Origin of the sequence: Paenibacillus naphthalenovorans (assembly GCF_900099895.1) — a bacterium.
Lineage (GTDB): Bacteria > Bacillota > Bacilli > Paenibacillales > NBRC-103111 > Paenibacillus_G > Paenibacillus_G naphthalenovorans.
In genome coordinates this window covers 57672-173014 of record NZ_FNDY01000004.1, presented here as the reverse complement: position 1 = coordinate 173014, position 115343 = coordinate 57672, and the positions used below count along the sequence as shown (strand labels likewise).

Here is a 115343-nt window from a genome sequence, read left to right as displayed (position 1 = left end):
GATCGGGGCGCGATGCTTTTTTCTTTCGGGTCCATTTACGCAGTTCTTTTTTATTATTGGTTAATTTTTGAATCGCTACCATGCGTTCGATTAAGCCTTCATCATTGGGATAGGAATGCAGACAGCTGCGGATAAACTGGGCGGCCTCCTCAAATTGCTCCAGCTTACAGCAGTAATCCGCGGCCCATATGGCCAGTTTTTCCCAGTCCTGTGCAAACTTCTCCTTTAAGGAGAGAGAAAAAGCGTCAAAGCAGCCCGGCAGAATATGCTGGGTGGCGCGCGGCAGAATCAGCTTGCACATGGCATATTTCAGCATGGAATCCTTCTCCTCCAGGCTCCGGTTCATTTCCTCCATGACATCCGCCAAATCGCATTCAACGGCGCATTTGAAATAAATCGAATCCCGGTCAATGGCTAGACATGGCGGCTCTTCAGGGCGGGCTTCAAACAGCTTCGCAAAATGATTCAGATACACCCTGAGATTGCCAAGCGCTTTTTTGGCGGTCATCTCCGGAAAAAGCATATCGCACAGCTCTTCCCTTGTTGCGGTTTTGCGAAATGCCAGGTAGATCAGGATATTTTTGGCATATCGGGTGTTCCAGCCTTCCCGGATCACCCGGCCGTTCATTTGGACTTCAAAGCCGCCCATGCATTGAATGGATACCTTATTCCGGGCGACAAGCCGGTTATATCCCTCCAGCATAAGCAGCTGCAGGAACCTGTCAGTAAAAACATAAGTATCCGTTCTAATGCTTTTCGGCCTCTGAATAAACTTCATGATCCACTCCACGGTAACCGCCGGCTGATCGAAAAAAACCATATTCGATGAGTCCGGTACAATGAGGAACTTGGAATGATGAAGAAATGAATTATAAAGGCTGGTGAAAGAAGGCGGGAACAGAGGATCCGATTCGCCGGATAATACTAATGCAGGCTTATGAATCCGGCGCAAATGCTCGAGCTTGAATTGACAGGCGATTTCTATATGATTCATATACATTTTAACGGGCAGCCGGGCATAGGATTGAATGATCCGTTTTGCAATCGAGTGGTCTTTATGCTTTACGGTTAAACGCTGAACCATGAATTCTCCCAACTTATCCAATGTTCGAGCTTTTGCCAGCTCCTCCCGCAATTCCTTTTCACTGGCCAACGGAGGCAGCGGCAAAAAAGCCTGAGGCGAGATCAATATCAGACTTTCGATAAGCGTTTCATACCTATCGGCAAAATGAACAGCGATGTTTGCTCCGAATGTGTGACCGACGATCACAAGGTTGTGAAGACCTAAGGCTTGAACCAACGATAATAAATCATCGCAGAGCAATTCTATAGTTGCGGCCTTGCCGCCGTCTTCACTTTGTCCATGGCCTCTCAAATCATAAAGCAGTATGGAGTACTGCTGCCTTAAGATCGGTATAAGATAGTGAAAATAGCTGCTGTCGAGCCCCGTCCCATGAATAAATACAATGGTTGTTGAAGACGTAGATGCAGATTCATAATATTCATAATAAGATTGAATATCGCCGGTTTGTATATAATTCATGCGATGAAAGTCCTCCGACATTCCAAGAAGCAGACTTTAAGAACTGGGACCCGTAATATGATTATAGTAAACTTTCATGTAAAAATAAAAGAATAGTTAATAATCGATAACGAATAACTGGATTTTGTAACTATTTTGTAACGCTAGATTTGGTAAGCTAAACAAGAGGAGGAAATATATCCTATATTTCTTCCAATTTATGAAGAGAGGTCATCATTCGGGATAATTGTTAATAGAAACGGAGTGTTGAAAAGGTGTCGGAATCCAAAAAAATCATCAACATCGATGTTGCTAAAATATTAGATCAATTGGGGATCAGCTCCCAATTTATGCTGAACAATCAATCGAAGCAGCCGGAATGGGCTTGGACTCAGGCACAAACTTTAAAAAAAGTTGAATTTACCAAAGTGCTAAAGTCTGTCAATCATGATCAAACCGGTAATATGAATCCATTGTAGTTTTGACCGCATGAGGGATGTAGTTTAGTAACTAATAGTATGATACAATATGTATCTACAGTCAACTGAAAAAGCGATGGGCATCTGCATCCCGTAAAAAGGATTAAAAAGTAAAAAAATAGCACCAACCCGTGTGGCAACAGGCCGATACTACTTTTTCGATCATAGTCCTTTGGTTTTATCATCATTATAGGCTGCTGTAAGTATTGCGGTGATGAACATCAATAAGATTAGAATCATAATCCAGAACGTGGCTGACATCGCTATTGCACCTCCCATTGCATATTATACCCAACGGTACAAGAAAAGAAAACTTATAAATATGTGAACATCTTTCCTGAAAATCATTTGTATGGAGAAGGAATGGAGATCATGATCGATATACATACGCATATTCTGCCAGGAATCGACGATGGCGCGCAGGATGAGCAGGAAGCCATCCTGATGGCGCGTGCTGCTGTCCAAGAAGGAATCAAGGCCGTCATAGCGACTCCTCACCATGCCAACGGAAGATATGATAATCCCGGGCATGAGATCCAAAAACGCACTCAGGCCCTCAACCTGGCGCTTAGCGAGCACCGGATCGCTTTGGAGGTGCTGCCCGGGCAAGAGGTTCGGATTCACCAAGGCTTACTAGAAGATCTTGAACAAGGAAAAATCATCACATTATCCGGGTCAAAATATCTTTTGTTAGAGCTTCCATCAGGCATGGTCCCCTCCTACACGGAGGAGATGATTCATGAATTGATAGTCCTGGGCATTACCCCCATTATCGCTCATCCGGAGCGGAATGCGGAATTGGCGTCGTCTCCGTCCGTGCTGATGCGGTTATTGGAACGGGGAGCTTTGACCCAGCTGACCTCACATGCCGTCGATGGACGATTCGGGCGCAAGCTGCAAAAGCTGTGCCTGGAATGGTGCAGGCAGGGGATGGTCCATATGATTTCATCCGATGCACATAATATAAACGACAGGCCCTTCGGACTCAAAAACGCCTACGCCGCGATATCTGCTCACTTGAACGATACTTTGGCGGAGGAGCTCAAAGACAACACTGAACGTTTGATCAGCCGGTTGGAGATCCGTACTTTACAGCCGGTATTGCTGAACAGGAAATGGTGGAAGCTATGGTAAAAGGTCATTTGAAAAATAAAAAGTGGGTGGGCAGCTTTCTGAGCCGTCCATTGTCCGAAGGCCTGTTAATGACCTGACCTTCATAAATCAGGCTGGAAGAACCTCCGCCGTCCAGATTGTAAGCATCCTTCACTCCCAAAGAAAGTAGCTTGTCCTGCAGCTCGGGCAGCGTAGCCCCCGAATTCCCTTTCTCATCGTAGCCGTCGGTAACCAGGAACAGCAATTGATCATTCTTAAAATTGCCGACAACCGTCCGCGGCGCACGGGCGGGAGAAGTGAGCCATTGCTGCGGAATGGCCTGTTTATTCCCGTTTTGAAGAAGGATTGGGACAAAGGTCGCCCCGAAGTTTGGATTGAGCTTGTCCAAATCCGCCTGTCTCGTGAATTTGCCCCCGATCAGCTTGCGGTCCTTGCTTAGCCCGATAAATGCCAGGTCTGCAAAGGTTGGCTCGAACCCGTAGACATATTTGCCGTTGTACATCGTCGTGCTGAGCGGATAGCGCCTGCCGCTGCGGCTGTCGTCGGCAAACCCGCCGGCATTGACCCCGGCTGTAGCTCCATAGCGGCTTGCGGCCTCAAGCGTTGTCTCGCTGCCGCCGACCTTATCCTGCCCCAGCACCATTTGCATCGCTTTATCCGATTTTAAATCCACTTTAAGCGCATACGCTTTATAGTTCCGTTCGTTAAAGGAGTACAGCTTTATATCCGCATTGGGGCCTGATGTGGATCGAATCGCATGGCCTCCCAGCTTGAGCCCGATCCTGGCGTCAAAAATGATCCTGGGTCGCTGGGCAGCGAGCTCGGCCGTGCGGGACATACCGGCTGCTTCGGCCGCGCTCTTGGAATAGAGCTCGTAATGCTTCTCGATCGTCGACCGGGTCAAAGCGGCGGCCTCGATCGCTTGGTCCAGTTGGCTTACGGCCGTCTGCACGCTATCCGGCATCGTCCATCCGTTGGCGGCAATGTGTTCCTGCTCAGGAAGCGCAACGGACATGGGGGCGAACAGCAGGAATATCATGATTCCGGTAAAAGGCGCGCAAACCAGCAGCATCAACCGGTTTATTTGCCGTATCGTGTCCATCATGGCGAATCACCTTCCTTGCTACTTCAACGCGTCAAGCTGTTTCTTCAGCTCATCGAGTTTCTGCCGTACATCGGCTAATTGGGTGTAGAGCTGATTGCTGTTGTCGGTCCTGCTGCTTGCACTGTCCTTGGTAAAAGCGAGCAGTTCGTTTACGGAATCGATTTTCGACTGGAGCTTGGCCATATCCGCGGCCAGGCTTTCCTTCAATCCGGCGATTTCCTGCTGGTATTGGCTTTGGATGGCTGCAAGCTGATCACGGGTCTGCTTGGCAATCTCATCTGTCATTTGCACCTTCAGATGGTCGGTATACAGCTTGGCGCCCCAAGCGCCCAAGCCCACCAGTAACGCCCAGGTCAGAAACAGTACGGCATAGGCTTTCTTCTTCGTGTTTACTCTGCCGGAGCGTTCAACCTTTTGAGACGGCTGCGGTTCGAGGGGTGTATTCATGGTTGGTTCACCTTCCTATATTCATTCGGGGACATGCCAACCGCTTTCTTGAATACTTTGCTGAAATATTTCTCGTCGTCGTACCCGACCATCGCGGCTACCTGAGCAATGCGCAGGTTGGGATTCAACAACAGCATCTTGGCTTTGTCGATGCGGATGCCGCTTATATAATCGGAAATGTTGACGTGAAATTCCTGCTTAAACTTGCGGGAGATATATTCCCGGCTCAAGTAAAAATGGTTGGCGATTTCCTGAAGCGTAATATCCTGATGATAATGATGCTGAATATACCTGGCAATGTCAAAAATAACGTTGCTATCCTGCTGCTGCTGGGTGAGCAGCAGGCGGGACATCTCCGTCAGGCTGCGGATAAGCTGCTGCTCCCACAAATCGATGGAGAAGGCCCCCTGTTCGTCCAGCGGGAGAATGAAAGCATAGCCTTCACTCTGGCCGAAGGAAGGAAGACCCTTCCCGAACATCTCGGTAAGCCAACGGTTCCGGGATACATTGTACTCATGCCACCACAGCTCCAACTGCCCGATCGTAATGGAAGACTGTCCGCGAACCGCAGAAGTCCATTCCAGAACCGCTTTGCGGATCTGCTTTTCGCTGCCGCTTTGTACAGCCAGCTTGAAGGCTTCCGCATAGTCCGTAAAGGAAAGCGGCTTGGGCGGCGCCGGCGGGTTCGGGTCAAACGTATAGATGGCTTTGGTCTTGGTCAGCAGGTTCCGGTTTCTCAGCGCAAGACGCGCTTGCGTGTATGCCGCGGATAAACCGGCCGGGAACGGCCTGCGCAAGCTGATGCCGATATCAAGGGTGCTCCCCAAAACGGACCGGATCCCCTGCTGCAATCGTGCAAGCAGCTGCTCCGCGGTGTCCAGCTCCTCATAAAACAAGATCAGAACCTCATTGTCGCTGTTCCAATAGCGGTATGCCACTCCTAGGCGTTTGAGGCCTTCAGCGAGCATTTCATTGCTGATGTTCGTCAAAGAGAAGAAAAGCAATTCCGTATGTTTGCCGAATTTATTTTTCAAAGCGGCGCTGAGCGTATCCACGCTCAAAATCGCCACTTTGCATTCGCGAACGTCCCGGCTTAACCCAAATTCCTCCTGCAGGGCATCCGCCATGCTCTCATACCCCGACGGTTCCGTTATCAGCCCCGACAAGCTTTTCTCCCAGTATACCGGCCGGAGCTGATTCCTTTCGATGTTTCGTTCGGTTTGCCTGGACCGCTCCGCTTCCTCCTCACGGATGCGCGTTACGGCTTTGGCGAGCGCGCCATGAAGCTGCTCGGCATCGATCGGCTTAAGAATGTAGTCGATGCCGCCGTATTTGATGACATGCCGGAGCAGCTCGAAATCGTCATGACCGCTCACGACGATCGTTTTCCCCGCAGGATAGTTCGTTTGAAGCCATTCCATCAGCTCCATGCCGTTTTTGAGCGGCATCATCATATCCGTAAATATAATTTCGGGTTTATGCTCTTCAATTTGTTGGATAGCCTCCACGCCGTCCTGAGCCTCCAGCACGGCGGTAATACCGAAGTTATTCCAGGGCACGAGAAGCTTTATGGCATCGCGCACGTGCTTCTCATCATCTACAATGATGGCTTTCATCCCTTAAGAAGCCTCCTTTGGCAGCGTCGGTATGCGAAGGGTTACCGTAACCCCTGAAGGCTTGTTATGATCGATGATCATTTCCGCTTCATCCTCGTAATAGAGCCTCAAACGGGACATGACATTGATAAGGCCAATGCTTTCTTCTTCCTGCTGATGCCGCGGCCGGGCTTCCAGTCTGCGCCGCAGCTTCTGAAGCGTATCTTCGGTCATGCCTGTTCCTTCATCCTGTACCCGGATTTCCATCAGCCCGTCATCCCCAAGTCGGGCGGCTATCGTCAAGGTTTCCGAAACCGACCGCTGATCGAAGCCGTGTTTAAAGTAATTTTCCACAAGCGGCTGCAAAATCATTTTGGGCACCGGAATATGCATGATGCTTTCATCCGCCTCATAGTTCACCGTCAGTTTCTGTTCAAAACGCTGCATTTGCAGCTCCAGATAAGCTTTCACATGAGAGAGCTCGCTTGCAAACGGGACCACTGTATCGCTGTTCATGCTGTAGCGCATCAGCTTGGCCAGCGAGGAGATCAGCGAATATACCTGAGGAGCGTTGTGCTGCAAAGCCAGCGTTCCGATCGACTGCAGTGAATTATACAAAAAGTGCGGATTGATTTGCGCCTGCAGCGCCTTGAGCTGATTCGTTTTGTTGGCGATTTCGAGCTGATATTCCCGCATAATCAAATTGTTGATTCTTTCCATCATGCTGCGGAAGCGGCCGGCCAGAATAGCAAATTCGTCATTACCTTTGACGTCGATATCGGCGTGCATGTTGCCGGTTTGAATTTTTCCGATCGTTCCGATCAGCCGCTTGATAGGGGTAGTGAACCGGATCGAAATCACCAAGGTGGCGCCAATGACGACGATCATGAATGCAATCAGAATCATCATATTGATTTCCGTTATTTGTCTGGCATTGCTGTTCAGCAGCTCGTTTGGAATCCGTTTGACAAGAATCCAATCATGATAAGGCGAATCCATGCGTTCATAAATGTGAATGCCTTTAAACTCGTCGCTGTTCCACTCGAAGTTTCCGCTCGGCTGATCCAGCTGCTGCAGATGCTTCACCCAGCCGTCCTCAAGCGTTTGGCCCAGCAGCATGGGATCAGGGCCGTAAATGACCGTACCCCCGGAATCGAGAATGAACAACTGCTCTTTTCCTTGTTCGTACAGCTGTTCAGCAATCGACCGGATCATATTCAGATTCACATCGATCGACAGCGTTCCGAATTCCTTCATTGTAACGGCGTTCGTAATAGAGCGGTGCAGGGTAAACACGGGAACGGAGGGCAGCGGATTGAACCCGCTGGATTTGTACGTATGGCTCAGATGCGTCGGCTCCAGGACGGTGTCGGATTTGCCGACTTGAGGCACATATTTCGGCCCGGTTCCTTCGTTGCGGAATATGTTCCCTTGTGAGAACAAAAAAGATTTATTGGAATTGGACAAATATAAATAGGCTTGCTGGATTTCCTTTACCGACATGACGATGGCCTGCATCCCGCGGAAGATTTCCCCCCGGTCCAGGTAATCGACTGCGCCGTTCTCCACCGCACCGTAAAGAGACGTGTCGTTATAAATGGACAAAGAAGCTTGCTGAATGACGTTCAAGTGATTCGTAATATTGGTTTTTCCCTGATAGATTAAGTTGGAATTGGTCTTTATCGTCTCTTCGATCACATTGTGCTTCGTTATAAAATAAGTCATCGCTATTGAGGTGGAGAACGGGATGATGGTCGCGGCAAGCAGGAATACGATCAGCTTGTTCCGGATGCTGTTGCGTATCAAGGCACAGGCTCCTCCCCCAAAGTGTTTGAGCCCTTATTGTAACAGGAGAGATCAATAAATTCCACCTGTTACGTCACCATAATCCATGTTGTTCCCAAGCGGCAGCTTCTATACTAAGGGTATACTTTACCGGCCATCTGCAAATTTTAATTAAAAACTTCTAAATGAGGAAAAAGGGGGCGTTAAGCCATGAAAAAGAATCAGCGCAGGGCTGATCTGCTTCAGCAGCTCGTGTTTGTAGGACCGGCATTATTGTTCTTTTCGGTCATCATCATCATTCCGTTTCTCATGAGCATCTATTACTCATTTACGGAGTGGAACGGCGTCACTTCGGATGTGAAGTGGGCCGGATTTGATAACTTTACTCATATTTTGTTGACGGATAAAGACTTTCACCGGTCATTCTGGTTTACAACCCGGTTTACGATAACGAACGTCATCCTGGCCAACGTTCTCGGTTTCCTGCTGGCTCTTTTGCTGTCACAGGCATTAAAGACCAGAAATGTGCTTCGCACCATCTTTTTTATGCCTAACGTCATCGGGGGCCTGCTGCTTGGCTTTATTTGGCAGTTTATTTTCGTTAAAGGCTTTGCCACGATCGGAGAGCTGACCCAGCTTGCCTTCTTCCAGCTGCCTTGGCTTGGCGATGCGCCTACGGCGTTCTGGGGCTTGATCATCGTCAGCGTTTGGCAAACGGCCGGGTATCTGATGGTTATCTATATCGCGGGTCTGTCCAACGTGCCTAGAGAGCTGACGGAAGCGGCTTACATTGACGGGGCCACCCGCTTTCAAACCCTGCGTCACATTACGCTGCCCATGATTATGCCGGCAGTCACGGTATGTTTGTTCCTGACGATTTCCTGGGCATTCAAAATGTATGACTTGAACGTCTCCTTGACGCAAGGAGGACCATTCAACTCGACCCAATCCGTCGCGCTCAACATCTATGAAGAAGCGTTCCGCAATAACCGTTACGGCCTCGGGACGGCCAAAGCCTTAATTTTCTTTGTTGTCGTGGCGCTGATTACGCTGGTTCAAGTGAGCATCACGAAGAAAAGGGAGGTTGAGGTGTAATGCCATCGGTTAAAAATTACAACAGCCGCACATTTCTGCTGGAAGTGCTCGCCATCTTGTTGGGACTGCTGTTTCTGGCGCCGTTCTACTTCGTTATCGTCAATTCCATGAAGACGTTTGGAGATCTGCTGGTCAACTCGGCCAACCTGCCCAAGTCGATCAACTTTGACAACTATATCAGAGCCTGGGAAATCATGAAATTTCCGAAGGTGTTCATGAACTCCTTGTGGATTACGGTCATCAGCAATGTGGGGCTTGTCATCATCAGCTCCATGGCTGCCTACCGGCTCGTCCGCCGACCGTCCAGGTTCAACAATCTGGTTTTCCTTGCGTTCGTCGCCGCGATGGTCATTCCATTCCAGTCGATCATGATTCCGCTGGTAAGAGTGGCAAGCGAACTTAATCTGATGGACAGCCGGACCGGACTCATTATCTGCTATTTCGGATTCGGCGTATCGCTGAATGTGTTTTTGTATCACGGATTTATTAAATCGATTCCTAAGGAAATCGAGGAATCGGCTACCGTGGACGGATGTACTCCTTACGGTGTATTTTGGAAAATTATTTTTCCGCTGCTGAAGCCGATGAGCGTAACAGTTATTCTATTGAACAGCTTGTGGATTTGGAACGATTTCCTGCTTCCGCTGCTGGTGCTGAACAGCCCTGATCTGCGGACGATCCCTCTGGCCACCTTTGCCTTCTTCGGCCAGTATACGAAGCAGTGGGATCTCGCTTTGGCGGCTTTGGTGCTGGGTGTCATTCCTATCATCCTTTTCTTCTTATCCATGCAAAAATACATTATTGAAGGTATTACGGCAGGCTCGGTAAAAGGCTGATCCACGCGGATCGGGCGCATAATGAAAGCGGTTGTTCAAAATGTTCCACCTTTTCGGTCAATATTCTCAGTGGTCGCCGCCTGGGGCATTTTATACAATAAATTTGCAACTTGGATAAAAAGCAGTAAAAAAGAGGGAGGTTCCCACCATGAAACTTAAAAAGTTTGCCGGCATAAGCCTGGCAGCCGTTATGCTGATGTCGACCGCCGTAGGCTGCGCGAAGCAAGAAGAAGCGCCAAGCCCGGGTACGGACGGAGCTGCGGGAGGCAAGAACGTAACGCTTAAGGTGTTCCAGTTTAAAGTGGAAATCGCAGAGCCGCTCGCCAAGCTGGCCGCAGAATATGAGAAAGAAAATCCGGGCGTAAAAATTCAAATCGACACCGTCGGCGGCGGCGCGGATTACGGCGCAGCGCTGATGGCTAAATTTAACTCCGGCGATAAGCCCGATTTGTTCAACAATGGCGGTTTCTCCGACCTTGACAAGTGGATCGAGCATTTGGAGGATTTGTCCGACCAGCCTTGGGTGAAGGATCTGGTACCGGTGGCCAAGGAGCCTATGACCAAGGACGGCAAGCTGTACGGCCAGCCGCTGAACCTCGAAGGCTACGGCTTCCTGTACAACAAAGACTTGTTCGAGCAAGCGGGTATCACGGAGCTGCCTAAAACGCTGTCCCAGCTCGAAGATGCGGCGAAAAAGCTTCAAGCCAAAGGGATCACTCCTTTTGTGAACGGCTACGGGGAATGGTGGGTGCTCGGCAACCACTTTGTGAACCTGCCTTTCGCGCATCAGCCTGACGTGAACGCCTTTGTGAAAGGTCTTAACGACGGCACAGCGAAAATTCCGGGTAATCCCCAGTTCGAGAATTGGGTGAAGCTGTTTGATCTGCAGCTGCAGTACGGCAACAAAAACCCGCTGCAAACCGACTACAAAACACAAGTGACCGATTTTGCTACAGGCAAGGCGGCAATGACGCAGCAAGGGAACTGGACACAATTGCAGCTGACCCAAACGAACCCGAATCTGAATGTTGGCTTCCTCCCGATGCCGATCAGCGATGATGCGGCTGCAAACGATAAGCTGCCGGTAGGCGTTCCGAACAACTGGGTGATCAACAAAAACTCCCCTAATAAAGAAGAAGCCAAGAAGTTCCTGAACTGGCTGGTGACTTCCGAGATAGGCAAGAAATATATGGTTGAAGAGTTCAAGTTCATCCCGGCCTTTACGAATATTCAAGGCGACGAGAAGATTCTCGGACCTTTGGCGGCCGACATTATAAAATACAGCAAAGAGAACAAAACGCTCAGCTGGAACTGGTTTAAATTCCCTGGAGGCGAAGCTTCCAGCAAGAAATTCGCAGCGACCATGCAAGCTTACGTTGCGAAGCAGAAGACGAAAGACCAAATGCTGACCGAGTTCCAGCAAACCTGGGACAGCTTGAAGAAGTAAAGCATACGGCCTGGCCGCAAGAAGATTGCGCGCCGGGCTTTTTTTTTGCGCGGAAAAGGATATCGGCGCGTATGTAAAAAAAAGGAGGAGGGAAGCTATAGAAAACGGTGAGAAAGGACGAAGACCATGTACGATTGCATCATCGTTGGCGGTGGGATTGCCGGACTGCAGGCCGCCATTCAGCTGGGAAGGTACCGCCATCAGGTGCTTGTCGTCGATAAGGGCCAGGGGAGATCCACGCTTTGCCGCCGCTACCATAACGTGCTCGGATGGCCCGGCGGCGTAGCAGGCACTGAACTAAGGCGTCTGGGGAGAGAGCAGGCGCAGAGACTGGGCGTCAGCTTTCAGCAGGGCGAGGCGGTGGCTGCCGTAAAATCCGGCGATGATATTGAAGTCAGCTTGGCGGACGGCAGAGAATCGGTCAAAGGACGGACACTGCTCATTGCAACGGGGATAACGGACCGCTATCCGCCGCTGCCCGGGCTGGAAGAGATGATGGGGATCAGCGTGTATGTCTGCCCCGATTGCGACGGGTATGAAGTCAGCGGCAAACGGACGATCGTGATGGGAGCGGGGGACCCCGGGGCGGGAATGGCTTTGACGCTTCGCTACTGGACAGACCAGATTATTTTTGTAAATCATGAGAAGACGGCGATCCGACCCGATAAGCTCGACAAGCTGCATGAAGCCAGGATCGATGTGGAGGAAGCGGAGATCGAACAAGTGCTGAGCGGATCCGATGGGGCGGAGGGGTCATTCGGCGGCGTCCGGCTAACGGATGGACGGATTCTGGAAGGGGAGAGGGGGTTTATCGCCTTCGGCGGCAACAAGGTTCATACGGATTGGGCGGTATCGCTGGGGGTGGAACGGCTGGAGAACAAGCATATCGTAACCAATCCCCGCACCAAAATGACGTCCGTGCCCGGCGTATGGGCGGCGGGAGACGTCGGTATTCATTCGGAACAGCTGACGATTGCGATGGGCGAAGGGGCGCAAGCCGCTATCTGGATCCACAAGGAACTGATGAAGCGTGCAGCCGACAAGGCGGCCCGGATACGTGATTAGAGGAAACGGACCTGCATCTTTACGTTCCCTCCGGCTGTGACGCTTCCCTGAACGGCCTTTTTACTTTGCGGAATCGATAGGAACGGGAACCGGAAGGGTCTCCGCAACATGAGCGTAGGTCGTCAAAGCCTCCAGACCAAGCGGTGAAAGGGTGTAGATTCCCCGGTCGACGCGCTGGAACCAACGATAAACATTTTTTTGCAGCATGCCCGCAGCTTGAGGATTGCCTGTCAGGTCGCGAAGCTGCCGCGGACTCAACGGTCCGAATTGCCGGAGCAGGGAGGCCAAATGAATCGATTTTTCGCGATACGCGGTGATGAGTTTGCGCTTTGAGCTCCCGCCGACATTGTAATCGGCTCCGCGCTCACGAAACTCCCGCATCAGCTTGCCCGCGGCGTATTTGTTGTGGCGCGGTCCTTTGGGCTGATCGGCTGCAGCAGCCGTAAGTGCTGCCGGCGGATGGCATTCCACTTCGACTCGGGGCTTGCGGGTTTTGTAGAACTGCACAGTGATCATCCCCACCCCCAGCATGCCGCAAAGCTTGCGCAGCTCGGGCCAGCTGGCGCCATGGGGGGCGCGGCCTTTATTCGGGCGCTCGAATGCAACGTAGACCGAACGGCTGATCCGCAACCGATCAATGGCCTGCAGAAGGAGCGGGATGGAGAAGCTTTTTTTGAGCTCGACGATAAGAGGGGGTTCTTCTTCGCGAACCGCCACCAAATCGCAGTGGCGCACTTCCCCGCGCACCTCGTAGCCAAGCTGCTCCAAATAAGCCTTGACCGGGGCGTACAGTTCGGTTTCGCTTTTAATCGCCATGGTGTTGTTCTCCTTTAAGCTTTCATCGTACGATTATTATACCACAGCCGTACTTTCCGCTCCTTTCCATTCTTATCGTTCCCCTTTGGATAAGCCTTTCGCCTCATTTAAGGTTTTGGCCAATTTTGTCTAAAATTTCGGTCAACTTACTCCCGTTCACTGCATAGTTATTTAATACACTTCAAAATTTTAAAGAAGATGTAAGGAAAGATATCTTAGGTTGCACTGAGCATGTATGGACGTCACCCTGAAGAAGCTTTTCGAAGCGTTTAGTGCCATGCAGCGGAAGAAGTTGAAATCGGTTTTGCACTGCAAAACTCAACCTGTGCTTTTGAAAAAGGTTGCCGCGCAAAACCCGGAGGAGGTTGAATCATGGACTTATTCAAAAAAATCGCCGATTATCGCACGGAAACGGAAAGGCTTGCTTGGGCAGGAACGTTCGCCGAGTATATAGAAAAACTGCGGGAAAATCCGCGGTTGGCAATGACGGCTCATGCGCGAGTGTATGAGATGATTGCCTCCCAAGGCATAGTAGAGGAGAATGGGCGTCGAAAGTATAACTTCTTTGAAAAAGAGATTTTCGGGCTGGACCTGGCGATTGAAAAGCTCGTAGAGGAGTATTTTCATTCTGCCGCCAGACGGCTGGATGTCCGCAAACGGATACTGCTGCTGATGGGTCCGGTGAGCGGCGGAAAGTCCACCATCGTGACCTTGCTCAAAAAAGGTTTGGAACAGTTTTCACGAACCGATGAAGGGGCCGTTTACGCGATCCAGGGCTGCCCGATGCATGAAGAACCGCTTCACTTGATTCCTCATGAGCTGCGGCCTGAGGTGGAAGCGGAGCTTGGGGTCAAAATCGAAGGCAATCTGTGTCCGTCCTGCCAGATCCGTCTTCGCGAAGAGTACGGCGGCCGTATTGAAGATGTGCTGGTTGAACGCGTGCTGATTTCTGAGGAAAACCGGATCGGGATCGGGACATTCAGCCCCTCGGATCCCAAATCCCAGGACATAGCGGATCTGACGGGCAGCATCGACTTTTCGACGATCACCCAATACGGATCGGAATCGGACCCGCGGGCATACCGGTTTGACGGCGAGCTAAACAAGGCAAATCGCGGTCTGATGGAGTTTCAGGAAATGCTCAAGTGCGACGAGAAGTTCCTCTGGAACTTGCTCTCGCTCACCCAGGAGGGCAATTTCAAGGCGGGCCGTTTTGCCCTCATTTCGGCCGACGAACTCATCATTGCGCATACGAATGAATCCGAGTACAAGGCGTTCATCTCCAATAAAAAGAACGAAGCGCTGCAGTCGCGGATGATCGTGATGCCGATCCCTTACAATCTGAAGGTATCGGAGGAAGAAAAAATTTATGCCAAGCTGATTAAGCAAAGTGACATGAAGCACGTGCATATCGCGCCTCATTCCTTTCGCGCGGCGGCGATTTTCTCCATACTTACCCGTCTCAAGGAATCCAAAAAGCAGGGTATGGATCTCGTGAAAAAGATGCGCATGTACGATGGCGAGGAGGTCGAGGGCTACAAGGAAGCGGACTTGAAGGAGATGCAAAACGAATATTTGGAAGAAGGCATGACCGGCATTGATCCGCGCTACGTCATCAACCGGATTTCCAGTGCGCTCATCCGTCATGACTTGGAGTTTATCAATGCGCTGGATGTGCTTCGTGCGCTGAAGGACGGACTTGACCAGCATCCTTCCATCACGAAGGAGGAGCGGGAGAGGTACCTCAATTTTATCTCCATCGCGCGCAAGGAATACGACGAGCTGGCGAAAAAAGAGGTACAGAAGGCGTTCGTCTACTCCTTCGACGAGTCGGCCAAAACGCTCTTCAACAACTATCTGGACAATATAGAAGCTTATTGCAATTGGGCGAAAATCAAGGATCCGCTCACCGGAGAAGAGATGGATCCGGACGAAAGACTGATGCGCTCCATTGAAGAGCAGATCGGGATTTCGGAGAATGCGAAAAAAGCGTTCCGGGAGGAAATTTTGATCCGTATGTCCTCCTACTCGCGCAAAGGAAAACGTTTTGATTACAGCAGCCACGAGCGTCTGCGCGAGGCGATTGAAAAGAAGCTGTTCACCGATCTGAAGGATATCGTCAAAATTACGACGTCTACGAAAACGCCGGACGAAAACCAGCTGAAGCGCATCAATGAAGTGATTAAGCGGCTGGTCGAAGAGCACGGCTATACCACAGCATCGGCCAACGAGCTGCTGCGCTATGTCGGCAGCCTGCTGAACCGGTAAACAAGAGGCGCAGTGAAGGCTCGCAACACGCCGGTACGCCGGAACTCATCATAATGGAACAGCCTCCCGGGGCGATCGGACCCGGGAGGCTGTTTTGGCGTCAGGATTCATGAAAGATCAGCGTTGGAGCCCGTTTTCGGCTCGCTCTGGCTCTATGGGAGAGGATCTGTTTGGAGAGCAGGCATGAAAATTTCCACGGTTGTTCCTTTGCCGAGCTCGCTGTAAATTTTCATTTTTCCCGCATGATTTTCGATAATCTTGTAGGTTACCATGAGGCCGAGCCCCGTCCCTTTTTCCTTGGTGGTGTAGAAGGGCTCACCCAAACGGGTGATCCGGTCCTGCGGGATGCCGCAGCCTTCGTCCGTAAACCGCATGAGAAGATTTCCGTCATCCGTCACTCTCAACTCGACGTGGATGGTTCCGCCTTCTGACATCGAATCGATGGAGTTATTCAATATATTGATAAACACTTGTTTGATCTGATTTTCGTCGCAGTTGATTTTTGGCAGGTTCGGATCCGCATGAACGATAATCTCCACGTTATGAATGATGGCTTGGGAGTTGAGCAGCAGGATGGTGCTGTGGAGGATCGTTTCCGGATCTTTCGGTTGAAACTGAACCGATTGAGGCTTGGCTATGACCAAAAACTCGCTGACGATAAAATTGATCCGTTCCAGTTCATCAAGCATAATGCTGAAGTAATGATCGTATCCGCTTACTTTGTTTTGCATCAGCTGTACGAATCCTTTGAGTGAAGTAAGAGGGTTGCGAATCTCATGAGCCACGCCGGCGGCCAATTGACCGACAATGGAAAGCTTCTCGGAGCGGATAATCATCTCTTCCGCGCGCTTGCGCTCGCTGATGTCCTGGCCGATCATGTAGACGCCTGCAATTTGCTTGCCGACGATGATAGGGAAATTCAAGACGCTGAGTTCAATCCGTTTCCCGTCCTTACCGAGGAACGAAATCTCATAATGCGCAGTGGAACCGTTAAGCGTTTCCTTGAAATATTGCTCCCACCGGGGAAAATGGTCCTTCGGAAGATACGGATGGATCGACTTATGAAGCAGCTCTTTCTCCGTATAGCCTGACACATTGTGCATGGCGGGATTGACGCTGGTGATCAAGCCGTTCAGATTGAAGGAAATGATGGGATCAGGATTATGCTCGAATAACGATTTATACCGCAATTCGCTTTCCTCTAGAGAAATCTCCGCCTTCTTCTTATCATAAAGCGCCTTGATCATGGCATACGAACGGGCAAACCGGTGATCTTCTTCCTGAGCGAGAATCGTTTCAAAGATATCGGCGCCTTCGTCATCCTGAGGAATACCGCGGTCGAGCTCTTTCATCTTGCGAAGCAGGCTTATGATGTTGGTGATATGCTCGCCGTGGATCCATGCAGCGGAAGCGGTCTTGTAACGATTCGAATTATCGGAGCGCAGGGTGACGATTCCCTTGCGGGGCGCATATTCGGTCACATGGTTCATGTTCACCACGTTCATTTGATCGATCAGCCGAAACCCTTCCTCATACAGCATTTCTTCAAAGGCTTCCAGTGAAGAAGCCCAGTAATATGTATCGGATACCGTATGAATGATAAACTCATTATTCCGTATGCATTCTATCTTTACAATTTCATCGGAAGGGATGAGCATAATGTCGGAGCTCTTTTTATTGCGTATGACTGGAATTTTTTGCATAGATTGAAATCACCTACCTGTCGCATTCGATACATTATATCATGGATGCTTGGATAGAAACAAAGTAAGAAACAGGGGATCTAAAAAATTTTATAGGCTTACCGTATCCCTTTAATAGATAATTAATTATATCGTTTACAAATATCATTAGTAAATAAGTAGTAGAAAAATGGCGATATTTGTCGTTTTTATTATCCTAATTGGATACGAAGAACTATGTTTTTGATTTTTTATAGATACAGGCTATAAATTTAATTGCTCCTATATATTGGATTAATAAAGAGCGATCCCGGATAATGGAAATAAAAGGAGAGATGCACATGAAGGAGAATCGAATGGAACAACGATGGGACGCTGAGCATTACGATGAACGGATCGGATTTGTCTCCCGATTGGGTCAGAGCCTGATCGGCCTGCTCCAGCCGAAGCCGGCAGAACGCATACTGGATTTGGGCTGCGGAACGGGTGACCTGACGCATCAGATCAGCCTGAGCGGAGCAGTCGTTACCGGTTTGGACTGCTCGGAGACGATGATAGCTAAAGCGAAGGAAAAATATCCTGAGCTGCGTTTTGTAGAAGCTGACGGGGAAACGTTCCGGTTGGAGGAAGGAGAGGCTCCATATGATGCTGTGTTCTCCAATGCGGCGCTGCACTGGATGCAAAAACCGGACAAAGCCATAGAATCGGTGTGGCTGTCGCTGCGGCCGGGCGGACGTTTTGTCGCCGAGTTCGGCGGATTCGGAAACGTAGGCGCCATTATTCAAGCATTGACCTCGGCGGTAGAGAGCTATGGAGTGCCGGTGGAAAAACGGTATCCTTGGTATTTTCCAAGCATCGGGGAGTATGCTTCTCTTTTGGAGAAGCAGGGCTTTGCCGTTGGTTATGCGGAGCTGTACGACCGGCCCACGCCGCTGGATGGCGGAGAACGGGGTCTGCGCCATTGGCTGGCTGCTTTTGCGGGTACGTTTTTTGCCGGATTGTCCGAAGCCGAGAAGGAAGAAGTGTGCCTCCGGTGTGAAGCCGGCTTGAGGCCAAAGCTGTACGACGGCAAGCAATGGATAGCCGATTACCGCCGGATTCGAATCAAGGCCGTTAAACCTGTCGAACAGGCTGGTTGAGATGGGCCGGCAGTGCAAGTGAGGAAGTACGATGTTCTAACAGCCACACCTTTTTCTCGATATGGGATATTTTTTGCTCAAGGCGATCAAAGTTTGTATGAATATGGGAATAACGTCTTTGGATGGACGCCAGCTCTTCGATAATCGATTGCAATTCGTTATCCATGGGAGGAAGCCCCTTTCCATTCGTAATCTGCTCATAGGGTTCGGGTCTGTTCCTTTTTTTGGGTCCGTTGCGCGGATTCGCGGGATTCTGTGGCATGCTGCCTCTTGTTGGCAGACTTACATTCAGTCAAAATGATATTATGTCTTCATACTATGAAAGGATTCAGGACCTGCATACATGAACAAAGGGCTAGCGGAATTTACAAAACATTGGAAGCTGATTCTCGGCCTGGCGATTCCTTCCATCGTCTCTTTTGCCGCCGGTACGGTTACGGGAACCATCAATCTAATCATGGTGGGGCCGATGGGGGCGCTGGTCATTGCGATTGTCGGTGTTTCGAATATCATTGTGTACAATGCCTGGGCGCTTTGCTCCGGTTTTGGCTTTTCGGTCAATTATTTAGTGGCGCAGAACTACGGGGCCGGGCAGATGGAGCAAGCGGTCAGGCGGACGTATATAGCGCTTTACGTCAGTGCGGGAGCAGCCCTGCTGGTCGTGTTGACGGGCTGGCTGCTGTCGGCGTTTATCCTGAAGCTGATGGGCGGCTCTGCGGAGCTTGTCGCCAACGGTGCCGACTATTTGAAATACCGGTTGTTTGCTATCGCCTGCTTTATAGTCAGCTTTGTGTTCCAAGGCTTTTTCCGCGGCATCGGGGATGCACGGACACCGATGCAGATGTCGCTTCTGGCCAACGGGACCATGATCTTTTTGACCTGCACATTGACTTACGGCAATCTGGGTTTTCCCGAGCTTGGCCTGCGGGGAGCGGGGCTAGCGGTGTTGATCGGGGAAGCGCTTGGCCTCGTCGGCAGCGCGTATGTGTATTTCTTTCGTCTTCATCGCCGCTATGGCACACGCCGCCGGATCGCCGCGGACCGATCGGACATTCGCCTGATCGCAGGCGAAAGCGGGAAGCTTGGCGTGCAGGAGCTCGCCATGAGCGGTGCCATGTTTATATTTACGATGTTTGTCACACGACTGGGAACGGAGGCCTTAGCCGCCAATGAGATCGCCCTGAACGTGATGGCGCTGGGCTATATGCCGGCTTTCGCTTTCGGGGCGACGGCGACGATTCTTGTCGGACAGGAAATCGGCCGCGGCGAGCCTTACCTCGCCAGAAGGCTCGGCACGGATGTGGCCGTGCTCGGCAGCCTGTTTTTGCTCTTGATGGGAATGGCGGAATTTGTCTTCTCCGAAACGGTGGCACGTCTGTATTCGAGCGATCCGGCCGTTTATACGCTTGCCGGCAAGCTGATTATGATTTCAGCCTTCCTGCAGCTATTTGACGGTCTGCTTAACTATTATTCCGGCGCCCTGCGAGGGCTGGGCGACACTTCTTTTCTCGTCCGCGTATCGCTGGTGCTGAACTGGCTGGTGTTCATCCCTTTAGCGTATGGGTTAACGTTTATGGCAGGGCTCGGAAGCGCGGGGGCGTGGTTGTCCCTCTACCTGTTTCTCGGCTTGTTTGCTCTTGTGGTCTGCATACGATTTTATCGAACGGACTGGGATGCGGCACGCCTAAAGTAAATCTTCTGTTCGCAAAATCCCGCGCAGGCGTTGGCTTAACACGGCCTCGCTGCGGGGGGTGGTTTCAACGGACAGGCAGGATTTTTGGCCGATTGGAGCGAATTAACATTTAACCCCAATTGTTAGTTATTAAGAACGAGACGGAGCGCGTTAAGGCAAGAAGGGTGCTGCGAACAAGGCGGGCTTGGATTGGCTCAGAATCGCACCAAATCCGTAATCGAAGCCCGGGAGAGTGAATGGAACAGCATGCCCAGCGAAAGAATGTTTCCCGTATTGACCGCGTTTTTCTTGCTGCTGCTAATTCTGGCCATGGCTCTCTTTTCGGAGGGGAGCCGGTTTTTCTCGTCTTTATCTCATGCGACTGCTGCGGAAAAAGGCGTCCTGGATTTGCGAACCCGGGACTGGAAGCCGAATGAAACCGTGTCCCTGAACGGCGAGTGGGAATTTTATTGGAACCGGCTTGTCCCCCCTGATGAATTTGCAGAAAATGCAAACCCGCTGCCGATGCAGTATTTTTCGATTCCAGGCGCTTGGAATAAAACGGTGACGGGAGGCCAATCCCGCCCGGGTGACGGCTTTGCCACTTACAGGCTTAAGGTTCTTTTGCCGGAGCAGGCCGATGAAATGCTTATGCTCTGGATTCCGGCGATGAATACGTCTTACAGGCTTTGGGTGAACGGACAAGAGGTTGCAGAGGCGGGTCATGTCGGGACGTCGAAGTGGAGTTCCGTGCCCCAGTATATTACGCAAACCGCGGCAGCGCACACGCAGGATTCCCAATTGGATTTGGTGCTCCAGGTATCAAACTTTGACCATCAAAAAGGCGGCGTCCTTAAACCCATCAAACTGGGGTCAATCGATATGATTATGCGCTCCAAAGAGCTGTGCACCGGATTCGACACGCTGCTGATCGGCAGCCTGCTGATCATGGGGTTGTACCATTTGGGGGTGTTCGCCGCTAGAACGAAGGAACAGTCCGTACTGTACTTCGGCCTGTTCTGCCTGTTATTCAGCTTACGGGTGACACTGCTTGGCGAAAGTGTCCTGACCAGAATGTTCCCCGATTTTAATTGGACGCTTTTGCTGAAAATGGAGTATTTGACGGCTGCCTTGGGTATCCCCTTGTTCGCGCTGTTTTTCTCGAAGCTGTATCCGTGCGAAAGCTCCCGGAAGATCGATTTCGCTTTATGCGCACCGATGCTGGCCTACTCTTTATTTGTCGTTATTTCTCCTACAACGGTGTTCACCCCGACACTGATCGTTCTGCAGTTGTTTGTCGCCGCAAGCATTGTTTACTTCATGAGCATCATCACGCTCGCTTTGCTGCATAAACGGGAAGGCAGCGGCATTGTTCTTGTGGCCTGCTCTATTTTTGCCTTGACGATTGTGAATGACATGCTGTACGCGCACGAGCTTGTGCATACGACTGATCAAATGTCGGGGTATGGCCTGCTCATCTTTGTTTTTTCCCAATCCATACTGTTATCGACCAAGCTTTCCCGGGCTTACATCAACGAGGAAAGGCTCTCGGCTGCTCTGACCGAGCTGAACACCGGACTTCACGATAAAATCAAATCGCACACCCTGGCTCTTGAACAGGCGAACGAAGCGTTAAAACGGAAAAATGACGAGCTTTCCCGTTTGGAGAATTCCCGCAGTCATCTGCTCAGCAATATCTCACACGATCTTGGAACGCCGCTTACTACGATCCAATGCTATTTGGAAGCGATTATGGACGGCATGGTGGATACGGAAGATCAGAAAACCCGTTATCTTCAAATCATCCACAGCAAGGTAGTCGGGATGGATCGGCTGATTGAAGACTTGTTTCACCTTTCCCAATTGGAGGCAAGGCAGGTCGCCTTTAAAATGCAGCCGATGCAGACCCGGAGTCTGATAGAACTGCTTTATACAAGATATGAGTTGGATGTACGAAACGCGGGACTTCGTTATACATTGAATATGAAGGGAACGGCTGCCGAACGCGGGATGTTCTCCACGGTTGAGGTGGATTTGGAGCGGCTGCATCAGGTGTTCGGCAATTTGATTCATAATTCCGTCAAGTTTACGCCTGAAGGCGGCTCGATCGATGTGGAGCTGGTTGATGACGGTCAAGGCATGCTGTGCCGAATCAGCGATAGCGGTATCGGAATCCATCTGGAAGACTTGCCCTATATATTCGACCGGTTCTACACGAACAATAAATCGCGCAACGCCAAGACAAGCGGTAAAGGGCTCGGATTATCGATTGCCAAAGAAATCGTTGAGTACCACGGCGGACGTATATGGGTGGAGGGATCGGATCATCAGAAGGGTACCGTCATCTGCTTTTCCATCCCATTGGCGCAAGTGAAAGAGTAACTTGCCGGTTCATCGGCATGCGCCAACCGCGATTTAAATATAGAATGAAGGTGAATAAGGAATGACAGGCCAAACCATAATGGTTGTTGAAGACGACTACGAGATACGCGACGTCATCCGGCTGTATTTGGAGAAAAACAACTATCGAGTGGTGTGCGCGGAGGATGGAGAGAACGCACTTTCCTTGGCTGTGGCAGAGCAGCCGGATCTCATCATTCTCGATGTGCTGCTTCCCGGCCGAAGCGGGTTTGAGGTTTGCAGTGAAATGCGGAATATCTCCGGCGCGCCGATCTTGTTTCTGAGCTGCAAGAAGGACGAAGCGGATAAAATCAAGGGGCTGGACGCAGGGGGAGACGATTACATTACGAAGCCCTTCAGCCCCAATGAGCTGGTCGCCCGGGTACGGGCCAACCTGCGCAGATCGCATTTGGCGGGCAATGGGGCGGCCGAGAGCCCGGAGCAGAGCAAGCCCTCTCAGCTTCATATCGGCTCACTCCACATCGACAGCCTCAGTCGTGTCGTAAAGGTGAACGGGCAGGAAGTGACGCTGTCGCGCAAGGAATTCGATCTGCTGAGCTTTCTCGCCTACCGCCCGGAGCAGACGATAAGTCACGAATATTTGTTTCGGGAAATATGGGAACAGGAATGCTTTAACGATACGCGGACGATCATTGTACATGTGAGCAATCTCCGCAAAAAGATCGAGCCCGATCCTTCCGCCCCCCAGTACATTATTAATGTACATGGTGTAGGCTATAAGTTTGCCAAGGTGGCCCGCGAGCTCCAGCCCGGGCATGATGCCAGGCACGGTTCCGCGCTGTAAAGCCGCGCGCCGCCGCGGATCTTCCGCGCGTCGCCGGCAAGGGGGATCCTGCAGGGCAGCACGGACGCCGGCCGGTTGTGCTATACTGTGGGAACAGGACAGTACAGTATCAAGAGCTTCTGCTCAAAAGATGAAAGGGGATCAGGCGGATGGATATCCAAATCGTCAAATCCGACATGACGTACAGTAAAGAGGACGGATATGTCGGGCATGTGCAATTTACGTGCGAAGGGCATCAGGCGCCATATGAAATCACGTTTCACAGCAAGAATGCCAAAGAATGGATGTACAGCTTGAACTTTGCGAAGGAATCGGGGCCCGAACAGGAAATCCTGTCGCTGGAGGAAATTCTTGAGGAAGACGACGAGCTGTTCGATCGGCTGGTGAATGAAGCGCAAAGCAAGCTGGAATCCGGACAAAGCTGACAGAAAATCCTCTGTTCGGAAAATAAACGCCGGTCTGCGATGCACAACAGGTTGAAGGAGGCTTTCAGGATGAACGAGCTGCTGAAGAAGATGAACTACAAAAATCAACAACGTTTGCTGGTTTTGAGTGCCCCTGAAGAATTTCATCCTCACCTGCAGGCTTTTCGTGAAGCGGCTGAGGTGGACGAAACCATTGGACAATCAGAGAGGAAGCTCTACGGCTTCGTGCTTGTCTTTGCCAAAAACAGCCGGGACGTTATGGCCATGGCGCCGGAGGCGGTGAAACGCTGCGAGCCGGGAGGGCTGCTGTGGTTCGCATACCCCAAGAAGACATCGAAAAAATATAAAGCGGATATTTCGCGGGATGAAGGCTGGCAGCCGCTCAAGGAGTTAGGCTTCGAGGGTGTGCGCCTGATTGCCATTGACGACGATTGGTCGGCCATGCGTTTTCGCAGCGCCAGGCAAGACCTTTGAATGGAATACGTGTTGGAATCATGGAAGTGACCATTTCCCCATGGAAATGGTCACTTTTCTATAAAAGCCGGGAAATATTTTTTTGGGAAAAGTATTGAACATTTTTAGTAATATGTTATTATAGTCCTATAAAACCGGTTTCAGAAACCGGTTTTAGAAAAGTGAGGAGGTTTTTATGGCGACCATTGATGATGTTGCACAACGGGCGGGAGTTTCCAAAAGCTCGGTATCCAGGGTGCTCAACGGTAATTTTGAATATATGTCCGAAGAAATGAAAAATAAAATTTTAGCTGCCATAGCGGAGATGAACTACAGTCCTAATTCGTTAGCGCAGAGCTTGAAAAAGAAAAAAACGAAGGTCATCGGCATCATTTTATCCGATATTTCGAATCCTTTCTGGGCCGAGATTTTAAAGGGTGCGCAGGAGGAAGCGAACCGATGCGGATACGGGATCATGGTCAGCAGCTCCAATGAGGATCCCGAGTTGGAAAGAGACAATATTCTCATGCTCAAGAGCCGGCAGGTAGACGGCGTCATTATAAATACCATCGGGAATACGAACGAATTATTCGAGGAGTTCATTGCAAAAAAATATCCTTTTGTGCTGTTGGACCGTTTGGCCGGGGACATGAAAGCGGATACGGTTGTGGTTAACAATGTAAACGGGGCCAAGCAGGCGATTCAATATTTAATTGATCAGGGTCATCGGCGAATCGGCATTCTGCTCTATCCGACGAATAACAAGAGTCCCCGTATCGAAAGGCTGGAAGGATATAAACAGGCCCTCAGCATGAACGGCTTGCCGATCGACGAGTCGTTGATTAAGATTTGTGATCAAAATAACGGCAGCGGAATTCAGGCGACTCAAGAATTGCTATCGATGTCTGATCGGCCGACAGCCATATTCACAACCAATGCAAGACTTAATTTGGAGGTGCTGAGCGGAGCAAAAAAAGCAGGATTGAGAGTTCCGACGGATGTATCCATCTTCGGCTATGATGACTTTCCGTGGATACCGCTTTTGGATCCACCTTTAAGTACTGTAGCGCAGCCGGCTTACGAGATGGGGGTCAAAGCAGTAGCTTTGTTGATTCATAGATTGGAATCCAAAAAGAAAATGAAGCCGCAGATTATTCAATTGGAACCCAAAATCATTATCCGCGCTTCATGTTCTTCCCCTGTAAAAATCGAGTAAGGAGTTGATGCCCATGGAAAAAAATGGCCTTCAAAGAGAGGTATTGGGAGTACGCTCTTTGAAGGCGGATCAAAGAAAGAAAAAATTTTAAACGCAATGCTATTATAGCAAAAAACAAGCAGGAGGGTTACTATGAAAAACAAAAAATGGGGAGCGATTATCCTGGCCTTGTCTTTTATGCTGACGGCAGCGGGCTGCGGTTCCGGTCAAGGAACGCAAGGCAATAGTGCCAATGCCCCGCAAGGATCGAAATCGGACAATAAAGCCGCTTTCGTATTTAAACTTGGCCATGGAACCTCGAGCACGTCTTTATATCATACGGGAGCCGTAAAGTTCAAAGAATTGGTGGAAGCCAAAACCAACGGTCAAATTAAAGTGGATATATATACCGACGGTACGATCGGCCAGGATAACGACTTGATCAACTTTATGAAAACGGGCAACGTTCAAATGGGCATGATTGGAGTCGAACCGGTCGCCGTCATCGCTCCCAAATTAAAGGTCATTGGTCTGCCGTATATTTTTCCGAACAGAGAAAGCGCATACAAGGTGCTTGACGGCCCCTTGGGGGCAGAGATGGTAAGCGAGCTTCCCCAACAACAGCACCTTCGCGTTTTAGGCTATTTTGAAAACGGTTTTAGGAATGTCTCCAATTCCAAGAGGGAAGTGCTGACCCCTGCCGATTTACAGGGTCTTAAGCTGAGAACGCCTCAGAGTCCGGTCTCTCTTTCTATCTTTAAAGCGCTTGGCGCCAATCCGACTCCGATGTCGTTTGGAGAGCTGTATACGGCGCTGGAGCAAAAAACGGTGGACGGACAAGAAAACCCGCTTTCCCTGATTTACACGAATAATTTCCACGAAGTGCAAAAGTATATTTCCATTACCAATCATATGTATTCGCCGATGCTGCTGATGATCAGTGAAAAAACATGGTCGGAGCTGTCGCCGGAATTGCAGAAGGCGGTCCAGGAAGCGGCGAATGAAGCAAGGGACTATGAAAGAAAAGTAAGCGCGGAGCAGGAAGCCGATTTGATGAAGAAGCTGGAAGAAGCCGGCGTGAAGCTCAGCAAGCCCGATCTGGCTCCATTTGTTGAAGCGACCAAAGACGTTCACAACGAATTCGATGCAGAGTACGGCGCGGATTTGTACAAAAAAATAACGGAAGCAACAAAGCAATAAGATTGCCGGGTGCGGAGGCACTGTCTCCGCATCCTACCTCCGTCCGGCATGCATAATCCTCATTCAACCGTAGGAGATGGTATCTCTTGAAAAAGATGTCCAGGACGTTTACGCGCATCGTTAACGTTTCAATGGCAGGCGCTCTTTTGTTAATGGCCATTCTGGTGTTTGGCAATGTCGTGCTTCGGTATTTGTTTAACACAGGAATTACCTGGTCCGAAGAAGCGGCAAGGTTTCTGTTCGTTTGGCTTACCTTTTTGGGGGCCGTCGGCGCTTTAAACGAGAATCAGCATTTGGGCGTCGATCTCGTGATCAAAAAGCTTTCTCCAGCCCTTCGAAAGCTCGTCTTTTTGATCAGCAATGTCATTATGCTGTGTATTTTGGGATTAGTGCTTGATGGAAGCTGGACGATGGTTCTTCTGAATTGGAATACTAAATCTCCGGCTATCGGACTTTCGATGTCCGTTGTTTTCGGAGCCGGAATGGTGATGGCCATCGGTATGGCGGCGATTATTGGCATCAAGCTTTTTAAAGCCTTTTTTCAACATGTCCCGGTTTCTGAGCTGGATCAAACCCGTGAATCTGAAGAAGAAATCATGTCGGTGCCAAATTCATCCTCAAGTGCCGCGTTCTTGGAAAAGGGGGTGAGATAAATGGCCCTAGGCATTTTTGTCACTTCATTGCTCGGCGCCATGGCGCTTGGAATGCCGATCGCTTTTGCCCTGCTGGCCAGCGGCGTGGCTTTAATGTTCTTTTTGGACATGTTCGATACCCAGATCGTTGCGCAAAATCTGATCAACGGGGCGGATAACTTCCCGTTAATGGCCATCCCCTTCTTCATTCTTGCGGGGGAACTGATGAATCAAGGCGGCATTTCCAAACGGATCATTACTTTTGCCCTAGCGTTTGTAGGACATATTCGGGGGGGACTTGGTTATGTGGCGATTATCGCCAGTCTGATCTTTGCGGGGTTGTCGGGATCCGCTGTTGCGGACACCGCAGCGCTTGGGGCTATTTTGATCCCCATGATGGTGAAAGCCGGATATGACCGCAATCGGTCAACGGGGTTGATTGCAGCCGGCGGCATCATCGCGCCTGTCCTGCCTCCCAGCATTCCGATGATTATGTTTGGCGTGACGGGCGGGGTATCCATTACACAGCTTTTTATGGCCGGCATTGTGCCGGGGATTCTCATGGGCGTAGGTTTAACCATAGCGTGGGCGATCATTTCCCGTAAAAGCGAAGTAGAGGTTTTTCCGCGCAAGTCGGCAAGGGAAATGTGGAATGCGACCAAACAAGCTTTCTGGGCGCTGCTGCTGCCGCTTATTATTATCGGCGGGCTGCGCGGCGGCATATTTACTCCGACGGAAGCGGCGGTGGTTGCGGCATTTTACGCGTTATTCGTCGGTGTAGTCATCTATCGGGAGCTGAAAATCAGCCAATTTTTCAGTGTGCTGGTGGCCGCCTCCAAAACGACAAGCGTAGTGATGTTCCTGGCGGCTGCGGCTATGGTGTCCGCCTGGCTGATTGCTTTTGCGAATATTCCGGCCCAATTATCCGATTTGCTGGGGCCATTTGTTGAACATCCGCTAATGCTGATGATCGTTATCACCGTTCTGGTCATGATCATCGGTACGGCGATGGATTTAACGCCTACGATCCTGATCTTAACGCCTGTCCTGATGCCGATCGTGAAAGAAGCAGGCATCGACCCGGTTTACTTTGGCGTTTTGTTTGTTTTGAACAATTGTATCGGATTGCTTACTCCTCCGGTGGGCACCGTGCTGAATGTGGCCTGCGGGGTTGGGAAAATCAGTATGGAAGAAATCATGAAGGGCATATGGCCTTTCTTGCTGGTCCATACCCTGGTTCTGCTGCTGCTGTTGTTCTTCCCTGCCATCGTAACGGTTCCGCTGCAATGGTTAATCAAATAATAAATAGGCTATAGGGGTGGAGAAAATGATCTTTAAAGCAGAGCATTTGAAGGAATACCTCCGGCGCATTTTGCAAAATGCGGGGCTGTCGGAGACCGATGGCGGCACAGTGGCCGACAGCCTGGTGGGAGCCAACCTGCGCGGCGTGGATTCCCATGGGGTTACCCGATTGTCCATTTACGTCAAGCGCTTGAAACTGGGTGTCGTCAATCCGAAACCGAATATTCGCGTAGTCGCGGAAAGCGACGCCACGTTATTGATCGACGGCGATGACGGCATGGGGCAAGTCGTCGGGAAGAGAGCGATGGAATTAGGCATGGAGAAAGCCCGCCGGAACGGTGCCGTCTATATTGGAGTAAAAAAATCCACCCATTTTGGCACGGGGGCCTATTTCGTTCAGCAGGGTGTGAAGGAAAACCTGATTACGTATGCGATGTCCAACGCTCCCTCGACGATGGCGCCCTGGGGCGGGATTCAGCCTTATATCGGCACGAATCCTTATGCGTTCGGCATTCCCGCCGGCAAATACAACCCGATTATTCTGGACATGGCCACCAGCGTAGTCGCCAGAGGAAAAATCATTACGGCGGCTCAAGAGGGCAAGCCGATTCCCGAAGGGTGGGCCATCGACAAGGAGGGAAGACCCACCACGGACGCACAGTCTGCCCTGGAGGGTTCCGTACTTCCTTTTGGAGGACCCAAAGGATATGCCATATCATTGATGATCGATATCATGAGCGGTGTGTTGACCGGAGCGGGATTCGGACCGCACATCAACAACATCTACGGCGATTACGACAAGCCGCAAAATGTAGGCCACTTCTTCCAATTGATCGATATTTCGCGTTTTATGCCGGTAGACCTATTTAAGCAGCGGGTTGACCAGATGATCGAAGAAATCAAATCTTCTCCGAAAGCCGCAGGCGTGAACGAAATCTTCGTGCCTGGAGAAATCGAATATAACATCGAGTGCAAAAGGCTGGCCGAAGGCATTCCCCTGACCAGGGAAGTGTACGAGGATATTAAACAAGTAGGGGAAGCCTGCGGCGTCCATATAGAAGATTTTCAAGATAAATCGATAGGAGCGTAGTAGACATGAACTTATTAAGCCGGGTTTTTACGTACGAACTGCCGACGGAGATCGCCTTTGGCGTCCATGCCGTAAATGAGCTTCCCAAGTGGATTGACAGCTTGAAAGGATCAAAGGTTTTCATCGTTTCCGATCCCGGGGTTGCGCAAGCAGGGATTCTGGACAAAGTGACTTCGCCGCTTGCAGAGGCTCATATCACATTTCATACCTTCACCGAAGTGGAACGGGAGCCTGATGTCAAAACGATTGAAATCGCGACGGCGGAGGCGAAAGCTTTCGGTGCCGATCTTGTGATCGGAGTTGGAGGCGGCAGTGCGCAGGACGCTGCCAAAGCCGTGGCGGTGATGGTGAATAACGAAGGGAAAATCACACAATATGCCGGTTTGAATCATATTCCCAATCCTGGCTTGCCGATCATTTGTATCCCGACGACGGCGGGAACGGGCAGCGAGGTGACGATTTGGACGGTCATTTCGGAGAAAGATCACCATCGCAAATTCGGCATAGGCGGTAAATATCTGGCACCAACGCTGGCGCTCTGCGATCCGGCTCTCACCTTATCGCTCCCGGGCCCGATGACGGCAGCAACCGGAATGGATGCCTTGACGCACGCTCTTGAATCGTTCGTGAACAAGGCGACGCAGCCGATTTCTGAAGCCTTATCCCGCGAAAGCATGCGCTTGATTGCAAAAAGCTTGCGCAAAGCCGTCGTGCAGGGAGATAACCTGCAAGCGCGTTATGATATGCTGCTGGCGAGCACGATTGCGGCGATGGCTTTTAACCCTACGCGGTTAGGCCTGGCGCATGCTTTATGTATGCCGTTAGGCGGGAAGTTTAAAGTTCCGCATGGTACTGCCAACGCCATTCTTCTTCCGCAGGTGATGCAATTTAATCTTGTCGGCAATTTGGAAAAATTCAAGGAAATCGCCGAGATTTTCGGGGAAAACACGGCAGGACTGCCGTTAAGGGAAGCGGCCGAGCTGTCCGTCAAAGCCATTAAAAAATTAAATCAGGACATCGGGATTCCTGCGGGTCTCAGAGAATACGGCGTAACGGAGGAGGATCTGGATTATATTGCCAAGGAAGGCATGGAAAGCGGCAATGTATGGGTCAACCCCCGCAAACCGACGTTGGAAGATTTGAAAGAAATCGTCAGACAATCCATTTAACCATGTACAGGAGGATGCAATCATGAGCGCGAGGCAAACCGAAACGAAAGTGTACCAAAATTATATTAATGGAGCATGGGTAAACGGCAGCACCGGAGAGTTTTATCAAATCGTCAATCCGGGCAATACGGATGATGTGGTGGGAAGCTTCCCGCTGTCTACGGCAGAAGATATGGATCGGGCGGTCGTCTCTGCGCATCAAGCGTTCCAAAGCTGGAGAAAGGTGCCCGCATCCGAACGGGCTGAATATATTTACCGTTTCATCGCCTTATTGGATGAGAATAAAGAACGGTTGGCTGAAGCGCTGTGCCGGGAGCAGGGAAAGCCTTACAAAGAGGCATTTACCGAAGCGGCCCGGGGCGTGAAGGAAATGCGGTATGTGGCCGGGGAAGCCGCACGTCTGGAGGGAATCACTCTGCCTAGCGACCGTACAGGTGTAACGAACACTGTCGTGCGCGTTCCGATTGGCGTGGTAGCTGCCATTACACCATGGAATTTTCCTATTCTCACCCCATTGCGAAAAATCGTTCCCGCTCTCATCGCCGGCTGCACGGTTGTGTTGAAACCGGCGAGCCAAACGCCTCTCACAGCGGTCATTTTAACGGAACTGTTCGAACGAGCGGGACTTCCGGCCGGTACGGTCAATCTGGTTACGGGAAGCGGGCGCAAAGTGGGTGACGCATTGGTAAGCCATCCGCTGGTAAGAGGGGTCTCTTTTACAGGGTCTACCCATGTCGGCAGAAACATCAATAAACTGGCTGCTGAAAACTTTACCAAGGTCCAATTGGAGTTGGGCGGCAAAAATCCGGCAGTCGTTGCCGATTATGCGAATTTGGAAAGAGCCGCCACTGAAATTGTGAATTCCGCTTACACGAATGCCGGCCAAAGATGCACCGCCATCAGCCGGGTCATCGTTCTGGAACGGCATGCGGAATCGCTTGAGAAGCTGATCGTTGAAAAAGTGAAGCAGTATCGGGTCGGCAACGGAATGGACCCGGGGACCCAAATCGGTCCGGTTGTGAGCGAAGACGCAGTAAATACGATTCAGGAATATATGAAATCCGCGCAAGAGCAAGGGGCGTCCATTGTTCTCGGAGGCAGCAGATTGACGGGCGGCCTCTATGATAAGGGGTTTTATTTCGAGCCTACCGTGATTACTCGGGTCACGCCTGATATGAAGGTGGCGAAAGAAGAAATTTTTGGGCCGGTTCTTGTGATCATCCGCGTGGCATCGTTTGAAGAAGCGGTTCGCGTAGCCAACGATACGGAATATGGGTTGACCGCCTCCATCTTTACGGATCAATTGGAGTGGGCCTATGATTTTACGGAAGACGTCGAATCCGGAATGATCCACATCAATAACGGTACGATCAGCGAAGGCCATATGCCGTTCGGGGGCGTGAAGCATTCGGGTCATGGCGTATATTCCATCGGTCAGACGAATAAAGATTTTTATACGGAATTAAAAGTGGTTTATACGCAATACAAGTAAGTCCCGATTTTATTTCGGCATTTCTAAAACCGGTTTTAGAAATCGGTTTTAGAAATGCCCGTCTGGAGGTAGCTTTCTAATGACCAATATCGGTTTTCGCATACTGCCGAAAGTAAGGAACGTATCGGATGAGGTACTGGACACATACCGCGGGTTCGTCACTCCTCATCTGTCGGATAACATGAACCGTCTGAACGCGGTTGATGCGTCGATCCGTCCGATTCACACCCGTGGAACCCTGGTCGGTTCCGCCTTTACCGTAAAGACCAGGCCGGGCGATAATTTGATGGTTCATAAAGCCATCGATATGGCAGGTCCGGGGGATGTCATTGTGGTCGATGCAGGCGGCGACCTGACCAACGCCATCATGGGCGAGATCATGGTTAACATAGCAAAGAAAAACGGAATTGAAGGCTTTATCATTGACGGAGCAATCCGCGACATGGAACCGATTCGCGATATGAATTACCCTTTGTATGCCAAGGGTGTAACGCATCGCGGTCCATATAAGGACGGCCCCGGCGAAATTAATGTTCCGATCCAGTTGGGAGGAGTCATTGTCCGTCCCGGCGATGTGATTCTGGCCGACATGGATGGTGTTGTGGTTGTACCGTATGAACATGCAGAAGCGCTCATCGGGAAGGTCCGTCAAACGATGGCTGCCGAACGCAAGATCATGGCTGATATTGAGAAAGGGACGATTGACCGAAGCTGGGTGGATGAGGTCCTGCGGAAGAAAGGCTGCGAAGGCGTATAAGTTTATAAAGTCGATCAAGCCGCGGCACAGTGAGCTGCCGCGGCTTGAGCATTTAAAGAAACTTCCGGTTATGCTTCCTGCCGTCATAGGTGAAAAGCACCGGCTTCGATTCGATCACGCTTTCCAGATGGACGGTTTTGCCCCAGAGACGATAAATGTAAGGCATGGTGCGCTCTACATACTTCAAGTCCAGCTCCATCCCTTCATACATGTGCATCAGATAGAGTTCTCCCTTCCGTTCGTAATCGCCGTTCTCCACGGCAATGTAAGGGAAGCCCCCGTTGACGCGGGAATAGACCAGCTGATCGCGAACGTTCTCCCATGACTTGTCGGTGATTTTCCACTCCGGCCCTTTTTTCTCAAACACATAGAGGTCCAACTCGTCGCACAGCTTCCTCGTCATATAATTGCGGATGAACGAGATGTCGGAATCGCACTCCCGGACCTCGAATATTTTTTGCCTTCCTTCGCCGCCCTTCCGGCCCAAGCGCTTTCGCTCTTCTTCGGAAGGGTTATCCCATCGCTTCTCGATGTCTTCATAAATTTTCAGCCCGAGATAATAAGGATTCAGGCTGTGCCGCGAAGGGATCACGACCGAGGAATTGAGCTTGGCGTACTCGATCGTCTCGTCATCCGTCAAGTCCAGCTCGCGCAGGATGCGTTGATGCCAGTAAGAGGCCCAGCCTTCGTTCATGATTTTCGTTTCGAGCTGCGGCCAGAAATAGAGCATTTCGTCGCGCAGCATCGTCATAATGTCGCGCTGCCAATCCTTCATATACGGCGCGTGTTCTTCGATGAACAGCATGACGTCCTTTTGCCGGACCGGAGGAAATTTCGTTTTGGCTTCAGGCTTTTTATCCTCAGTTTGGCCGCGATCATCCAAATCCCACAGATCTTCATAACCAAACGTGCGTTCTCTGGGTTCTTTCATGGTGATAAGTTTGGCGTCACGTTCCTCGCGCTGCCGGTGATACGGCTTGATAAGAAGCGGATCGACGTGCTCCTGAATGGCCAATACGGCATCAATGAACTTCTCGACCTCATCTATACCATGCTCGATCTCGTATTGACGGATACGCTCCGCCGTTGCGGACATACTCTCGACCATGTTGCGGTTGGTTTTGGAGAAGCGGACGTTGTTCTTGAAAAAGTCGCAGTGCGCCAGCACGTGCGCCACAATCAGCTTGTTTTGAATCAACGAGTTGCCGTCAAGCAGAAACGCGTAACATGGATCGGAGTTGATGACGAGCTCATAGATTTTGCTGAGCCCGAAATCGTACTGCATCTTCATTTTATGGAATGTTTTTCCAAAGCTCCAGTGGCTAAAGCGGGTAGGCATCCCGTAAGCCCCAAAGGTATAAATAATATCCGCCGGGCAGATCTCGTAACGCATCGGATAAAAATCCAGGCCAAAGCCTTCGGCGATCTCCGTAATTTCCGCTATGGCGTATTCAAGCTGCTTCATATCGTCGGCGTTCATCTTGCCACCTTCCCTTCGATTCCCTTGGGGAAAAAGGTCTTGAGCGCTTTATATACTTCTCCCTTCTCGCGAATCACATAATGAACAAATTTCGGATCGTGCAGGTTGCGGTAAGCCGACATCAGGGTGCTGCTGCGGTTGTATTGGTTCACTTCGCCGTAGCCGAACAGGTTGCAGCGTTGAATCAGTTCGTTGATCAGCCTTACGCATCGCTCATTGTCGGAGGTCAGGTTGTCGCCGTCGGAGAAATGGAACGGATAAATGTTGAAGCGCGATGACGGGTATGAACGGTCGATCAAATCCACCGCGAGCTGGTAGGCCGAGGAACATATGGTTCCGCCGCTCTCGCCCTTGGTGAAGAACTCTTCCTCCGTAACTACCTTCGCTTCCGTATGGTGAGCAATAAATATGATTTCCACATGTTCGTATTTTGTGCGCAGAAAGCGTGTCATCCAGAAAAAGAAGCTGCGAGCGATATATTTTTCAAAGGAGCCCATGGATTTGGGGGTGGCATAAGTAGACTGGTTCATTGCGAGTATTCCGCAAGGCTGAGTAATCTGTAAGTGTCCGATGGAGAAGCCAAAAAGGGGCGCTGTGCGGGAGGTAATGAAAGATAGCCCGACTGCTGCTGAAGCCGGGCCAGGTTTTGGGCTTTTATTTATATTCAAACGGGTGATAAATAAAGTCAGCTTCATTTCCAAGCATAAGTTGAATCAGGAAATAAAGAAACGGAGAACAAATGACCACAGTCAAGATAAGGATAACTGGAATAAGGCCGTTAAAACGATGGTTGTTTTCATTGATTTTTACGATTTTCATAAGCTTCAGCTCCCATTTGAGATTGTATGGCATGCCGCTGTTGGTTTCTTTACGTCTGCATTATATGTGATTTGAATGGCTTTATCTGTGATCAAAGTCACATGGAAATGATGAAGAGAGCGATTACATTTGTATTGACAAGTAGGATCGCTCAGGTTTATACTCTGGTTAAACGATTAAAAAGGAGGTGAAACCGCTAATTGAAGAGGGCGACTCTCAAAGAGGTAGCCAAAATGGCTGGAGTTTCCACGGCTACGGTATCCAATGCTTTAAATGAAACGAAATATGTCAGCGAAGAAGTGAAGGACAAAATTTTTTCTGCGATCAGAGCGCTTAACTATCAGCCCAACAGCGTAGCCAAGAGCTTGCGTGTACAGGAATCCCGAATTATAGGGCTGCTGATCTCCGATATCGCCAACCCGTTCTTCTCCATTGTAGTCCGAGGAATAGAAGAAGAGCTTGCCAAAAGCAACTACAGCATTCTGCTGTGCAATACGGATTCTTCACTGGAGAAAGAACGAAAGTACCTCGACGTGTTAATAGGTCAAAGGGTAGACGGTCTGATCGTCTCATCCGCCGGGAATACGGGCGATTATTTTCGTTCACTGGAGAAAACGGGGGTACCGATCGTATTCCTGAACCGGTGCCCGGAATTCATGAATTCCGATGTGATTATGACGAATAATATACAAGGGGCATATATCGCTACTGAACATCTGATCCGGCATGGATACGGTAAAATTGCAATTATTGCCGGGCCTTCTTCCGTTAGTACGGGTAAAGATCGATTGACCGGATATAGGAGAGCGCTTGAGGATTACGGCATAACGGAATCGGATCAACTGGTAAAGGAAGGGCTTTTCGACATCCAGAGCGGCTACGACAAAATGAAAGAACTGATGGAACAGGACACGAAACCGGACGCCGTCTTTATTTCCAACAACTCCATGACACTCGGGGCATACAAATATTTGAAGGAATCGGGACTCCGCATTCCCGATCAGATTGCAGTTTTGGGTTACGATGACTCCGACTGGGCGGAGATCGTAGATCCGCCGATTACTACGGTAAGGCAACCCGCTTACCATCAAGGTGTGCATGCGGCAAACTTAATACTGGCGAGAATTAAAGACAAGCAAGTGAAGAGAGAAATTATGTACATGGATCCGGCGTTGATCATCCGGCATTCCTGCGGCTGCTCGGGCGGGAATTCGTTCAACGGCGTTTTCGATCGACCGAGAGACGTCCTATCGGGCTTATGATATCAGCGGACAGTCAGGTACGAACGATTCTCTCGTTTTTTATGCAGCTTAATTTAATCGATTAACCGAAAAATAATCCGAATTTAGGCGGATAAGTAAAATTTTTAACCAGCAGTTGAAGGGCAAATAGAATATACGTAAACATCATTTGGAGGAAAAAGAAAATGAGAATAGCAGTCGGAGGAGATCATGCGGGTTTTCCGTTAAAAGGAACAGTAATATCCGCCTTGCAAGAAATGGGACACGAGGTGAAGGATTTCGGATCGTACGATAGTAATCCTGTTGATTTTCCGGATATCACGCGAACGGTATGTGAGGCAGTCCTGTCGGGCGAAGTGGAGCGGGCCGTTATGGTATGCGGAACAGGTGTCGGGGCGTGTATCGCGGCTAATAAAATTCCGGGCATTCGGGCATCCGTCTGCCACGACATTTACTCCGCGCATCAGTGTGTTGAGCACGATGATGTTAATGTGATGTGCGTAGGCGCCCAAATTATCGGCCCTGTGATTGTGGTCGAGCTGCTCGAAAGTTTTTTGAAAGCGGAATTCAGCACGGAAGAAGAATTCCGGCGTAGAGTGGAGAAACTGTACGAGATGGAACGGCATTACGCTGCGCAGGATATGAAGATAAACGAGTAAGAAATCAGATTTCATGTGGGAGGGTTAATGTGACACAACCGGCGCGAATTGTAGTTGTCGGAAGTTTAAATATGGATCTTGTCGTCAAGGCGCCGAGAATTGCTTTAGAAGGAGAGACGATTAAAGGCGGCACATTCTCTACCATGCCTGGCGGTAAAGGCGCCAATCAAGCGGTGGCTGCAAGCCGGCTGGGGGCGCATGTACATATGGTAGGCTGTGTCGGCGATGACGGGTTTGGGCGAGAGCTGCTTGATAACTTACATAAAGCAAATGTGAATACGGATTATGTGACGACGGTTTCCGGCAGTTCCAGCGGAGTGGCCATGATTACGGTAAGTGAATCCGGCGAGAACAGCATCGTCATTGCACCCGGAGCCAACGACCGAATGGCACCCGAATATGTTCGTCAAGCGGAGTCGATCATTCGTGAAGCGGATGTGGTGTTGATCCAATTGGAAATTCCGATGGAGGCGGTGGAAGAAGCCGTCGTCATCGCCAACCGCCATCAGGTTCCGGTGATCTTAAATCCCGCCCCGGCCAGATCTTTGCCGGAGGCTCTTCTGAAGCAAATCGATATCCTTACACCCAATGAAACGGAAGGCAAGCTCATTGTGACCGGGCGGGCCGAAGGCGATATCGATGTAGAAGAAATCATACATGATCTCAAAAGCAAGGGTGTCCGGCAAGTGGTCATGACACTTGGCGGTGCAGGAGTCGCTTATTCTGCGGGAGAGGCTGTACAACGTTTGAAAGCGTATACAGTCGATGTTATGGACACGACAGGGGCCGGCGATTCCTTTAATGCGGGACTGGGCGTTTATTTAGCCGAAGGCGGTTCGTTAGAGGAGGCCGTTCGATTTGCTCAAAAAGTGGCTGCGCTGTCGGTAACCGGCTTTGGCGCACAAGCATCGTTTCCAAGCAGAACGGAAGTAGAGGGGTTTCAATAACATCAATTCTACGGAGGGGAAATCCATGAATCCTAAAAAAGTGTTATTTCCGATAATGACTGCCGCGTTGGTTGCAGGGTTAGCCGGTTGCGGAGGCGAAGAGACTACTGGCGCGAACGCTAATGCGGACAAGTCCGACGGCGGGGAGAAAGTGGAACTGCGTGTGGCCTGGTGGGGCGGACAAGCACGCCATGATAAAATGAATCAGCTTTTCGATTTGTTTGAGCAGAAGCATCCAAACATTAAAGTTTCGCGTGAATTCACGACCGAGAACCAATATGCGGAAAAATTCACGACGCAAGCAGCCGGAGGCAACGCGCCGGATGTGATGCAAACGAGCAGCTTCTTTCAATTTGACTTTGTAAAGCGAAATATGATGCTTGACCTGGATCCGTTAGTCGCATCGGGCGATTTGAATGTGAAGGATTTCGATCCGGTTGACGTTGGCGGAGGCAAAGTGAATGACAAGCTGTATGCGATCAGCCTTGGACACAATATTACAGGGGTTATTTACAATACGGTTATGTTTAAAAATGCAGGTTTGGACATGCCTAAAAACAACTGGACCTGGGATGACTATGTTGCGACGGCGAGGGCTCTTCAAAAATCGTTGGGTAATGATGCTTGGGCAACGGAGGATGAAGGCGGCGTGTACAGGGTGCTGGAGCTGTACGCCCAGCAAAGGGGCAAGTCGGTGTTTACAGAGAACGGGCTGGGCATCGATAAGAAGGATCTAACCGACTGGTTTACGTTCTGGGATCAAATGCGAAAAGAAGGCCTGACCCCGCCTGCGGCCATTCAATCCGAGCAAGGGGATAAAACACAGGAACAGTCGATGCTGGCAAGAGGCAAGGTGGCGATGATCAGCAAAAGCTCCAACCAGTTAAAAATCTATCAAGGCAGCACGAAAGATGAACTCGGTATCGTCAGCTATCCTATGGACCCGAACGGCGAAAAGAAGGTTCCTCTGATCGTGGCTTCGCTGGGAATTTCCGCAAAAACGAAGTATCCTAAGGAAGCGGCCATGCTGATTGACTTCGTCGTGAACGATCCGGATGCGGCTAAAATCTTTAAAGGTGAGCATGGTCCGCAGGCTTCCAAAGCCATGCAGGAAGTGATCAAGCCGCTGCTTGGCAAGCCGGAGGAGAAGGAGTACGCTTTCGTTAATGAAATGATGCCGTCTACGAAGCCTTATCCAACGATGCCGGGCGGCAGCACATCGGTTCAAAAACTGCTGCTTTCCAATAACGAAGCTATCGCTTTCGGCAAGAAAACCATTCCACAAGCGGTAGACGATTTCTTTGCCCAGGCGAATCAGATTTTGAATCGATAAGTCAAATCATAGGGCAGGAGCTCAAAGGCTAACGCTTGAGCTCCTGTTATACAGAGGAGATCTCATGCTATGTCGATATTATTTAACCGCAAGCGATGGTTATGGATCATTCCATATCTCTTTCTCGGACCTTGGTTGATCGGAATTCTGGTGTTCAGCGCCATCCCGATCCTCAGCTCGTTGTATCTTTCGTTTACGAACTATAATTTCGTATCCTCTCCTGATTGGATCGGACTAAAAAACTATATAACGATGTTCACCTCGGATCCGCAGTACTGGCAAGCGCTAAAGGTCACGTTGATTTATGTGCTGGTTGCGGTGCCGTTAGAATTAGCCTTTGCTCTTTTTTTGGCGCTGCTCTTAAACAGGGGCATACGAGGGCTTGGCTTTTATCGTGCAGTCTATTACATCCCTTCTCTCATCGGAGGAAGTGTGGCGATTTCCATTCTTTGGCAGCAGGTGTTCGGTGATCACGGAATGGTCAATCAAGTGTTGGGCTTGATCGGGATCGATATGCCAAGCTGGGTGGGGACGCCCGATTATGCCATCTGGTCCATTATATTTCTGAAGGTGTGGCAGTTTGGCTCTCCGATGGTGATCTTTCTGGCTGGACTTAAACAAATTCCCCCGGATTATTATGAAGCGTCATCCCTGGACGGTGCGGGCAAGTGGAGTCAATTTTTCCATATTACTCTGCCCATTCTGTCCCCTATTGTATTGTTTAATGCGATCATGCAGATTATCAGTTCGTTTCAAGCCTTTACGCCGGCCTACATTATCAGTAACGGAACGGGCGGACCCGTCAATTCGACGTTATTCTATACGCTTTATTTGTATCAGAACGGTTTCGGCAACTTCCAGATGGGTTACGCTTCCGCCATGGCATGGGCACTGCTTATCATCATCGCATGCTTCACCGGGCTGATCTTTTTGACGACGAAAAAGTGGGTTCATTACGCGGATTAGGGGTGGCGGATCAAATGGCAATCAATGTTCGAATACAAAAGGTGCTGCTTCACACACTTATCATCGCAGGGTTCATCATTATGCTGTACCCGGTACTATGGATGCTCATCAGTTCATTTAAACCTACGGAAACCATCCTGACAGACAACAGTCTTTGGCCGAGAAACCTTACGCTTTCAAACTACATCAAAGGCTGGAAGGGGACATCGGGGACGACATTTACGACCTTTTACCTTAATTCGCTGCTTATGGCCGGACTAGCCGTGATCGGGAATATCATATCGTGCTCGCTTGCGGCGTATGCTTTTGCGCGCCTGGAATTCAAGGGGAAAAAAGTGATGTTTGCTCTGATGCTGATGACCATGATGATTCCTTTGCATGTTCTGATTGTTCCGCAATATATTATTTTCAATAAATTGGAGTGGGTCAATACCATACTTCCCATTGTCGTACCGAAGTTTTTTGCCGTTGAAGGATTTTTTGTTTTTCTCACCGTGCAATTTATTCGTTCCCTGCCGCGGGAGCTGGATAAAGCAGCAACCGTAGACGGATGCGGTCCCATCGGCATTTATACACGGATCATTCTGCCGTTGACGACTCCGGCCATCGTGACGACAACGATTTTTACATTCATTTGGACATGGAACGACTTCTTTAGCCAGCTTTTGTATCTCAGCAGCGTGAAGAAATATACGGTTACGCTGGCACTTCGAATGTTTACCGATGCGGGCGGGGAGGCAGCGCTCGGTTCACTGTTTGCCATGTCGGTGCTATCCATCGTACCGGTATTCTTAATGTTTTTATTTTTCCAACGGTATATCGTAGAGGGCATTGCAACCTCCGGCATTAAATAAAACATTTTAAAAACAGATACTCCACAGGTAGGAGGAATTTCGTGTCATATTCAAACGACGACATGGCTTCAAATCGTTCCTACACGCAATCTGTTCCCATTCAAACCTCATTTTATTACGGTTGGTGTATCGTTTTTATAAGCGGTCTGGGCATCTTTTTTTCCGGGCCGGGCCAAGCTTATTCGAACTCGGTCTTTATTGAACTCTATATGAGAGACTTTCATATGGATCGAACAACGGTTTCAAGCCTGTATTCATTGGCTACTTTGACTGCCGGATTCTTATTGTTTGCCGTGGGGAAATTGACTGGCCGTTTCGGGCATCGGGTCATGATGACGTGGACCGCTGTGTTATTGGGATTGGCATGCTGGTGGAACAGCTTTGTGGCGGGGACCTTGACTCTGTTTATCGGTTTTTTTATGATCCGTTTGTTAGGACAGGGCTCGATGTTTCTTATTCCGAACACCCTGGTTTCCCAGTGGTTTGTCAAACAGAGAGGCCGGGCATTAAGTTATGCCGGCCTGGGAGGATTGCTCGGAGCGGCGATCTTTCCCCCGTTGAATAACTGGTTGATTCAAACCTTTAGCTGGCCTGCGGCATGGAGGGTGTTAGGTGCAGCGATCTTATGCTGCTTCGCTCCTGCAGCTTTTTTTCTTGTGCGAAATAAACCGGAAGATGTCGGGTTGTTACCGGATCATATGCTGCCGGGCTCGGATCAGGCATCTTCGCAAGCTCCGGCTGCCGAAGATGCCTGGACGCTTCGCGAGGCCATGAGAACCAAATCCTTCTGGTTGATTATGGGCTGCACGGCTGTGCCGCCAATGATATATGGCGGAATCACGATTCATATCTTCTCGATCTTGAACGAGCATGGGATCGATCGAACGACGATCGCCTGGATCTTGAGTTTTATTCCTTTGATCAGCTTCGCATGTTCGTTGATCGCCGGATTCATTGTCGAGCGGGTCAAGGTCCACGCGATGCTTGGTTTAACCTTTGTCATCAACCTGTTGGCCCCGATACTTCTCATTGCAGCACAATCGGAGATGATGATCTTCCTGTTTGCTGTCGCATGGGGAGTAGGACAAGGGCTGATCAATGTGCCTCTGGGGGTCATATGGGCCAATTATTATGGCCGCCGACACCTGGCTCAAATCAGCGGCATGACGACGTTCGCCATGGTGTTCGGTTCGGCTGTAGGTCCGATGCAGCTGGGATTCGCATACGATCGCCTCGGAAATTACAATCCTGTTTTATGGCTGATGATTTTTTTCTGGGCGGCAGGGGCCGTATTTGCCTTTGCTGCAACGCCGCCTCAAAGAAGTCCATAAAAAGTAAATTCGAGGCGAATTTCATTTAAGATAAAATCCTATGTTTTTTTTCCTGAACGTATTGATTGATGTTCAATTTCTTTGTAAAATTATAACTGTAAACTTGTTAACAAGTTTACCGAAATCATCTAATCATGAAGGGACACCGATGAATACTGAATTTCCGGCCTCCTTAATGGAAGGGCTGCCTTTAGGCGAGAAAATAGCCAATGAACTAAGAATTCAAATCATTGGCGGAAAACTGGAGAAAGGCTCCGTATTGTCCGAGAATCAGATTGCCGCGGATTTTGGCACAAGCAGAGGCCCCGTTCGGGACGCATTGAAAACCCTTTCAAATGAAGGGCTGATCCGCCTGGAACGCATGGGGGTTGTGATTCTTGGCCTAACCCCGGAAGATATGCAGGAAATTTATGATGTTCGCATTCTGATCGAAGGCTTCATATTGGAGCGCCTCTCACATGATTTCAATGAAAGCAGAAGAAATACGCTGCTGCATATCATAGACAAGATGGAATTGGCCGCAAAGCATAACGACGATGTCGATTTCTCTCGATATGATATGGAATTTCATGAAACGATGATACGCTACTGCAACCATCAAAGGATTTTCCGCTTATGGAACGGCATTCGGCCTATCATATTTGCCGCCCTGCTGGTAGCCACTAAAAACCGGTTTGCCCGGGCTGTGGAAGGGGTGCCGCAGCTGATCCATCAGCATCGTTCCATCGTGGACGCGATTTCTGAAGGGGATCAGGAGCATATCCGGCAAGCGGCCAAAGATCATTATACGGAAGCCTTTAAAACCGTCTCACAAAGCTTGTTCTTTTTTGAACGATAACGACGGCCATCATAAGCATGGTAATTCAAAGACGGAAGGATGAACGGGATGAGAGCTGGTATTTATCTGGGAGAAAAAAAGGTGGTGCCAGGACAGCTGCCGATACCTGAACCCACCCATGGAGAAGCGTTGATCCGCGTCCTGGCGGGAGGCATTTGCGGTACGGATATGATGATTTATGCCGGAAAGCATCCCCGGGCCAAAGCGCCCCTTGCCTTGGGGCATGAATTTTGCGGCGTGATCGAAAAGGTGGCCGGAGACAGCTCCTTTCAACCCGGGGAACGCGTTGTTATAGAGCCTACCCTGAGCTGCGGGGAATGTGAAGCTTGCCTTGCCGGACAGACCCATGTATGCAAAACGCTTCGTCTTATCGGAATCGATATGGACGGCGGATTTGCCGAGTATGCCAAGGTGCCTGTGCACCGTCTGCACCGGTATCCCGGGCATTTATCCGACAGCTTGGCGGCTCTCACGGAACCGTTAGCCGTAGCCGTTCATACGGTTCGCCGATCCCATGTTAAAATCGGCGACGACGTCGTCATTATCGGCTGCGGTCCGATCGGCTTGCTTGTCGGCATGGTCGCCAGGCGCAGCGGAGCGGGACGGATTATTGCCGTCGATGTAAGCCCTTACCGGATTGCGAAAGCTCAGGAACTCGGGTGGACGGTCCTTGATGCCAGGCAGACGGATATCACTCAAGAAATCAAAAGCTTAACCGGCGGCAAAGGTGCCGATGTCGTGTTTGAAGTAGCCGGAACTTCCGTCACTGCCAAACAAATGACGGAGGTGGCCAAAATTCAGGGGCAAATCGTCGTAGTCAGCTTATTTAAACAGCCGCCGACGGTCGATTTGGCCGCCATGCATTTTAAGGAGCTTTCCTTGACCACGACACGCTGCTACAGCAGAACCGATTTTCAAACGGCCATTGCCCTCATGGCTGGAGATCAAGTGAATCTTTCCGGTCTGATCTCGCATGAACTGCCTCTCGAACGGATTGCGGAAGGATTTGCGCTGATGGAAAATCCTGAAGAGGCCTTAAAAATTATTATTCGACCTTAATCCCGTTGGAGGACTAATCATGATTCTTGATGTATTTCGGTTGGATGGCCAAGTGGCGGCGGTTACCGGTGCGACCAGAGGAATCGGCTATGCCATGGCTTTAGCTTTGGCGGAGGCGGGGGCGGATATTGCTCTCCTGCAGCGTTCTGCGGAACAAAAGCAATTAAAAGAAGAAATCGAACGGCTCGGCAGAAAATGCACGATCATTCCTTGCGACATGAATCGGCCGGACGATGTGAAGAATGCGGTCCCTTCGGTTGTATCCGCTTTCGGGAAGATGGATATTCTGGTGAACAACGCCGGAATCCAGCGCAGATCGCCGGCTGTGGATTTTCCCGAATCCGATTGGGACGATGTCATCAACGTCAATCTCAAGGCGGTTTGGATGTTGTGCCAGCAGGCCGGGCGCCATATGGTTCCGCGGCAGAAAGGGAAAATCATCAATATCGCTTCTCTGCTGTCCTTTCAGGGCGGGCTTACCGTACCTGCCTACGCTGCGGCCAAAGGCGGCGTAGCCCAATTAACGAAGGCTTTGTCCAATGAATGGGCACGGCACCATGTCAATGTGAACGCGATTGCCCCCGGATATGTTGCCACGGATATGAATACGGCATTAATGCAGGACGAAACCAGAAGCCGTCAAATTATGGAACGCATTCCGGCCGGACGATGGGGCTTGCCGGACGATTTCAAGGGCAGTATTGTTTTCCTGGCCTCGGGCGCTTCCGATTATATTCACGGACAACTTTTAACGGTTGACGGCGGATGGATGGGAAGATAACCGGTCATCAACAGTCTGCAACGAACCTTTCACAGAGCGAGGCTCTGCGAAAGGTTTTCTTTTTGCTGCCGGATCTTTTGTCCACACGAAAGAGCGGCACATAAGACAAGCTTTCTTCAACATACATTGAGGTAAGGGATGACATGGATGGAGGGCGGTCAGATGAACTTTACCTTCAATGAGGTGGACGGAGATAAGCCTGTATCCAAGTGGATGGCAGTCAGGGTGGCGGAATTCGCCAGAACCAAGTACGGGGTGGACGTCCAAGTATCCGTGAACGATCCGATTCATGCGGCGCTTGAACCTTCTGATGAGCCCTTTACAATGAACTCAAGCCAGGGGGAACACTCATGCAGCAGGAAAAAATAAAATGTGCGATTTATGCGAGGGTCAGTACGGATCAGCAAGGGGATTCGATTGAGAATCAAATCAGCCAATGCCAGGAATATATCAGCCGATTGGGCCGGCAGTACGATGATACGGATATTATCCTTTACCGGGATGAGGCGGTTTCGGGTTACTACACCAGTGTGTTTGACCGCGCCGAAATGAAACGGGCCATACAGGATGCCAAAAATCATCGGTTTCAGCTGCTGGTTTTCAAGGAAGTCAGCCGGGTGGGCCGCGACAAGCAGGAGAATCCGGCGATCATCGGGATGTTCGAACAATACGGCGTACGGGTCGTAGCCATTAATGATAATTATGACTCGCTCAATAAAGATAACATCACGTTTGATATTTTGTCCGTCCTCTCCGAACAAGAGAGCAAAAAAATATCAGCGCGCGTCAGCAGCGCCAGAAAGCAGAAGGCGCGCAGGGGACAGTGGGGAGGAGAGCCACCCATTGGATATCAAGTCAACAAGGAAACGAAGAAGCTTGAGATCGATCCCGAACGGAAGGATATTCCCGTCCTCGTGTTTGATCTCTATGTGCACAAGGGCATGGGCACCTTTAAAGTAGCCGAATATTTGAATCAAAAGGGCATCCGGACCAAAAACGGCAACCTGTGGAGCCGTGAAAGTGTGAACAAGCTGCTTCGCAATCAAGCCTACATCGGCCATGTGGTTTACGGCACCAGGCGCAATCAGCTGCAGCGGGAATATGACGACAGCGGGAAAATGACGAAGAAGAAGGTACAGCTGCGGATGGATAGGACCGAATGGCAAATCGTTGAGAACGCGCATGAGGCGTTAATCGATAAGGAAACGTTTTATGAGGCGCAGCGGATTCTTTCATCCAAAAGTCATAACCGTGCACCGAGGCGGGCCTACCATCCGCTTACCGGCATCTTGATCTGCGGCAAGTGCAATCAGGGGATGATTTGCCAAAAACGATCCTACAACGGCAAGGAGTACCGGTACTACATCTGCAAAACGTATCACAAGTTCGGCCGCGAGGTTTGCCCGCAAGCGAATGTAAACGCCGACGAGCTGGAGGGGGCCGTCGTTAGACTTATACGCACCCGGCTGGACAAGCTGCCTAACGACTGGTTCAGGATTACCGTCAATAAAGAGAAAGAAATGGAGCGGCTGCGGCAGGAGATGAAGGTAAAGCGGCAAACGCGGGAAAAGTGGAGGAAAAATCAGGTCGATCTTTTTCAGCAAAGGGAACTTTTCGATGCAAAATCCTATCAACGGCAGATGCTTGAGATGAAGAATCAGATCCAGCGGCTTGACGAAGAAACCGCCCTTTTGGAGAAACAACTCGGGGAGCTGGCCGGACAAATAACGGAAGCATCATCGCTTGACCGTTACCTGGATGAATTTAAAAAGCTGGAGCTTCAGGATTTGGAGCGGACACGGGTTTTGCTGCAGGAGGTGATCAAAAATATAATATTGACCGACAGGCACCTGGATATTAAATATCACTTTGATTTTGACCGTTAGTGTCACGGTCCTCGTTTGGAAAATCAGGTTCTTCTTCCTGAAGCTGTCCGCTGCGGATAGCTTCTTCATGTTTATGCATCATTTTTTTGAAACCATTCCGTGTTATATTTCGTAACAAATATGATGTATACTGTATTCTACACAACGTCACTCTTAATCCAATCTGTACCGAATAATTTTTACGTATTCGCGAGGACGGAATGTGTACAATGGAGAATAAAGCTGATGTGCATGTACAATCCTTCCATTCTCCCTGGATTGCTGGAAGGATTCGGTATAATGGTGGTTACGGATGCTTCGATCTGTCTGCCAGCTCCAAAGCAGGAGCATGACAAAAACTGCTGCGCAGGCGGTGATTTTGTACCATAGCATGATTACCACTCCAAAACATGTTAAAATGGTTGTTTGTTTAAATTCGACAATTCTGTTGTTGTTAAAAGGAATGTTTTAGTAATAAGGTGCGCATAATAACATGGTTTTATACCGATCATAGGGGGGACTTTTTGCAAATTTTTCACAATCGATGATTCTTGATTCTCGACAGAGATAAAGATACAAATTATATTTTTTGGAATGGAGGAATAGGGTTGTCTTTGCTTCATGCAGCGATTTTTGTGCCGTTTCTTTTTGCAGTGGTCGTTCCACTACTCTACAAATACGTACGGCGTATTCATACGGGATGGTTTGTTCTGCCGGCGCCGGTACTGCTGTTTACGTACTTTATTATGCAGCTGCCTTCGGTCCGAAACGGTGATGTCAAGCATCTGTCGGCACCGTGGATCCCTTCATTAGATATTCGTTTCACGGTTTATTTGGACGGATTGGGACTCCTGTTTTCATTGCTGATTACGGGAATCGGAAGTCTTGTTGTGCTTTATTCCATATTCTATTTATACAAAAACAAAGAAGCCATTCATAACTTCTATGCGTACCTGTTAATGTTTATGGGAGCCATGCTCGGTGTTGTTCTTTCCGATAACCTTGTAGTACTGTATGGATTCTGGGAATTGACGAGTTTGTCCTCTTTTCTTTTGATTGCGTTCTGGTATCAGAGAGAGAGAGCCAGATATGGCGCGTTAAAATCGATGCTCATTACCGTGTTCGGCGGATTCGCGATGCTTGCCGGTATCGTTCTGCTGTACGTCATGTCAGGCACCTTCAGCGTTCGGGAGATCATTGCCAATCTGGACGCGGTGACGGGACATGCCCTCTTTATTCCCGCAATGCTTCTTATGCTGCTCGGAGCGTTCACGAAATCGGCGCAGTTTCCGTTTCATATCTGGCTTCCCGATGCGATGGAAGCGCCAACGCCTGTCAGTGCTTATTTGCACTCGGCCACAATGGTAAAAGCAGGCATTTATTTAGTGGCCAGACTCACTCCGGTATTTGCCGGGTCTGCCGAATGGTTCTGGCTTGTATCCGCGTTCGGTCTGGTCACGCTGTTCTGGGGATCGTTTTCGGCTGTCAAACAAACGGATTTAAAAGCCATTCTTGCTTTTTCAACGGTCAGCCAGCTTGGGTTGATCATGTGCTTGCTTGGACTCGGCTCTGCCGCCTTATACTTCGGATATGGTGAAGAGTCTCAGCTTTATATTCTGGCGATGACGGCCGCCGTGTTCCATCTGATCAATCATGCCACGTTTAAGGGTGCGCTGTTTATGGTCGCGGGCATTATCGACCATGAAACGGGAACCCGGGACATCCGTAAACTCGGCGGCTTGGCTTCACTGATGCCGGTGACGTACACGTTTGCCCTGATTGGGGCGTTCTCGATGGCCGGCCTGCCGCCGTTTAACGGCTTTCTCAGTAAGGAAATGTTCTTTACCGGGGTACTGAATGCATCGAAAATGGATATTTATAATATGCAAACATGGGGGATGCTGTTTCCCGTCCTGGCCTGGATTTCCAGCGTTTTCACATTTATCTACTGTATGATCCTTGTATTTCGGACCTTTAGAGGCAAATACCAGTCGGACAAGCTGGAAAAGAAGCCTCATGAGGCTCCGCTAGGTTTGCTGCTGTCGCCAGCCGTTCTGGTTTCTTTAGTCGTTCTGTTCGGACTATTCCCTGATATCTTGTCTTATTCTTTGATCGAACCCGCCTTGGCTTCCATGCTTCCGGGGCTTCTCGAACCAGGTGACAAGTTCTTGGTGTACATATCGTTTTGGCACGGATGGACAATTGAGCTCTTTATGACCATGGGCGTCATAGCGCTGGGTACGCTGCTTTATATGCAGTTAAGGCGCTGGCAGGGCATCTATGGGATATTCCCGCAGAAGCTGGCATTGAATTATTTTTATGACCGGGGACTTCAGCTCATGGAACGGGTGTCCAACCGGATTACGCGGATGTACATGACAGGCTCGATCCGTGATTATTTGGTCTATATTTTCACGTTTTTTATTTTCATCGTCGGTTCTGTGCTGATCAGATCGGACGGATTAAACTGGACAGGCGCCGAATACGCTGATATTTCGATTTATGAAATCGTCCTTGTTGCGGTGATGCTGACTGCGGCCGTAGCCGTCCCGTTCGCCCGTTCCCGGTTAACAATGGTTATTCTGGTGGGCGCTGTAGGCTATATGATTACACTGTTTTTCGTTATTTTTAGAGCGCCCGATCTGGCTCTGACCCAAATGATTGTTGAGACCGTGTCTGTTGCGCTTTTCCTGCTTTGCTTTTATCACCTGCCCAAGCTGAAAAAAGAAGTGTCTACGATCCCGTTTCGGATATCGAATCTGCTGATTTCCATTGGAGTGGGGATCGTGGTGACTTTAGTCGCTTTGTCTGCCCATGGATCGCGTATGTTCGAATCGATATCGGAGTATTACGTGAGAGAAAGCTATGCGTCTGCGGGCGGTAATAATATCGTAAACGTCATTCTGGTCGATTTCAGGGGCTTTGATACGCTTCTGGAAATCATGGTTCTGGGTATTGCCTCTCTGGGGATTTATTCATTGATCAAGCTCCGTGAGGGCAAGCCCAACGATTCGGCAGCTCAGGCGGACACGGATTCCGACGACAGGAATGGGGCTTTACAATCCGGAAGATTTCGTGAAGGGGGGCGCTTTCATGAAGGCCAATGATGTCATCTTGCAAACCGCAACGAAAATCATCGTATTTATCATCTTGACCGTATCTGCGTTTTTGTTCTTCGCAGGTCACAACAACCCCGGCGGAGGCTTTATCGGAGGGCTGATGAGTGCCGCTGCGTTAGTGCTGCTGGCTATGGCCTTCGATATGGAGACCATCCGCAAAGTCGTTCCGTTCAATTTTCGGAAAATAACGGCTTTTGGACTCTTGCTGGCCGTATTGACAGGGATTGGCTCGTTCCTGTTTGGCGTCCCTTTTCTTAGCCACACGTTTGACTACTGGGAGCTTCCGATCCTTGGGAAAACCGCAATGGCTACGGCTGTGCTTTTTGATCTGGGTGTGTATTTAGCGGTTGTAGGAGTGACTATGACCATTATTCTGTCGGTTGGGGAGGATCGCTAGCTATGGAAATTCTCATGTCCGTCACCATCGGCGTGTTGTTCACAGTTGGGACTTATCTGATTTTGAGCCGCAGTCTGCTCCGAATTATCTTGGGAACTAACATCATCACCCATGGAGTGCATCTGCTTCTTCTTACGATGTCAAGATTGAAGACGGGAGCCGCGCCGCTGTTAGGAGAGAACTCGGTGGCCTACACCGATCCTTTGCCGCAGGCGTTGATCCTGACTTCAATTGTAATCAGTTTCGGTGTAACGTCGTTATTTTTTGTACTTGCGTACAGGGCGTACCGTGAACTTGGGACGGACGATATGGAACAGTTAAGGGGACAAGATGATGAGTAATTTGATCGTACTGCCGCTGTTGATACCTCTTGTTACAGCAATCATTCTCATTTTTTTCAGCAATATTGCCATACAGCGCCGGATTACCGGTTTCAGTGTGCTGTTGAACGTTGCCGTATCGGCTTACATGGTGCAGCAGGTGCAAAGTAAAGGGATCCATACCTTGTATATGAGCGGATGGCTTCCTCCCTTCGGTATTGTGTTCGTAGCGGACATGTTTGCCGCTCTGCTGGTGCTGACCACGGCAATCATAGGCGCCGCGTGCTTGTTTTATGCGTTTGGCAGCATCGGAGAAGCAAAAGAAAAGCATTATTTTTATACGTTCAGCCAGTTTCTCCTGGTTGGGGTTATCGGATCCTTCTTAACGGGAGACATCTTTAATCTGTTCGTCTGTTTTGAAGTCATGCTGATCTCTTCCTACGCGTTGATTGTTCTTGGAGGGACAAAGCTGCAGCTGAGAGAATCGCTCAAGTATATCCTTATTAATATTCTTTCCTCAGCGCTGTTTGTAGCTTCCGTTGCTTACCTGTACGCCGCAGTGGGTACACTCAACATGGCTCATCTGTCCGCCCGTGTGGCGGAGGCGGGGCAAGGCGGTATTTTGACCGTGACAGCGATTTTATTTCTCATCGTATTCGGGTTAAAGGCGGGCTTGTTTCTGTTCTTTTGGCTGCCGGGCTCCTATAGTACGCCTCCCGCTGCGATTTCCGCGCTGTTCGGCGGCTTGCTGACCAAGGTTGGAGTATATGCCATCATCCGGACCTTTACACTTATTTTTTATCACGAGCCGGGGGTCACGCATACCATTATCGTCTGGATGGCCGCTGCAACCATGATTCTGGGAGCGATTGGCGCCCTTGCTTACCGGGATATTAACCGAATTATGATCTATAATATCGTGGTTTCCGTAGGCTTTATCTGTTTTGGTCTGGCTGTGGCAAACAAGGCCGCACTCGAAGGGGTTGTGTACTATCTTGTGCACGATATGATTGCCAAGGCGTTGTTGTTTCTGCTGGGCGGTTCTTTAATCGCAGCGGCAGGCTCAGCTCAACTGAAGGATATAGGCGGCTTGATTAAACGTCATCCTGTCATGGGATGGATGTTTTTCGTAACGGCGCTGGCGATTGTCGGGGTTCCTCCGCTTAGCGGCTTCATTGGGAAGCTGTTAATTGTGCAAGGCGGTTTGGAAGGCGCTCATTACTGGCTTACAGGTATCGGTCTTGCCTCCAGCTTGCTCGTTTTATATTCGCTGATGAATATTTTTATGAACGGTTTTTGGGGAGAGTTTCGTTTGACTCGTGAACCGGAGCAGGGCTTGCCTAAATGTCTCTTGACCCCGGCTGCGTTTCTTCTTGTTCTTATCGTTTTGCTTGGTGCAGGCGCTGAATGGGTGTATCCTTATGTGTCTCAGGCAGGGGATGTACTGCTTTATCCGCAGTTGTATATAGATGCGGTGCTAAAGGGGTAGATGATCATGGCATTTCAAATCATATTGAATTTAATCATCGCTTTTGTCTGGATGTTTCTCAACAACGCATGGGATTTCTCCAATTTTTTCATGGGTTATTTATTGGGTCTTGCCTTTGTTTATGCGTTAAGACGTTTTTTTTATGATGATTTTTATATGCGGAGATTGTGGGCGATATGGAAGCTGCTGGTGTTGTTCCTGAAGGAATTAGTGCTCTCCAATGTGACGGTTATCCGACAAATTCTTCGACCGAAGCTCGATATAAGGCCGGGCATTTTCGCATTCCAGACCGAGCTCGATTCCGATTGGGAAATTACATTGCTCGCTTGTTTAATTACTCTCACACCAGGAACGCTGACATTAGAGGTTTCTCCGGACCCACGCACCCTGTATATTCACGCCATGGATATTCATGATGCCGAGCTGTTGGCGGAGCAAATCAAAGGAACATTCGAGAAGGCCATCATGGAGGTGACGAGATAATGCTGTCTGAGATGTTGTTTGTCGCGTTGATCATTCTGTCACTTTCGATTCTGGGATGCATGTACCGTGTGCTGAAGGGACCGTCTATGCCGGATCGGATTATTGCTCTGGATTCGGTCGGCATACAGCTGATTGCCATTGTAGCCATCCTGTCGATTATGCTGCGAACGCAAGCCTATCTTGAAATTATACTGCTGATCGGAATCCTGGCTTTTTTGGGAACGATCGCATTCTCGAAATATATAGAAAGGGGTGTGGTCATTGAGCATGAAAGAGATCATTCTAACGATCGGTGAACCGCTGATCGGAATCCTGGTGCTCCTTGGCGCTCTCCTTAGCGCGATCAGTGCCTTTGGGCTTATCCGACTCCCCGACGTCTACCTGCGTTCGCACGCAGCCACGAAGAGCGCAACGCTCGGCGTGCTCAGCATTTTATTTGGTGCGTTTTTGTACTTTATTATTTTTGAAGGGTACACTAGTGCGAGGCTCCTGTTAGGTATCGTCTTCGTGTTCATCACCGCGCCGGTTGCCGGACATCTGATCGGACGGGCGGCTTATCGGACAGGCGTGCCCCTCTGGGAGCGGAGCGCGCAGGATGACTTGAAGGGTGTTGTGAAGCAGCGCCGCGCGGAAGAAGACCAGGAATAAGTAACTTCTTGGCAGCCAAAGCCGTTGTTTTATGGGCTGCCCTCATTGTTAACCGTTCGCGGCATCCTGGTTTTATCTGGTCTCCTATCGATGGATTTGGGGCTGTCCCATAAGTAGCTCATACTACTTACGGGAGGGCCTCTTTTTCATGGTTTTTCTTAAACGCTCCCCAAGGAATCGAAGCGGCAGGCCGCAACCATCCGCTTGATCGTCCGGCTTCGACAAATTCATACAACATCGGCTATAATTATATTTAGAACATGGTTTATCATATCGAACAGAGGTGGCCGCATGGTATTATTAAAGAAAATACCTCTCAAAACGTCCCTTGTTTTTATCCTTGTGTTGATGACATTGAGTTTCATATATTACCAGCACATGAAAGACATCATCATCCAAAATCAAATGGATCGAATGCTGCTGCTTTACAACAGCGTTCGGATGAGCCTCGAACAATCGGCGACCGGTGAGAAGTTTGTAGAGGATCTCATCGGGCAAAACCTCCGTACTGCAGCGATAGCCGCCAAATTCAAGCTTGATCCCGATATTGGCAACATAGATAATCAAGAGCTTGTTGAGTTGAGCCGGCAGCTTGGCGTTAATCATATTACCTTATTCCAACGGACAGCGGACGATATCGTAGGTGTGAGGTCTTCAGACCCTAAAGATTTGAATGTAAGCTCCAAGGGCTGGGATACGATCTACAAAGTATTCCATCAATTGTTCGATCTTCAGGATGTGGATGTCGGCATGGGACAGGCATTGCCTCATTACTGGAGCTCTCCCTTCGACACGGCGACCTCCAACCCGGAGAGCGTGAACAAATGGGGCTATTACTATGATGGAACGACGAATTATATCATTAATCCTTTTGTACATAATACCGACTTCCGCACATATCAAAGCTTAACCGGCATTGAAGATGCCATTCGCAGGCTGACGAAAGAAAATGAACATATCGGACTGGACATATCGGTACTGAATTCGGATAAATTGATGAACCGCCAGCATCTCGGTCTGAACCCTACTCCAAGCAATTGGTATTCAGAACGGCTTGTTTTGTTTGGAAAATACCGGTACAAGTCACCCGATGACAAGGAGTTTGGCCAAAAGGCGCTTGAGACCAAGAATACCGTGTTTTATACCACGATATCCGAAGGGAAGCAGGTGTTCAAAAGCTTAACTCCGATCCATGGGGATTATATAAAATACAATGCTGCCGGGACGCCCCCTTTAATTGAAATCTCGTATGACTATACGGAGATTCAGCAGCTGTTGCAGAAACAATTCAGCAACACTTTGTTATTTATGTTGATCTGCATCGGCATTTCTCTGGCTATTATTGCTTCCATTTTTATATTGTACAACCGCAATAAAGAACTTGCCGTACAGGATGTACAGGACGCCTATGCCGGCGATATCGAAACTTTGTTTCAATCGATCAGGGAACAGCGGCACGATTTTATCAATCATATTCAAACGATCAATGCTTTTCTGACATTAAAGCAGTACGAGGAATTACATTCCTATACGAAGACGCTGGTAGACGAAATACGGGTAGTCAATGATCTGGTGAATATCAACAACCCGCCGCTCATCGCCTTGTTTCAGGCCAAACTCACGCAAGCCGAGAGCAAGCAAATTCGTTTTGAGTATGCCTTTAGCCAGATGGAAAAAGTAAAGCTGAGCCCGGTGAAGGCGACGGATATTGTCAGGCTGTTAAGCAATTTAATCGATAATGCGTTCGACGCGTCCATGGAGCTGAATCCGGAAAACAGGTTTATCCGGGTGGAAGGCGAGGTCGTCCACCATCAGCTGCAGCTCAAGGTGATGAATAGGGGGAATCCGATCGCCCCGGATATTCAGGGAAAGATGTTTCAGCCGGGCTTTACGTCAAAACAGAATGGGAAAAACTCCGGCCTGGGGCTTCATATCGTGCGGCAGCTGGTGGAACGCTATCATGGGTCCATTCAACTGAAAAGCGAGAATGGCATAACGGAATTTTCCATTTCCATTCCGTTAAAGGGAGTATTATAATTTCGATGAAAAAAAGTCTGCCTTGGGCCTTGGCCTAAGCAGACTTTGGTTCGTTTTGCCACTCCCATGGATCCGGATGTATCCATCATAGCCAGGATAAGCGCATTGGAGTGCGGCGTAACGATTTCCTCCCACGTTTTGAACCGAAGATCGTCAGGACTGATATGGTGAATCCCCGGGTCGCCCCCGCGTGCGTTTCGGCGCAGATTTTCCAGAATCGTCCGCTTCTTATCGATGTTGGACATAATTCCCTTCTTGCGGATGTCGTTAAATATAATCTCTTTCGTCGTCACATTATGTTTTTCTTTCTGCTGCAGGTTAGGAAGCTCCAGCTCTTCAAACAGCATGGACTGCAGCTCTTCCATTTGAACCTCCGCATCGTAATAATCTTCTCCGGGTTGATCACCGGCGCCCTCGCCTTTGCCCGAGCCTGAAGCAGGCTGGGGATCAACCCCCAGCACGTCGCCAACCTGACTGTCACCGTCCCCTTGACCGACATGCTTGCTCTTGTTGTAGTTATAGCGAAAACGGTATTCATCCAGACTTCGTATAGGCACCTTCACAATCTGCTTGCCGTCCGACATCACAATACTTTCGTCCGTCACCAGGTCAGGCAGGTTTTGCTTGATCGCTTCACGTACTTTTTCTTGATGTCGGGTCTGGTCTTGATACCCTTTGCGGTGCAGCGACCAGTCTTCACGGGATACGGTAAATAAAGGTTTAGTCATACGGAACACCTCCTGAAGGCTTTTTATAATGGAAATCCGTATTCAAAAGCACGAACGGTACCAGACGATAGTGAATCAAGACTTTAAAATAAGTGCTTGTTACTAAATATATTCAAGTGACCGGGGGATATGTGAGACGGACAGATGCGTATTTTTTCATTCCATCCGGGCCAATGCGTTATCTTTGTATGAAAAACGGTACAATGATGCGGCCCTTTTTTGTATGATGGTTTGAAAAATGGAACGAAAAAGCCGCTTCAGATTGTTCTTTTGACACCACGGCCCAGCCGGAAATAAAAGATGGTGCACACGACGATCACCATGAATGCCAAAACGGCAAATATGTTGCTGTAGATCAATGCCGGTCTATACAGAAGAAACGGATTGAATTGCAGTGAAGAAGTGCCGAAGTCCAGCATTTTACTGATGATTGTCGTCGCTGTGGCTCCGGAAATGAAATTCATCATCATAAGCAGGCCCATGCCTACTCCGGCCTGTTCTTTCGGCAGGGTCCGGGAAACCAGGTTGGACATGGCGATCTGCATGAACGTTTGTCCCACATTGCCGAATACAAGGAAGATCATGACAATCAACGGCGATAGTCCGGCGACAAGAGACAACGAGCTGAAAGAAATAAACAGCAGGATGACCGCAGTATAGATTAGTTGGGCATTGCCTTTTCCGTCTGCAATTTTTCCGCCCGTTTTACCGAGCAGCGATGCCGTCAGAGCTCCGGGAAACATGATGAATCCGATGACTGCCGGCGCCAAATGATTCAGGTTTGACAGCATAAGAGGAGTGATAAACGGAATTCCGAAGCTGAGTCCGGTGGAGAGAAAAGCAATAAGAATGCCGTAGGTGTACTGTTTGTTACGAAACAAAGCGGGCTGGATGAACGGATGATCGACGCTTCGGATTCGCCAAATAAACAGAACCAGCAGGATCGCTCCAATGAACATCGGCGTCCACGTTCCGTTGGTCACAGCCAGGAGCAAGAAGGCAATCGTCCCGGCCATCAATCCTCCCCCGAGGAGATCGGTTTTCTTAGCGTGCCCTTTGGCGTCGTCCAAATATTTGCGGAAAAACGGCAGCGTCAGCAAAACGAGCAGGGAAAGGCAAAAAAGAAAGCGCCAGCTGGCCAAGCTGGTCACGAAGCCGGCGACAATCGGACCGATAGCCGTACCCAGCGCGAGACCTGCCGTGGTGGTTCCAAGCGCTCTCCCCCGCTTTTCGGGAGAGAAATAACGTACGGGAATCAGCATTCCGGTTGCCGGAATAACGGAAGCCCCCATCGATTGCAGAATTCGCCCGGTGATGACCATCCAGAACTCCGTTGCCATCAGACCAACGATCGATCCCAGAGCGAAAAAGAACAGTCCGAACGTGAGCAGATCCTTCAGCCGGTACGTATCGGCCAGTTTGCCGTAGGTGACCGAACCGATGGCATAGACGATGATATATCCCGTTACGATCCAGCTGACCTGGGATGGCGAGAGATGAAATTCTTCGCTGATCGAAGGCAGTGCGACGTTGAACATCGTTGCGTTCATAACGGATAGAATCAGCGTAAAAAACATAACGCGAAGCAGTTTTTCTCCGGCCTGCGTTTGATTGACGGGTGAAGCGGTGCTCATGAAATATCCTTCTTTCTACAAATAGATCAGATTTGTACGCCTGTCCGTACCATGGGGCAGCCGTTTCACCAGGTTTCTCTTGATCATGTTATCGATTAACCGGGAGATGCTGGGCTCATCTTTTTGCGTAGAACAGGCTAACCGGTTCTGTGTCTGGCCATCCTCCTTTTCCCGTTGGCTTAAGACAGATACAAAAAATACTATAGAATAAAAAGGTTGTTTTAACAAGTTTTTTTCGGCTGATCGGCCGGCGAAGGAAAGGGACCTTCTTCATGAAGGTCCCGGATGAGCTGCAGGCTGTCATCATTGTATCTGCACCGTCAGGAAGCGTCCGGCCGCAGCAGCTTGGCAAGCGCTTGAAAAGGAGAGCTGGCCTCTTCTTCGCCTGAAGAATAAACCACCTCGCTGGAGTATGTATAATCATCCTCAGGCGCGTTGGTCTGCAGCTCGAAATCTTCAAAACGTTTGACGAATACCAAGGCGGTGTTGTACGCATCGTCCAGGGCCCGATGATGACTGCCCTCGAAAGCGATCCCCTCCATTTCCAAGGCCCGCTTCAGGCCGATCTGCTGATACACCTCGCCGCCGGCTTTTTTGGAGTACTGCCGCTGCAGATTGTTGTGGTTTTTGATCCAGTCCGGATCCAGCTTCACTTCGCGGCAGTGGCGGATCAATTGATACTTATCATCGGACCCCCACGCACACAAATAGTAGTCTTCATTCCCGATCCATTGGGTCCACAGCTCGACAGCTTCGCGAAAGTCGGGCGCCCCCGCCATATCTTCCTGCCGGATGCCGGTAAACTCCGTCGTATGCCTGGTTAGCACCGGATTCCCGGACGGCCTGACGAACGTTTGAAATTTGTCTGCAATCTGCAAGCTTCCGTTTACCTCGGCCACTTTCACGGCGCCGATCTCGATAATCTCCGCCAAATGCTGCTGCTTCCGCACGACTGTAAATTCCAAATCGTAAATGATATATATCATCGTGATAAACGCTCCTTCGAATAGATGATACATTCATTGTAACAGATTTTCGGAGCGGGCGGAGAATTTTAGAAGGCGGACGGCAAAACGGGAACAGGATCGGACTATTTTGGCCGGGTATAAAAGTACAAAAACCATATCGCGTGATACTGTTTGTCTGCAGACGCGCGGCGAAATGGTTCATAGATGCAAGAATCTTGTGTTTTGTTTGGCTTCAGTTCAATTAAACCACAACTAAACGGTATACCACTAATTTAAAATGTAAGCGTTTTAAGAATATATATTAAATAGTGAAAATGAAAGAAAATAAGAGATAATTAAGTATTTTATTTAAAAAAATAAGGATATTTTGATTTTGACTAAAAACGAGCTTTTGCGCAATAATTAGCATCAATTGGTATACCATTTAACTAAAGTGGTATACCGGTAAGAGGGGTTCGACGGTTTGTGCGATTTTTTTAAAAAAAGGGAGGATTTTAAAAATGATGAACAAAACATCGGCATCACTGCTTTTGGCTTCCGTGCTCGGGCTACAGCTGCTCACAGGTTGCGGAACAATGGCCACAGAAGGGCAGGGTCAGGGGGCAAGTCCTGCGGCGGCAGAGAAAAAAACATTAGACTTCCCGACGAAATCCGTTACGATTGTGGTTCATACGAAGGCGGGAGGTCCCACAGATACGATGGCTCGCGAATTGGCCAAAGCAGCGGAGCCGTTTTTGGGCAAACCCATACTCATTGAAAATCAACCCGGTGGAAGCGGAGCTTCCCAGATGGCGGAATTAGCTAAAGCCAAGCCGGACGGGTATACGCTTGGAACATTGACCCCTTCTCAAATCGGAATGTGGAACAGCAATTTGAAAGACCAGTTTAACGTAGACAGCTATACTTACGTATCCGGGGTGCAAATCGACCCGTATGTGATTGCTGTTCGCGCGGACAGCCCTTACAAAACGCTGCAGGATCTGGTAAAAGCCATGAAGGAAAAACCCAAAACCCTTAATGTCGGCGGGTATGGCGCAATCGGCTCGGGCCACAATGTAGCATGGAACATTTTTGCCGAAAAAGCGGGTGTGGAAGCCAACTGGGTGCCTTATGAAAGCACCGGTGAAGCGGTTACAGTTCTGTTGGGCAATAATATTGATGTAGCCAATTCCAATCCCGCTCAAGTTTCCCAATATGTCAAGAGCGGTCATTTAAGAGTGCTGGGCGTCATGTCGGATAAGCGTTTGGAAGAATGGCCCGATGTTCCGACCTATAAAGAAGCCGGATATGAAGTGGATACCTCTTGGGCACAATTCAGAGGAATTTATGCGGCTGCCGGGATCCCGGAGGAAGTCCTGGCAAAACTGAACGATGCTTTCGGGAAAGCGATGCAAACGGAAGGATTTAAGAACTATATGAAAAACTCGCAAATGGTGGACGGAACAATGGATCACAAGCAATTTACCGAGTATGTGAAAAAGCAAGACGCCTTGACGAAAGAATGGCTCGGAAAATTGAGCAAGTGATTAAAAGGGAGAGCGAACATGAATAAAACAGTGGATCGATATGCAAGTCTGGTTTTTCTGGCCATCGGAGCTGTTTTCATGTACAAAAGCAGTCAATTGGCGGCCCAAAGCTCGATTGACACAAGCGTAGGGCCCAACGTTTTCCCCTTCGGGCTTGGATTTGTTCTCGTACTGTTAAGTTTCCGGCTGTTATATGAGACCTTTCAATATAAGGGCGAGAGCAAGAAAAAGGCCGCCGCATTGGATTATAAACGATTCGGCATCATCCTGGCCGCCACCATCTTATACGTGCTGCTTCTTGAAGTTCTCGGCTATGTGATTTGTACATTTATTTTTCTTCTGATCGGTTTCCAGACGATGGAAAGAGGAAAGTGGTTCCGGTCCGTTCTGATTTCATTCTTCTTTTCCTTCGGATTGTATTATCTGTATGTCGAAGTTCTTGAAGGTACCTTACCTGGATTACCATCATGGATGGGAATTTAAAGGGGATAAAATATGGACACATTACAGTTTTTATTTACAGGCTTCGGCATCGCCTTTCAATGGCATAACTTGCTCTTCGCCTTTTTCGGGGTGCTGATCGGCACAGCGGTAGGCGTACTGCCGGGAATCGGTCCGATGAGCGGGATCGCCCTGTTAATTCCGGTGACGGCTTCGGTTACAGGCGGACTGGGTCCGGACGAGGCCGCCGCCAGCTCCATTATTTTGCTTGCAGGGGTTTATTACGGAGCGATGTACGGCGGGTCTACCACTTCCATTCTGCTTAATACGCCGGGTGAATCCTCTTCAGTCGTTACGACGTTAGACGGGCACCAAATGGCCAAGCAGGGGAGGGCAGGAGCGGCCTTGGCGATTTCGGCCATCGGATCCTTCGTGGCCGGGATCGTCGCCCTGGTGGCGTTGATCTTTCTGGCGGCTCCTTTATCCAAACTGGCGATTCGTTTCGGTCCGGCAGAATATGTCGCCTTGATGATCCTCGGTTTATGCGCGGTGAGCGGGCTGGCCGGAAAATCGATGACCAAAGCGTTGATGATGACGGTTTTCGGGCTGCTGCTGAGCACGATTGGATTAGATACCGTTTCAGGCGTTGCCCGTTTTACCTTTAATAACCCCGCATTATTTCAAGGGCTTGAATTTTTAACGGTCGCTGTCGGTTTATTCGCGCTCGGTGAAGTGTTTAAAACCATTCTCGAAGGTGATTTCAATACGGGGACCGTCGCCAAAATCCAAAAAGTGATGCCAACGAAGCAGGACATTAAAGTCAGCACCATGCCCATTATCCGCGGATCGTTATTGGGGTTTATTATTGGGGTGCTGCCCGGAGCCGGTGCAACGTTAGCTTCCTTTTTCGCCTATTCCGTAGAGAAGAAGGTGAGTAAAACGCCGGGCAAGTTCGGGCAGGGGGCCATTGAAGGGGTTGCCGCACCTGAATCCGCCAACAACGCAGCGTCGGGGGGAGCGATGATCCCGCTCCTTACCCTTGGCATTCCCGGCTCGGGAACGACGGCTATTCTCATGGGCGCCTTGATTATGTACAACGTGCAGCCGGGTCCTTTGTTGTTTGAGGAGCATCCGACCATCGCCTGGGGACTCATCGCCAGTATGTTTATCGGGAATGTCATGCTGCTGATCCTGAATATGCCGCTTGTGAAGATATTTGCCAAAATTATCGAAACGCCGCCCAAATATTTGATACCCATGATTATAGCCATCTCGATTTTCGGCGTGTACGCCGTGCAGGTATCTGTTTTTGATCTTATGCTGTTGATCGTCTGCGGCCTTGTCGGTTATTTCTTCACTCAGCACGATTTTCCGTTGGCACCCATTGTGCTGGGCCTGGTGTTGGGGCCCATGATTGAAAATAATTTGCGCCGGGCACTGATTACGACCAATGGAAATTATATGATTTTTGTAGAAAGACCGGGCTCCCTGATTTTATTATCCATCGCCGCATTGTGGATCCTGATTCCCATCGTGCTGAAAATGAAAGGGAAAAAAGTGATTGTGAATGACGAGGCGGCTTAAGCGTTGCAAAAATCGACAATTTAACCCGATCCGGGCTTCCCTCTCTCATGAGAACGTCAAGCAGGTTGAAAAATGGAAAAAACATGAGAAAATAATGAAACAACACATTTGAGTGGGGGATGTACAATTGGCGGAGGAATTCAACACCAAAGTAGACGGAGTATATGAGTATATTTTTGATGCGATCAAAAGGGGGGATTTTCATTCGGATAAGATTCTTTCGGAGCGTGAATTAGGCAATTTGCTCGGCGTTAGCCGAACGCCCATTCGCGAAGCTTTTCGTAAACTGGAAAAAGAGGGACTGGTACAGTACGAGCCTCATAAAGGCGTCAGGGTCATCTCTTTCTCTCATGAAAAAATACGCCACCTGTATGAAGTCAGGGAAATGCTAGAAGGCTTGGGAGCCCGGTTGTTATCCCAGCACCCCAACCAATCCGCTATTCAAAGGCTTCACAAGCTGTTGGAGCAGGCCGAGCAGGCGGCGGAACAAGGCAATATCGCCCTGTTATCCAAAATTAACGCCCAATTTCATATGGGTATTGCATCAGGCTCCGAAAATGTGTATTTAATCCATGCCTTGCAAACGCTGCAGTCCCATATCACCATTATTATGGCCAAGTCTCTTTCGCAAAGCGGCAGACCCGTGGAAAACCTGAAGGAGCATTGGCTGATACTCAATGCCATTGAGAGCAGAGACCCGGAATTGGCAGAGGTGACGGCCAAATTCCATATTCGGAATGCATATTCCAATGCCATAAAACAACTCGATCGCCGCAATGAAGATAACGATGCCCCCTAACTGGCAGGGGGAATTCATAAAAAATAGGATGAATAGGGAGAGAACAAGATGATTACACAAACGCTGGTACACAATTGCCTAAATACAAAGTGGGAAGATATTCCGCAGGAAGTCATTCAGCATGCAAAGAAAAGTATTTTAAATTGGATGGGCGTTGCCGTCGGTGCGGCTTATCATCCTTCGGTAGACATGCTGTTGAGCTTGAAGGAAGACCTACAGTCTACCGAACAGGTGTCTATTTTTGGGAGAAAAGAGAAGGCCGATATATTGTTCTCCAGCTTGATTAACGGCATGAGCTCTCACATTTTCGATTATGATGACACCCATCTGGATACGATCCATCATCCCAGCGGACCCGTGGCCCCTGTTTGCTTTGCGCTGGCTGAAAAATACGGCCTGAGCGGCAAACAAGTACTGCGTGCTTTTATTCTTGGAGTAGAAGCGGAGCTGCGGATCAGCAATGCCGTTTATCCAAGTCATTATCATCTGGGATGGCATATTACGAGTACGGCCGGTGTATTCGGCTCCGCCATTGCCGCAGGAATATTGCTGGAATTGAATGAAGAGCAAATGCTGTATGCTTTAGGTATAGCCGGAACCCAAGCATTTGGGCTGCGTGAAATGTTCGGCACGATGACCAAGCCTTTCCACCCCGGAAAAGCGGCCGAGAACGGATTGCTTGCCGCATTGCTGGCACAAAAAGGATTTACCAGCTCCAAGCAAGTTCTTGAAGCCAAAAGGGGCTTCGCCAATGTATTGGCACCGGAACATGATCTCGACAAGGTCAACGTGAATTGGGGAACCCAGTGGGAAACGCTTAAAAATGCATTTAAACCTTATGCCTGCGGTATCGTTCTTCATCCGGCCATTGATGCGTGCATTGCCTTGGGGAAAAAAGTTGCCGATCCCGCTCTTGTAAAAGAAATCGAAATTACCGTCAATCCATACGTGCTTGAGTTGACGGGAAAACCTGAGCCGCAAACCGGATTGGAAGGGAAATTCAGTATCTACCATACAGGAGCTATTGCTTTTCTCGATGGCGATGCCAGTGAAGAACAGTATCAGGATGCCAAAGTGCTGGATCCGCGGACGATCGAATTCAGAAATAAAATCAAACCCGTGGTCAATGAAGCATTCGAAGAGGACGAATGTGCAGCGAAGCTCACCACAGTAGACGGGAATGTGATTGAATACCGGGTGAAGCATGCTACAGGCAGTATTGAAAATCCGATGACAGACGAGATGCTCTGCAGCAAATTCAGAAAATTGGTGAAAGGAATCCTGGACAGCGAGAATACAGAGGCTATCATTCAGAAGCTCTATGAGCTGGACTCGGTAGAAGATATCAATGAGATTATTCCATACTGCACCCAATCCAAAGTATCTGCGTAAATACTTGATCTTTTAATCCCCTTCTTCAAGGGGACAGAACCCTTATAACCCAACCAAAAGAAACCCTCCGTACCATAGATCGCATGGTTCCGGAGGGTTTTTACGTTTCAATGATTTTTGTTTCTTAAAGCGGCAAAATCAACCGCCGGTATCAGTCCTTCTTCAAACGCCCTGCGGAGCAAAGTCGTAACCGCGGCGTATCCGTCTTCGCCTAAGTCCGCGGTGAATTCGTTAACGTATAAATCGATGTGAGCTTGCGCGACTTTGGGATCCATTTCCTGAGCGTGACTCAGGATGTAATCCCGTGACGCTTCCGGATGTGCCCAGGCATATTCGACAGACGCACGGGTCCACCGGGCAATGGCATCAAGGTCCAGAGAACGATGGGCTATGATCGCACCCAGCGGAATGGGAAAGCCGGTATCACCCTCCCACCAGTTTCCCAGGTCGACCAGAAGAGAAAGCCCGTACGACGGGTAGGTGAAGCGCGCTTCGTGGATAACCAATCCGGCGTCGATCGAGCCGTCTCGTACCGCTGGCATGATTTCGTGAAATGGCATCACCACAATCTCGCCCACGCCTCCAGGTACTTGCTGGGCCGCCCACAGCCGAAACAGCAGATAGGCGGTCGAGCGTTCGCTTGGCACCGCAATCCGCCGGCCGGACAATATCGAAGGGTCATTCGTGCCGTCCTTCGTCAGCACCAGCGGCCCGCAGCCTCTGCCGAGCGCGCCGCCGCACGGTAAGAGGGCATATTCGGACATCGCCCAAGGTAGAGCCGCATAGGAGATTTTAAGCACTTCCGGCCCGCTGCCATTGGCCGCCAGGTTATTGGTGATATCGATGTCTGCATACTGCACGTCCAGCTTCGGCGCACCGGGCAGCAGCCCATGCGCCCAGGCATGAAAAACAAAAGTATCGTTGGGACAAGGTGAAAAGGCGATTTTCATAGTTGAGCCTCCCTCAGGATTGTACTTGCTGCTTCTAACGCATTCAGGGCGTCCCCGATTCGCCACGCGTCACGGTCCCTTGGGCCAACCGGGTTGGAAATCGCGCGGATTTCCAAAACGGGTATGCCAAATTTGACGGCGGCCGCAGCCACGCCATAACCTTCCATTCCTTCTGCAGCGGCACCCGGGATCCGGGCGGACAGTGCTGCAGCGGTAGCGGCCGTACCCGTTACCGTCGACACCGTCAGGACCGGACCCGTATGTACCGGCAGCCCGGCATTCCGGAGTGCCTCCGTCACCCGTTCAACCAGGCTGCCGTGGGCGTGTACGCGGGCTGTACCGAACCCCAGCTTGTCCAGACTGACGAAGCCCTCGGGGGTCTCGGCTCCCAGATCGGCGGCGACCATCTCCTCGGCGACAACCAGGGAGCCGATGGGAGCCCGTCCCGGGAACCCGCCGCCGATTCCGGCGCTAATCACCAGGTCATAATCGGACTTGGCCGACGCCAGGACCGCCGCAGTGCCGACTGCGGCGGCTATCGGACCAACGCCTGCTGCCAGGACGTCAAATCGGCCGTCCCCCTTCAGCCCCCGGCATATCGCATCCTTCTCGGCGTCGACGGCCGTTATCACAAGAATCCGTTTTCTCCGTTCCTCCGGCCCGGAGTTAGGGAAAAGCGACGCATCCTCGATGTGATAGATTTCCATTGGTATAATCCCCTTTTTCGTCTTTCAAAAAAGCGTAATGCGTAAAGGAGTTTACTCCCGGTCGTGTATCAAACATTATTATTATAGTACTTCAGCCGGACTTGAACAAATGCTGCCAAGCCATGACCTTCTGAAATGCCGGATACTTGCCCACCGGTTAACGGAGAGTCAGCCGTAAGCTTTGCCTTTGGTCAGTATACAGGGTACGCCTTTACCCACAGCACCGGGCAGCGACATTTTTTGCAGGTAGCGCCGTCCTCTTTCGCATTTGAGACAGCGTGCGCAGACATCTGAGGTGACAACCTTCATATTGAACCGGTTTTTATCAATGGAGGATGGGGGGGTTTTCTTTTTGAAATTTTTGTTTTTGCTCACCGTTTTCATCTCCTAAGGCTTGGATGTTGCATATTATGACGGAATGCTTCGTTTTGCCACCCGAGCGGAAAGCCGGAGATCGTTTTTTTGCTGAGCTCGAAATGATGATGTCAAATCCTGTTGAAAAAAAGAGGAATGCAGGGATGCCGTGTTGAATCACTAAAGGTATTCGGGGTACGGATTCATAAGCCGGCCGTACGGCGGTACCCTTTAACCGAAGGAGGAAGGCAATGAAGTATATGATCTGCCAAATGGTCAAAATTGTAGATATGAATGACGAGATCATGTCTGAGGTCTTGTTCAACCATGGAGAATATGAAGCGGCGATGCTGTCCGTAGGGTCTACCGTGGTTTCATATCCGTTGGGACTTAAAGAATTTGAAGTGGTACATGATAAAAGAGAAGGCAGACGGGAGCGCTTCAGGGTGATTGATGTCGAATTCGATTTGATCGCTCAACCGACGTCTACCCGTGTCTTTCTTGAACCGGTCACTTTGATCATCGGTCAGCATGATGTCGGACAGATGGTTTAAGCGGGTCCGAAGAGATGGGGGGGTGAGCAGAGAATGAACAGAACGTTTGTCGCCATCGGCAGCATCTGCGCGCTTTTGTCCGTCGCGTTCGGCGCGTTCGGTGCGCATGGATTGAAAGAGGTGTTGACGCCGAACATGCTGGCAAACTACCAGACCGGCGTGCAGTACCAAATGATGCATTCGCTGGGGCTGATCGCCATAGGACTGTGCGCATCGATTCTTCCGGCCGGCGGACATCTGCGCCGTGCAGGGTGGTTTATGCTGATCGGCATCATCTTGTTCTCGGGAAGTCTTTATGTTTTGAGTATAACGGGCATTACGGCACTCGGAGCGATTACTCCGATCGGGGGCATTGCCTTTTTGTTGGGGTGGCTGTTTCTGGCGCTTGCGGCTTGGAAAAGCCCGTCCGAATCATAATTCAACACAGAGATCGTCCGGTGCACCGGGCGTTTTTTTATGCTTTCGGAGCAGCCGTAATGGCTGCCGACCGATAAGTTGCGGATCGGCATCTCCTTCGTCGGGGAAGGGCGTCACCCAAGGCGGCGATGCGAACATTGCAGCCGTCCATGATGCCGATGACAGCACATCGGAGTCTGCGTGTGAGCGCCGAAAGGGGTGAAACGGAAGAAGAGCTTGAATTCCTGCGGAGTCATCTGTGCAATGAAGTTCAAGGCTATTCTTCGTACTTACCCATTAGTGAATTTCATAATCGTCGATTTCGTTGATTTTAAACAGATAGACTTTTTTCTCGTCTACATGATAGACCGTCACGTTCCCGCTTGCCGAGTCTACGCTGATGATCCGACAGGGCATGCTGAGCTTGATGCCCTTGCCCTTGACGACGGACAGCCGGAGCAGGGTATTGTTCTGCTGGAACGTCATCATTTTTTCCCAGATCAGCTTGTGAGGATCGTTCTCCTGAAGGGAAGGCTCATTGGCCTTGCCGTCTCTCTTGTCTTCGGGCGAAGATGTCGTCGACTCTGCCCGCACGGTACTTTTTTTGATCACCGTTTCATTCAGAGCCTTTTTGATTTTTTTACCTAATTCCACCCCTTGCTTGATTTGATAATCCTCGACATCGTTGGTATTCAACAAGTGCAGCAGTGTTTCCAAGGCACGCCCGTTGGTTTCATCCTCTATCATGATGTCTACGTTGAACAAAAATTTGCGCTTGCGCGGATTGACTTTCTCCATAGGCGTCTCCTCTTAATTGAAATAGGTATATTATACTATACCACTATTTTATCATGAAAAGCAGCAGGGACCTTATAGATGCATAACGTCAATGGCACGCATGGGGCAGAGCATACATATACTGACAGCACAAGGTCATTAAGAGGAGTGCTTATCATGATGCGATTGGAACCGATTGATATGGGAGGACGCATCGCTCTCGCGGTCGAAGTGAAGCTGCCCAAAACAACGCTGCTCGCCGTGACTACGGATAGAGGCTATATCATGTGCGGGGCCTTAGACGTCGGACTATTGAACGAGCGGCTGAAAGAAAGAGGGATTATCGCCGGTCGGGCAACGGGGGTCAGGACGATTGAGGAGCTGCTGGAAGCCCCCTTGGAATCTGTAACCTATGGTGCGGTGGAGCTCGGCATCGTGCCGGGGATGATCGGAAAAGATGCGGTTGCACGGATGTTTTAACCAAAGGAAAGCCGCCGGGCGTTGTTCGGCGGTTTATTTTTAGCACATAGATAATCCGGGGGCTTGGAAGGTGCCGGGCGGCGTTGAATGGACGGTTTGGGTATGGGAAGGCCCGGGGACGCGATCCCGTCTGGTTGTGCTCCTTGAGAATCCGGGTATAATGAATATCGGAGGCAACGACAGACAGGGGGAGTCATGGTTGGAAATCCAAAAGATCAGAACGCACAAAATCTATGAAGCCATAGCGGAGCAAATCAAGGAGCAGATTGTGTCTGGCGGATTGAAGCCCGGAGAGAAGCTCCCTTCAACGAAAGAGCTGTCCGAACGCTTTCAGGTAGGCCGCTCAACTGTCAGGGAAGCGCTCAGCGCCCTGAAGGCCATGGGGCTGGTAGAGATTTATCAGGGCGAGGGCAGCTATGTGCGAAGTATCGAATCGCGGGATGTGGGGCTGCCGGAGTTCGATTCGCTGCTGATGAGCAAGGAGACGGTGCTGGAGCTGATCGAGGCGCGGAAGGCGCTGGAGATTGCCGGGGCAGGTATGGCGGCCGAGAAGCGGACGGACGAGGATCTTCGTAAATTTGAGGCGGTGCTGAAGCGGATGGAGGCATACCTCGGCGATGAGGAAGAAGGAGAACGGTCGGACATCGAATTTCACTTGATCTTGTCCGAGGCCACACATAATTCAATCATGGTCCGGCTGATCGATTCGATCTCGTCCCAGATGCAGACGGCGATCCGTGAGACCCGCAGGCTGGAGATGTACGCCAACCGCCAGGTATCCATACGGCTTTGGCAGGAGCATCAAGCGGTATATGAAGCCATTCGCGGCCAAAATGCGGCGGCGGCACAAGAACAAATGGGGCGCCATCTGGCCCACGTCGAGCAGATCCTGCTGAAATTTCTGAAAAAGTAGTGCCGTCGGCATGGAAGCGAGATTGGAGGAACGCCCCGAAATGGACCCGACCCCCTTTTCAAAACGTAACTTATCTGATAACCTGATAAGTGAGTGAACTCATAATGAAAAGGATGGATTCCCATGAGAGTTTCCTTATTTATTACCTGCCTGGCCGATCAGTTGTACCCGGAGGTCGGCGAGAGCGTCGTCCGGCTTTTGCACCGGTACGGCTGCGAGGTGGATTTCCCGGAGCTGCAAACCTGCTGCGGCCAGCCTGCATACAACAGCGGCTATCAAGATGAAGCCCGTGAAGTGGCGCGCAATTGGATTCGCGCATTCGAGCACAGCGATTATGTGGTATCGCCGTCGGGCTCCTGTACGGGAATGGTGCATCATTACTATCCGTCATTGTTTGAGAACGAACCGGAATGGAAGGCAAAAGCGGAACGGCTGATTGAAAAAACGTACGAGTTTTCCCAATTTATGGTCAATGTGCTGGGGATAAAGGATTTGGCTGCGGAGTTTCCGGAAAAAGTCACTTATCATCCGTCCTGTCATGCCATGCGTCTTCTTGGCGTCAGGGAGGAGCCCGGCACGCTGCTGGCCCATGTGAAAGGGCTGGAGCTGATCGATCTACCGTATAAAGAGGACTGCTGCGGCTTCGGCGGCACGTTCGCGGTTAAAATGGCGGACATGTCGGAGGCCATGGTGTGCGAGAAAGCGGCCAACGTCTGCTCGACCAACGCCAGCGTGCTTGTCGGTACGGATATGGGCTGTCTGATGAATATCGGCGGCCGTTTAAATAAAGAAAATAAGCCGGTACGCGTCATGCATTTGGCGCAGCTGCTGGAGGAAGGGGTGAAGCGGGGTGAGTCGGCAGGTCGCAAATGAAAAGGAACTGATCGGGACAGGGCTGAAGCAGCGGACGGAGGAAGCGCTGGCGGATGATTTTCTTCGCAAAGCGGTAGCGTTTACAACCGATAAGCTGAAGACCGGCAAGAAAATGGCGACGGATGATTTTGGCCAGTGGGAGGAATGGCGGGAACGCGGACGGCAGATCCGAAAGCACGTTGTGGACAACCTGGATTACTACCTGACGCAATTCTCGGACAATGTTGCCAAGGCCGGCGGACATGTGTACTTCTGCCGTACCGGGGATGAGGCGGTCCAAACGTTCATGGGCATTGCCGAAAAACGCCGCGCCAAGCTGGTCGCCAAGGGCAAATCCATGGTGTCGGAGGAAATTCATCTGAATCGTCACCTCGAAGAACGGGGCATAGAAGCCATTGAGACGGACCTGGGTGAATATATTTTGCAGCTGGCCAAAGAAACGCCTTCCCATCTGATCATCCCGGCCATTCACAAAAACAAGCAGCAAATCGCCGACCTGTTCTCGGCAGAGGCGGGGGAATCGTTCCTGCCGGAAACCAAGGTGCTCGCCCGGTATGCCAAACAGCGGCTCCGCGACTATTTCCTCCAAGCGGATATCGGAATGACTGGCTGCAATTTCGGCGTAGCCGAATCGGGTGCGATCACGCTGGTGTCTAATGAAGGCAACGGGCGGATGGTGAGCACGATCCCCGAATGCCATGTCGTAATCATGGGAATGGAGCGGCTGGTGCCCACCTACGATGACCTTGAGGTCGTGCTGAACCTGCTTGCCAGGAGTGCGACGGGGCAGAAGCTGACCACGTATACCTCCATGATTACGGGACCGCGCCGCGAAGGGGAGCTTGACGGACCGGAGGAGCTTCATGTGATCATACTGGATAACGGGCGGTCGGCACAGCTCGGAGACCCGGTTTTTCAAGAGGTGCTGCACTGCATCCGCTGCGCGGCATGTCTGAATGTTTGTCCTGTGTACCGTCACGTGGGCGGACACACTTACGGAAGCGTATACAGCGGCCCGATCGGAGCCGTACTGACACCGCTGCTGCAGCAGGACATGAAGGAAGCGGGGCAGCTGGCCTACGCCTCCAGCTTATGCGGGGCATGCTATGAAGCGTGTCCGGTGAAGATACCGCTGCATGACATGCTTGTGCAGCTTCGGGCGCGTAAGGTGCGGCTTGGGTTGACGCCGCTGGCCGAACGCGTGGCTTTCAAGACGTTCCAGACAACGTTTGGCAGCGTCAAGCTGTATCGGATGGCGACGAAGTCCGCCTATTATCTGATGAAGCCGTTTGTGAGCAAAGGCGTGATCAAAAAAGCGCCCGGACCGGCAGCGGGCTGGACGCAGTCACGCCATTTTCCAATGAAGCCGAAGCAGTCGTTCCGCGAGCGGTGGCGGGAGCTGCAGCAGGAGCTAAAGCGGGAAAGTGCCGGACGTGCAGGCGCTTTGACAAATCGAAACGGGGAGGAGCAGCGCTATGACTAAGGGTACAATCCAAGGCAGAGATGCATTTATCGGCAGTTTGTCTTCGCGGCTTGGACGCAGCTCTGTACCTCGTACAGCTCCGGCTCATCCTTTTCGGGGCGCGCCGCAATGGTATAAAGACTTGGATCGCACAGTGGAAGAGAAAATCTCGCTGTTTACCGAGAATTGGACGGCTTTGACAGGCAAGGTGCTCATTGTGGAAGCTTCTGAGGCCAAGCAGCGGATCGGCGCATGGCTGAAGGAGATCGCTGCCGAGCTCGGTGTAACGCACGTCTCCCGTTGGGAACACGAGGAGCTGAAGGCGCTCGGATTGGATGAGGCGCTCAAGGAAGCAGGCATCGAGGTTATACCGTGGGTGGAGCCCGTCAATTCGGGCGAGCTGGAATTTCAGCCTGAGGCGGGCGTGGAGGAGCTGCCTGAATCTAACTGGGCCAAGCGCAGCGAGCTGCTGAAGCGTACGGAGCGGTGCCAGCTCGGGATCGTATGGCCGGATTATGCCGTAGCGAATACAAGCACCTTAGTGCTTCAGTGCTCTCCGCAGAGAGGCCGGTCGGTCAGCCTGTTGACGGACATTTTGTTTGCCGTGTTCCGCGCCGGCCAGCTGGTGAACCGGATGGGGGAAGCGTTTGAGCGGATTACCCGGGATAAATCGTCGCCGGAGCAGTACGCTTCATCTCTCAATCTGATCACCGGCCCGAGCCGAAGCGCGGATATCGAGAACGACCTGACGATCGGAATTCACGGCCCCGGCAAAGTATATGCCGTTATTATTAAATAAGCCTTTCACTTTCCCCGCTGATCGCACAAGAAGGCTGCGCATGCGGGGTTTTGTCATTTCACGGGAAAGGGGGCAGTCTGCCGCGATTCTGCATAATTTCCGATTGACATATCAAGAAGCCGGGTGCTACTATGAAGATGTAATATACAAAACCTTGGTTTATTATAGTAAACCTATGGTGTAACAGCATGGAGGTTGCATGGAAAAGAAGTATTGGGTACCGGCACTCGAAAAAGCGAACGATGTGCTGCAGGTGATCGCCCAGCAGCCGTCCGGGCTGAAGCTGATCGATCTGTCCAAGCGGTTGGCCATCCATAAAAGCTCCATGTTTTCCTTGTTGAATACGATGGAAGCGCTTGAATGGGTTGTGCGCGAGAGCGACGGCACCTATTCGCTGGGCTCCAGACTAGGCTATATTGGAAACGCTTTTTTCAAACAGTTCAGCTTGATCGACCGTTTCCGCAAGGAGGCTTCCATCACGAAGCATATAATTAAGGAGACGATCCAGCTGGCGAAGCTGGAGGGGCGCGAGGTGCTGTATTTAGCCAAGGAAGAGATGCCCTCTCCCGTACGCCTTGCTTCGGAACCCGGGATCAAGTTTCCCGCCCATGCCACGGCGCTGGGGAAAGTGATGCTGGCTTTTCAAGACCGGGCCGAGCTGGATGCTCTGTACACTTCAGGGGAGCTGGAACCGAGGCTTACGCCTCATACGCTTCAATCGCGCGAGGAGCTGTACCGTCAGTTGGCCGAGGTCAGAGCAAACGGGTGTGCATATGATTTGCAGGAGGCGGTGATGGGCTTTAGCTGTGTGGCGGCGCCGGTGCGAGACGCGGACGGCAAGGTCATAGCGGCGATCAGCTGCTCCATGTTCCAGCACGAATGGGAGGAGAAGCGGGAACTCGCCAAAGAGGAGATCTGCGCCTTGGCCAAACGATTGTCACAAAACCCGCAATAACGGAGTAAAAAGCAAAGGATGTGATTCCCGTGAGATTGCAGAACAAAATTACGCTGATCACCGGTTCCGGATCGGGCATAGGCAGAAGCTCGGCGCTGTTGTTTGCAAGAGAAGGCGCGACCGTGATCGTCAACGACCTGCATGAGGACAAAGGGCAGGAAACGGTGGAGGACATTCAAGCCGCCGGAGGCCAGGCCATATTCGTGCAGGCGAATGTGACGAACCCGGAATCGGTGCAAGCGATGGTAGACACCGTGATTGGCCGGTACGGACGTATCGACGTTCTGTTCAACAATGCCGGCGTCAGCGGTGTCGGCGCCATACACGAAGTGGAGCCGGAGGCTTGGGACCGTGTTATCAGCGTCAATATCCGGGGCGTTTATTTGCCTTGCAAATTCGTGCTGCCCTATATGATGGAGCGCAGGGAAGGCTCGATCATCAACATGTCCTCGTGCATTGCCGAAATCGGACTCGCCCGGCGAGCTTCCTATTCCGCAAGCAAGGGAGCGGTGCTGGCCTTGACCAAATCAATGCAGGTCGATTATGCGTCTTACAATATTCGCGTCAATGCATTGCTGCCGGGGACCATTTTTACGCCGTTTGTCGAAGATTACCTCAAAAAGTCTTACGACAATCCGGAGGAAGCGATCGAGTCGATCAAAAAGCGTCAGCTGAGCGGCGAGCTAGGCCGTCCGGAGGATGTGGCGAATGCGGCATTGTTCCTCGCATCGGACGAATCCCGGTTCATGATGGGCTCCCCGCTGTACATTGATGGCGGAGCCACGTTCGGGAAGAATGCCTGATAAAACAAAACTGTTGAGGAGGATATGCAATTATGAAACTGCTTACATTTTTGGAGAATGGAAACGCTCAACTTGGCGTGAAAACAGACCGGGGCGTCATACATATTGGAAAAGCGATTCAAACGCTGCAAAATGCGGGACAGACGGTTCCGCAAACCGTACATGAAGTGATCGAAGGCGGCCCGGCGGCGGTCAGCGCGCTGCAGAATTTCGTTGATCAGGCTTTGGCGGCGGGCGGCAGCGAAGCGTATGTGCTGGATGAATCCAAGCTGACCTTTGGACCTTGCGTAACCCATCCGAACAAAATCATTTGTGTCGGACTGAATTACCGGAAGCATGCAGAGGAGACGAATTCGCCGATTCCGAAATATCCGATATTGTTTAACAAGTTCAACAATACGTTAACCGGCCACGGACATGATGTGCCGCTGCCCGTGAGCGTCAGCAGCAAAGTGGACTATGAAGCCGAGCTCTGCATTGTGATCGGCAAGCAGGCGAAATATGTGGCGAAAGAAAACGCGCTGGATTATGTGTTTGGCTACTGCAACGTGAACGATCTGTCCGCCCGCGATCTGCAAATGCGTACGCAGCAGTGGCTGCTCGGTAAGTCCTGCGATGGCTTCAGTCCGCTTGGACCGTACTTGGTGACGGCCGATGAAGTCGGCAACCCGAACAACCTCGGCATTCGCAGCATCGTAAACGGTGAAGTGCGGCAAAATTCCAATACGTCGGATATGATATTCCATTGCGACGAAATCGTTAGCTACATTTCTCAACATATGACGCTGGTACCGGGGGACATCATTCTAACGGGAACACCGGAGGGTGTGGTTATGGGATATCCGGAGGATAAGCAGGTCTACCTTAAAGACGGCGATGTCGTGACGATCGAGATCGAGAAGCTCGGTTCGTTGACGAACCGTATGGTGAATGAACGGGTTTAATGCCATCATAAGAGGACGGCCGTCACCCGAATAATGGAGGCAGGACATATTGCAGCGGAAGCTGATGCGCCTGTGACGGATGCTTGCGATCTTGCAGCGGCAGCGCATTATCGCATACCCATGAAGTGTTGGAATGACTCTGCTGGACGAGGCTTCTCCGTTCATGCGGCTCAGCCGGACGTTCATATGGAACATCAATTCAACCAAGCCTGTTTGGAAAGTAACGGACCTGAGTCCGTTCATCTAAACAGGCTTTTATTCGCTATGCCGCGGCTAAGACTTTATCAAGCTTCAAGGTTCCCCGCTGATTTCGTTATAACGAACATCGGCGGGATTTTATTTTTCCATTTTAGAACAAAACAAGGCTGCCCTTCACCCATACTTTGTCGATCGACAGCTCCGGAGACACCAGCAGCAGATCGGCCTGTTTACCGGGCGCAATACTTCCGGTCCTGTCCGCAATGCCGAGAGCCTTGGCAGGGTTATGGCTGGCCATCCTGCTGACCTCGGGCACTGATGCGCCGATGGTGTTGACCATGAACCGAAACGCATCGATCATCGTCAGGGTACTGCCAGCCAAGGTGCGGCCGTCCTTTAATGTGGCGGCTCCGTTTCGTACTGTCACCTCGAGCCCGCCGAACCGGTAATCCCCGTCGCCAAGCCCGGCGGCGGATATGGCGTCCGTAACCAGCATCAGGTTATCGCTGCGTTTCACCTGCATAAGAAGACGGATGCATGCCGGGTGGATATGGCGGCCGTCTGCAATCATTTCCGCACCGATGGCATCCTCGGTCAAGACGGCGCCGACGACGCCCGGCTCTCTGTGATGCAGCCCTTTCATCGCATTAAACGTATGAACCGCATGGCGCAGGCCGTGCCGGACGGCTTCTCTGATTTGTGCGTAAGTAGCGTCGGTATGACCGCAAGCGACAACGATCCCTTGACCGGACAGCTTCTCGATGAGAGGCAACGCGCCCTCCCTTTCGGGAGCCAGTGTCAACAACCGGATCAGCCCCGGGTACTGCCTTGTCCAATCGTCTATCCATTGCTGCCGGGGTGCAACGATGTAGGCGGGGTTCTGGGCGCCGGGATATGCCGGACTGATGAACGGTCCTTCCAAATGTACTCCTTCCAGCTGTGCATAGGGCATTTGTTTATTCCGGAACGAATGAACCGATTGCAGTACCTTTGCTAGCTCCTCTTGCGGAGCAGTCGTCGTCGTCGCCAGCATCGTCGTTGTCCCGTGGCTCCCATGGAAGCGTGTAATTCCTTCCAGCGCTTCGGCAGACGCGTCCATGAAGTCATGTCCGTCCCCTCCGTGCACATGCACATCGATAAAACCGGGCAACAGCCAGAAGCCGCCGGCATCGATGATTTCTTCTGCAAGCTGCAGGAGCTGCGGGTCCAGCTCCTGCATAGGCCCCGTCTCTTGAATGATGTCCCCCTGCAGAAAAGCATAGCCTTGTGCAAGGACCCTGTCTAAAGTGACGATGTTCGCATGAAGGATAAGCGTTGTTTTTATTCTTGAGTTCATCCTAGCCCACTCCCCGCATCCGTATCCAAAAGCACCGTTACATCTGGATGGGTCTGCAGAAAAGACGCCGGACATTTCGTCGTGACCGGCCCTTGCAGCGCCCTTTTTACAATATCGGCTTTGTCCGGTCCGCGGACGACAAGAAGAATCCTTTTGGCCTTGAGTATCGTTCCGACTCCCATCGTGATCGCCTGTGCAGGCACTTTCTTCGGCATGCCGAAGAAACGGGCATTCGCCTCGCGCGTTTGCTCATGGAGTTCGACTACGTGCGTTACGTGCTCCAGTTCCTCATCCGGCTCGTTAAAGCCGATATGTCCGTTGTGACCGATGCCAAGCATTTGCAGATCGATTGGCCCGGCTTCCTCCAGCACGCGGTCATAGCGCCTGCACTCCGATTCCAAATCGGCCGCCATGCCGTCGGGAATGTGGCACTGCTTCGGAGGAATGTCTATTTTGCCCAGTAAATGCCGCTGCATATAGCTGTAATAGCTTTCAGGATGGCCGTGCTCAAGCCCCACATATTCATCGAGATTAAATACGGCGGCCTTCGCAAAGCTGACCAGCCCTTGACGATGCGCTGCCGCCAGTTCCTGATAGATGCCGACCGGCGTACCTCCGGTGGCAAGCCCGAGGACGGCTTCCGGATTCGTTTGCAGTATTTCGATGATCATGCCGGCTCCGGCCTGGTTCAATTCCTTTTGCGAGCGGAATTTAAGGATATTCATTGCGTTATCTCCCTTTTTCTTGCCGTGAAATCGTCCTTTGATTCAAGAGTATGTCAGTTATTTTCTTATTATTTATTATATTATCATAATGATTGGCATGAAAAAGAAATAGCTTTGGCTTCCATCTGTCTTCGGATGATCTCTTTCTTTCTAAAAAACTATCAAAAATCCGGTTTCCTGCCGAAAATAAGATATGATAGGGATGGTAGATCTATACAGAGAGGAAGTTAAATTTATGATTCACAAGCCGGAGGCGGACTGCGGCCTCCACCTGCTTGGGCTGCGGAAGAGGGTTCGGTTTGCAGCCGCCATATGTCTGCTATTCTTTTTGTTCTTGCAAATGGATGCCAACCGTACACAGGCCCATCCGATCGAATATGAATTACATACCCTAACGCTCGCAGATCAAAACGGCAACGCAATTCCGGATTTTCAATTCTCCCCAAATACCAGGACATATGATATCGATGTTTCCGGCAGCGTCACTCGTCTGACCATTGCTGCCGAAGCGGAGAATGAGCATTCGGTGTCTATCTATCCCTCGAACCCTGTCCCGCTGCTGTGGGGCTCGAACCGGATTACGATTGGGGTGGGAGAAGGGGATACTCCTTACACTTTAACCGTGCATAGGGGCGCCAAATCTCCGGATCTTCACTTGGAGGAGCATTTTGCCGAGTTCGAAATGTCACAGAACATATCCACCGTGAAACCGACGGAGGACGGGGGACTGATCGCTCTGGGTACCCGTTATGGGACAAGCCAGTTATACAAGATGAACGGGCAGGGTGAAGTCACGGCGAAGAGCACGCTGTTGAATATCAAGCTGAATGACGTGCTGGAGATCAAAAAGAACCGGTATCTGGTCGTTGGAACGCGTGCGGATACGCCGGGTGGGACGCATCGTCCCTTTGTGGCTGTTTATGAGGCCATACCTGGAGCAGGGCCGGCAGGTTTCTTTCAACCTTTGACCGCTCTTTCCCCGGGATTAGGCGATGAAAAATCAGATCCCGTCTCCATCGTACGTATGGAGTCCGCAGATGAGTATATCATTGCGGTCAACCGGAATATCAATTCCGCTTGGGCCATACAACTGTACCGTTTAAAAATAAATGCGGATCCGGTCTTGCAGATCCTGTCTCAGACTACGATTTCAGGAGCGGATTCTTATTTTGCAAACAAAATCGTCAAAGTCGGCGGTTCGGATCATTATTTGGTCGTAGGTTATGCCCGGGATCGGGTAACGCAGGCGAATCACGGTCTTCTGGCTAAAGTTCATTATAACGCCGACGCGGACACGCTTTCTCCGGTTAACGATTTCGGAACGGACGGATTGGTGAAATCCGGTTTGGCTCCGATGGCCTATGTGTCGGCTGCGCAAGCAGGTGAAGACCGGTATGTCATTCTGGGGACGCGGGAGTCGTTCCCCCCCCATGTCGGTAACGCCGAGTTACATGTCGTCAAAGAAGACGGTTCTTATGCGGATGAAGCCCGGCTGCTGCCGGATTTATGGGTTCCAAACGGTAATGGAGATTTGGCGGCCGCGCCGGACGGCGGATTTGTCGTAGGGGGAATAGCGATATCGTCAGGCAATCCTGACGTGCACAAGGGATACGTATACAAGTTTGGAACGTCGCTTGAAGAGCATTGGAAACAAACGATGGGAGGCCCCGGGCACATCATCGGCGTATCGGCTCTTCTGCCGCTTGCCAACGGGGATATTTGGGTTTCCGGAGGTTTTTTTAAGAACTGGGGAGATTTGCACCGAAAAGGTTATATAGCCAATGTGCTCGGTCCGGCTGCGCTAAACCGTATTGAACCCGCGGATCTGACTTATGTGGCAGCTAACGAAAGCGGCGCCGGCCAAGGATATCTGGACGATACTCATCTTACCTGGAACGTACCGGGGAACGTAAATCGTATACAAGGGACGGTAGATCGGAAACCCGGCCAAACGGTTCGAGTAAACGGGAAACTGCTTCCGGAAAATGAGCCGTTTCACATTTTTCTTCCCGAAGTGAACAATACGGCGAAGATTGAAGTGACTGCGGCGGACCAGCTTACGAAGAAGCTGTATACGCTGGATATCATCAAAACTCTTCCATATCAGGCAACGGTTACCGGAGTGACATATAACGGGACTCCGCTCATTCCTTACGAGCATCTGCAAACATTCTATATGCCTGTTACCTCAAGCGTATACCAGGCCAATCTGGACGTGGTTTTAAGCGATCCGTCAGCGACGTTTGACTTGTTCCCGTCTGAAGGCGTAACGCGTGACATGAATCGTATCCATATCGATTCCTTGCCTTACGGACAACAGTACTCACTCGCGTTAACCGTTCATTCTGTCGAACACATTCCAAGCCGATGGACCATTAGGATAGGTCCGCCGTCGAACGATGCGGAGCTTAAACATCTTTACGCCCAATCGCCATCGGCTGTAGTAGAGCGGGCCCCGGATCGCTTTATCGTGACGGTACCCAACGAGATGTCCCATGTGACGCTTGATCCGATCATTTCCGATTACGCGTCTATTGTTCAGGTAACCGGGGCCCGTTTCGATCCGACGACTCAGTCCATTGAGGTTTCCTTTTTGCAAGAAGGATCGAATCCCGTCACCGTCGTTGTACAAGCGCAAAGCGGGATGACACAGACCTTTGGGATTGATGTGATCCGAGACCAAAGACGGGAGGTCGGCGCCATTGTGCCTTCTCTTCAACCCGCCGGCAATATGTGGTTTGAAGTCACATTGTCGACCTTGCCGGCTGACGCAGCCATTTATTATACCGTAGACGGCACCGATCCTACGTTGTCAAGCGCTTTATATGATCCGGAGAATAAGCCGCGATTGTTTCCAGGCCAAACCTTAAAAGCGATCGGGGTCAAATGGGGGCTGAGGAATAGTCCTGTGCTGGTCCTCACCGGACCCGATCTTGAATATCCCGGTTTGCGGGATATCAGCGATATACTAAGTAAAATCAATGATCGTGCCGATGTCTATGGCGGGGGCTTCGGCACAAGGGACGTCGAATATTGGCTCAGTAAGATTAAGCCCGTAAAGGTTGTACCTGTTCCTCCTCCAGCCGGATAAATCAAATGGACCCTGCTTCACTAACAGAAGCAGGGTCCATTTGGTTAAGTAAGCCGCTTGTGCATTCGGAGCCCAATAAGTCCAGTGTCTGGAATATCGGCTGCAGTACAGGCCGCTGAATTCCATTATTACGCTGAAGCGGGGATATCCCCGAAGCATCGGCTTCTACGCAAACAGTTTTTTCAAATTTTCCGCGTAGGGTGCGCGGATAATGCCTTTTTCCGTGATAATCGCTGTGACATATTCGTTCGGCGTGACGTCAAAGGCAGGATTATACACCTTTACGCCTTGCGGCGCTGTACGCTTTCCGAAGCCCTGTGTAATTTCGTCCTCGTGCCGTTCTTCAATCGGGATGTCGGCGCCGGTCGGCGTATTCAGATCGATGGTTGACATCGGACATGCCACATAGAACGGGATGCCGTGGGCCTTGGCCAGGACAGCCACGCTGTATGTGCCGATTTTGTTGGCTACGTCTCCGTTGGCGGCTACGCGGTCCGTACCGACGATTACGGCTTGTATCCAGCCTTTGGACATGACGGCCCCTGCCATATTGTCGCAAATCAAAGTGACGTCGATCCCGGCCTGCTGAAGCTCGAATGCGGTCAGCCGCGCTCCCTGCAGAACAGGACGGGTCTCGTCGGCAAACACCTTGAGCGACATGCCTTTTTCCTTGGCCAGATACATCGGCGCCGTCGCCGTGCCGTACCGGGCCGTGGCGAGACCGCCCGCATTGCAGTGCGTAAGGACGCCCATGCCATCCTCAAACAAAGACAAGGCGTGCTCGCCGATCAGGCGGCATGTTTCCTCGTCTTCCGCCTGAATGGCGCGGGCTTCGTCCAGAAGCGCCTGCTTCACTGCATCCACGCCGACAGGCTCGGCAGTTCCACCAAGCAGCGCCTGCGCCCGTGCTTTCATCCGGTCGAGCGCCCAGAACAAATTCACCGCCGTCGGACGCGACGTCGCCAGGTAATCGCATTGGCGGATTATTTCCGCCAGCAGCGCTTCACGGCTGCCGGAGAACTTCCGTACGCCGAGATATACCCCGAACGCCGCCGCGATGCCGATGGCCGGCGCGCCGCGGACCGCGAGCTGCTTGATGGCGTCCCATACCTGCTCCGAGGTGGTCAGCTGAAGGTAAACGATGTCTTCCGGCAGCCGCCGCTGATCGAGCAGGTCCAGATGATCCTCCAGCGAGTTCCACCGGACGGATTGCAGCCAACCTTGCGTATGTTGTTGTTCTATCGTCATGACGGCCATTGCTCCTTTTGTCTAATTCCAACCCTTAGCTGACGTTTTTTTCCGCAATCTCAATCATTTGTTCAATCGACTCCGCTTTGCGGTGAGACTTGATCAGCGTTGTGCCGATCGCCAAAGCAATCCGTTGGGCGCGTTCTTTGGCTGCTTCGTCCTCCAGCTTATTGATATCGGCTACCTGCGCGAGACCGTGGACGCGGCGGACGATTTTGCAGCCCGCATATCCGAACGTATCCTGCAGTAGCCGTGTCATGTACAAATCCTGGTATCCGGGGGTCTTGGACATCCGGTCCACACCGTGTTCGTCCCAGAGCGCCCTGAACTCGGAGTCAAACTTCTTCCAAATATCCCGGATCGTTTGGGTAAGATAATTCCGGTAATCCTGACGGGATGCGGCGTCCGGGCTCCAGCCTTCCTGAGCTGCATAATTCAGCAGCAGGTTAGCAAGTACAGCTCCGATGTCAAAGCCCATAGGGCCGTAATAAGCAAACTCAGGATCGATGACCTTGGTCGAATCCGGCTTGATAAAAATACTTCCGGTATGCAGGTCTCCGTGAATCAGCGCCTGCGCCTGCGTCAGAAATTTTTCGCGGAGGATGGCGACCTCCAGATGCAGCTCCGTATCCTTCCACACCGCTTCCACCGCATCGCGGATGGCGGGCGGGACGTTATTGTTCGGCGAATCCGTATACGGGTCGTCAAAAATGAGATCCTCCGTGATTTTGCACAGCTCCGGATTGATGAAGCGCTTCACCTGTTCTTTTTTATCCTGCTGGTTCATGCCCAGGTCGGAAGTGTAAAAAAGGGTCCGGGCCAGAAACGTTCCGATATGACTTGCAAACAGCGGGTATTTATTCCGTTCCATCAAGCCGCGCCGCATGATGACATGGTCGCTGAGATCCTGCATGACGGTCAGCGCAAGCTCCGGTTCATAGGCATGGACATGCGGCACCAGGTCAGGACACAGCGATTCCTGAATCATCAGGGCCTCGCTCTCGATGCGCGCGCGATCCAACGTCAAAGGCCAGGATTCCCCGACGACTTTCGCATAGGGGAGCGCCTGTTTGAGAATAATGCTTTTGCCGGTTGAAGGTTCTGAAATGTGAAACACCAGATTCAAGTTGCCGTCTCCGATTTCCCTGCTGGTCAGCTCGCTGTCCTTCTGAAACAGGTCGGGTATTTGTCTTGCGTAATCAATCGCTTCGGCTTCCGTAAGCGCGCGATATGCGGACATGGAACATCCTCCTTCTACATGACATAACTTGTAACCTCTAGTATAAATCAAATACCGCCGCGTTGGGAATAGAAGTTGAAAGTTTTTGGCTTTTCAAGCCTTGCAGGGACGGGGGTTTTTACAAAAAGTTCACATCCCGATTATATTTGCATCATATATGACTTATACAATGATGGCTGAGGTCATAAAGATGAAGGGGATTGACTCATGAAGAAAGGTTTCGAGCGCATCATTTTTACCGCTGCCGTTGTCGCAGTGCTGCTTATCCTGGGATGGGTTTCGGCGGTAAATCCGGACGGCGCCCTGCAGGCCAATCCTATGAAAGTTAACCGGGAGCAGTTCGAACGGATCCGTGAAGCGGCTGTGTATGTATACGACGGCAAATAAAATCTTATAATATGAAAAAAGGGAGGCTATGATGCCTTCCCTTTTTCGTTCACCCAGCAAAATAAGATGATTAAAACATTTTGTTGCGGTGCTCCACCAAATCGATAGCTCCCAAAACGACGTGTGCCAGTCCAAACCCCACGACCGCCGCGGCGGCCATCGGATATTTGTTGCGCAGAGCGGCACCGGACGCAGTGACAGCTGTCCCCAAAACTGTTGGAATCAGTCCTTCGCGCATAGCTCTTCATCCTCCTCGTTTTTGGTTTGATGCAGCATTTTTATTATCGATATAAGCGATTGTTTTTATGCCGCATCGGAATTGCATTGTTTTGGATGAAGAACTATAATATCGTAAATGGAAAAGGTTAGCGCAGTATAGGACAAGGGGGGTACAGCATGCGCGGACTGGAGCAAGATCAAGCTGTCGGCTTGAAGGAGTGGGCGGTGGCGGTTGAAACGCTGCGGACAGGCCGTCAGCTTCTGATTATGCGAAAGGGCGGGATCCGGGAGGAAACGAAGGACTTTCAAGTGGAAAGCGAGAGCTTTTATTTATATCCGACCTACGAGCATCAAAAAAAAGAATTGATCAAGCCCGAATACCGAAGCGAAGTGAAAGAAGTAGAGGCCGGGTGGAGCGGCAGGCAGACGGAGGCGGTCATCAACTGCTACGCAGAGCTTGCGGAGGACATCCTCATCTCGTCTCAAGAGGAACTGGACCGTATCGCGCGATTTCACATTTGGACCGATTCTTTTGCCGAGGAGCGGCTCAAATGGAAACGGACCAAGCCCTTGCATCTCATGCTGCTCAGAGTATATGAACTGGACCAGGCGGTGCGTATACCGGTGCTTTCCGAATATAACGGGTGCAAGTCGTGGATAAGTCTGCCCCCGGCTCTTTTGAATAAAGTTCCGCGCCGGCCGGTTCTGGCGGATAAGGAATGGATCGCTCAAATTTCCGAATTAAAGGCCGCGTTGGGTTAAAAACGGGTCTTTATTGATTTTTACATGTAAGGTATAATATAATTGAGAATCAGTGAGAATCACTTTAAAATAATTATTAATAAAGAATAACTCAAAGTTGGAGGCTCAATGGTTATGACGAAAAGACCACAATTGATTATAGACGGTTTGAAGGCAACTGTCGAAGGAAAAGAGATTTTGAAAGGACTCAGTTTGTCCATCAATGGCGGCGAAGTGCATGCCATCATGGGACCGAACGGAACGGGCAAAAGTACGTTGGCTTCCACGTTGATGGGACATCCCAAGTATGAAGTCACAGGCGGTTCCGTGTCGCTTAACGACGAGGATGTACTGGAAATGGCGACAGACGAAAGAGCGCGTGCCGGCCTGTTCCTGGCCATGCAGTATCCAAGTGAAATTACAGGCGTCACCAACGCAGACTTCCTGCGCAGCGCCATCAATGCCCGCCGCGGCGAAGGCAACGAATTATCGCTGATCAAGTTCATTCGTCAAATGGAAGCCAAAATGAAAGATCTGGAGATGAACCCTGAGTTCATGCACCGTTATTTGAACGAAGGCTTCTCCGGCGGTGAAAAGAAGCGCAACGAAATATTGCAAATGATGATGCTGGAACCGAAAATCGTCATCCTCGACGAAATCGATTCGGGTCTGGATATCGACGCGCTGCGCATTGTGGCGGAAGGCGTCAATGCGATGCGCTCTGAAGATCGCGGCTTCCTGATCATCACGCACTACCAACGCCTTTTGAATTACATCAAACCGGACTTTGTTCACGTGATGATGCAGGGCCGCATCGTGAAGTCGGGCGGACCGGAGCTGGCCGAGCGTCTGGAAAACGAAGGGTATGACTGGATCAAGGAAGAGCTCGGCATCGTTGACGAAAGAGTAGGGCAAGATGAAGAAGAATTCAAGATGCCCATGAATACTACGGCTCCTAAATTTTAAGCGACCGATCAGGAAAACAGGAGGAATTATCAATGAGTACACAAACCGTTCTTCCCATCGATCGTGCGAGCTTGGTGGAGCAGTCCAAAGCAAGACGGGAGCCGGAATGGATGACCGCGTTGCGCGAAGAGGCGCTGGAGCTGGCAGGATCGCTGGAATTGCCCAAATTGGAAAAAACAAGAATCGACCGTTGGAATCTTCAATCCTTCGGAAACTATAAACCGGTAAAGGCCGCCCGTTCTCTCGACGAGCTGCCAGCCGAAGCCAAGAGCTTGCTTCAAAACGAAGGTCAGGGACAGCCGGATAATTTGCTGGTGCAGCATAATTCAGGCGTGATCTACAGCAGCATATCCGAATCGCTGAAGCGGCAAGGCGTGATTTTTACCAGTCTGGAAGAAGCATTGAACCTTCACGGAGATCTGGTGAAGCCGTATTTCATGAGCGTCGTGGACAAAAGCGAGAACCGCTTGACCGCGCTGCACACGGCATTATGGAGCGGCGGCGTATTCTTGTACGTGCCCAAGAACGTTCAGGTGGAAGTGCCTGTCCAAGCGTTGTTCATAACCGATGACGGAGAAGCCGTCTTCTCCCCGCATGTTCTGATCGTAGCCGAACAGCATGCCTCGGTTACTTACGTTGACAATTTCATCTCACAAGGCAAGCTCAACGGTTTGGTCTATAACGGCGTGGCAGAGGTCGTTGTTAAACCCGAAGCCAAGGTTACTTTCGCTTCCGTTCACAACCTGGACGAGAGCGTAACAAATTTGACTTACCGCCGCGCCGTGGTAGAAAACGACGCCAGCGTGGAATGGATTATCGGAGAGATGCATTACGGCAACGCGATGTCCGATACGACGACCCTCCTGAAGGGCAAAGGATCGAATTCGGATGCCAAAGTCATTTGCGTTGGTACCGAGGATCAAAAACTGAACGTAACGACCCGTGCGGTACACTTTGGCAAGCATTCCGAGAGCAATATGATTACCCGTGCGGTCATGCGCGATACGGCGACAGCGATTTTTAACGGTGTGACAAAAATTGAAAAAGGCGCGACCAAAGCCAATGGTGAACAAACCGAAAAGGTACTGATGCTGAGCCCGAAAGCGCGAGGCGATGCAAACCCGATTCTGCTTATCGACGAAGACGATGTGAAAGCGGGCCATGCCGCATCTGTAGGCCAGGTTAATCCGGAACAAGTTTATTATCTCATGTCCAGGGGTATTTCAAAACAAGAGGCTGAGCGCTTGATCATCTACGGGTTTTTGGATCCGGTGGTATCCAAGATTCCATTAGAGCAAATCGGATCGCAGCTGCGTCAGCTGGTCGAAAGGAAGCTGGGACAATGAATACGGCAGAACTCCGGGAGCTGTTTCCCATTCTTCATCAGGAAGTGAATGGTCATCCTCTGGTATATCTGGACTCGGCGGCTACGTCCCAGAAACCGGTGTCCGTCATCGAGGCGGTTAAACATTATTATGAGTGGGATAATTCTAATGTGCACCGCGGTGTGCATACTCTTGGTTCAAGGGCAACGGATGCTTATGAAGGGGCGCGCGAAAAGCTGCGCCGCTTCATTAATGCAAAATTCACGGAAGAAGTTATTTTTACCCGCGGTACGACGACAGCCCTCAATCTGGTAGCTTCCAGCTATGCGAGAGCCGTATGCCAAAAGGGAGACGAGATCGTGATTACTCCGATGGAGCATCACAGCAATCTCATACCATGGCAGCAGGTGGCCAAGGCGACCGGAGCTGTCTTAAAATATATTCCGCTCCAAAAAGACGGGACCATTAGCTTGGCGGATGTAGAAAAAACGATTACCGGCAATACCAAGATCGTATCCGTGACTTATGTTTCTAACGTGCTTGGAGTAGTGAATCCGGTAAAGGAAATTGCCGAGATTGCCCATCGGAACGGAGCCAAAATCGTCGTAGACGGCGCGCAAAGCACACCCCATTTGAAGGTTGACGTTCAGGCGCTGGATTGCGATTTCTACGCTTTGTCCGGTCACAAAATGTGCGGCCCCACTGGAATTGGCGCGCTGTACGGCAAGAAGGAACTTCTTCAGGAAATGGAACCGATCGAGTTCGGCGGCGAAATGATTGATCATGTCGGACTGTTCGAATCTACATGGAAGGACCTGCCGTGGAAGTTCGAAGGGGGAACGCCGATTATTGCAGGGGCTGTCGGCCTCGGCGCAGCCATCGATTTTCTCGAGAGCATTGGAATGGATGTTATCGACAAGCATGAGAAGGAGCTTACGGCATACGCTCTGGAGCGGATGCTTGAAATTGAAGGGCTGACCGTCTACGGTCCGCAGAAAGACCGGGCGGGGCTGATCACCTTTAACTTGGATGATGTGCATCCTCACGATGTCGCAACCGTTCTTGACGCTAACGGTGTCGCCGTCCGTGCGGGACACCATTGCTGCCAGCCGCTGATGCGTTGGCTTAATGTAACGGCTACCGCGCGCGCAAGCTTTTATCTTTATAATAACGAAACCGATGTAGACCGTTTGATCGCTTCTCTAATCAAAGCAAAGGAGTATTTCGGTCATGCAATTGGATGATTTGTACCGCAGAGTCATTATGGATCATTATAAAAATCCGCGTAACCGCGGCACCTTTGAAGGCGAAGCGGTCAGCATCAATCTCAACAATCCAACCTGCGGAGATAAAATCCAGCTCCAAATGCAGGTGGAAGACGGTAAGGTCAAAGCGGCCAGGTTTTTGGGCGAAGGATGCTCGATCAGTCTCTCTTCCGCATCCATGATGACAGATGCCGTTAAGGGCAAAACGTTGGAAGAAGCGCTTGAGATGGCTGAGAAATTTTCCGGGCTGATGAAGGGCGAAAACGTTGAATTCGAATATGAGGATTTGGAAGCATTGTCCGGCGTGAATAAATTTCCGGCCCGGATCAAATGCGCCACACTTGCTTGGAATGCCTTGCGAAAAGGTATTGAACAATCCAATGCGAAATAAGGAGGCTGAGAACGATGGCAAAAAAAATGCCGGAACTCGGAGAGTATAAATATGGTTTTCGTGACGAGCACAAAGCCGTATTTCAAAGCGGTAAAGGGCTGACCCCGGAAATCGTAACGGAAATTTCCAGAATGAAGGGCGAACCGGAATGGATGCTGGAATTCCGTTTGAAATCCCTGGAGCAGTTTATGAAGATGCCATTGCCGCGTTGGGGCGGAAATATGGATGATCTCGATTTTAACGATATCCAATATTATGTAAAACCTTCCGAAAAACAAGGTAAAACTTGGGAGGAAGTTCCAACCGAAATTAAAGAAACGTTCGACAAGCTGGGAATTCCGGAAGCGGAACAGAAGTTTTTGGCCGGCGTCTCTGCCCAATATGAATCGGAAGTTGTTTATCACAGCATGCAGAAGGACCTGGAAGATCAGGGCGTTCTGTTTATGGATACGGACACGGCTCTTAAAGAGCATCCGGAAATTTTCAAAAAATATTTCGGAACGATTGTTCCTCCCAGCGATAACAAGTTCGCTGCACTGAACAGCGCCGTATGGTCCGGCGGCAGCTTCATCTATGTACCGAAGGGCGTAAAGGTGGAAATACCGCTGCAGGCTTACTTCCGGATCAACTCCGAGAACATGGGGCAGTTCGAGCGGACGCTGATCATCGCCGATGAAGGCAGCTTCGTGCACTATGTCGAAGGCTGTACGGCGCCGGTTTACAGCACCAACTCGCTGCACAGCGCCGTCGTTGAAATTATTTGCTTGAAGGACTCCCGCGTACGTTATACGACGATCCAGAACTGGGCTCCAAATATCTACAACCTCGTTACCAAACGGGCCGTAGCTGAAGAGAATGCTACAATGGAATGGGTCGACGGCAACATTGGTTCGAAATTGACCATGAAGTATCCTGCCGTTGTTCTTAAAGGCCGCGGCGCTAAAGGCATGGTATTGTCTATCGCTGTTGCCGGCAAAGGACAGCATCAGGATGCAGGCGCCAAAATGATACATCTGGCTCCGGATACGACTTCGACGATTGTCTCGAAATCGATCAGCAAGCACGGCGGTAAGGTCACTTATCGCGGTCTGGCCTCCTTTGGGCGCAACTCCCAGGGCTCGAAAGCCAACATCAAATGCGATACGCTGATTATGGATAATCAGTCGACGTCCGATACGATCCCGTATAACGAGATCATGAATGATAACATCACGCTGGAGCATGAAGCGACGGTCTCCAAAGTATCCGAGGATCAGCTCTTCTATCTGATGAGCCGCGGATTGACGGAAGCGGAAGCGACCCAGATGATCGTTATGGGCTTCATTGAGCCGTTCACCAAAGAGCTGCCGATGGAATATGCGGTCGAAATGAACCGTTTGATCAAGTTTGAGATGGAGGGAAGTATAGGATAATTCCTTTTCGAAGCAAATACGTGTCCGCTGTGACTTTCACGCTTGCGTGCCAGTCGCTCGGACACGTATTTTATTTTATGCCGGTTCAAGGAAGCGGAGATCCGGGAGGGTTCTTCCTCTTTTTGTGGTTTCATGCTTCAGCTTGATAAACGGTTATTACGGATAAATTTAAAATTTCCATAATCAATAACGATGATTTTTCCTTTTTTGTTCAGCCGTAAGTTTTGAAAATTGGGTTTACCGGTACGGCGTCTCATAATTTCATATGGAATGACCCCATTTTTCTTGAATAATTTTTTTAGTTTGTACAATTTTCGTTTATATTTTTTTGATTTTGGGAACTTCTTGGAATACTTTTTCATGATTAACCAGTCATATCTGCGCCCATGCTTTTTTATTTTGCCAAGATGCTTTTTTATCTTATAAGTAGAGGATTTATAGACAACAAACTCTTTTTTATTGCTTCTGATCCCGCCCTTTGGTTTAGCAATCTTTATCACCGTGCCATTACCCAAATCATATACTAGTCGCCGTGCGCCTGATCCAATCTTTTTTTTTCCTTTAATTTTCTTCCTGATTTTATACCTAATTATCACGGCTGAATGACCTCCGTTTGTTAAAAAATTGTAAATATCACCATTATTATAATGCGAAAAAATGGAATGGCTTGGACGAAATCTCCCCATTTTTAGATTGTGTTACATTTGCTCTATCATCAAACCCCGGTAAATTTTGTCTTCTATTGTGAAAGACTTGATGAGAAATACGGGCATAAAACAGCGACACGTAGGACAACTTACGAAAGTTCGAATGTTGAATATGAGCAGACTTGGCCCCGAGCCCATCGGGGTTATTTTTTTGAGGTGGGAGGTTCCGAGAGGGACTTTATTTTTTTATCGTAAAGTGCTATAATAAAAAACAGTTCAGGTCCGTAGCTCAATGGCAGAGCAACCGGCTCTTAACCGGTAGGTTGTGGGTTCGACCCCCACCGGGCCTATATCTGAATTTCCTCTTGCCGACCTCTCGTTAGGTCGGTTTTTATTTGTATAGAACAAATCGATATACCGGGGAACTTGCTGATCGTTATGATAAAAAAGGCAGCCTCGCTCTTCCTGGAATCGCAGGAGAAGCGAGGCTGATAATTACATACCGATATAACGGCTGTATAAGCTTTTGGCGGCTACAGGATCGTCTGTTCCTTGAACGATCATTCGGCCGTCCGGAAATAAAACAAGCGTGATGTCATTTTCCAAGTGAAGCTTGAGCAAAAACGGATTCAACTCCAGACGGCCGAGTGGACGGAGCTTGTCGGCCCATTCGCCCAGAGAAAGCGCGGATGGCCGTACAGGTTGAATTTGTACGGAATTTCGCCCGCATAACGTTTGAATGGTTTCTTCCTGAACGCTGGCGTTTAAATAATCAAACCGGCGTTCTCCACAGCAAGGGCAATCGGCCTTCCTCGCCTTGGAAACATCGACGGCGGCGTATTGATTATACCATAAGTCCCAATGAATCATCTTGCGGTTTCTCTGACTATCGGCGCCGATCAGCACTTTAAGCGCTTCTGCTCCCTGATGTGAAGCGACCGTATGAATGATCGGTCCGATGACGCCCGCCGTATCACAGGTCTCCGTCGTTCCTTGTTCCGGAGGTTGTCCGAACAGGCAGCGCAGACAGGGGGTTTCTCCCGGTACGATGGTTAGACTGACGCCCCGTGAACTGACCGCACCCCCGTATATCCACGGAATACCGTGCTTGACGCTTACGTCATTGATCAGGAAGCGAACGGCAAAATTGTCTGTTCCGTCAAGAATGAGGTCGACGTCCTTCAGCAGGTCTTCTGCATTCGACCAGTTGAGATCGGTCACTACGGGTTCGATCGTCACGGAGGAGTTGGCGGCGCGCAGCCGCGCAGCTCCGGCCTCGGCTTTAGGAGCCGAACCGGCGGCATCGGCCTCATCATAAAGCATCTGTCTCTGCAGGTTGCTTCTCTCAACGAAGTCCCGGTCGATCAACCGTACAAAGCCGACCCCGGCTCGTACCATATGGTTCGACAGCACGGTACCCAGCGCACCCATGCCGACAATGGCCACGCGGGCTTTTTGAAGCTTGGCTTGGCCTTCCTTGCCGATCGGTGCGAACAGGATCTGCCGGGAATAGCGTTCCGGGTCGGGAGCTGAAGCTTGTGCAGCAGCAGCCGAGGATTGTACGTCCTGTACGGTCACTTTGAGACACCTCCTTGACCCGGTATCTCTGCCGTAGGGTTCCAAGGCCCAAGCTGATGCCCTTTCCATTCGGAGCCGTCTTCCCATATTTCCTTTTTCCAGATCGGGACAATCTGCTTCAGCCGCTCAATGGCATAGCGGCTTGATTCATATGCGGCATCCCGGTGCGGAGAGGAGACGGCGATGACAACGCTGATTTCTCCAACCGGAACAGAGCCCAGACGATGAGTAATGGCGATAAGTGTTCCCGGGTATCTGGCGGCGATTTCGTCCCCGATCTGATGCATTGTGCGAAGCGCCATAGGCTCGTAGGCTTCGTATTCCAGCAGGGTCGTCCTTTTGCCGTGTGTAAACTCTCTGGTGGTTCCAATGAACGTCAGTGCAGCGCCGTGATGAGGATGCAGTACTTTAGCCGTTACTTGATCAATGGAAATGGGGGCCCGTGTAAGCTCCATGTTTTCCGGTTCGCCTCCGGATACGGGAGGAATGACCGCTACCTCGTCCTGTTCGCTTATGAATACGTTCTCATCGGCGTAGGCTTGATTCACGGCGATGAAGGAACCGGCGAGCGGTGCGGCGATTTCGGGATATAATTCAGCCAGCTTCGTTTTGAGCTGAGACGGGGTCAGCTTATCTTCTTCAACATCCAGCTCCAGCACGGGGGAGCCTATGCTTTCGGCCAAGCCGGCAAAAAGCAGAAGTTTGAGCTTCATGGTTGTCACTCCATTCTGGCAGCGCCGCCTATCGGCAGACTCTGTTTTTACTATTCAGCATACCATATTTTTAGGAATAAATGATATAATAGATAAGAAGTTCCGAGAAAGAAATCGGAGGTATATTGAGGGTGCTCCAAGTATATGATGATGTAAGGGGTGACGTCCGCTATTTGGCTGGCGAGCTTGCGGCCCTTTGTCCCGAATCGTTTTTGGCCCGCAACCGTGTGAAGGGCGTAAACGGCAAAACGATCGATTGGAGCACCCGATATACGGCATGAATCTCTCGGCCGTGCGGCCGATCCGGCCGCACGCCGATCCGTTTGCAGGCCGCGGCAGGTGTCTTCACGTGAAAAGTGTTGTGAAATTTTGTGTCTTATTACGATGAAAAGTCGGGGATGGAGGCAACCAGCGGTTTCAATAACACAATCACGCCTGGGCAGCTGCGAAACCCGCATCCGGAACATGGAATTCATATTCTAATTATCGCACTCGAAGGAAGGTGGCCTTGTGATTCCGGAGCGGATTAGGCTTCGTATCCTTCATACGAACGATATTCACAGCCATTTTGAACAATTGCCCCGCATCGCTTCGATCATCGCAAGCCTTCGGCAGGAAGCAGGGGCGGAACATACGCTTTCGCTTGATATTGGAGACCATATCGACCGGATGCGCCCCGAAACGGAGGGAACCGGAGGGCTTGCCAATATTGCGCTGCTGAATGCGATTGGCTACGATGCCGTTACATTGGGGAACAACGAGGGGTTAACTTGCACGCCTGAAGTGCTGAACGAGTTGTACGGAAAGCATGCACGGAGCAAAGTAGTGATTGCCAACCTGCGGGACGCTGAAACAGGAAGCCTGCCTTTGTGGGCGAGTCCTTATGCAATTTTTAATAAATCGGGTATTCAAATCGGAGTTATCGGCGTTACAGCCCGCTTTACTGATTTTTACCGCTTGTTGGGGTGGAATGTATCTGATCCGTTCGAGGCTGTCGCATCACTGGCGGCAGAGCTTCGTCCGAAGGTGGACGTCCTTATTGTGATGTCCCATTTGGGGCTGCGCAACGATGAGAGAATGGCGGCCGAGATTCCGGGCATCGACCTCATTCTGGGCGGACATACCCATCATTTGCTGGAGGAACCGATTCGTTCAGGCCGTACGCTGATATGCGCCGCAGGTAAATTCGGCCAGTACGTCGGGGTAGTCGATTTGGAGCTGGATGCCGTCTCCAAGCGCTTACTTCACGCCGAAGGCGGTGTGAAGGCGGCTGCCGAATCCGAAGAGGAAGAAAGCATTCGATTACAGATTCAGCAATACGCTGTAAAGGCTAAAGCTTCTCTTGACCGGGAGGTTGCTCGGATCGATTGTGATTTGGACGTGGATTGGTACGGCGAGTCCAGATTAGGGAATCTGCTTGCTGCCGGCTTGCGCGATTGGGTTGGAGCCGAGATCGGGCTGGTGAACGCCGGTCAGCTGCTCGGAGGGCTGCCCCAAGGCCCGGTGTCGGCAGGAATGCTGCTCGAATTGTGCCCATCGCCGATCAATCCTTGCCGAATGAAGCTGAGCGGGGCACAACTGCTCACAGCGTTGGAGGAATCGCTGCTTCCCGAATTTATGAACAAGCCGCTCTATGGCTTCGGCTTCCGGGGCAAAGTGCTCGGTACACTCTGTGTGGACGGGATAACCATCGAGTATGATCCCGAGGCGGCTCCCTACTCGCGCATACTTTCCGTTCGTGTAGGGACGGAAGCTCTAGAACTGGAGCGTCTGTATACCGTAGGAACCATCGACATGTTTACATTTCGGATCGGTTACCTTTCGATCGCAGAAGGCTTGGAACCCGAATTTTTTATGCCCGAATTTTTGCGGGATGTACTCCTTAAGGAGCTGCATAACGCCAGAGCCATGAAGGACAGCAGCCGCAAGCGCTGGGTTCGCATGAATGGACAAGCGGCACCCCATTAATCCGTTTCAGAGGTGGGAAGCCTGTGTACGATTGGTGGGTAGCGGTAGTAATAGGTATTGTGGAAGGGGTAACGGAATTTTTGCCTGTCTCCTCTACAGGCCATATGATATTGGCGGGTACTCTGCTTGGGGTATCTGAAGCCGACGAGCGGATGAAATCTTTTGAAATCGTCATTCAGCTCGGCGCCATATTGGCAGTGGCTATCGTGTATTGGAAACGGATTGCAGGACTATTCAGATTCGGAAATAAGAAACAAGCAGCACGTAAAGGCTTGAATTTGCTGCATATTCTGCTTGCGATCCTCCCGGCAATGACGGTCGCATATCTGCTGAGTGATTGGATCAAAGAGCGTCTGTTCTCGCCGGAAACGGTGCTGATTGGTCTTGTGCTTGGAGGCATACTGCTGATTATCGGAGAAAAACAGCAGTCCGCTGTCACGGCCGATGATGTGGACAAGCTGAGTTACTATCAGGCCTTTATGATCGGATTATGGCAGATTGTCGCGCTCTGGCCCGGCTTTTCCCGTTCGGGATCGACGATTGCAGGCGGTATGCTGGCCGGAGCAAGCCGGAGCGCCGCTGCCGATTTTTCGTTTATTATTGCCATTCCCGTGATGGTCGCGGCTACCGGGTATGAGATGTTAAAGAGTGCCGGAAGCTTTTCTTCCGCCGATTTCGGTTTTTTCGCCATCGGCTTTGCCGTTTCATTTGTCGTGGCACTGCTGGCGGTGGTGACGTTTATCAAGTTCGTGCAGAGGTTTAGCTTGACCTTTTTCGCTTATTACCGGTTTGTCCTTGCCGCACTGTTCTGGTTTTTTCTTCTATTGTAACTTTTTTGTCGATTTATGAAAAAAAATATTGCTCTTTTTCATTGAATCCGATACGCTAGGGGTATAGGGTATCAGATTTTTTGAATTATTTTAGAAAGAAGATGTGGTTAGTCCTATGCGCTTGCTCCCGATCGGCAAAGTAGAGTCCGGTATGAGGCTCGCAAAAAGAATTTATAATTCGGAAGGACTCCCGCTGCTGATGGAACAAGTCGAATTGACCCAAACCATGATTCGACGACTTATGGATCTCGGAGTCGATTTCGTCTACATCGATGACCCGAGAACCCGTGACATCACGGTTGAGGATGCGATTTCCGAAGAGACACGGATTCGGGCCATCTCGCAAATACGCCGTTCCTTCCGACAGCTGATGGGGGATCAGATGAAGCGTACATCCATTACCGGACTCCAGCTTGGCAAGGAATTTCGCAGTGTCATGGACATGATCCTTAACGATTTGAGCAATCATAAAGAATCGATGATTATGCTGACCCATATCAGCGCAATGGATGACTATTTATACCATCATTCGATGAATGTTTGCGTCTATTCGACGATGCTCGGCATGGCTCATGGCTATTCCCGGGACGAATTGATGACACTTGGCATAGGGGCGCTGCTGCACGATATCGGCAAGACCCAAATTCCGTTAGAGCTGCTGCGCAAAAAGGAACCTTTAACGGAAAAAGAATACGATTTAATCAAGCAGCATGCCGTGTACGGTTTTCAATTTCTAAAGGACGAGCCCAACATCCCGCTGATTGCGGCGCACTGCGCTCTCCAGCATCATGAACGGATGGACGGCAGCGGATATCCCCGGGGGTTGAAGGGAGACGAAATTCACGAATATGCGCGTCTCATCGGCCTGGTTGATTCTTATGATGCCATGACGACACACCGCGTGTACCGGAATGCGCTGCTGCCTCATCAGGCGCTGGAAATCCTTTTTACAGGCTCCGGAACCTTATATGAGACGGAAAAAATTGAATTGTTCCGCGATAAAATCGCCATCTATCCGATCGGCATTACCGTTACTCTGAGTACGGGTGAAAAAGGGGTTGTCGTTGATTTGAATTCGAAGGTGCCGCATCGTCCGGTCATTCGGCTTCTGCAGGATGCCGAGGGTCAGGAACTGAAGGACACGCCGGAAATCGACTTGTCCAAAGCCTTGTCGGTAACGATCACCGGCGTGAATGATATGGATGTGCCTCCTCCTCGCGGCACTCAAGTCCGTGCATAAGAATAAAGCCCGAAACCCGGTAAAAGGTTCTCGGGCTTTGGTTTTCTTTTTAAACTTATTAAGATACAATAAAGAATAGATATTTTATCAAGAGGTTTATACTATTTTATATAGAATCAGGTGTAGAAATAATGTCCGAACGTTTCAACGTAATTTCAATGCCGAAGGCGGAACTGACGCCGCTTTCTCCTGAATACGACCCCTGGGATCCGCTTCGTTCGATCCAATTGTACGGAGAACACCGTCTTACGAGCATCGAGCTTACCGTAACCAATTTATGCAATATGCGCTGCGAGCACTGCGCGGTAGGCGAGACGCTGACGATGACCGAAGGACCGCGCATTCCGCTGAGCACGATTTTGAACCGGCTCGATGAGGTGGAGGATCTGCAGACGATCAGCATTACCGGCGGCGAGCCAAGCTATCATGAAAAGACCGTCAAGGAATACATCGTGCCGATTCTCCGTTATGCCCGCGAGCGCGGAGTCCGCTCACAGATCAATTCCAACATAACTTTGGATCTTTCGAGGTATGAGCTTCTTGCTCCTTATCTTGACGTGATGCATATCTCATTTAATTATTTAAGTGCGGACGACTTCTACGAAGTCGGTTTTGCGCGGACGGATCGCCGCGTATCCAAAGAATTGGCCGCCAAACTGTATGACCGTATGATGAACAATGCGGCCGAGCTTTCCAAAGGCGGCATGTTCGTATCCGCCGAGTCGATGATTAATTACCGTACACATGAGAAGCTGCCTGAAATTCACCAATTGATACGGCAAATGGGCTGCAAGCGCCATGAGGTGCACCCTATGTATCCGAGTGCGTTCGCTTCCAGACTGCCGGTCCTTCAATTGGATCAGACCCGCGAAGCGATCCACCGGCTTCTCGATCATAGGGACAAAGAGCTGTGGATGCTGTTCGGTACGCTTCCGTTTTACGCCTGCAGCAGCAATGAAGAGGATTGGAAGATCGTAAGCCGGCTTCGTTCCGAGCCGAATGTGACCGTGCGCAACGATCCTGACGGACGAAATCGGCTGAATGTGAATTTGTTCACGGGCGATGTGTTCGTCACGGACTTTTCCGATGTTCCTGCACTGGGCAATATTCACAAGGATAAGTTGAATCAAGTGTACGAAAGATGGAAACGGCACCCTTTGCGCGAATCCGTGAACTGTTATTGTGAAGCGGCAGCATGCTGCGGACCGAATCTTCTTGTCGCCGACACCTATTACAAAGACGTGGATTTTAAGGCGCGCCGTGCGGTAATGTAAGGGACTGCAATTTATAAAGCAGAGGAGTTTGAAGATTCTTGGAAATTCAAAGTTCAGGATTCGATTTCGGACGGATTGCTCTGAATCTTCTATTGGTCGCGTTTCTGGTATTCCTCAACGGTTTTTTCGTAGCCGCGGAGTTTGCCCTGGTCAAGGTCAGGCAATCTCGCCTCCAGCAGCTTGAGAGTGAGGGCAACAGCAGGGCGGCCTCCGCGCTGGCCGTAACCAGGAAGCTGGATGCTTACCTCTCCTCCACACAGCTTGGCATCACGCTGGCATCTCTTGGTCTGGGTTGGGTCGGAGAGCCCGCGATCGCTCATCTGATCGTAGAGCCTGCGTTCCAATGGCTTGGCCTGGGAAATGCGTGGTATAAAGATGCCCTTTCCTTCGGGATTGCCTTTGCTATCATTACCTTCCTGCATATCGTGCTGGGTGAATTGGCCCCCAAATCCATTGCCATTCAGAAATCGGAAGCGGCATCTCTCTGGCTGTCGGGTCCTTTGATGATGTTCTATAAATTGTTTTATCCTGCCATCTGGCTTCTGAACGGTGCGGCGAACCGGCTGCTCAGGTTGATCGGGATACAGCCTGCCGTGGAGCAGGAGGCCCATACGGAAGAAGAAATCCGTATTTTGATGGATCAAAGCGCCAAAAGCGGTCACATCGACAAAGACGAGATGGCTTTGTTCGATAACATCTTTGAATTCTCGGAGCGGGTTGCAAGGGAAGTCATGGTACCCCGGACGGATATGGAATGTTTGTTTACGGTACTGACGTTCGGGGAAAATCTGAACATCGTTTACGAAACCAAGCATACCCGCTATCCGGTGGCGACCGATGACAAGGATGACATCATCGGGTTCGTGCATATGTCGGATCTGCTTACGGCCGATCCCGATCAAACGCATGATCTGAAAGATTTTTTGCGGCCTGTTCTGATGGTTCCCGAAGCCATGGAAATCAGTCATGTGCTCAAGCTCATGCAAATGAAACGTTCGCAGATTGCCGTGGTGGTCGATGAGTACGGCGGAACAGCGGGACTGCTTACAGTTGAAGATATTCTGGAGGAAATCGTAGGGGAAATTCACGATGAATTTGATATCCGTGAACGTTCTGAAATCGAAAAGCAGGGAGACATCTATTCGGTTGACGGACGCGTTCTGATCGAGGAGCTTAACGATTTGCTGGCTCTCGGGATTGAGGACGATGAAGTCGATTCCATCGGCGGCTGGATGTTTAAACAGCTGGAGGGTTCAATCCATGTAGGCAAAAAGCTGGAGTACGGCGCATTTTTGTTCGAAATCACGGAAGCCGAGCGGCTTAGAATATTACGCGTATCCATTCAGCAGATAGCCAAACCAATGACCGAGGAAAGCCCGGGCGTTCAATCAAACCAGCATAACGTGTGAGGGAGGAAGGCCGATCCATGTCACTAAGAACGGCAGTATTTTGCGCCTTGGGCGCTATCCTTTTGTACGGTTTGTTTACAACCGGATTTCCGTTTTTGCTGGCTATTTTGATCGCCATATTTTTAGAGCGTCCCGTTCAGATGATGATGAAATATTTTCGAATCGGACGCATGACGGCCTCGGCAGCCGCCTGTACATTATTTACAGCGGTCATACTCGGTTTTTTTTATATGGTTGGCTTCAAAATCATTTCAGAGCTTATACAATTGTTGAAAAGAGCCCCGGGTTATTTGAATGATGCGATCCTGTTCTTTGAGAATACGACCTCAAGCTCCGGGCTGTTGTATCAAACGCTGCCGTCCGGGGTGGCTGAGCAAGTGGTGAAATGGATGGAATCCAGGCTCGATTGCGGAAAATTTGAACGGCATTTTGCTGGCGATTTACGGTTATTCGCTCGGGGTGGCCAAAGTGATTCCAAGCTTGTTTATTTTTTTGTCGTGTTCATCATCGGACTTTATCTGATTTCATTTCATCTTCCGAAGCTGTATGAATCCTTATCGAGCCGAAAATCATTGGCGATGCCATCGGAATCAACGCATTGGCCGCGCTCGTCAGTATGTATGCAGGGTTTCAACTGATCGGCGTCGTCGTACTCGTTCTGGGCCCGGTCATGGTCATTGTATATCAAGCGATGCGCCGCGTCGGATTGCTTAAAATAAACATCAAGCTGGAGGGTTAACTTACAGCATGATCATTCAATCATAGTAAAGGTGGGAATTGTATGCAAGCGGACTTACAGCAAATCAAACAGCATTCAAAGCTGTCCGCAGCGAAGATTGTGCACCGCGCATTTTTTATCTTCCTGGGGGCAGCGCTCGTATCCGTCGGACTCGAAATTTTTCTCGTACCCAACAGGATCATCGACGGAGGCATTGTAGGCATTTCGATCATTTCATCTCATTTGACTGCCCTTCCAGTCGGTATATTCCTGTTGTTACTCAATTTGCCTTTTTTGCTTATCGGCTATAAACAAATCGGCAAAACCTTTGCCCTATCCACATTGTATGCGGTCATCCTGATGTCCCTCGGAACCTGGCTGCTTCATCCGGTAGCTCCGCTTACGATTGATCCTCTGCTCGCATCGGTGTTCGGCGGGGTTATTCTCGGAATCGGGGTCGGGATCGTGATCCGTTTTGGCGGTTCGCTGGACGGTACGGAAATTTTAGCGATTCTGTTCAGCAAAAAAACGCCATTCTCCGTAGGAGAAGTAGTCATGTTTTTTAACCTCTTCATTCTCAGCAGCGCAGGATTTGTCTTCGGTTGGGACCGGGCGATGTACTCGCTTATTGCCTATTTCATTGCTTACAAAATGATTGATATTACCATCGAAGGGTTTGACGAATCCAAATCGGTCTGGGTTATCAGCGACAACAGCCGTGAAATCGGCGATGCCATCATCAGCCGTTTGGGCCGCAGCGTCACTTATTTGCAAGGTGAAGGAGGCTACATGGGCGGCGACAAACTCGTGATTTTCTGTGTAATCAACCGTCTGGAGGAAGCAAAGCTGAAATCGATCGTCGAGGAACTGGATCAGGGCGCATTTCTTGCGATCGGCAACATTCACGACGTGAAGGGCGGACGCTTCAAGAAGAAGGACATTCATTAGTAAGACAAGCTGTCAACAGGGCCTTTTTAATCTCAGGTTACCCAGTATGTGCCGGGTAGCCTTTTTTTTCTACGGCGGCATGAATAACATACATGTTATTTGAGCCATTGGTTTTCTAAATTTTTAAGATAATTTTGTGGATCGCGTTTAAACCGTTTGCGCATAACACTATCGCTCAACCGGTTATTCCATTTTTCTTTCTGTTTCTTGTAGCTTGTGTAGTCGACCATCCTTAAACGGGCGATTAGGTTTTCCTGTTTAAGTCCATCATCAACGAGCACAACCATCTCACCATTCCGTAAGATGTATTCGTTCCAGTTGCGTAGCCCGGTCATCCGACGGTGTCGTGTCTTCGTAGCTCGGAAGAAGCGTTCCAGATCGTTGTTCGTTCTTGGCACATGATAATGATCGTAGCAAGTGAAGAGTCCCTTCCAGAATCCCTTGCTGTAACTAAGGAGATTGTTAACCATTTCCAGATCATTCTCTTCGGTATAGGAAAGCCGAACCCAATCCAACAGCTTTGTCATTTCCCATTCAACTGTCTTGCTTGTCTTATCCATGCTGGGTTCAAGGATTTCTGCAATGTGACGGATTGGCTTCATCCAGCGAGCGACTTTCTCGTATTGTTGCTGAAGGGAATCGACTTTACTAAATATTCTGAAAACGTTTTGAAGTAGGGTGGCCCCCTTTTTTATCCAAGCATTTTTGAAGGGACGCTTGAATGGCTTGGGCCTGTTCATAGATACGCATACCGGGTAAATCTAATGGAGGATTTCCGTCTTCCAAGAGCAATGCACGTACGGCAGCAACGTAACCCTTCGCGATGCTTGCTTCTTGTGAATCCGACTGTTCGATTTTCCGCTCGACTTCACGAATGCCGCGCATGCTTTTCTTGAGCTCGGTCTTTAACTTTCGATCGACATCAACAACCGGTTTCGCGATGTCTTTTAAATAATGGTACTGGCAATATTGATAAGGCACATCGGGCAAAAGCGTCTCCATCGCTAGACGAATGGATTGCTGTCCATCACTAACAATACCGACGATCGGATAGCCTTGCTCGATGATCGGTTGGATGAGCGTTTGTAACTCGGCAGATGAACCACTTTTCATGTTTTTTGCTATTAAGACAGTACCGCTGAATACTTCACGAATTACATAAAGTGTCTCATTGCCTTTCTCTGGCTGGACGCCATCCATAGACAAGATAATACCGCCGTTTTGTTCTGTGACTTCAGCCAGCACTTTCTTCGTATGTTCAGTAAGACTAGCAGCAAGCAATGTTTGATACCGTTCATACAGATTTTGTGCGCTCCGTTCGGATGTCTGAACACCTCTCGCGTTCAATTCATCCGCAATCTCCTTGCGGGTCATATGCCGTTTGAAGCGAAGTTCACCAACTAGGCAAACAACGTCGAAGCCGTAAGGAGAATGCTTCATGCTTATTGCTTCTGCTTCCGCCGATTTGTAGTATACACCTGGCTTCGGGCAATCTGGATTTTCGCAATGGTAGGCCATGCTCCAAACGTGAACGACTTCTTTCAATGTGGCGATTTTCTTATTCCATGCTGTATGTGAACGACGTAATTTCTGTTGGCAGTGAGGACAATTCTTATGTTCAGGTCTAAAGTATATTCTCCGTTGTGGACGCAGACGGTTTTTGGAAAGCAATGCGGGTCAACTCCTTTGGAAATTTTGACCGTAATTACTTCGACAAACCGTTAGGAAGATCCTGTTAGTTATTCATGCCGCCGTAGTTTTTTTTGCGTTATAGAATCGGGAATAAACATAATGGACAAACAGGAGCTGTATATATAGAGGTAGTATGAACCAAGGAGGAACATCCGTTATGGAACAGGAGAAAGTATGGTATCCGTATCATAGTCCGTTCGACCCGTGTCCGCCGATTACAGTGAAGACTTACAGTACCCCGCCAAACCTTTGTATTCACTATCAACCGATGCATCTTCCCCAATACCCGCCGATGGAAGCGCTGATGCGCGGCACGCTCTGGCCGACGCTCTTTAGTCCGTACATTTCGAAAAATTGCTGAAGCGTGAAGGAAGGAGAATAGGTATGCAACAACCGCTTCCGGAACATTTTTACACCATGCTGCAGGAACTGCAGGCGATTGACTTCGTGCTGGTGGAACTCACGCTCTATCTGGATACGCATCCTTTAGACGTTCAAGCCATTCAGCAGTACAATCAGCACGCGCACCAACGAATGCATCTGGCCAGGCGTTTTGAGACGGAATTTGGTCCGCTTATGGCCTATGGCCACAGCTATTCCAGGCATCCCTGGCAATGGATCGAGACGCCCTGGCCATGGCAGGTTTAACCAATGAACGCTGGAGGGGAGCAGTGGCATGTGGATCTATGAAAAGAAGCTGCAATATCCGGTAAAGGTAAGTAAATGCGATCCCAGAATGGCAAAGCTTTTACTGGAGCAATATGGCGGTGCGGACGGCGAGTTGGCCGCGGCGCTGCGGTATTTGAATCAACGCTATACGATTCCGGATAAAGTTATCGGTTTGCTGACGGATATCGGGACAGAGGAATTCGCTCATCTTGAGATGATCGCTACGATGGTATACAAACTGACAAAAGATGCTACGGTGGAGCAGCTGAAGGAGGCCGGATTGGACGCTTATTATGCCAATCATGACCGAGCGCTGTTTTACAGCAATGCGGAGGGCGTTCCTTGGACTGCCGCTTATATTCAAGCCAAAGGAGATCCGATCGCCGATTTGTATGAAGATATAGCGGCGGAAGAGAAGGCCAGAGCTACATATCAATGGTTGATTGATTTGACGGACGATGTGGATTTGCAGGACGGGCTCAAATTTTTGCGGGAGCGGGAGATTGTCCACTCGCTGCGGTTTCGTGAAGCTGTAGAAATATTGAAAGCGGATCAGAGCGAGAAGAAGGTTTTCTGAACGAAAAAGCATTGGTAAGATAAGCGAATTTACTTGTCCAGGCGAAGTCAACGGATTTCGCCTGTTTTGTCGTTTCAACAAGCCGCCGGGCAAAAAGTAAAAAAAATGCGCGTTAACTGGGAGGGCCGACCGAATTGTGATAAATTGGTAATGTTGTTTGAAAGAGATTTTGAAAATTACGGTCCGCCTTATAATCAAACTATGCGGGAGGGAACAAAAAGCCATGATGGATCCAAAACAGGCAAAAGAAACCGTTCGGGATCAGTTTTCCAGAAATGCGGAAAAATATGTGACTAGCAGCATCCATGCCAAAGGAGATGATCTTCCGCTTTTGGTGGAGTGGCTGGAGCCTGGAGCGGACTGGCAAGTGCTTGACGCAGCTACCGGAGGAGGACATGTTTCCAAAGCGCTCTCCCCATTTGTAGCGCAAATAGTTGCAACGGATTTGACAAAGGAGATGCTGGCTGCAGCTCGCAAGCATCTGATAGAGGAAGGCTGCGACAACGTTGGATTTGTGGTGGCTGATGCCGAGGATTTGCCGTTTCTGGACGACTCCTTCGATGCGGTCACCTGCCGGATTGCCGCGCATCATTTTCCTGACCCGGGGCGGTTTATTACGGAAGCGGCACGCGTCTTGAAGCCTGGAGGCAAGCTTCTGCTTATTGATAATGTGGTTCCGGAGGAAGCTCGTCTGGATTTGTTCATCAATACATTGGAAAAGTTAAGGGATGAGAGCCACGTGCGATGCTGCAGCCTGGCTCAGTGGACCGGATGGATGAAGGATGCAGGTCTGGAAGTACGGAAACAGCGGGTCCGCAAGAAGACATTCGAGTTTCCGACCTGGGTCCGGCGAACGGCCAGAACGGAGGAACAGGTAAAGCAGGTCGAATCCCATATCCTGAAGGCGGATAAAGATTTGCAGGAGTACTGCGGATTGGTGCTGAAAGATGGGGCCATTCGCTCCATTACAATTGACGAGTGGATGGTTGTTGCAGGAAAGGAATAAAAGCAGTGGACAATGCCTAATTGACATTCTTTGCAAATCATGGTTGTATAGAACTTGACGTTTTTGAAGGACAGGGGAGGAAAACGAATTGGCGATTGCAATCACAAAGCCGGAGGCTATGATCTTCGACCTGGACGGGACCTTGTTTCAAACGGAGACGTTGCTGCTGCCGGCTTATCGGGCGACGTTCGACAGACTGCGCGAGGAGGGACTGTATGAAGGCGAAACGCCGCCGGAAAAGTACGTTCTCAGCGGTCTGGGCATGTTGCTCGAGCATATTTGGCAGATGGTGATGCCCGAGGTGGACCAAGCAGTTCACCGCAGAGCGGACGAGCTCCTGTTAAAGCTGCAGATTGAAGGGATGGAGCGGGGCGACGGGAAGCTGTATGACGGTGTAGCCCATACTCTTCAAGGGCTCCGCAGCAGGGGAATACGGCTGTTTATCGCAAGCAACGGACTGGAGGATTATGTGAAGGGGGTCATCCGATACCAAGGTCTGGAGACGCTGTTTGAGCCGGGCGGACTTTACAGCGCAGGGGAGTACCGAACCCGGTCAAAGGCGGATCTGGTACGGATGCTCTTGGATCGGCACGGGGTAAGCTCCGCTTGGATGGTAGGTGACCGCTCCTCCGACGTGGAGGCGGGACATGCCAACGGATTGTTTGTCGTCGGCTGCGATTATGCCGGCTTCCGCAAGGAAGGAGAGCTGGATCAGGCAGACGTGAGGATTGCGGATTTCAGCGAACTGCTGAAGCTAGTAGACGAAACGTGAAGGAAGCGACTTGCATTATAACGGAAATCCCATTAGAAAATGGAAAAAATCAGCGGGTTACGCCGCTGATTTTTTGTTTGTTCAGCCAAAGTGCGAATTCGAGAGGACGTCTGACGGCTATCCGGTACGTTTCTAATTCTCCGATCCGGTAAAAGACTTCCCGCGAAGGCTTCGGATTGACTTCAAGCAGCCAGACATGTCCTTTGGGATCAACAGCCAGGTCAATCCCCGCCTCGCAAAGTCTGCCGAATTTATCCTCAAGGTGCTTCATTACGTTTAGACCGAGTTCGTATGCGCTCTTTTTAATGTTCTTCACGACGTCATCCGAATTGAAACGCTTCTTCAGCAAGGCATCCATCGAAATGGCGGTGCCTCCGCCGTGCAGATTGGAAGTAACGGACTGTGCGGGCCCGATCCGGCCGGCGCAGCCGGTGATCTGCCATTCTCCGTTGCCGTCTTTTTGCACCAGCATGCGAAAGTCGTGAACCCGGCCGTCTTTTAAGCGAAGTGGAATTCCTTGCTGAAGGATGTATTTCTCTTCCAGTTTCCAATCACGAAGCTTCACAGGTATTTGCGCTAAGGTCACTTTATGCATGGGAAGTATTCGCCGGTTCGGGTCGCGCCCCTGCATCAGATAGACTCCGCCTCGAAGCCGCTGCAGTCGGATGATGCCGCGGCCTCCAGTTCCGCTTTTTGGCTTCATGAAGATGACCGGATGCTTTTTGAGAAATTGGCCCAGTTCTTTTGCATCTTTATACTTGACGGTTGCCGGCAGGTGAGGTTTGATACTTGAATTCTCGGATAGAAGCTGATGCATGGACCACTTGTTGGTGAGGGGACGGCTTAAATAGCGTAAGGAACTGTACTGCTTGCGGAATCTTGTCAGCTTGCGAAAATTTTCAAGTCCATGGTAACGGCAGCGGTCATAGATGATGGGCGGAAATCTGGTCCACTTTCGGACCCACTTCCCCATTGCAGGATTATATTTCAAAGCGTGAATCCGGGACCTGGTTTTATCTACATCATCTGGTGTGAAGACCAAAATTTCCAGTCCGAGCTTTCGTCCGCTAATGCTCAGCTTACGGAAAAAGGAAATTTCTTCTAGCCTTTGTCCCGCCAAATACATAGCCAATACCCCCACTGGATACCTCACGCGTTTTTCACCTGCTTTCATCGGCAATGCTCTTTATAGCGGACATGGTTGAATTTTTTTTGAAGAACCGTTTGGGCTTTCTTTTGCACAGGTAAATGGAATAGTCGATTAAATTTTCAAGCGATTTTTTTCGGATGGGGGGTTCGTCAAACTTCATCGGCTTGGAGTTGGCTTCGAAAAACCAAATATGTCCAATTTGGTCCACCCCGAGATCCATAGACATTTCGCCGAGGGAATATCCGTACGATTTCTCAATTTGTTTGGCTATGATCAAGGCTGTCTTCCGCGCCTCTCTAATGATGCGTTTGCTGCCAGCTGTTCCGAACGAGGAGTTAAGCAGCTTGACAGGATTGTCAATCGAACCGCCCCGCGGGACGTGGGTCGTAATACTGGACTTTCCCGCAAGCCGCGCGCCAATGCCCGTTATGGTCCACCGGCCTTTGCCGTTCTTCTGCACAAGAACCCGCAGATCGAAAGGTCTTTGCTTGTAGCTTGAAAGGACGATTCCCTGTTGCATGATATATTCTTTGGAGTTAATTTGGCGTTGGATCTCCGTCCACAGTTCCGAAACGGTCGAATACCGGGAGATATGGCTTTTGGTTTTGTTCTGGATACTGAGCTCGTATGAGTTGCCTTTTGAACGTCCGCCACTAATGCGGCTGACCCTCATGATGCCTTTGCCCGCTTTTCCGCGAATCGGTTTAAGGTAAAGGAACGGATAAGCCAGAAGCATCTTATGAAGTTCTGTGCTTGAAGACAAACGCTCCGTGACGGGAATAAAGGGCCTTGTTTTCTGCGATTTGTTAATCCATTCGAAGAGGTTCCATTTGTTAAAAAAGGCCGGATTAAAAAAATGGATCTGTCCGTGGCGCAGACAGGTCTGAATGACCTGCTGCACCTCGGGATAAAGCTCGAATTTTCGGTAAGGAATCCGGTTATAGACAACATGGGGAAGAGGCATCCGCTGTTTGGTCCACGATTTGGTTGAAGGGTGATATGAATAACCGGGGACATGCTTGCCGGACAGCTTGAAATCAGATGTGGTCATGACGTATACCTGCACTCCGCGTTCCTTACCGATTCGGATCAGATCTACAAAGTTATCCTGGTTCCCGCGGAATACTCTTTTTTTGTCGGCATAAGTGAGAATGGCCAGGGTGGGCCGCTTCTGTTTCCTTTGTATGATGGCACCCACTTAAGAATCCCTCCTTGACCGGAATCGGCTCAGGAAGAGACAATAGTCGAAAACATACTGAAGTGAACGTCTTCCCTGCTCCTTGAGGGCAGGGTGTTTAAATATGGACCGCCCTGGTTTGGAGTTGGCTTCGAACATCCAGATGTGTTCGTTTTGATCGATCCCGATATCAAAACCGAGCTCGCCAAGGGTGTGGCGGTCATTGCGTTCGATCGCCTCCGCCAGCTTGATGGCCGTCTCTTTGGCGTTGGCGAGAACAGCCTCCGCCCGCGTTCCTAATACTTCCTTCAACACCTGCTCCGGCGTCATCAATTGGCCGCCGGTACGCACGTGTGTCGTGACGCTGCCTCTGCCGGCCTTCTTGGCTCCGATCGCGGCAACGACCCATTGGTTATTGATGTTCTTGGTCATATGGAAGCGGAAATCGATCGGACAGCTGTCGATTTCAATCAGCCTAATGCCCTGTTGGGCGACATAACCGTTTAAGCCGCTGCTCTGGCGGTTTAACAGGGACATCAGCGATTCAAATTTTTTGAAACGCAGCAGCACATTGCGTTCTCCCCTACGGAAACGTGCGTAATACCCCTGCCTCGGATTATACGTCAACCGGTAAATTCCGATGCCGAGGCTGCCGGCGGTCGGTTTGAGATAAATAAACCGGTGCTTCTCCAGCATTTCCTTCATCTGTGCCGGCGTAGGATTGATACGGGACTCCGGTACGTTTTTGAAGACATCGGTGTCTTCGAGCAGATTGTACACGTCCCATTTGTCAAAGAAGCTCCAGTTGAACAACGGAATGCCCTGCCGCACGAAGCGGTTCTTGAAGGCATTCATGGAAGCGAGCTTCTCCGCTTTGCGGCTTGGCAATCGGTTATAGACCACGTCCGGCAGCGGCAGCACTTTGCGGACCCATCCGCCGCCGCCGCTCGGAACGACTGCGTTTACCGTCTGTTGCGACCAGTTCACGTCACGGGGCGAGAAGCCGAAATAGAACGCTTTGTCTTTCCCGGCCTGCATGAATTGACGGATGAATTCCGTCCGCGAGCCGAAGGGAGCGGAGTTGCCTGGAGAAACGCTGGTCAAGATGCCGATCAGCGGGCCCAGGCGAAGTTCGGTATTGTCGCTAACAATCAGAGTGGTGCCGCTTCTGGGAATGCGTAACTGGGTGTACACATATGACGGTAAATAGACTTGGTTTCCGCTCTTCTTCAGCAGCTTGAGTTGCAAATAGAGGCTTTTGCTGCCGAGCTTTAAGGTCACATTTCTTGCTTTGGCCACCTTCAGGGTTTTGGCCAATTCACTTGTCAAGTAAACGACCCGTTCTTGCCGCTTAATGACATGAATCGTGCAAGTTGTCAAGCTCATGTTGAACCTCCTAAGAGTTTTGCCGGAGGCAAAACTGGCTTCGTATAGATGTGCTTTGCGTTTTGCCGGAGGCAAAACTGGCTTCGTAAGGAATGAGGCAAGAGGATATGAAAACTTTGCGACTGGCAAAGCAGTTCTGATTCGTAGGTACTGTTGGCTTCAGGAGAAGGAACGAGCCTGAGCGCCGATGCGTTCTTTTTTGACGGATGACGTGATTTCCGGCCTAATGGTTTTTTGGCATCCTTGCTCCTTCAACGACTTTCCCGGAGAGTCTTCTTCCCGTGCCTCCGAAATTTTTTCCACGCTTCCTTTCGTCCTGCTGCCGCAAGATATACCATGCATAATGAAGGGGATTGGCCAAAGCTGCACACTTTGCCTGATCGTCTTGCAAATAAGTAAAGATGGAACGGCCGGGCTTGGAATTCACTTCAAGAATCCATAAATTACCGTCCCGGTCGACGCCGTAATCTATCCCGAGCTCGACGAGCCGTCCGTGATATGATTCCAGAGCGATCGGCAGCTCCTCCGAGAGGCGAGTCAGCTTGCGAAGAAGCTCCTCGGCGGCTTCCCGCCCGAATTCCCGGGCGAGGAAGGGAGCGGCGGGCTCTGCCGTGCCTCCTCCATGCAGGTTTGAAGTCAGGCTGCCGTCCCGACCCCGGCGAACAGCCATGCCGGTTAACTGCCAGCGGCCGGTGTCGTTTTTTTGCGCCAGCACGCGCACGTCGTACGCTTCGCCATCTTGGGTCTGCAGCGGCAGATACTGCTGCAGCAGGTAGCTGCGCCGCGCGACAAAACGGCGCAGCCATTCCAGCAGCGCGGCCTTGTCCGCGAAATCCCGCTCAAAAGCGCGGTTTCGCTTATCGCGTCCGCGCACGGTAAATGCCGGTTCAGCGGTGTTTACCGTTCCGGCCGCGGAGAGCGGCCTGCTCCGCACGAGCAGCACGCCGCGGCCTTGCGAGCCGCTTTGCGGCTTCAGGATGACTTCCCGGCATTCCCGGAGCCAGTCTGCCACCGTCCGCATGCCGCGCAGTCGTTCGGTCCGGGGAAGATAAATGCCAAACCGTTCATCCTGCTCCAACAGCTGCTGAACGGTCCATTTGTCTTTAAGGCCGCACCCTAAAAGGCGGACGGACGGGTGTTCGTCCAGACGGCGCATTGCCGCCCGATATGCTGCGTACTGATGCCGTTCGGTGAAAAAACACCGGTCATACACGACGGACGGCAGCGGGAATGTCCGGCACATCCATTGCTTATGATCAGGATCATAGGCATAACCTGTCACTTGCTTTCTGCTCCAATCGATGCCAAGCGGAGTAAACACGAATACCATCAAACCGCTTCGTCTACCGGCTATACACAAGCTGCGGTAGAAGCGGCGGTTGCGAAAAGGCGGATCCTCATCGGTATGCGTCGTCATGATGCCTACCGAACGATCAGCGATCCTCATGAAGCTGGAGATCATCATGCGCGTCACCCCATAAGTGCAGGGAGCTTCCCGAACGGGAAGCCGCCCGAAATGGTAAAACTTAAAAGCTTGCGGAATGTCTGGCGTATTGTACAAGCTTTTTCACCGAAGGCCGGATTTTATTGTCCGCTGCAAGCGGCGTGTTGTCTTCTTTCGACGGCTTCGAATTGACTTCGATCAGCCAAACGCGTCCATGGATATCGATAGCCAGATCGATGCCGAGCTCTGCAAAATGGCCAGGCACTTGTGCTTCGATTCCTTTGGCGATCTGCACCGCCGCCCGGCGCAGCTTCGGAAGTCCGCCGGATGCGGCGGCAGAGCCTGAGCGGGCCAGCGCTTCTTTTACGGTGCTCAAGCTTCCGCCCCGGGCGAGGTTGGAAACAAAATGATGATTTCCCGCAATCCGGGCTACGATGGAGGTAATGGCCCACTGCCCGGTTTCGCCGCGCTGCACTAAAGCGCGGAAATCGATCGGCCTTCCGCCCGCCGTCAGCAGATCCAGTCCCTGCTGGATTTGATAGCGATGTTTTTTCACTTTTCCGGATACGGCGGCAAACACGCCGGTTAGCGAGGAAAACGATTGTTTACGTGCGCCGCTCAGATTGGTAAAATGACAAATGTACGATCCGTCCGGCTGTTTGCGTATCCGAATGATTCCTTTGCCCAGACTTCCCGTAACGGGCTTGAGAAATACGGTTTTATGCTTTGCGCACATGGACTTCAGCATTTGAAAATTCCGCAGCAGGTATGATTCCGGTAAATAAAGATGCAGACCGCTCTCCTTGCGGAGCGCGTCAAAGACTTCCGTTTTGTCCAGATATTTCTCGTTAAACATGATGGTGTTATGACGGGTTTTGACTTGGTTTATAAAATGCTGAACATTCGGCCGTTTTTCCAACTTGCGCGAGGTGAGCCGATTGTAGAGGACATTCGGGATCGGGAGGTTGAGCTTTTCCCATTTCTCACCTCCGGCATAGCGCCACCCCTGAACCGTATCGCTCTGCCCGCGAAGGTCGTCCGGGGTGCAAAAGAACACTACGGCGCCATACAGCTTGCATGCATCGGATAACTCCCTGCAGAATGCCGTGTTCGCGCCAAACAATTTGTCGGGCGACGAAGGATGGACGCGACTGACCATCACGCCGATCAGCGGTCCGATTTGAATCGTACGTGTTCCGGATTTGTACTGCAAACACAACTGGTCACCCTGCGACAGCCCCCATGCGGCAGCAAGCGTTCTGCTTATGCGAAGCGTGCCGGTTTGCGAAACAGGCATGATCTTTACTTCCTGCTTGTTTGCTCCGAAGCGCAAATGCAGAGTAGTGTGAAGCGGGATTTTCCATTTCTTTGCGATCGCATCGCTGAGCATCAGAACGGAGCCGTCCGAGGAAATGCCGGGGTTTTGTATTTGAATCCTGACCTTTGTTCTTTTCATGCGGAACTCCTTCCCAGCAAGGGCTTGCCGTACGGCATGCCTCAGCATGCTTGGAACATTACCAAACGAACTACTTCATCATATGAGGGCGTTTTCCCCTTGGTGAATGGGAAAGAGCCTCTACTTGCAAAAGGATGTGAACTTCGCAGCATGTTGAATGTCTGGTTTATTTTAATGAATATAGCTGTGGCCGGTTTTGTGGGCGGGGTAACCAACCACCTGGCGATCAAAATGCTGTTTCATCCCCGCCGGGAATGGCGCCTCTTCGGAATAAGGGTACCTTTTACGCCGGGTCTTATCCCTAAACGCAAGGACGAAATCGGCCGCTCGCTTGGCAAAGTGGTAGGAGAATATCTGGTTACCGCTCACGGGCTCTCGCAAATGCTGCAAAAGCCTGAAACGAAAGCCCGTCTGGAACAGGCGCTTGGCCGGATTGTAACGGATTGGACGGGACGGGAGATCACGGTACGCGAACTGCTCGCCAAGTGGCTGACTCCCGAAAAGGCGGATGAATGGATTTCGCGGCTTGCCGGATGGCTGCGGGAGCGTACGGGGCGGGGAATCGAATGGCTTTGGCTGGAAAAGGGCTTGGGAGATATGAAGCTGTCGGAACTGCTTCCGGATTGGTCGGAAGAGAAGCGGGAGCGCTTCGTAGAATGGGGAGTCGACTTGTTGATTGAAGAGATCAGGAAGGAACTGATGTCACCGAACGGGGAACATATGCTGCGTCAAATGACGAACCAGTTCATGGGGCAGACAGGCGGTTTTCTGGGCGCGCTGGCCGGCATGTTTATGGATGAATCGAAGACGGTTGAAAAAATCCGGGCGGCTCTTCTTCAACAGCTGGAATCCGCAAATGTGCGGATCACCCTCGGTCATTTTATCCGCAAAAAAGTAGAGCAATTTGAAGACATGAGTTTGTCTGTTGTGCTTGAAGCGGCGGCCAAAGAGGAGAGTCTGCCTTTTCTTAAAGAAAAAGCGCAGTCGCTGCTCCGTTTTGAGGATTGGCTGCATAAGCTGGGAGAGGCCCGCCTGGATGAGGCACTCGGACGTTACAGGGAGACGCTGCTGGAGTATACTCCCGAAGTGGCAGAGCGCCTGCTTGCTCTTCTTGCGAATCATATGGAACGGATCATAGAAGCGATCGAGCTGCCTAAAATCGTCGAAGGGCAGATTGCCCGCTTTCCGATTGAGCGCGTGGAGGAAATCATACTTGGCGTGTCGGGCAAAGAATTCCGGGCCATTACCTGGCTGGGAGTTTTGCTCGGCGGAATCATCGGGTTGATTCAGTCGCTGCTGCTGCCCTTGTTTAATTCCATGTGAAAGCTTTCCGGTCTGAACCACAGCACAAACTGAAGCAGAACGGCATCTTGAAATTGTTGGGGATCGTAGCCCGTTAACGCCTTGATTTGCTCCAAACGGTAAATCATCGTGTTCCGGTGAATATTCAGCATTTTTGCAGAGCTTGCAATACTCAGGCTGCAGTCGAAAAACGCCTGCAGCGTCTCGCGCATTTTGTCGTTCCAGTAAGGCTGAATTTTAGTCAGCAGCCGGTTGCGGTGCTCTAATGGAATTTCATGAACCAAAGCTTTGGCTTCCACGGTGTCAAAGCGGACCAGGGGGCGGTCCTCGGATTCGCCCATACGGAGGGCGAGATCCGCTTCCGTAAACCCGAGACGGATCGCTTCGCGGGTCATGACGGGAGATCCTACTCCAATGGTGTGCTTCAATGCCTCCCGCTCTAACAGCTCCGTCAGCTTGACAAGCTTATGCTCAACGCCTTCCGGGGGAATCTCATAAAAGAGAAAAAGCAGTTTTTGCGGCCGGTACTGACTGATCAGCGCCTTGTCCGATTGAAACATGCGTTGGACCTTGGCAAGAAGGCCTTCATTTCCTTTATTTTCCGAAGGCAGCTTGTAAGCGGCGGCAGCCACCTGATAGGGAGGGCTGAACCGGCAGTGAAGCGTCTCTAGTCTTTGATCGATCATCGGCAAATCCGGAGCGGAGGATTGGAGAAGCTCCTCTACAATCAAATCAACGGTCATTTGCTTCCATTCATCCTGCAGCTTCAGATGTTTCTGCCTGATCATGAGCTCGGTCGTCATCTTGACCAAATGGCCGAAAGGCTTGACCTCATTCGGGGTGCCCGTAATGCCGATCGCTCCTACCACCCGTCCATTATAATGAACGGGCAAATTTATCCCGATGTGAGCTCCGTTCCATTGCGGGACATGATGCTCCTCTACGATCAACTCCCGGTTTTGCCGCATGGCTTCTGCGGCAGCTTCATGGTATTGTCCGATACGGCCGGCATCACCGCTGGCGATAATCGTACCTGTCAAGTCCATGATATTGATGTTGCGGTCAAGCCGTTCCATCGTTTCCTGAACGATTTCGGCGGCCAATTCAGGGGTTAGCATCAGCAGTCCTCCTCTACTTGCATCCTTTTGTATA

At 50.6% G+C, this 115343-nt stretch carries 113 protein-coding genes, 1 tRNA gene and 1 pseudogene (1 of these 115 only partly in view); 81 read left to right on the top strand and 34 right to left on the bottom strand.

The annotated features are described in order from the left end of the window. Positions 1-1543, bottom strand: partial view of an alpha/beta fold hydrolase gene (locus BLT35_RS06145; protein ID WP_062406801.1) — the 5' portion only. Its footprint begins 17 nt before the window's first position; the window shows 1543 of its 1560 coding nt (coding positions 1-1543); it begins with the start codon at positions 1541-1543; the stop codon falls past the left edge of the window. Positions 1544-1797: 254 nt separating this feature from the next. Here BLT35_RS06145 and BLT35_RS06140 point away from each other — a divergent pair, with 254 nt between their 5' ends. Together BLT35_RS06140 and BLT35_RS06135 are read left to right on the top strand one after the other, a co-directional pair. Continuing rightward, positions 1798-2001 carry a hypothetical protein gene (locus tag BLT35_RS06140; protein WP_062406803.1) on the top strand — a complete coding sequence of 68 codons (204 nt, stop codon included), beginning with the start codon at positions 1798-1800 and terminating at the stop codon, positions 1999-2001. Between the two features lie 363 nt (positions 2002-2364). Continuing rightward, complete coding sequence (locus tag BLT35_RS06135) at positions 2365-3135, top strand: tyrosine-protein phosphatase (protein ID WP_217634698.1); 771 nt, start codon at positions 2365-2367, stop codon at positions 3133-3135. A 4-nt stretch (positions 3136-3139) separates the two neighbouring features. On the opposite strand, the gene BLT35_RS06130 is transcribed toward BLT35_RS06135, so the two are convergent. From BLT35_RS06130 to BLT35_RS06115, 4 genes are read right to left on the bottom strand one after another with little or no spacing between them, the layout of a single operon-like run. Next, positions 3140-4216: a phosphodiester glycosidase family protein gene (locus BLT35_RS06130; RefSeq protein WP_062410819.1), complete on the bottom strand. Its 1077-nt coding sequence runs from the start codon at positions 4214-4216 to the stop codon at positions 3140-3142. Positions 4217-4237: 21 nt separating this feature from the next. Next, the gene (locus tag BLT35_RS06125) at positions 4238-4666 is read right to left on the bottom strand and encodes a hypothetical protein (protein ID WP_054817112.1); all 429 of its coding nucleotides are present in this window, start codon (positions 4664-4666) and stop codon (positions 4238-4240) included. Next, positions 4663-6282 (bottom strand): response regulator, encoded by a 1620-nt coding sequence (locus BLT35_RS06120; RefSeq protein ID WP_074727302.1) that lies wholly within the window; start codon positions 6280-6282, stop codon positions 4663-4665. The genes BLT35_RS06125 and BLT35_RS06120 overlap by 4 nt, the downstream gene beginning before the upstream one ends. 3 nt (positions 6283-6285) lie before the next feature. Then, positions 6286-8067 (bottom strand): cache domain-containing sensor histidine kinase, encoded by a 1782-nt coding sequence (locus BLT35_RS06115; RefSeq protein WP_074727301.1) that lies wholly within the window; start codon positions 8065-8067, stop codon positions 6286-6288. A gap of 189 nt (positions 8068-8256) precedes the next feature. Here BLT35_RS06115 and BLT35_RS06110 point away from each other — a divergent pair, with 189 nt between their 5' ends. From BLT35_RS06110 to BLT35_RS06095, 4 genes are all read left to right on the top strand, one after another. Next, entirely contained in the window at positions 8257-9141 is an 885-nt protein-coding gene (locus BLT35_RS06110) for a carbohydrate ABC transporter permease (RefSeq protein WP_062406810.1), read from the top strand. Then, a complete protein-coding gene (locus BLT35_RS06105) occupies positions 9141-9977 on the top strand; it encodes a carbohydrate ABC transporter permease (protein WP_054817116.1) in 837 nt (278 codons plus the stop codon). Before BLT35_RS06110 ends, BLT35_RS06105 begins: the two co-directional genes overlap by 1 nt. 148 nt (positions 9978-10125) lie before the next feature. Beyond that, positions 10126-11424, top strand: a complete 1299-nt coding sequence (locus tag BLT35_RS06100; RefSeq protein WP_054817117.1) for an ABC transporter substrate-binding protein — start codon at positions 10126-10128, stop codon at positions 11422-11424. A gap of 126 nt (positions 11425-11550) precedes the next feature. Continuing rightward, a complete protein-coding gene (locus BLT35_RS06095) occupies positions 11551-12489 on the top strand; it encodes an NAD(P)/FAD-dependent oxidoreductase (RefSeq protein ID WP_062406812.1) in 939 nt (312 codons plus the stop codon). Between the two features lie 60 nt (positions 12490-12549). On the opposite strand, the gene BLT35_RS06090 is transcribed toward BLT35_RS06095, so the two are convergent. Further along, positions 12550-13305 (bottom strand): DUF2161 domain-containing phosphodiesterase, encoded by a 756-nt coding sequence (locus tag BLT35_RS06090; protein WP_062406814.1) that lies wholly within the window; start codon positions 13303-13305, stop codon positions 12550-12552. Between the two features lie 372 nt (positions 13306-13677). Between BLT35_RS06090 and BLT35_RS06085 the strand changes: the two genes are divergently transcribed. Beyond that, positions 13678-15573, top strand: coding sequence for a PrkA family serine protein kinase (locus tag BLT35_RS06085; RefSeq protein WP_062406816.1), 1896 nt, complete (start codon positions 13678-13680; stop codon positions 15571-15573). 152 nt (positions 15574-15725) lie between these two features. On the opposite strand, the gene BLT35_RS06080 is transcribed toward BLT35_RS06085, so the two are convergent. Next, positions 15726-17276: an ATP-binding protein gene (locus tag BLT35_RS06080; RefSeq protein ID WP_062406818.1), complete on the bottom strand. Its 1551-nt coding sequence runs from the start codon at positions 17274-17276 to the stop codon at positions 15726-15728. Between the two features lie 320 nt (positions 17277-17596). On the opposite strand from BLT35_RS06080, the gene BLT35_RS06075 reads away from it, so the two are divergent. Then, entirely contained in the window at positions 17597-18394 is a 798-nt protein-coding gene (locus tag BLT35_RS06075) for a class I SAM-dependent methyltransferase (protein WP_062406820.1), read from the top strand. Here the strand turns inward: BLT35_RS06075 and BLT35_RS06070 are convergent. After that, positions 18369-18656, bottom strand: coding sequence for a hypothetical protein (locus BLT35_RS06070; RefSeq protein WP_062406822.1), 288 nt, complete (start codon positions 18654-18656; stop codon positions 18369-18371). The genes BLT35_RS06075 and BLT35_RS06070 overlap by 26 nt on opposite strands. A gap of 81 nt (positions 18657-18737) precedes the next feature. Here BLT35_RS06070 and BLT35_RS06065 point away from each other — a divergent pair, with 81 nt between their 5' ends. The 13 genes from BLT35_RS06065 to BLT35_RS06005 all read left to right on the top strand — a co-directional run bounded on the left by BLT35_RS06065 (position 18738) and on the right by BLT35_RS06005 (position 32986). Next, a complete protein-coding gene (locus BLT35_RS06065; protein ID WP_062406824.1) occupies positions 18738-20087 on the top strand; it encodes an MATE family efflux transporter in 1350 nt (449 codons plus the stop codon). A 189-nt stretch (positions 20088-20276) separates the two neighbouring features. Then, entirely contained in the window at positions 20277-22448 is a 2172-nt protein-coding gene (locus tag BLT35_RS06060; RefSeq protein WP_249929490.1) for an ATP-binding protein, read from the top strand. A gap of 61 nt (positions 22449-22509) precedes the next feature. Beyond that, positions 22510-23271, top strand: a complete 762-nt coding sequence (locus BLT35_RS06055) for a response regulator transcription factor (RefSeq protein ID WP_054817122.1) — start codon at positions 22510-22512, stop codon at positions 23269-23271. A 149-nt stretch (positions 23272-23420) separates the two neighbouring features. Further along, entirely contained in the window at positions 23421-23696 is a 276-nt protein-coding gene (locus tag BLT35_RS06050; protein ID WP_074727300.1) for a hypothetical protein, read from the top strand. 69 nt (positions 23697-23765) lie between these two features. Continuing rightward, positions 23766-24170 (top strand): P-loop NTPase family protein, encoded by a 405-nt coding sequence (locus tag BLT35_RS06045; protein WP_074727299.1) that lies wholly within the window; start codon positions 23766-23768, stop codon positions 24168-24170. A gap of 175 nt (positions 24171-24345) precedes the next feature. Next, a complete protein-coding gene (locus tag BLT35_RS06040; RefSeq protein ID WP_062406829.1) occupies positions 24346-25365 on the top strand; it encodes a LacI family DNA-binding transcriptional regulator in 1020 nt (339 codons plus the stop codon). A gap of 132 nt (positions 25366-25497) precedes the next feature. Then, a complete protein-coding gene (locus BLT35_RS06035) occupies positions 25498-26544 on the top strand; it encodes a TRAP transporter substrate-binding protein (protein ID WP_062406831.1) in 1047 nt (348 codons plus the stop codon). A gap of 95 nt (positions 26545-26639) precedes the next feature. After that, entirely contained in the window at positions 26640-27197 is a 558-nt protein-coding gene (locus tag BLT35_RS06030) for a TRAP transporter small permease (RefSeq protein ID WP_074727346.1), read from the top strand. Beyond that, positions 27198-28478 (top strand): TRAP transporter large permease subunit, encoded by a 1281-nt coding sequence (locus BLT35_RS06025; protein ID WP_074727298.1) that lies wholly within the window; start codon positions 27198-27200, stop codon positions 28476-28478. It abuts the gene before it with no gap. Positions 28479-28503: 25 nt separating this feature from the next. After that, the gene (locus BLT35_RS06020; RefSeq protein WP_074727297.1) at positions 28504-29568 is read left to right on the top strand and encodes an Ldh family oxidoreductase; all 1065 of its coding nucleotides are present in this window, start codon (positions 28504-28506) and stop codon (positions 29566-29568) included. A gap of 5 nt (positions 29569-29573) precedes the next feature. Next, positions 29574-30737, top strand: a complete 1164-nt coding sequence (locus BLT35_RS06015; protein ID WP_074727296.1) for an iron-containing alcohol dehydrogenase — start codon at positions 29574-29576, stop codon at positions 30735-30737. A 22-nt stretch (positions 30738-30759) separates the two neighbouring features. Beyond that, on the top strand, positions 30760-32229 hold the full coding sequence (locus BLT35_RS06010; protein ID WP_074727295.1) for an aldehyde dehydrogenase family protein: 1470 nt from the start codon (positions 30760-30762) through the stop codon (positions 32227-32229). 79 nt (positions 32230-32308) lie between these two features. After that, positions 32309-32986 carry an RraA family protein gene (locus BLT35_RS06005; RefSeq protein ID WP_074727294.1) on the top strand — a complete coding sequence of 226 codons (678 nt, stop codon included), beginning with the start codon at positions 32309-32311 and terminating at the stop codon, positions 32984-32986. A 52-nt stretch (positions 32987-33038) separates the two neighbouring features. Here the strand turns inward: BLT35_RS06005 and BLT35_RS06000 are convergent, their stop codons facing one another. Both BLT35_RS06000 and BLT35_RS05995 read right to left on the bottom strand, forming a co-directional pair. Further along, positions 33039-34466 (bottom strand): SpoVR family protein, encoded by a 1428-nt coding sequence (locus BLT35_RS06000; RefSeq protein ID WP_074727293.1) that lies wholly within the window; start codon positions 34464-34466, stop codon positions 33039-33041. Further along, positions 34463-34975: pseudogene (locus tag BLT35_RS05995) on the bottom strand (DUF444 family protein); the annotation flags it as partial. The pseudogene BLT35_RS05995 and the gene BLT35_RS06000, both read right to left, overlap by 4 nt. A 97-nt stretch (positions 34976-35072) precedes the next feature. Here BLT35_RS05995 and BLT35_RS05990 point away from each other — a divergent pair. From BLT35_RS05990 to BLT35_RS05890, 21 genes are all read left to right on the top strand, one after another. Further along, on the top strand, positions 35073-35360 hold the full coding sequence (locus BLT35_RS05990) for a hypothetical protein (RefSeq protein ID WP_074727292.1): 288 nt from the start codon (positions 35073-35075) through the stop codon (positions 35358-35360). Positions 35361-35485: 125 nt separating this feature from the next. Continuing rightward, positions 35486-36547: a LacI family DNA-binding transcriptional regulator gene (locus tag BLT35_RS05985; RefSeq protein ID WP_139170771.1), complete on the top strand. Its 1062-nt coding sequence runs from the start codon at positions 35486-35488 to the stop codon at positions 36545-36547. Positions 36548-36711: 164 nt separating this feature from the next. After that, positions 36712-37185, top strand: coding sequence for an RpiB/LacA/LacB family sugar-phosphate isomerase (locus BLT35_RS05980; protein WP_062406845.1), 474 nt, complete (start codon positions 36712-36714; stop codon positions 37183-37185). Between the two features lie 29 nt (positions 37186-37214). After that, positions 37215-38132, top strand: a complete 918-nt coding sequence (gene rbsK, locus BLT35_RS05975; RefSeq protein ID WP_074727290.1) for a ribokinase — start codon at positions 37215-37217, stop codon at positions 38130-38132. Positions 38133-38157: 25 nt separating this feature from the next. Continuing rightward, positions 38158-39465 carry an ABC transporter substrate-binding protein gene (locus BLT35_RS05970; RefSeq protein ID WP_054817136.1) on the top strand — a complete coding sequence of 436 codons (1308 nt, stop codon included), beginning with the start codon at positions 38158-38160 and terminating at the stop codon, positions 39463-39465. Between the two features lie 69 nt (positions 39466-39534). Next, positions 39535-40431 (top strand): carbohydrate ABC transporter permease, encoded by an 897-nt coding sequence (locus tag BLT35_RS05965; protein ID WP_074727289.1) that lies wholly within the window; start codon positions 39535-39537, stop codon positions 40429-40431. Between the two features lie 14 nt (positions 40432-40445). Next, positions 40446-41285 (top strand): carbohydrate ABC transporter permease, encoded by an 840-nt coding sequence (locus BLT35_RS05960; RefSeq protein ID WP_074727288.1) that lies wholly within the window; start codon positions 40446-40448, stop codon positions 41283-41285. Between the two features lie 41 nt (positions 41286-41326). Next, positions 41327-42616, top strand: a complete 1290-nt coding sequence (locus BLT35_RS05955) for an MFS transporter (protein ID WP_083351210.1) — start codon at positions 41327-41329, stop codon at positions 42614-42616. 148 nt (positions 42617-42764) lie between these two features. Continuing rightward, complete coding sequence (locus BLT35_RS05950; RefSeq protein ID WP_074727287.1) at positions 42765-43454, top strand: GntR family transcriptional regulator; 690 nt, start codon at positions 42765-42767, stop codon at positions 43452-43454. 48 nt (positions 43455-43502) lie between these two features. Further along, positions 43503-44513 (top strand): zinc-dependent alcohol dehydrogenase, encoded by a 1011-nt coding sequence (locus BLT35_RS05945; protein WP_074727286.1) that lies wholly within the window; start codon positions 43503-43505, stop codon positions 44511-44513. 19 nt (positions 44514-44532) lie between these two features. Next, positions 44533-45294, top strand: coding sequence for an SDR family oxidoreductase (locus tag BLT35_RS05940; RefSeq protein ID WP_062406858.1), 762 nt, complete (start codon positions 44533-44535; stop codon positions 45292-45294). 138 nt (positions 45295-45432) lie between these two features. Beyond that, positions 45433-45663, top strand: coding sequence for a hypothetical protein (locus tag BLT35_RS05935; protein ID WP_175471934.1), 231 nt, complete (start codon positions 45433-45435; stop codon positions 45661-45663). Continuing rightward, positions 45645-47180 carry a recombinase family protein gene (locus BLT35_RS05930; protein ID WP_074727284.1) on the top strand — a complete coding sequence of 512 codons (1536 nt, stop codon included), beginning with the start codon at positions 45645-45647 and terminating at the stop codon, positions 47178-47180. The genes BLT35_RS05935 and BLT35_RS05930 overlap by 19 nt, the downstream gene beginning before the upstream one ends. A gap of 587 nt (positions 47181-47767) precedes the next feature. Continuing rightward, positions 47768-50266, top strand: a complete 2499-nt coding sequence (locus tag BLT35_RS05925; RefSeq protein ID WP_083351208.1) for a Na+/H+ antiporter subunit A — start codon at positions 47768-47770, stop codon at positions 50264-50266. Beyond that, on the top strand, positions 50253-50675 hold the full coding sequence (locus BLT35_RS05920; protein ID WP_074727283.1) for a Na(+)/H(+) antiporter subunit B: 423 nt from the start codon (positions 50253-50255) through the stop codon (positions 50673-50675). Before BLT35_RS05925 ends, BLT35_RS05920 begins: the two co-directional genes overlap by 14 nt. A 2-nt stretch (positions 50676-50677) precedes the next feature. Then, the gene (locus BLT35_RS05915) at positions 50678-51016 is read left to right on the top strand and encodes a Na(+)/H(+) antiporter subunit C (protein WP_074727282.1); all 339 of its coding nucleotides are present in this window, start codon (positions 50678-50680) and stop codon (positions 51014-51016) included. After that, positions 51009-52484: a Na+/H+ antiporter subunit D gene (locus BLT35_RS05910; protein WP_074727281.1), complete on the top strand. Its 1476-nt coding sequence runs from the start codon at positions 51009-51011 to the stop codon at positions 52482-52484. Before BLT35_RS05915 ends, BLT35_RS05910 begins: the two co-directional genes overlap by 8 nt. Positions 52485-52490: 6 nt before the next feature. Beyond that, the gene (locus BLT35_RS05905; RefSeq protein ID WP_074727280.1) at positions 52491-52967 is read left to right on the top strand and encodes a Na+/H+ antiporter subunit E; all 477 of its coding nucleotides are present in this window, start codon (positions 52491-52493) and stop codon (positions 52965-52967) included. Then, a complete protein-coding gene (locus BLT35_RS05900) occupies positions 52967-53263 on the top strand; it encodes a Na(+)/H(+) antiporter subunit F1 (RefSeq protein WP_074727279.1) in 297 nt (98 codons plus the stop codon). Before BLT35_RS05905 ends, BLT35_RS05900 begins: the two co-directional genes overlap by 1 nt. Next, positions 53235-53615 carry a monovalent cation/H(+) antiporter subunit G gene (gene mnhG, locus BLT35_RS05895; RefSeq protein ID WP_074727278.1) on the top strand — a complete coding sequence of 127 codons (381 nt, stop codon included), beginning with the start codon at positions 53235-53237 and terminating at the stop codon, positions 53613-53615. The genes BLT35_RS05900 and mnhG overlap by 29 nt, the downstream gene beginning before the upstream one ends. Before the next feature lie 405 nt (positions 53616-54020). Next, positions 54021-55652 (top strand): sensor histidine kinase, encoded by a 1632-nt coding sequence (locus tag BLT35_RS05890; protein WP_217634697.1) that lies wholly within the window; start codon positions 54021-54023, stop codon positions 55650-55652. Here the strand turns inward: BLT35_RS05890 and BLT35_RS05885 are convergent. The 4 genes from BLT35_RS05885 to BLT35_RS05870 form a co-directional block, all read right to left on the bottom strand. Next, positions 55586-56380 carry a DUF444 family protein gene (locus BLT35_RS05885; RefSeq protein ID WP_302621125.1) on the bottom strand — a complete coding sequence of 265 codons (795 nt, stop codon included), beginning with the start codon at positions 56378-56380 and terminating at the stop codon, positions 55586-55588. The genes BLT35_RS05890 and BLT35_RS05885 overlap by 67 nt on opposite strands. Before the next feature lie 257 nt (positions 56381-56637). Then, positions 56638-58014: an MFS transporter gene (locus BLT35_RS05880; protein ID WP_074727276.1), complete on the bottom strand. Its 1377-nt coding sequence runs from the start codon at positions 58012-58014 to the stop codon at positions 56638-56640. A gap of 15 nt (positions 58015-58029) precedes the next feature. Continuing rightward, positions 58030-58242, bottom strand: coding sequence for a MarR family transcriptional regulator (locus tag BLT35_RS05875; RefSeq protein ID WP_074727275.1), 213 nt, complete (start codon positions 58240-58242; stop codon positions 58030-58032). Positions 58243-58334: 92 nt separating this feature from the next. Then, on the bottom strand, positions 58335-59000 hold the full coding sequence (locus BLT35_RS05870) for a 3'-5' exonuclease (protein WP_054817143.1): 666 nt from the start codon (positions 58998-59000) through the stop codon (positions 58335-58337). Between the two features lie 482 nt (positions 59001-59482). Here BLT35_RS05870 and BLT35_RS05865 point away from each other — a divergent pair, with 482 nt between their 5' ends. The 5 genes from BLT35_RS05865 to BLT35_RS05845 all read left to right on the top strand — a co-directional run bounded on the left by BLT35_RS05865 (position 59483) and on the right by BLT35_RS05845 (position 64724). Beyond that, positions 59483-60508 carry a tripartite tricarboxylate transporter substrate binding protein gene (locus tag BLT35_RS05865; protein WP_074727274.1) on the top strand — a complete coding sequence of 342 codons (1026 nt, stop codon included), beginning with the start codon at positions 59483-59485 and terminating at the stop codon, positions 60506-60508. A gap of 18 nt (positions 60509-60526) precedes the next feature. After that, a complete protein-coding gene (locus tag BLT35_RS05860) occupies positions 60527-60991 on the top strand; it encodes a tripartite tricarboxylate transporter TctB family protein (protein ID WP_074727273.1) in 465 nt (154 codons plus the stop codon). A gap of 12 nt (positions 60992-61003) precedes the next feature. Further along, positions 61004-62533 (top strand): tripartite tricarboxylate transporter permease, encoded by a 1530-nt coding sequence (locus BLT35_RS05855; protein WP_062406870.1) that lies wholly within the window; start codon positions 61004-61006, stop codon positions 62531-62533. A 112-nt stretch (positions 62534-62645) separates the two neighbouring features. Next, positions 62646-63332: a GntR family transcriptional regulator gene (locus BLT35_RS05850; protein ID WP_082660622.1), complete on the top strand. Its 687-nt coding sequence runs from the start codon at positions 62646-62648 to the stop codon at positions 63330-63332. A gap of 48 nt (positions 63333-63380) precedes the next feature. Then, positions 63381-64724, top strand: a complete 1344-nt coding sequence (locus BLT35_RS05845) for an MmgE/PrpD family protein (RefSeq protein WP_074727272.1) — start codon at positions 63381-63383, stop codon at positions 64722-64724. Positions 64725-64831: 107 nt separating this feature from the next. Here the strand turns inward: BLT35_RS05845 and BLT35_RS05840 are convergent, their stop codons facing one another. The 3 genes from BLT35_RS05840 to BLT35_RS05830 all read right to left on the bottom strand — a co-directional run bounded on the left by BLT35_RS05840 (position 64832) and on the right by BLT35_RS05830 (position 66765). Further along, the gene (locus tag BLT35_RS05840; RefSeq protein ID WP_074727271.1) at positions 64832-65674 is read right to left on the bottom strand and encodes a 1,4-dihydroxy-6-naphtoate synthase; all 843 of its coding nucleotides are present in this window, start codon (positions 65672-65674) and stop codon (positions 64832-64834) included. Beyond that, entirely contained in the window at positions 65671-66381 is a 711-nt protein-coding gene (locus BLT35_RS05835; RefSeq protein ID WP_074727270.1) for a futalosine hydrolase, read from the bottom strand. The genes BLT35_RS05840 and BLT35_RS05835 overlap by 4 nt, the downstream gene beginning before the upstream one ends. A gap of 168 nt (positions 66382-66549) precedes the next feature. Next, entirely contained in the window at positions 66550-66765 is a 216-nt protein-coding gene (locus BLT35_RS05830) for a hypothetical protein (protein ID WP_054817149.1), read from the bottom strand. Between the two features lie 221 nt (positions 66766-66986). Here BLT35_RS05830 and BLT35_RS05825 point away from each other — a divergent pair, with 221 nt between their 5' ends. After that, entirely contained in the window at positions 66987-67289 is a 303-nt protein-coding gene (locus tag BLT35_RS05825) for a hypothetical protein (RefSeq protein WP_054817150.1), read from the top strand. A gap of 33 nt (positions 67290-67322) precedes the next feature. Further along, entirely contained in the window at positions 67323-67706 is a 384-nt protein-coding gene (locus BLT35_RS05820) for a DUF423 domain-containing protein (RefSeq protein WP_074727269.1), read from the top strand. A gap of 276 nt (positions 67707-67982) precedes the next feature. Here BLT35_RS05820 and BLT35_RS05815 read toward each other — a convergent pair whose 3' ends face one another. After that, on the bottom strand, positions 67983-68483 hold the full coding sequence (locus tag BLT35_RS05815; RefSeq protein WP_083351207.1) for a hypothetical protein: 501 nt from the start codon (positions 68481-68483) through the stop codon (positions 67983-67985). 156 nt (positions 68484-68639) lie between these two features. Between BLT35_RS05815 and BLT35_RS05810 the strand changes: the two genes are divergently transcribed. From BLT35_RS05810 to BLT35_RS05775, 8 genes are all read left to right on the top strand, one after another. Next, positions 68640-68942, top strand: coding sequence for a YunC family protein (locus BLT35_RS05810; protein ID WP_054817153.1), 303 nt, complete (start codon positions 68640-68642; stop codon positions 68940-68942). A gap of 199 nt (positions 68943-69141) precedes the next feature. After that, a complete protein-coding gene (locus tag BLT35_RS05805) occupies positions 69142-69855 on the top strand; it encodes a FadR/GntR family transcriptional regulator (protein WP_074727342.1) in 714 nt (237 codons plus the stop codon). 123 nt (positions 69856-69978) lie between these two features. Beyond that, positions 69979-70728, top strand: coding sequence for a (Fe-S)-binding protein (locus BLT35_RS05800; protein ID WP_062406886.1), 750 nt, complete (start codon positions 69979-69981; stop codon positions 70726-70728). Next, positions 70706-72211 (top strand): LutB/LldF family L-lactate oxidation iron-sulfur protein, encoded by a 1506-nt coding sequence (locus BLT35_RS05795; protein WP_074727268.1) that lies wholly within the window; start codon positions 70706-70708, stop codon positions 72209-72211. The genes BLT35_RS05800 and BLT35_RS05795 overlap by 23 nt, the downstream gene beginning before the upstream one ends. Then, complete coding sequence (locus BLT35_RS05790) at positions 72204-72989, top strand: LutC/YkgG family protein (protein ID WP_074727267.1); 786 nt, start codon at positions 72204-72206, stop codon at positions 72987-72989. The genes BLT35_RS05795 and BLT35_RS05790 overlap by 8 nt, the downstream gene beginning before the upstream one ends. 199 nt (positions 72990-73188) lie before the next feature. Then, positions 73189-73944, top strand: a complete 756-nt coding sequence (locus tag BLT35_RS05785; RefSeq protein ID WP_074727266.1) for an IclR family transcriptional regulator — start codon at positions 73189-73191, stop codon at positions 73942-73944. A 29-nt stretch (positions 73945-73973) separates the two neighbouring features. Then, positions 73974-74747 carry an SDR family NAD(P)-dependent oxidoreductase gene (locus tag BLT35_RS05780; protein WP_074727265.1) on the top strand — a complete coding sequence of 258 codons (774 nt, stop codon included), beginning with the start codon at positions 73974-73976 and terminating at the stop codon, positions 74745-74747. 32 nt (positions 74748-74779) lie between these two features. Next, entirely contained in the window at positions 74780-75691 is a 912-nt protein-coding gene (locus tag BLT35_RS05775; RefSeq protein WP_054817156.1) for a fumarylacetoacetate hydrolase family protein, read from the top strand. Positions 75692-76040: 349 nt separating this feature from the next. Here the strand turns inward: BLT35_RS05775 and nagA are convergent, their stop codons facing one another. After that, positions 76041-77225: an N-acetylglucosamine-6-phosphate deacetylase gene (gene nagA / locus BLT35_RS05770; RefSeq protein ID WP_074727264.1), complete on the bottom strand. Its 1185-nt coding sequence runs from the start codon at positions 77223-77225 to the stop codon at positions 76041-76043. Continuing rightward, positions 77222-77950 (bottom strand): glucosamine-6-phosphate deaminase, encoded by a 729-nt coding sequence (gene nagB / locus BLT35_RS05765; RefSeq protein WP_074727263.1) that lies wholly within the window; start codon positions 77948-77950, stop codon positions 77222-77224. Before nagB ends, nagA begins: the two co-directional genes overlap by 4 nt. 235 nt (positions 77951-78185) lie before the next feature. Here nagB and BLT35_RS05760 point away from each other — a divergent pair, with 235 nt between their 5' ends. After that, positions 78186-81041: a cadherin-like beta sandwich domain-containing protein gene (locus BLT35_RS05760; protein WP_074727262.1), complete on the top strand. Its 2856-nt coding sequence runs from the start codon at positions 78186-78188 to the stop codon at positions 81039-81041. Between the two features lie 165 nt (positions 81042-81206). Here the strand turns inward: BLT35_RS05760 and mtnA are convergent, their stop codons facing one another. Together mtnA and mtnK are read right to left on the bottom strand one after the other, a co-directional pair. Then, entirely contained in the window at positions 81207-82298 is a 1092-nt protein-coding gene (gene mtnA / locus BLT35_RS05755; RefSeq protein ID WP_373864963.1) for an S-methyl-5-thioribose-1-phosphate isomerase, read from the bottom strand. 25 nt (positions 82299-82323) lie between these two features. Then, positions 82324-83529: an S-methyl-5-thioribose kinase gene (gene mtnK / locus BLT35_RS05750; protein ID WP_074727261.1), complete on the bottom strand. Its 1206-nt coding sequence runs from the start codon at positions 83527-83529 to the stop codon at positions 82324-82326. Positions 83530-83736: 207 nt separating this feature from the next. Here mtnK and BLT35_RS05745 point away from each other — a divergent pair, with 207 nt between their 5' ends. Then, positions 83737-83916, top strand: a complete 180-nt coding sequence (locus BLT35_RS05745) for a hypothetical protein (RefSeq protein WP_074727260.1) — start codon at positions 83737-83739, stop codon at positions 83914-83916. 70 nt (positions 83917-83986) lie between these two features. Here the strand turns inward: BLT35_RS05745 and BLT35_RS05740 are convergent, their stop codons facing one another. Continuing rightward, positions 83987-84154: a hypothetical protein gene (locus BLT35_RS05740; protein ID WP_054817164.1), complete on the bottom strand. Its 168-nt coding sequence runs from the start codon at positions 84152-84154 to the stop codon at positions 83987-83989. Between the two features lie 158 nt (positions 84155-84312). Between BLT35_RS05740 and BLT35_RS05735 the strand changes: the two genes are divergently transcribed. The 6 genes from BLT35_RS05735 (at position 84313) to sufB (ending at position 90235) form a co-directional block, all read left to right on the top strand. Beyond that, positions 84313-84897, top strand: coding sequence for a DUF1802 family protein (locus BLT35_RS05735; protein ID WP_074727259.1), 585 nt, complete (start codon positions 84313-84315; stop codon positions 84895-84897). A gap of 114 nt (positions 84898-85011) precedes the next feature. Continuing rightward, positions 85012-85842, top strand: a complete 831-nt coding sequence (gene sufC / locus BLT35_RS05730) for a Fe-S cluster assembly ATPase SufC (RefSeq protein WP_054817165.1) — start codon at positions 85012-85014, stop codon at positions 85840-85842. Between the two features lie 32 nt (positions 85843-85874). Further along, positions 85875-87188 carry a Fe-S cluster assembly protein SufD gene (gene sufD, locus BLT35_RS05725; protein WP_074727258.1) on the top strand — a complete coding sequence of 438 codons (1314 nt, stop codon included), beginning with the start codon at positions 85875-85877 and terminating at the stop codon, positions 87186-87188. Then, positions 87185-88411, top strand: coding sequence for a cysteine desulfurase (locus BLT35_RS05720; RefSeq protein ID WP_062406909.1), 1227 nt, complete (start codon positions 87185-87187; stop codon positions 88409-88411). Before sufD ends, BLT35_RS05720 begins: the two co-directional genes overlap by 4 nt. Next, positions 88398-88823: a Fe-S cluster assembly sulfur transfer protein SufU gene (gene sufU, locus BLT35_RS05715; RefSeq protein WP_062406911.1), complete on the top strand. Its 426-nt coding sequence runs from the start codon at positions 88398-88400 to the stop codon at positions 88821-88823. The genes BLT35_RS05720 and sufU overlap by 14 nt, the downstream gene beginning before the upstream one ends. A 14-nt stretch (positions 88824-88837) precedes the next feature. Beyond that, the gene (gene sufB / locus BLT35_RS05710) at positions 88838-90235 is read left to right on the top strand and encodes a Fe-S cluster assembly protein SufB (RefSeq protein WP_062406913.1); all 1398 of its coding nucleotides are present in this window, start codon (positions 88838-88840) and stop codon (positions 90233-90235) included. Between the two features lie 137 nt (positions 90236-90372). Here the strand turns inward: sufB and BLT35_RS05705 are convergent, their stop codons facing one another. Further along, positions 90373-90831, bottom strand: a complete 459-nt coding sequence (locus tag BLT35_RS05705) for a hypothetical protein (protein WP_062406915.1) — start codon at positions 90829-90831, stop codon at positions 90373-90375. A gap of 329 nt (positions 90832-91160) precedes the next feature. Here BLT35_RS05705 and BLT35_RS05700 point away from each other — a divergent pair. Then, a tRNA-Lys gene (locus tag BLT35_RS05700) sits at positions 91161-91232 on the top strand. A 145-nt stretch (positions 91233-91377) separates the two neighbouring features. Here the strand turns inward: BLT35_RS05700 and BLT35_RS05695 are convergent. Both BLT35_RS05695 and BLT35_RS27780 read right to left on the bottom strand, forming a co-directional pair. Further along, positions 91378-92382 (bottom strand): ThiF family adenylyltransferase, encoded by a 1005-nt coding sequence (locus BLT35_RS05695; protein WP_062410822.1) that lies wholly within the window; start codon positions 92380-92382, stop codon positions 91378-91380. A gap of 74 nt (positions 92383-92456) precedes the next feature. Then, positions 92457-93173, bottom strand: a complete 717-nt coding sequence (locus tag BLT35_RS27780; protein WP_054819308.1) for a molybdenum cofactor biosynthesis protein — start codon at positions 93171-93173, stop codon at positions 92457-92459. Between the two features lie 131 nt (positions 93174-93304). Here BLT35_RS27780 and BLT35_RS26785 point away from each other — a divergent pair, with 131 nt between their 5' ends. The 9 genes from BLT35_RS26785 (at position 93305) to BLT35_RS05655 (ending at position 101560) form a co-directional block, all read left to right on the top strand. Next, positions 93305-93454, top strand: coding sequence for a hypothetical protein (locus tag BLT35_RS26785; RefSeq protein ID WP_160327335.1), 150 nt, complete (start codon positions 93305-93307; stop codon positions 93452-93454). A 232-nt stretch (positions 93455-93686) separates the two neighbouring features. Next, a complete protein-coding gene (locus BLT35_RS05685; RefSeq protein WP_074727341.1) occupies positions 93687-95141 on the top strand; it encodes a bifunctional metallophosphatase/5'-nucleotidase in 1455 nt (484 codons plus the stop codon). A gap of 23 nt (positions 95142-95164) precedes the next feature. Next, entirely contained in the window at positions 95165-95971 is an 807-nt protein-coding gene (locus tag BLT35_RS05680) for an undecaprenyl-diphosphate phosphatase (RefSeq protein WP_062406917.1), read from the top strand. Positions 95972-96086: 115 nt separating this feature from the next. Continuing rightward, a complete protein-coding gene (locus BLT35_RS05675; protein WP_074727257.1) occupies positions 96087-97211 on the top strand; it encodes an HD-GYP domain-containing protein in 1125 nt (374 codons plus the stop codon). A 158-nt stretch (positions 97212-97369) separates the two neighbouring features. Next, complete coding sequence (gene yfkAB, locus BLT35_RS05670; RefSeq protein ID WP_367888774.1) at positions 97370-98485, top strand: radical SAM/CxCxxxxC motif protein YfkAB; 1116 nt, start codon at positions 97370-97372, stop codon at positions 98483-98485. 38 nt (positions 98486-98523) lie between these two features. Beyond that, the gene (locus tag BLT35_RS05665; protein WP_074727255.1) at positions 98524-99894 is read left to right on the top strand and encodes a hemolysin family protein; all 1371 of its coding nucleotides are present in this window, start codon (positions 98524-98526) and stop codon (positions 99892-99894) included. Positions 99895-99911: 17 nt separating this feature from the next. Next, positions 99912-100532, top strand: a complete 621-nt coding sequence (locus BLT35_RS05660; RefSeq protein ID WP_254777519.1) for an AI-2E family transporter — start codon at positions 99912-99914, stop codon at positions 100530-100532. Then, positions 100511-100633, top strand: coding sequence for a hypothetical protein (locus BLT35_RS27775; protein WP_302848186.1), 123 nt, complete (start codon positions 100511-100513; stop codon positions 100631-100633). Before BLT35_RS05660 ends, BLT35_RS27775 begins: the two co-directional genes overlap by 22 nt. Before the next feature lie 42 nt (positions 100634-100675). Then, entirely contained in the window at positions 100676-101560 is an 885-nt protein-coding gene (locus tag BLT35_RS05655) for a YitT family protein (protein WP_062406925.1), read from the top strand. Between the two features lie 95 nt (positions 101561-101655). Here the strand turns inward: BLT35_RS05655 and BLT35_RS05650 are convergent, their stop codons facing one another. Both BLT35_RS05650 and BLT35_RS05645 read right to left on the bottom strand, forming a co-directional pair. Continuing rightward, a complete protein-coding gene (locus BLT35_RS05650) occupies positions 101656-102162 on the bottom strand; it encodes a hypothetical protein (protein WP_054820364.1) in 507 nt (168 codons plus the stop codon). Between the two features lie 46 nt (positions 102163-102208). Next, positions 102209-103231: a transposase gene (locus tag BLT35_RS05645; RefSeq protein WP_139170768.1), complete on the bottom strand. Its 1023-nt coding sequence runs from the start codon at positions 103229-103231 to the stop codon at positions 102209-102211. A gap of 178 nt (positions 103232-103409) precedes the next feature. Here BLT35_RS05645 and BLT35_RS05640 point away from each other — a divergent pair, with 178 nt between their 5' ends. The 5 genes from BLT35_RS05640 to BLT35_RS05620 all read left to right on the top strand — a co-directional run bounded on the left by BLT35_RS05640 (position 103410) and on the right by BLT35_RS05620 (position 106276). Next, the gene (locus tag BLT35_RS05640; protein ID WP_074727254.1) at positions 103410-103613 is read left to right on the top strand and encodes a spore coat associated protein CotJA; all 204 of its coding nucleotides are present in this window, start codon (positions 103410-103412) and stop codon (positions 103611-103613) included. A 23-nt stretch (positions 103614-103636) separates the two neighbouring features. Continuing rightward, the gene (locus BLT35_RS05635; RefSeq protein WP_074727253.1) at positions 103637-103900 is read left to right on the top strand and encodes a spore coat protein CotJB; all 264 of its coding nucleotides are present in this window, start codon (positions 103637-103639) and stop codon (positions 103898-103900) included. Positions 103901-103928: 28 nt separating this feature from the next. Further along, positions 103929-104498 carry a manganese catalase family protein gene (locus BLT35_RS05630; protein WP_074727252.1) on the top strand — a complete coding sequence of 190 codons (570 nt, stop codon included), beginning with the start codon at positions 103929-103931 and terminating at the stop codon, positions 104496-104498. 223 nt (positions 104499-104721) lie between these two features. Then, the gene (locus BLT35_RS05625) at positions 104722-105504 is read left to right on the top strand and encodes a class I SAM-dependent methyltransferase (protein WP_174350930.1); all 783 of its coding nucleotides are present in this window, start codon (positions 104722-104724) and stop codon (positions 105502-105504) included. A 118-nt stretch (positions 105505-105622) separates the two neighbouring features. After that, on the top strand, positions 105623-106276 hold the full coding sequence (locus tag BLT35_RS05620; protein WP_062410824.1) for an HAD family hydrolase: 654 nt from the start codon (positions 105623-105625) through the stop codon (positions 106274-106276). Between the two features lie 49 nt (positions 106277-106325). On the opposite strand, the gene BLT35_RS05615 is transcribed toward BLT35_RS05620, so the two are convergent. The 5 genes from BLT35_RS05615 to BLT35_RS05595 form a co-directional block, all read right to left on the bottom strand. After that, a complete protein-coding gene (locus BLT35_RS05615; RefSeq protein WP_137669887.1) occupies positions 106326-107429 on the bottom strand; it encodes a YheC/YheD family endospore coat-associated protein in 1104 nt (367 codons plus the stop codon). Between the two features lie 7 nt (positions 107430-107436). Beyond that, positions 107437-108624 carry a YheC/YheD family endospore coat-associated protein gene (locus BLT35_RS05610; protein ID WP_062406931.1) on the bottom strand — a complete coding sequence of 396 codons (1188 nt, stop codon included), beginning with the start codon at positions 108622-108624 and terminating at the stop codon, positions 107437-107439. Continuing rightward, the gene (locus BLT35_RS05605; protein ID WP_062406933.1) at positions 108625-109989 is read right to left on the bottom strand and encodes a YheC/YheD family endospore coat-associated protein; all 1365 of its coding nucleotides are present in this window, start codon (positions 109987-109989) and stop codon (positions 108625-108627) included. A gap of 223 nt (positions 109990-110212) precedes the next feature. Further along, positions 110213-111436: a YheC/YheD family endospore coat-associated protein gene (locus BLT35_RS05600; RefSeq protein ID WP_083351214.1), complete on the bottom strand. Its 1224-nt coding sequence runs from the start codon at positions 111434-111436 to the stop codon at positions 110213-110215. A gap of 79 nt (positions 111437-111515) precedes the next feature. Beyond that, positions 111516-112889: a YheC/YheD family endospore coat-associated protein gene (locus BLT35_RS05595; protein WP_074727250.1), complete on the bottom strand. Its 1374-nt coding sequence runs from the start codon at positions 112887-112889 to the stop codon at positions 111516-111518. A gap of 150 nt (positions 112890-113039) precedes the next feature. Here BLT35_RS05595 and BLT35_RS05590 point away from each other — a divergent pair, with 150 nt between their 5' ends. Continuing rightward, on the top strand, positions 113040-114212 hold the full coding sequence (locus tag BLT35_RS05590) for a DUF445 domain-containing protein (protein ID WP_074727249.1): 1173 nt from the start codon (positions 113040-113042) through the stop codon (positions 114210-114212). On the opposite strand, the gene BLT35_RS05585 is transcribed toward BLT35_RS05590, so the two are convergent. Continuing rightward, positions 114176-115309, bottom strand: coding sequence for a CdaR family transcriptional regulator (locus tag BLT35_RS05585; protein WP_083351205.1), 1134 nt, complete (start codon positions 115307-115309; stop codon positions 114176-114178). The genes BLT35_RS05590 and BLT35_RS05585 overlap by 37 nt on opposite strands. Positions 115310-115343: the final 34 nt, after the last annotated feature.

What these genes read in the sequence shown, in the direction of transcription:
- BLT35_RS06135 (WP_217634698.1), top strand. Translation starts at nt 2,365, where the DNA reads ATGGAGATCATGATCGATATACATACGCATATTCTGCCAGGAATCGAC.
- BLT35_RS06130 (WP_062410819.1), bottom strand. Translation starts at nt 4,216, where the DNA reads ATGGACACGATACGGCAAATAAACCGGTTGATGCTGCTGGTTTGCGCG.
- BLT35_RS06125 (WP_054817112.1), bottom strand. Translation starts at nt 4,666, where the DNA reads ATGAATACACCCCTCGAACCGCAGCCGTCTCAAAAGGTTGAACGCTCC.
- BLT35_RS06120 (WP_074727302.1), bottom strand. Translation starts at nt 6,282, where the DNA reads ATGAAAGCCATCATTGTAGATGATGAGAAGCACGTGCGCGATGCCATA.
- BLT35_RS06110 (WP_062406810.1), top strand. Translation starts at nt 8,257, where the DNA reads ATGAAAAAGAATCAGCGCAGGGCTGATCTGCTTCAGCAGCTCGTGTTT.
- BLT35_RS06105 (WP_054817116.1), top strand. Translation starts at nt 9,141, where the DNA reads ATGCCATCGGTTAAAAATTACAACAGCCGCACATTTCTGCTGGAAGTG.
- BLT35_RS06100 (WP_054817117.1), top strand. Translation starts at nt 10,126, where the DNA reads ATGAAACTTAAAAAGTTTGCCGGCATAAGCCTGGCAGCCGTTATGCTG.
- BLT35_RS06095 (WP_062406812.1), top strand. Translation starts at nt 11,551, where the DNA reads ATGTACGATTGCATCATCGTTGGCGGTGGGATTGCCGGACTGCAGGCC.
- BLT35_RS06090 (WP_062406814.1), bottom strand. Translation starts at nt 13,305, where the DNA reads ATGGCGATTAAAAGCGAAACCGAACTGTACGCCCCGGTCAAGGCTTAT.
- BLT35_RS06085 (WP_062406816.1), top strand. Translation starts at nt 13,678, where the DNA reads ATGGACTTATTCAAAAAAATCGCCGATTATCGCACGGAAACGGAAAGG.
- BLT35_RS06080 (WP_062406818.1), bottom strand. Translation starts at nt 17,276, where the DNA reads ATGCAAAAAATTCCAGTCATACGCAATAAAAAGAGCTCCGACATTATG.
- BLT35_RS06075 (WP_062406820.1), top strand. Translation starts at nt 17,597, where the DNA reads ATGAAGGAGAATCGAATGGAACAACGATGGGACGCTGAGCATTACGAT.
- BLT35_RS06070 (WP_062406822.1), bottom strand. Translation starts at nt 18,656, where the DNA reads ATGCCACAGAATCCCGCGAATCCGCGCAACGGACCCAAAAAAAGGAAC.
- BLT35_RS06065 (WP_062406824.1), top strand. Translation starts at nt 18,738, where the DNA reads ATGAACAAAGGGCTAGCGGAATTTACAAAACATTGGAAGCTGATTCTC.
- BLT35_RS06055 (WP_054817122.1), top strand. Translation starts at nt 22,510, where the DNA reads ATGACAGGCCAAACCATAATGGTTGTTGAAGACGACTACGAGATACGC.
- BLT35_RS06050 (WP_074727300.1), top strand. Translation starts at nt 23,421, where the DNA reads ATGGATATCCAAATCGTCAAATCCGACATGACGTACAGTAAAGAGGAC.
- BLT35_RS06045 (WP_074727299.1), top strand. Translation starts at nt 23,766, where the DNA reads ATGAACGAGCTGCTGAAGAAGATGAACTACAAAAATCAACAACGTTTG.
- BLT35_RS06040 (WP_062406829.1), top strand. Translation starts at nt 24,346, where the DNA reads ATGGCGACCATTGATGATGTTGCACAACGGGCGGGAGTTTCCAAAAGC.
- BLT35_RS06035 (WP_062406831.1), top strand. Translation starts at nt 25,498, where the DNA reads ATGAAAAACAAAAAATGGGGAGCGATTATCCTGGCCTTGTCTTTTATG.
- BLT35_RS06030 (WP_074727346.1), top strand. Translation starts at nt 26,640, where the DNA reads ATGTCCAGGACGTTTACGCGCATCGTTAACGTTTCAATGGCAGGCGCT.
- BLT35_RS06025 (WP_074727298.1), top strand. Translation starts at nt 27,198, where the DNA reads ATGGCCCTAGGCATTTTTGTCACTTCATTGCTCGGCGCCATGGCGCTT.
- BLT35_RS06020 (WP_074727297.1), top strand. Translation starts at nt 28,504, where the DNA reads ATGATCTTTAAAGCAGAGCATTTGAAGGAATACCTCCGGCGCATTTTG.
- BLT35_RS06015 (WP_074727296.1), top strand. Translation starts at nt 29,574, where the DNA reads ATGAACTTATTAAGCCGGGTTTTTACGTACGAACTGCCGACGGAGATC.
- BLT35_RS06010 (WP_074727295.1), top strand. Translation starts at nt 30,760, where the DNA reads ATGAGCGCGAGGCAAACCGAAACGAAAGTGTACCAAAATTATATTAAT.
- BLT35_RS06005 (WP_074727294.1), top strand. Translation starts at nt 32,309, where the DNA reads ATGACCAATATCGGTTTTCGCATACTGCCGAAAGTAAGGAACGTATCG.
- BLT35_RS06000 (WP_074727293.1), bottom strand. Translation starts at nt 34,466, where the DNA reads ATGAACGCCGACGATATGAAGCAGCTTGAATACGCCATAGCGGAAATT.
- BLT35_RS05990 (WP_074727292.1), top strand. Translation starts at nt 35,073, where the DNA reads ATGAAAGATAGCCCGACTGCTGCTGAAGCCGGGCCAGGTTTTGGGCTT.
- BLT35_RS05980 (WP_062406845.1), top strand. Translation starts at nt 36,712, where the DNA reads ATGAGAATAGCAGTCGGAGGAGATCATGCGGGTTTTCCGTTAAAAGGA.
- BLT35_RS05970 (WP_054817136.1), top strand. Translation starts at nt 38,158, where the DNA reads ATGAATCCTAAAAAAGTGTTATTTCCGATAATGACTGCCGCGTTGGTT.
- BLT35_RS05965 (WP_074727289.1), top strand. Translation starts at nt 39,535, where the DNA reads ATGTCGATATTATTTAACCGCAAGCGATGGTTATGGATCATTCCATAT.
- BLT35_RS05960 (WP_074727288.1), top strand. Translation starts at nt 40,446, where the DNA reads ATGGCAATCAATGTTCGAATACAAAAGGTGCTGCTTCACACACTTATC.
- BLT35_RS05950 (WP_074727287.1), top strand. Translation starts at nt 42,765, where the DNA reads ATGAATACTGAATTTCCGGCCTCCTTAATGGAAGGGCTGCCTTTAGGC.
- BLT35_RS05945 (WP_074727286.1), top strand. Translation starts at nt 43,503, where the DNA reads ATGAGAGCTGGTATTTATCTGGGAGAAAAAAAGGTGGTGCCAGGACAG.
- BLT35_RS05940 (WP_062406858.1), top strand. Translation starts at nt 44,533, where the DNA reads ATGATTCTTGATGTATTTCGGTTGGATGGCCAAGTGGCGGCGGTTACC.
- BLT35_RS05935 (WP_175471934.1), top strand. Translation starts at nt 45,433, where the DNA reads ATGACATGGATGGAGGGCGGTCAGATGAACTTTACCTTCAATGAGGTG.
- BLT35_RS05930 (WP_074727284.1), top strand. Translation starts at nt 45,645, where the DNA reads ATGCAGCAGGAAAAAATAAAATGTGCGATTTATGCGAGGGTCAGTACG.
- BLT35_RS05920 (WP_074727283.1), top strand. Translation starts at nt 50,253, where the DNA reads ATGAAGGCCAATGATGTCATCTTGCAAACCGCAACGAAAATCATCGTA.
- BLT35_RS05915 (WP_074727282.1), top strand. Translation starts at nt 50,678, where the DNA reads ATGGAAATTCTCATGTCCGTCACCATCGGCGTGTTGTTCACAGTTGGG.
- BLT35_RS05910 (WP_074727281.1), top strand. Translation starts at nt 51,009, where the DNA reads ATGAGTAATTTGATCGTACTGCCGCTGTTGATACCTCTTGTTACAGCA.
- BLT35_RS05905 (WP_074727280.1), top strand. Translation starts at nt 52,491, where the DNA reads ATGGCATTTCAAATCATATTGAATTTAATCATCGCTTTTGTCTGGATG.
- BLT35_RS05900 (WP_074727279.1), top strand. Translation starts at nt 52,967, where the DNA reads ATGCTGTCTGAGATGTTGTTTGTCGCGTTGATCATTCTGTCACTTTCG.
- mnhG (WP_074727278.1), top strand. Translation starts at nt 53,235, where the DNA reads ATGAAAGAGATCATTCTAACGATCGGTGAACCGCTGATCGGAATCCTG.
- BLT35_RS05890 (WP_217634697.1), top strand. Translation starts at nt 54,021, where the DNA reads ATGGATCGAATGCTGCTGCTTTACAACAGCGTTCGGATGAGCCTCGAA.
- BLT35_RS05885 (WP_302621125.1), bottom strand. Translation starts at nt 56,380, where the DNA reads ATGACTAAACCTTTATTTACCGTATCCCGTGAAGACTGGTCGCTGCAC.
- BLT35_RS05880 (WP_074727276.1), bottom strand. Translation starts at nt 58,014, where the DNA reads ATGAGCACCGCTTCACCCGTCAATCAAACGCAGGCCGGAGAAAAACTG.
- BLT35_RS05870 (WP_054817143.1), bottom strand. Translation starts at nt 59,000, where the DNA reads ATGATATATATCATTTACGATTTGGAATTTACAGTCGTGCGGAAGCAG.
- BLT35_RS05865 (WP_074727274.1), top strand. Translation starts at nt 59,483, where the DNA reads ATGATGAACAAAACATCGGCATCACTGCTTTTGGCTTCCGTGCTCGGG.
- BLT35_RS05860 (WP_074727273.1), top strand. Translation starts at nt 60,527, where the DNA reads ATGAATAAAACAGTGGATCGATATGCAAGTCTGGTTTTTCTGGCCATC.
- BLT35_RS05855 (WP_062406870.1), top strand. Translation starts at nt 61,004, where the DNA reads ATGGACACATTACAGTTTTTATTTACAGGCTTCGGCATCGCCTTTCAA.
- BLT35_RS05845 (WP_074727272.1), top strand. Translation starts at nt 63,381, where the DNA reads ATGATTACACAAACGCTGGTACACAATTGCCTAAATACAAAGTGGGAA.
- BLT35_RS05840 (WP_074727271.1), bottom strand. Translation starts at nt 65,674, where the DNA reads ATGAAAATCGCCTTTTCACCTTGTCCCAACGATACTTTTGTTTTTCAT.
- BLT35_RS05835 (WP_074727270.1), bottom strand. Translation starts at nt 66,381, where the DNA reads ATGGAAATCTATCACATCGAGGATGCGTCGCTTTTCCCTAACTCCGGG.
- BLT35_RS05830 (WP_054817149.1), bottom strand. Translation starts at nt 66,765, where the DNA reads ATGAAAACGGTGAGCAAAAACAAAAATTTCAAAAAGAAAACCCCCCCA.
- BLT35_RS05825 (WP_054817150.1), top strand. Translation starts at nt 66,987, where the DNA reads ATGAAGTATATGATCTGCCAAATGGTCAAAATTGTAGATATGAATGAC.
- BLT35_RS05820 (WP_074727269.1), top strand. Translation starts at nt 67,323, where the DNA reads ATGAACAGAACGTTTGTCGCCATCGGCAGCATCTGCGCGCTTTTGTCC.
- BLT35_RS05815 (WP_083351207.1), bottom strand. Translation starts at nt 68,483, where the DNA reads ATGGAGAAAGTCAATCCGCGCAAGCGCAAATTTTTGTTCAACGTAGAC.
- BLT35_RS05810 (WP_054817153.1), top strand. Translation starts at nt 68,640, where the DNA reads ATGATGCGATTGGAACCGATTGATATGGGAGGACGCATCGCTCTCGCG.
- BLT35_RS05800 (WP_062406886.1), top strand. Translation starts at nt 69,979, where the DNA reads ATGAGAGTTTCCTTATTTATTACCTGCCTGGCCGATCAGTTGTACCCG.
- BLT35_RS05790 (WP_074727267.1), top strand. Translation starts at nt 72,204, where the DNA reads ATGACTAAGGGTACAATCCAAGGCAGAGATGCATTTATCGGCAGTTTG.
- BLT35_RS05785 (WP_074727266.1), top strand. Translation starts at nt 73,189, where the DNA reads ATGGAAAAGAAGTATTGGGTACCGGCACTCGAAAAAGCGAACGATGTG.
- BLT35_RS05775 (WP_054817156.1), top strand. Translation starts at nt 74,780, where the DNA reads ATGAAACTGCTTACATTTTTGGAGAATGGAAACGCTCAACTTGGCGTG.
- nagA (WP_074727264.1), bottom strand. Translation starts at nt 77,225, where the DNA reads ATGAACTCAAGAATAAAAACAACGCTTATCCTTCATGCGAACATCGTC.
- nagB (WP_074727263.1), bottom strand. Translation starts at nt 77,950, where the DNA reads ATGAATATCCTTAAATTCCGCTCGCAAAAGGAATTGAACCAGGCCGGA.
- BLT35_RS05760 (WP_074727262.1), top strand. Translation starts at nt 78,186, where the DNA reads ATGATTCACAAGCCGGAGGCGGACTGCGGCCTCCACCTGCTTGGGCTG.
- mtnA (WP_373864963.1), bottom strand. Translation starts at nt 82,298, where the DNA reads ATGGCCGTCATGACGATAGAACAACAACATACGCAAGGTTGGCTGCAA.
- mtnK (WP_074727261.1), bottom strand. Translation starts at nt 83,529, where the DNA reads ATGTCCGCATATCGCGCGCTTACGGAAGCCGAAGCGATTGATTACGCA.
- BLT35_RS05745 (WP_074727260.1), top strand. Translation starts at nt 83,737, where the DNA reads ATGAAGAAAGGTTTCGAGCGCATCATTTTTACCGCTGCCGTTGTCGCA.
- BLT35_RS05740 (WP_054817164.1), bottom strand. Translation starts at nt 84,154, where the DNA reads ATGCGCGAAGGACTGATTCCAACAGTTTTGGGGACAGCTGTCACTGCG.
- BLT35_RS05735 (WP_074727259.1), top strand. Translation starts at nt 84,313, where the DNA reads ATGCGCGGACTGGAGCAAGATCAAGCTGTCGGCTTGAAGGAGTGGGCG.
- sufC (WP_054817165.1), top strand. Translation starts at nt 85,012, where the DNA reads ATGACGAAAAGACCACAATTGATTATAGACGGTTTGAAGGCAACTGTC.
- sufD (WP_074727258.1), top strand. Translation starts at nt 85,875, where the DNA reads ATGAGTACACAAACCGTTCTTCCCATCGATCGTGCGAGCTTGGTGGAG.
- BLT35_RS05720 (WP_062406909.1), top strand. Translation starts at nt 87,185, where the DNA reads ATGAATACGGCAGAACTCCGGGAGCTGTTTCCCATTCTTCATCAGGAA.
- sufU (WP_062406911.1), top strand. Translation starts at nt 88,398, where the DNA reads ATGCAATTGGATGATTTGTACCGCAGAGTCATTATGGATCATTATAAA.
- sufB (WP_062406913.1), top strand. Translation starts at nt 88,838, where the DNA reads ATGGCAAAAAAAATGCCGGAACTCGGAGAGTATAAATATGGTTTTCGT.
- BLT35_RS27780 (WP_054819308.1), bottom strand. Translation starts at nt 93,173, where the DNA reads ATGAAGCTCAAACTTCTGCTTTTTGCCGGCTTGGCCGAAAGCATAGGC.
- BLT35_RS05675 (WP_074727257.1), top strand. Translation starts at nt 96,087, where the DNA reads ATGCGCTTGCTCCCGATCGGCAAAGTAGAGTCCGGTATGAGGCTCGCA.
- yfkAB (WP_367888774.1), top strand. Translation starts at nt 97,370, where the DNA reads ATGCCGAAGGCGGAACTGACGCCGCTTTCTCCTGAATACGACCCCTGG.
- BLT35_RS05660 (WP_254777519.1), top strand. Translation starts at nt 99,912, where the DNA reads ATGTCACTAAGAACGGCAGTATTTTGCGCCTTGGGCGCTATCCTTTTG.
- BLT35_RS27775 (WP_302848186.1), top strand. Translation starts at nt 100,511, where the DNA reads ATGTATGCAGGGTTTCAACTGATCGGCGTCGTCGTACTCGTTCTGGGC.
- BLT35_RS05655 (WP_062406925.1), top strand. Translation starts at nt 100,676, where the DNA reads ATGCAAGCGGACTTACAGCAAATCAAACAGCATTCAAAGCTGTCCGCA.
- BLT35_RS05650 (WP_054820364.1), bottom strand. Translation starts at nt 102,162, where the DNA reads ATGAAGCCAATCCGTCACATTGCAGAAATCCTTGAACCCAGCATGGAT.
- BLT35_RS05640 (WP_074727254.1), top strand. Translation starts at nt 103,410, where the DNA reads ATGGAACAGGAGAAAGTATGGTATCCGTATCATAGTCCGTTCGACCCG.
- BLT35_RS05635 (WP_074727253.1), top strand. Translation starts at nt 103,637, where the DNA reads ATGCAACAACCGCTTCCGGAACATTTTTACACCATGCTGCAGGAACTG.
- BLT35_RS05630 (WP_074727252.1), top strand. Translation starts at nt 103,929, where the DNA reads ATGTGGATCTATGAAAAGAAGCTGCAATATCCGGTAAAGGTAAGTAAA.
- BLT35_RS05625 (WP_174350930.1), top strand. Translation starts at nt 104,722, where the DNA reads ATGATGGATCCAAAACAGGCAAAAGAAACCGTTCGGGATCAGTTTTCC.
- BLT35_RS05620 (WP_062410824.1), top strand. Translation starts at nt 105,623, where the DNA reads ATGATCTTCGACCTGGACGGGACCTTGTTTCAAACGGAGACGTTGCTG.
- BLT35_RS05605 (WP_062406933.1), bottom strand. Translation starts at nt 109,989, where the DNA reads ATGAGCTTGACAACTTGCACGATTCATGTCATTAAGCGGCAAGAACGG.
- BLT35_RS05600 (WP_083351214.1), bottom strand. Translation starts at nt 111,436, where the DNA reads ATGAGGATCGCTGATCGTTCGGTAGGCATCATGACGACGCATACCGAT.
- BLT35_RS05595 (WP_074727250.1), bottom strand. Translation starts at nt 112,889, where the DNA reads ATGAAAAGAACAAAGGTCAGGATTCAAATACAAAACCCCGGCATTTCC.
- BLT35_RS05590 (WP_074727249.1), top strand. Translation starts at nt 113,040, where the DNA reads ATGTTGAATGTCTGGTTTATTTTAATGAATATAGCTGTGGCCGGTTTT.
- BLT35_RS05585 (WP_083351205.1), bottom strand. Translation starts at nt 115,309, where the DNA reads ATGCTAACCCCTGAATTGGCCGCCGAAATCGTTCAGGAAACGATGGAA.